Annotated in this window: 108 protein-coding genes and 3 pseudogenes (2 of these 111 cut by a window edge); 65 read left to right on the top strand and 46 right to left on the bottom strand. The window is 73.5% G+C overall.

From position 1 onward, the window contains the following. A protein-coding gene (locus GA0070618_RS32690) for an RCC1 domain-containing protein (RefSeq protein WP_088985082.1) crosses the window boundary here: on the top strand, positions 1–474 show its 3' portion. The gene continues 759 nt to the left of window position 1, outside the view; 474 of the gene's 1233 nt are visible here — the last part of the coding sequence; its start codon lies off the left edge, out of view; its stop codon occupies positions 472–474. A 131-nt stretch (positions 475–605) separates the two neighbouring features. Here the strand turns inward: GA0070618_RS32690 and GA0070618_RS32685 are convergent, their stop codons facing one another. Then, entirely contained in the window at positions 606–2483 is a 1878-nt protein-coding gene (locus GA0070618_RS32685) for an RNA polymerase sigma factor (RefSeq protein WP_170107870.1), read from the bottom strand. A 131-nt stretch (positions 2484–2614) separates the two neighbouring features. On the opposite strand from GA0070618_RS32685, the gene GA0070618_RS32680 reads away from it, so the two are divergent. The 3 genes from GA0070618_RS32680 (at position 2615) to GA0070618_RS34200 (ending at position 6962) form a co-directional block, all read left to right on the top strand. After that, positions 2615–5119 carry a S8/S53 family peptidase gene (locus tag GA0070618_RS32680; RefSeq protein WP_094977971.1) on the top strand — a complete coding sequence of 835 codons (2505 nt, stop codon included), beginning with the start codon at positions 2615–2617 and terminating at the stop codon, positions 5117–5119. Positions 5120–5351: 232 nt separating this feature from the next. Then, the gene (locus GA0070618_RS32675; protein ID WP_088985080.1) at positions 5352–6581 is read left to right on the top strand and encodes a helix-turn-helix domain-containing protein; all 1230 of its coding nucleotides are present in this window, start codon (positions 5352–5354) and stop codon (positions 6579–6581) included. Positions 6582–6794: 213 nt separating this feature from the next. Beyond that, positions 6795–6962: a hypothetical protein gene (locus GA0070618_RS34200; RefSeq protein WP_170107869.1), complete on the top strand. Its 168-nt coding sequence runs from the start codon at positions 6795–6797 to the stop codon at positions 6960–6962. 42 nt (positions 6963–7004) lie between these two features. Here the strand turns inward: GA0070618_RS34200 and GA0070618_RS32670 are convergent, their stop codons facing one another. Continuing rightward, entirely contained in the window at positions 7005–7679 is a 675-nt protein-coding gene (locus tag GA0070618_RS32670) for a hypothetical protein (protein ID WP_211296306.1), read from the bottom strand. Positions 7680–7964: 285 nt separating this feature from the next. Here GA0070618_RS32670 and GA0070618_RS32665 point away from each other — a divergent pair, with 285 nt between their 5' ends. The 3 genes from GA0070618_RS32665 (at position 7965) to GA0070618_RS34195 (ending at position 8889) form a co-directional block, all read left to right on the top strand. Then, positions 7965–8423 carry a DUF2975 domain-containing protein gene (locus GA0070618_RS32665; protein WP_231931536.1) on the top strand — a complete coding sequence of 153 codons (459 nt, stop codon included), beginning with the start codon at positions 7965–7967 and terminating at the stop codon, positions 8421–8423. Continuing rightward, entirely contained in the window at positions 8423–8629 is a 207-nt protein-coding gene (locus GA0070618_RS32660) for a helix-turn-helix domain-containing protein (protein WP_088985077.1), read from the top strand. The genes GA0070618_RS32665 and GA0070618_RS32660 overlap by 1 nt, the downstream gene beginning before the upstream one ends. 95 nt (positions 8630–8724) lie before the next feature. Continuing rightward, positions 8725–8889, top strand: coding sequence for a hypothetical protein (locus GA0070618_RS34195; RefSeq protein WP_170107868.1), 165 nt, complete (start codon positions 8725–8727; stop codon positions 8887–8889). A 19-nt stretch (positions 8890–8908) separates the two neighbouring features. On the opposite strand, the gene GA0070618_RS32655 is transcribed toward GA0070618_RS34195, so the two are convergent. The 6 genes from GA0070618_RS32655 to GA0070618_RS32630 form a co-directional block, all read right to left on the bottom strand. Then, positions 8909–9337, bottom strand: coding sequence for a hypothetical protein (locus GA0070618_RS32655; protein WP_143740353.1), 429 nt, complete (start codon positions 9335–9337; stop codon positions 8909–8911). Positions 9338–9522: 185 nt separating this feature from the next. After that, positions 9523–10719: a M24 family metallopeptidase gene (locus tag GA0070618_RS32650; protein WP_170107867.1), complete on the bottom strand. Its 1197-nt coding sequence runs from the start codon at positions 10717–10719 to the stop codon at positions 9523–9525. A 10-nt stretch (positions 10720–10729) separates the two neighbouring features. Next, the gene (locus GA0070618_RS32645; protein ID WP_088985075.1) at positions 10730–11779 is read right to left on the bottom strand and encodes a PLP-dependent cysteine synthase family protein; all 1050 of its coding nucleotides are present in this window, start codon (positions 11777–11779) and stop codon (positions 10730–10732) included. Between the two features lie 93 nt (positions 11780–11872). After that, positions 11873–13708: an asparagine synthetase B family protein gene (locus GA0070618_RS32640; protein ID WP_088985074.1), complete on the bottom strand. Its 1836-nt coding sequence runs from the start codon at positions 13706–13708 to the stop codon at positions 11873–11875. Between the two features lie 88 nt (positions 13709–13796). Then, on the bottom strand, positions 13797–14198 hold the full coding sequence (locus tag GA0070618_RS32635; protein WP_088985073.1) for a SchA/CurD-like domain-containing protein: 402 nt from the start codon (positions 14196–14198) through the stop codon (positions 13797–13799). Between the two features lie 279 nt (positions 14199–14477). After that, positions 14478–16061, bottom strand: coding sequence for a multicopper oxidase family protein (locus tag GA0070618_RS32630; protein WP_088985072.1), 1584 nt, complete (start codon positions 16059–16061; stop codon positions 14478–14480). Between the two features lie 160 nt (positions 16062–16221). Here GA0070618_RS32630 and GA0070618_RS32625 point away from each other — a divergent pair, with 160 nt between their 5' ends. Continuing rightward, a complete protein-coding gene (locus tag GA0070618_RS32625) occupies positions 16222–16956 on the top strand; it encodes a maleate cis-trans isomerase family protein (RefSeq protein ID WP_157749058.1) in 735 nt (244 codons plus the stop codon). Positions 16957–17081: 125 nt separating this feature from the next. Then, positions 17082–18182, top strand: a complete 1101-nt coding sequence (locus GA0070618_RS32620; protein ID WP_088985070.1) for a threonine synthase — start codon at positions 17082–17084, stop codon at positions 18180–18182. A gap of 97 nt (positions 18183–18279) precedes the next feature. Here the strand turns inward: GA0070618_RS32620 and GA0070618_RS32615 are convergent, their stop codons facing one another. Beyond that, positions 18280–18690, bottom strand: coding sequence for a DUF6059 family protein (locus GA0070618_RS32615; RefSeq protein ID WP_094977970.1), 411 nt, complete (start codon positions 18688–18690; stop codon positions 18280–18282). Between the two features lie 237 nt (positions 18691–18927). Between GA0070618_RS32615 and GA0070618_RS32610 the strand changes: the two genes are divergently transcribed. Then, positions 18928–19266, top strand: coding sequence for a PadR family transcriptional regulator (locus GA0070618_RS32610; RefSeq protein ID WP_088985068.1), 339 nt, complete (start codon positions 18928–18930; stop codon positions 19264–19266). Positions 19267–19369: 103 nt separating this feature from the next. Here the strand turns inward: GA0070618_RS32610 and GA0070618_RS32605 are convergent, their stop codons facing one another. Continuing rightward, complete coding sequence (locus tag GA0070618_RS32605) at positions 19370–20032, bottom strand: permease prefix domain 1-containing protein (RefSeq protein ID WP_231931535.1); 663 nt, start codon at positions 20030–20032, stop codon at positions 19370–19372. A gap of 210 nt (positions 20033–20242) precedes the next feature. On the opposite strand from GA0070618_RS32605, the gene GA0070618_RS32600 reads away from it, so the two are divergent. Next, positions 20243–20773, top strand: a complete 531-nt coding sequence (locus tag GA0070618_RS32600) for a GNAT family N-acetyltransferase (protein ID WP_088985067.1) — start codon at positions 20243–20245, stop codon at positions 20771–20773. A 62-nt stretch (positions 20774–20835) separates the two neighbouring features. Here GA0070618_RS32600 and GA0070618_RS32595 read toward each other — a convergent pair whose 3' ends face one another. After that, positions 20836–21360 (bottom strand): general stress protein, encoded by a 525-nt coding sequence (locus tag GA0070618_RS32595; protein WP_414467623.1) that lies wholly within the window; start codon positions 21358–21360, stop codon positions 20836–20838. Positions 21361–21555: 195 nt separating this feature from the next. Between GA0070618_RS32595 and GA0070618_RS32590 the strand changes: the two genes are divergently transcribed. Then, on the top strand, positions 21556–23394 hold the full coding sequence (locus tag GA0070618_RS32590; protein WP_088985065.1) for a glycoside hydrolase family 15 protein: 1839 nt from the start codon (positions 21556–21558) through the stop codon (positions 23392–23394). Continuing rightward, a complete protein-coding gene (locus GA0070618_RS32585) occupies positions 23391–24170 on the top strand; it encodes a glucose 1-dehydrogenase (RefSeq protein WP_088985064.1) in 780 nt (259 codons plus the stop codon). Before GA0070618_RS32590 ends, GA0070618_RS32585 begins: the two co-directional genes overlap by 4 nt. 54 nt (positions 24171–24224) lie before the next feature. Here GA0070618_RS32585 and GA0070618_RS32580 read toward each other — a convergent pair whose 3' ends face one another. Then, complete coding sequence (locus tag GA0070618_RS32580) at positions 24225–25619, bottom strand: glycoside hydrolase family 6 protein (RefSeq protein WP_197701696.1); 1395 nt, start codon at positions 25617–25619, stop codon at positions 24225–24227. Between the two features lie 205 nt (positions 25620–25824). On the opposite strand from GA0070618_RS32580, the gene GA0070618_RS32575 reads away from it, so the two are divergent. Next, positions 25825–26334: a metallophosphoesterase family protein gene (locus GA0070618_RS32575; protein ID WP_088986008.1), complete on the top strand. Its 510-nt coding sequence runs from the start codon at positions 25825–25827 to the stop codon at positions 26332–26334. A 45-nt stretch (positions 26335–26379) separates the two neighbouring features. Here GA0070618_RS32575 and GA0070618_RS32570 read toward each other — a convergent pair whose 3' ends face one another. Continuing rightward, complete coding sequence (locus GA0070618_RS32570) at positions 26380–26595, bottom strand: DUF3072 domain-containing protein (RefSeq protein ID WP_088985063.1); 216 nt, start codon at positions 26593–26595, stop codon at positions 26380–26382. Positions 26596–26725: 130 nt separating this feature from the next. On the opposite strand from GA0070618_RS32570, the gene GA0070618_RS32565 reads away from it, so the two are divergent. Beyond that, complete coding sequence (locus GA0070618_RS32565) at positions 26726–27664, top strand: NAD(P)/FAD-dependent oxidoreductase (RefSeq protein ID WP_172900425.1); 939 nt, start codon at positions 26726–26728, stop codon at positions 27662–27664. A 173-nt stretch (positions 27665–27837) separates the two neighbouring features. On the opposite strand, the gene GA0070618_RS32560 is transcribed toward GA0070618_RS32565, so the two are convergent. The 3 genes from GA0070618_RS32560 to GA0070618_RS32550 form a co-directional block, all read right to left on the bottom strand. Then, complete coding sequence (locus GA0070618_RS32560) at positions 27838–29109, bottom strand: cation:proton antiporter (RefSeq protein WP_088985062.1); 1272 nt, start codon at positions 29107–29109, stop codon at positions 27838–27840. Positions 29110–29179: 70 nt separating this feature from the next. Beyond that, the gene (locus tag GA0070618_RS32555; RefSeq protein ID WP_088985061.1) at positions 29180–29890 is read right to left on the bottom strand and encodes an HAD family hydrolase; all 711 of its coding nucleotides are present in this window, start codon (positions 29888–29890) and stop codon (positions 29180–29182) included. A gap of 38 nt (positions 29891–29928) precedes the next feature. Further along, positions 29929–32052: an ATP-binding SpoIIE family protein phosphatase gene (locus GA0070618_RS32550; protein ID WP_088985060.1), complete on the bottom strand. Its 2124-nt coding sequence runs from the start codon at positions 32050–32052 to the stop codon at positions 29929–29931. A gap of 187 nt (positions 32053–32239) precedes the next feature. Here GA0070618_RS32550 and GA0070618_RS32545 point away from each other — a divergent pair, with 187 nt between their 5' ends. After that, a complete protein-coding gene (locus GA0070618_RS32545) occupies positions 32240–33100 on the top strand; it encodes a mechanosensitive ion channel family protein (RefSeq protein WP_088986006.1) in 861 nt (286 codons plus the stop codon). 158 nt (positions 33101–33258) lie between these two features. On the opposite strand, the gene GA0070618_RS32540 is transcribed toward GA0070618_RS32545, so the two are convergent. Continuing rightward, the gene (locus GA0070618_RS32540; protein ID WP_088985059.1) at positions 33259–33618 is read right to left on the bottom strand and encodes a DUF6401 family natural product biosynthesis protein; all 360 of its coding nucleotides are present in this window, start codon (positions 33616–33618) and stop codon (positions 33259–33261) included. Between the two features lie 152 nt (positions 33619–33770). Here GA0070618_RS32540 and GA0070618_RS32535 point away from each other — a divergent pair, with 152 nt between their 5' ends. Further along, positions 33771–34220: a hypothetical protein gene (locus GA0070618_RS32535; protein ID WP_088986005.1), complete on the top strand. Its 450-nt coding sequence runs from the start codon at positions 33771–33773 to the stop codon at positions 34218–34220. A 1-nt stretch (position 34221) separates the two neighbouring features. Here GA0070618_RS32535 and GA0070618_RS32530 read toward each other — a convergent pair whose 3' ends face one another. Further along, entirely contained in the window at positions 34222–34440 is a 219-nt protein-coding gene (locus GA0070618_RS32530) for a hypothetical protein (RefSeq protein WP_088985058.1), read from the bottom strand. A 157-nt stretch (positions 34441–34597) separates the two neighbouring features. On the opposite strand from GA0070618_RS32530, the gene GA0070618_RS32525 reads away from it, so the two are divergent. Further along, positions 34598–35767: an MFS transporter gene (locus tag GA0070618_RS32525; protein ID WP_088985057.1), complete on the top strand. Its 1170-nt coding sequence runs from the start codon at positions 34598–34600 to the stop codon at positions 35765–35767. Between the two features lie 90 nt (positions 35768–35857). On the opposite strand, the gene GA0070618_RS32520 is transcribed toward GA0070618_RS32525, so the two are convergent. From GA0070618_RS32520 to GA0070618_RS32505, 4 genes are all read right to left on the bottom strand, one after another. Further along, positions 35858–36121, bottom strand: a complete 264-nt coding sequence (locus GA0070618_RS32520; protein WP_088986004.1) for a hypothetical protein — start codon at positions 36119–36121, stop codon at positions 35858–35860. A 115-nt stretch (positions 36122–36236) separates the two neighbouring features. Beyond that, on the bottom strand, positions 36237–36698 hold the full coding sequence (locus GA0070618_RS32515; protein ID WP_088985056.1) for an SRPBCC family protein: 462 nt from the start codon (positions 36696–36698) through the stop codon (positions 36237–36239). 52 nt (positions 36699–36750) lie between these two features. Beyond that, positions 36751–37167 carry a DUF2795 domain-containing protein gene (locus GA0070618_RS32510; RefSeq protein ID WP_088985055.1) on the bottom strand — a complete coding sequence of 139 codons (417 nt, stop codon included), beginning with the start codon at positions 37165–37167 and terminating at the stop codon, positions 36751–36753. A 170-nt stretch (positions 37168–37337) separates the two neighbouring features. Continuing rightward, a complete protein-coding gene (locus GA0070618_RS32505) occupies positions 37338–38324 on the bottom strand; it encodes a YihY/virulence factor BrkB family protein (RefSeq protein ID WP_088986003.1) in 987 nt (328 codons plus the stop codon). A 193-nt stretch (positions 38325–38517) separates the two neighbouring features. On the opposite strand from GA0070618_RS32505, the gene GA0070618_RS32500 reads away from it, so the two are divergent. Continuing rightward, positions 38518–38919 (top strand): ChaB family protein, encoded by a 402-nt coding sequence (locus GA0070618_RS32500; protein WP_088985054.1) that lies wholly within the window; start codon positions 38518–38520, stop codon positions 38917–38919. A 25-nt stretch (positions 38920–38944) separates the two neighbouring features. On the opposite strand, the gene GA0070618_RS32495 is transcribed toward GA0070618_RS32500, so the two are convergent. Beyond that, positions 38945–40378, bottom strand: coding sequence for an aldehyde dehydrogenase family protein (locus tag GA0070618_RS32495; protein ID WP_088986002.1), 1434 nt, complete (start codon positions 40376–40378; stop codon positions 38945–38947). Between the two features lie 83 nt (positions 40379–40461). On the opposite strand from GA0070618_RS32495, the gene GA0070618_RS32490 reads away from it, so the two are divergent. Then, positions 40462–42087 carry a phytoene desaturase family protein gene (locus tag GA0070618_RS32490; RefSeq protein ID WP_088986001.1) on the top strand — a complete coding sequence of 542 codons (1626 nt, stop codon included), beginning with the start codon at positions 40462–40464 and terminating at the stop codon, positions 42085–42087. Between the two features lie 190 nt (positions 42088–42277). Here the strand turns inward: GA0070618_RS32490 and GA0070618_RS32485 are convergent. The 3 genes and pseudogenes from GA0070618_RS32485 to GA0070618_RS32475 all read right to left on the bottom strand — a co-directional run. Continuing rightward, a pseudogene (locus tag GA0070618_RS32485) lies at positions 42278–43036 on the bottom strand (polyprenol monophosphomannose synthase); the annotation flags it as partial. A gap of 141 nt (positions 43037–43177) precedes the next feature. Next, positions 43178–44179, bottom strand: coding sequence for an SDR family oxidoreductase (locus GA0070618_RS32480; protein WP_088985053.1), 1002 nt, complete (start codon positions 44177–44179; stop codon positions 43178–43180). Between the two features lie 4 nt (positions 44180–44183). After that, positions 44184–44606, bottom strand: coding sequence for an SRPBCC family protein (locus GA0070618_RS32475; protein ID WP_331253118.1), 423 nt, complete (start codon positions 44604–44606; stop codon positions 44184–44186). A gap of 301 nt (positions 44607–44907) precedes the next feature. Between GA0070618_RS32475 and GA0070618_RS32470 the strand changes: the two are divergent. The 8 genes and pseudogenes from GA0070618_RS32470 to GA0070618_RS32435 all read left to right on the top strand — a co-directional run. Continuing rightward, positions 44908–46551, top strand: a pseudogene (locus GA0070618_RS32470) (HAD-IIIA family hydrolase); the annotation flags it as partial. A gap of 122 nt (positions 46552–46673) precedes the next feature. Next, positions 46674–47648, top strand: coding sequence for a glycosyltransferase (locus tag GA0070618_RS32465; protein WP_088985051.1), 975 nt, complete (start codon positions 46674–46676; stop codon positions 47646–47648). Then, positions 47633–48850 carry a glycosyltransferase gene (locus GA0070618_RS32460; RefSeq protein WP_088985050.1) on the top strand — a complete coding sequence of 406 codons (1218 nt, stop codon included), beginning with the start codon at positions 47633–47635 and terminating at the stop codon, positions 48848–48850. Before GA0070618_RS32465 ends, GA0070618_RS32460 begins: the two co-directional genes overlap by 16 nt. Further along, positions 48847–49554, top strand: coding sequence for a D-sedoheptulose-7-phosphate isomerase (locus tag GA0070618_RS32455; RefSeq protein WP_088986000.1), 708 nt, complete (start codon positions 48847–48849; stop codon positions 49552–49554). Before GA0070618_RS32460 ends, GA0070618_RS32455 begins: the two co-directional genes overlap by 4 nt. A gap of 11 nt (positions 49555–49565) precedes the next feature. Then, positions 49566–51080: a PfkB family carbohydrate kinase gene (locus GA0070618_RS32450; RefSeq protein ID WP_414467622.1), complete on the top strand. Its 1515-nt coding sequence runs from the start codon at positions 49566–49568 to the stop codon at positions 51078–51080. Next, positions 51077–51778, top strand: a complete 702-nt coding sequence (locus GA0070618_RS32445) for an SDR family oxidoreductase (RefSeq protein ID WP_088985048.1) — start codon at positions 51077–51079, stop codon at positions 51776–51778. Before GA0070618_RS32450 ends, GA0070618_RS32445 begins: the two co-directional genes overlap by 4 nt. Continuing rightward, the gene (locus GA0070618_RS32440; protein ID WP_088985047.1) at positions 51775–52731 is read left to right on the top strand and encodes a glycosyltransferase family 9 protein; all 957 of its coding nucleotides are present in this window, start codon (positions 51775–51777) and stop codon (positions 52729–52731) included. Before GA0070618_RS32445 ends, GA0070618_RS32440 begins: the two co-directional genes overlap by 4 nt. Next, positions 52712–53695 (top strand): DNA topoisomerase IB, encoded by a 984-nt coding sequence (locus tag GA0070618_RS32435; RefSeq protein ID WP_088985046.1) that lies wholly within the window; start codon positions 52712–52714, stop codon positions 53693–53695. Before GA0070618_RS32440 ends, GA0070618_RS32435 begins: the two co-directional genes overlap by 20 nt. A gap of 203 nt (positions 53696–53898) precedes the next feature. Here the strand turns inward: GA0070618_RS32435 and GA0070618_RS32430 are convergent, their stop codons facing one another. The 5 genes from GA0070618_RS32430 to GA0070618_RS35280 all read right to left on the bottom strand — a co-directional run bounded on the left by GA0070618_RS32430 (position 53899) and on the right by GA0070618_RS35280 (position 58726). Next, the gene (locus GA0070618_RS32430) at positions 53899–54942 is read right to left on the bottom strand and encodes an AraC-like ligand-binding domain-containing protein (protein WP_088985045.1); all 1044 of its coding nucleotides are present in this window, start codon (positions 54940–54942) and stop codon (positions 53899–53901) included. Between the two features lie 237 nt (positions 54943–55179). Continuing rightward, the gene (locus GA0070618_RS32425; protein ID WP_088985044.1) at positions 55180–55683 is read right to left on the bottom strand and encodes a hypothetical protein; all 504 of its coding nucleotides are present in this window, start codon (positions 55681–55683) and stop codon (positions 55180–55182) included. A gap of 68 nt (positions 55684–55751) precedes the next feature. Beyond that, positions 55752–57389: a RecQ family ATP-dependent DNA helicase gene (locus tag GA0070618_RS32420; protein WP_088985043.1), complete on the bottom strand. Its 1638-nt coding sequence runs from the start codon at positions 57387–57389 to the stop codon at positions 55752–55754. 105 nt (positions 57390–57494) lie between these two features. Next, on the bottom strand, positions 57495–58445 hold the full coding sequence (locus GA0070618_RS32415) for a TIGR03557 family F420-dependent LLM class oxidoreductase (protein WP_088985042.1): 951 nt from the start codon (positions 58443–58445) through the stop codon (positions 57495–57497). A gap of 155 nt (positions 58446–58600) precedes the next feature. Next, positions 58601–58726, bottom strand: a complete 126-nt coding sequence (locus GA0070618_RS35280; protein ID WP_269148516.1) for a hypothetical protein — start codon at positions 58724–58726, stop codon at positions 58601–58603. A gap of 173 nt (positions 58727–58899) precedes the next feature. Between GA0070618_RS35280 and GA0070618_RS32410 the strand changes: the two genes are divergently transcribed. Further along, on the top strand, positions 58900–60390 hold the full coding sequence (locus tag GA0070618_RS32410) for a glycoside hydrolase family 3 protein (protein ID WP_088985041.1): 1491 nt from the start codon (positions 58900–58902) through the stop codon (positions 60388–60390). A gap of 21 nt (positions 60391–60411) precedes the next feature. On the opposite strand, the gene GA0070618_RS32405 is transcribed toward GA0070618_RS32410, so the two are convergent. The 3 genes from GA0070618_RS32405 to GA0070618_RS32395 are packed head-to-tail and all read right to left on the bottom strand — an operon-like array spanning position 60412 to position 62897. Next, positions 60412–61356 carry an acyltransferase domain-containing protein gene (locus GA0070618_RS32405; protein ID WP_088985040.1) on the bottom strand — a complete coding sequence of 315 codons (945 nt, stop codon included), beginning with the start codon at positions 61354–61356 and terminating at the stop codon, positions 60412–60414. Positions 61357–61377: 21 nt separating this feature from the next. Then, positions 61378–61674: a GNAT family N-acetyltransferase gene (locus tag GA0070618_RS32400; RefSeq protein WP_088985039.1), complete on the bottom strand. Its 297-nt coding sequence runs from the start codon at positions 61672–61674 to the stop codon at positions 61378–61380. Continuing rightward, entirely contained in the window at positions 61671–62897 is a 1227-nt protein-coding gene (locus GA0070618_RS32395) for a cysteine desulfurase-like protein (protein ID WP_088985038.1), read from the bottom strand. The genes GA0070618_RS32400 and GA0070618_RS32395 overlap by 4 nt, the downstream gene beginning before the upstream one ends. A gap of 97 nt (positions 62898–62994) precedes the next feature. Between GA0070618_RS32395 and GA0070618_RS32390 the strand changes: the two genes are divergently transcribed. From GA0070618_RS32390 to GA0070618_RS32360, 7 genes and pseudogenes are all read left to right on the top strand, one after another. Then, the gene (locus tag GA0070618_RS32390; RefSeq protein WP_088985037.1) at positions 62995–63360 is read left to right on the top strand and encodes a hypothetical protein; all 366 of its coding nucleotides are present in this window, start codon (positions 62995–62997) and stop codon (positions 63358–63360) included. 82 nt (positions 63361–63442) lie between these two features. After that, the gene (locus GA0070618_RS32385; RefSeq protein ID WP_088985036.1) at positions 63443–64264 is read left to right on the top strand and encodes a DUF1206 domain-containing protein; all 822 of its coding nucleotides are present in this window, start codon (positions 63443–63445) and stop codon (positions 64262–64264) included. An 82-nt stretch (positions 64265–64346) separates the two neighbouring features. After that, a pseudogene (locus tag GA0070618_RS32380) lies at positions 64347–65540 on the top strand (mechanosensitive ion channel family protein); the annotation flags it as partial. A 432-nt stretch (positions 65541–65972) separates the two neighbouring features. Beyond that, complete coding sequence (locus GA0070618_RS32375) at positions 65973–66407, top strand: phage holin family protein (protein ID WP_088985034.1); 435 nt, start codon at positions 65973–65975, stop codon at positions 66405–66407. Continuing rightward, the gene (locus GA0070618_RS32370) at positions 66404–66799 is read left to right on the top strand and encodes a DUF3618 domain-containing protein (protein ID WP_088985033.1); all 396 of its coding nucleotides are present in this window, start codon (positions 66404–66406) and stop codon (positions 66797–66799) included. Before GA0070618_RS32375 ends, GA0070618_RS32370 begins: the two co-directional genes overlap by 4 nt. After that, positions 66796–67068 carry a DUF4235 domain-containing protein gene (locus GA0070618_RS32365; RefSeq protein ID WP_088985032.1) on the top strand — a complete coding sequence of 91 codons (273 nt, stop codon included), beginning with the start codon at positions 66796–66798 and terminating at the stop codon, positions 67066–67068. Before GA0070618_RS32370 ends, GA0070618_RS32365 begins: the two co-directional genes overlap by 4 nt. Positions 67069–67341: 273 nt before the next feature. Then, positions 67342–67545, top strand: a complete 204-nt coding sequence (locus GA0070618_RS32360; RefSeq protein WP_007075740.1) for a cold-shock protein — start codon at positions 67342–67344, stop codon at positions 67543–67545. Positions 67546–67921: 376 nt separating this feature from the next. Here GA0070618_RS32360 and GA0070618_RS32355 read toward each other — a convergent pair whose 3' ends face one another. Next, on the bottom strand, positions 67922–68119 hold the full coding sequence (locus GA0070618_RS32355) for a hypothetical protein (protein WP_088985031.1): 198 nt from the start codon (positions 68117–68119) through the stop codon (positions 67922–67924). A 210-nt stretch (positions 68120–68329) separates the two neighbouring features. Between GA0070618_RS32355 and GA0070618_RS32350 the strand changes: the two genes are divergently transcribed. Then, complete coding sequence (locus GA0070618_RS32350; RefSeq protein WP_088985030.1) at positions 68330–69124, top strand: trans-aconitate 2-methyltransferase; 795 nt, start codon at positions 68330–68332, stop codon at positions 69122–69124. Next, positions 69121–70146 (top strand): adenosine deaminase, encoded by a 1026-nt coding sequence (locus GA0070618_RS32345; protein ID WP_088985029.1) that lies wholly within the window; start codon positions 69121–69123, stop codon positions 70144–70146. The genes GA0070618_RS32350 and GA0070618_RS32345 overlap by 4 nt, the downstream gene beginning before the upstream one ends. Before the next feature lie 251 nt (positions 70147–70397). Here GA0070618_RS32345 and GA0070618_RS32340 read toward each other — a convergent pair whose 3' ends face one another. Both GA0070618_RS32340 and GA0070618_RS32335 read right to left on the bottom strand, forming a co-directional pair. Beyond that, positions 70398–71792, bottom strand: a complete 1395-nt coding sequence (locus tag GA0070618_RS32340; RefSeq protein WP_088985999.1) for a HAMP domain-containing sensor histidine kinase — start codon at positions 71790–71792, stop codon at positions 70398–70400. Between the two features lie 29 nt (positions 71793–71821). After that, the gene (locus GA0070618_RS32335; protein WP_088985028.1) at positions 71822–72511 is read right to left on the bottom strand and encodes a response regulator transcription factor; all 690 of its coding nucleotides are present in this window, start codon (positions 72509–72511) and stop codon (positions 71822–71824) included. A gap of 73 nt (positions 72512–72584) precedes the next feature. Between GA0070618_RS32335 and GA0070618_RS32330 the strand changes: the two genes are divergently transcribed. Together GA0070618_RS32330 and thrS are read left to right on the top strand one after the other, a co-directional pair. Next, positions 72585–73505 carry an ADP-ribosylglycohydrolase family protein gene (locus tag GA0070618_RS32330; protein ID WP_088985027.1) on the top strand — a complete coding sequence of 307 codons (921 nt, stop codon included), beginning with the start codon at positions 72585–72587 and terminating at the stop codon, positions 73503–73505. Positions 73506–73758: 253 nt separating this feature from the next. After that, positions 73759–75759 (top strand): threonine--tRNA ligase, encoded by a 2001-nt coding sequence (gene thrS / locus GA0070618_RS32325; RefSeq protein WP_088985026.1) that lies wholly within the window; start codon positions 73759–73761, stop codon positions 75757–75759. A 65-nt stretch (positions 75760–75824) separates the two neighbouring features. Here thrS and GA0070618_RS32320 read toward each other — a convergent pair whose 3' ends face one another. Continuing rightward, positions 75825–76577, bottom strand: a complete 753-nt coding sequence (locus GA0070618_RS32320; RefSeq protein ID WP_231931533.1) for a D-Ala-D-Ala carboxypeptidase family metallohydrolase — start codon at positions 76575–76577, stop codon at positions 75825–75827. A 242-nt stretch (positions 76578–76819) separates the two neighbouring features. Here GA0070618_RS32320 and GA0070618_RS32315 point away from each other — a divergent pair, with 242 nt between their 5' ends. Together GA0070618_RS32315 and GA0070618_RS32310 are read left to right on the top strand one after the other, a co-directional pair. Then, complete coding sequence (locus tag GA0070618_RS32315) at positions 76820–77335, top strand: HIT family protein (RefSeq protein WP_172900424.1); 516 nt, start codon at positions 76820–76822, stop codon at positions 77333–77335. Between the two features lie 87 nt (positions 77336–77422). Continuing rightward, positions 77423–78481 (top strand): aldo/keto reductase, encoded by a 1059-nt coding sequence (locus GA0070618_RS32310; RefSeq protein ID WP_088985023.1) that lies wholly within the window; start codon positions 77423–77425, stop codon positions 78479–78481. 117 nt (positions 78482–78598) lie between these two features. Here GA0070618_RS32310 and GA0070618_RS32305 read toward each other — a convergent pair whose 3' ends face one another. After that, positions 78599–80755 (bottom strand): elongation factor G-like protein EF-G2, encoded by a 2157-nt coding sequence (locus GA0070618_RS32305; RefSeq protein WP_088985022.1) that lies wholly within the window; start codon positions 80753–80755, stop codon positions 78599–78601. 246 nt (positions 80756–81001) lie between these two features. Between GA0070618_RS32305 and pgsA the strand changes: the two genes are divergently transcribed. The 8 genes from pgsA (at position 81002) to GA0070618_RS32265 (ending at position 88003) form a co-directional block, all read left to right on the top strand. Then, positions 81002–81631 (top strand): phosphatidylinositol phosphate synthase, encoded by a 630-nt coding sequence (gene pgsA, locus GA0070618_RS32300; protein WP_088985021.1) that lies wholly within the window; start codon positions 81002–81004, stop codon positions 81629–81631. Positions 81632–81662: 31 nt separating this feature from the next. Next, the gene (locus GA0070618_RS32295; protein ID WP_088985020.1) at positions 81663–82616 is read left to right on the top strand and encodes a phosphatidylinositol mannoside acyltransferase; all 954 of its coding nucleotides are present in this window, start codon (positions 81663–81665) and stop codon (positions 82614–82616) included. 103 nt (positions 82617–82719) lie between these two features. Next, on the top strand, positions 82720–83880 hold the full coding sequence (locus GA0070618_RS32290; RefSeq protein ID WP_088985019.1) for a glycosyltransferase family 4 protein: 1161 nt from the start codon (positions 82720–82722) through the stop codon (positions 83878–83880). Between the two features lie 82 nt (positions 83881–83962). Continuing rightward, positions 83963–84466 (top strand): hypothetical protein, encoded by a 504-nt coding sequence (locus GA0070618_RS32285; RefSeq protein WP_088985018.1) that lies wholly within the window; start codon positions 83963–83965, stop codon positions 84464–84466. Positions 84467–84616: 150 nt separating this feature from the next. Beyond that, the gene (gene pdxS, locus GA0070618_RS32280; protein ID WP_088985017.1) at positions 84617–85534 is read left to right on the top strand and encodes a pyridoxal 5'-phosphate synthase lyase subunit PdxS; all 918 of its coding nucleotides are present in this window, start codon (positions 84617–84619) and stop codon (positions 85532–85534) included. Positions 85535–85578: 44 nt separating this feature from the next. Then, positions 85579–86184: a pyridoxal 5'-phosphate synthase glutaminase subunit PdxT gene (gene pdxT / locus GA0070618_RS32275; RefSeq protein ID WP_088985016.1), complete on the top strand. Its 606-nt coding sequence runs from the start codon at positions 85579–85581 to the stop codon at positions 86182–86184. A gap of 297 nt (positions 86185–86481) precedes the next feature. Beyond that, on the top strand, positions 86482–87231 hold the full coding sequence (locus GA0070618_RS32270; protein WP_088985015.1) for a YebC/PmpR family DNA-binding transcriptional regulator: 750 nt from the start codon (positions 86482–86484) through the stop codon (positions 87229–87231). A gap of 205 nt (positions 87232–87436) precedes the next feature. Continuing rightward, positions 87437–88003, top strand: coding sequence for a GNAT family N-acetyltransferase (locus GA0070618_RS32265; protein ID WP_088985014.1), 567 nt, complete (start codon positions 87437–87439; stop codon positions 88001–88003). Positions 88004–88037: 34 nt separating this feature from the next. Here GA0070618_RS32265 and GA0070618_RS32260 read toward each other — a convergent pair whose 3' ends face one another. From GA0070618_RS32260 to GA0070618_RS32250, 3 genes are all read right to left on the bottom strand, one after another. Continuing rightward, positions 88038–88754: a class I SAM-dependent methyltransferase gene (locus tag GA0070618_RS32260; RefSeq protein WP_088985013.1), complete on the bottom strand. Its 717-nt coding sequence runs from the start codon at positions 88752–88754 to the stop codon at positions 88038–88040. A 273-nt stretch (positions 88755–89027) separates the two neighbouring features. Then, positions 89028–89975, bottom strand: coding sequence for a permease prefix domain 1-containing protein (locus GA0070618_RS32255; RefSeq protein ID WP_088985012.1), 948 nt, complete (start codon positions 89973–89975; stop codon positions 89028–89030). Next, a complete protein-coding gene (locus tag GA0070618_RS32250; RefSeq protein ID WP_088985011.1) occupies positions 89972–90313 on the bottom strand; it encodes a PadR family transcriptional regulator in 342 nt (113 codons plus the stop codon). Before GA0070618_RS32250 ends, GA0070618_RS32255 begins: the two co-directional genes overlap by 4 nt. Positions 90314–90514: 201 nt before the next feature. Between GA0070618_RS32250 and GA0070618_RS32245 the strand changes: the two genes are divergently transcribed. Beyond that, positions 90515–92071 carry a serine/threonine-protein kinase gene (locus tag GA0070618_RS32245; RefSeq protein ID WP_088985998.1) on the top strand — a complete coding sequence of 519 codons (1557 nt, stop codon included), beginning with the start codon at positions 90515–90517 and terminating at the stop codon, positions 92069–92071. Positions 92072–92078: 7 nt separating this feature from the next. Here the strand turns inward: GA0070618_RS32245 and GA0070618_RS32240 are convergent, their stop codons facing one another. Together GA0070618_RS32240 and GA0070618_RS32235 are read right to left on the bottom strand one after the other, a co-directional pair. After that, positions 92079–92702, bottom strand: coding sequence for a hypothetical protein (locus GA0070618_RS32240; protein ID WP_088985010.1), 624 nt, complete (start codon positions 92700–92702; stop codon positions 92079–92081). After that, a complete protein-coding gene (locus GA0070618_RS32235) occupies positions 92699–93259 on the bottom strand; it encodes an RNA polymerase sigma factor (RefSeq protein WP_088985009.1) in 561 nt (186 codons plus the stop codon). Before GA0070618_RS32235 ends, GA0070618_RS32240 begins: the two co-directional genes overlap by 4 nt. A 218-nt stretch (positions 93260–93477) precedes the next feature. Between GA0070618_RS32235 and dnaE the strand changes: the two genes are divergently transcribed. From dnaE to GA0070618_RS32190, 9 genes are all read left to right on the top strand, one after another. Then, a complete protein-coding gene (gene dnaE, locus GA0070618_RS32230) occupies positions 93478–97008 on the top strand; it encodes a DNA polymerase III subunit alpha (protein ID WP_088985008.1) in 3531 nt (1176 codons plus the stop codon). A 166-nt stretch (positions 97009–97174) separates the two neighbouring features. After that, entirely contained in the window at positions 97175–98212 is a 1038-nt protein-coding gene (locus tag GA0070618_RS32225) for an aminotransferase class V-fold PLP-dependent enzyme (RefSeq protein WP_088985007.1), read from the top strand. Between the two features lie 223 nt (positions 98213–98435). After that, positions 98436–99221 carry an ABC transporter ATP-binding protein gene (locus GA0070618_RS32220; RefSeq protein WP_088985997.1) on the top strand — a complete coding sequence of 262 codons (786 nt, stop codon included), beginning with the start codon at positions 98436–98438 and terminating at the stop codon, positions 99219–99221. Continuing rightward, the gene (locus tag GA0070618_RS32215; RefSeq protein WP_088985996.1) at positions 99208–99900 is read left to right on the top strand and encodes an ABC transporter ATP-binding protein; all 693 of its coding nucleotides are present in this window, start codon (positions 99208–99210) and stop codon (positions 99898–99900) included. The genes GA0070618_RS32220 and GA0070618_RS32215 overlap by 14 nt, the downstream gene beginning before the upstream one ends. Positions 99901–99933: 33 nt before the next feature. Then, positions 99934–101190, top strand: a complete 1257-nt coding sequence (locus GA0070618_RS32210; protein ID WP_088985006.1) for an ABC transporter substrate-binding protein — start codon at positions 99934–99936, stop codon at positions 101188–101190. A 7-nt stretch (positions 101191–101197) separates the two neighbouring features. Beyond that, a complete protein-coding gene (locus GA0070618_RS32205) occupies positions 101198–102079 on the top strand; it encodes a branched-chain amino acid ABC transporter permease (RefSeq protein ID WP_088985005.1) in 882 nt (293 codons plus the stop codon). Next, a complete protein-coding gene (locus GA0070618_RS32200) occupies positions 102076–103086 on the top strand; it encodes a branched-chain amino acid ABC transporter permease (RefSeq protein WP_088985004.1) in 1011 nt (336 codons plus the stop codon). Before GA0070618_RS32205 ends, GA0070618_RS32200 begins: the two co-directional genes overlap by 4 nt. A 141-nt stretch (positions 103087–103227) precedes the next feature. Next, a complete protein-coding gene (locus GA0070618_RS32195) occupies positions 103228–104889 on the top strand; it encodes an MFS transporter (protein ID WP_088985003.1) in 1662 nt (553 codons plus the stop codon). After that, on the top strand, positions 104886–105752 hold the full coding sequence (locus tag GA0070618_RS32190; RefSeq protein WP_414467543.1) for an alpha/beta fold hydrolase: 867 nt from the start codon (positions 104886–104888) through the stop codon (positions 105750–105752). Before GA0070618_RS32195 ends, GA0070618_RS32190 begins: the two co-directional genes overlap by 4 nt. A gap of 43 nt (positions 105753–105795) precedes the next feature. Here the strand turns inward: GA0070618_RS32190 and GA0070618_RS32185 are convergent, their stop codons facing one another. Together GA0070618_RS32185 and GA0070618_RS32180 are read right to left on the bottom strand one after the other, a co-directional pair. Further along, positions 105796–107715: a helix-turn-helix domain-containing protein gene (locus GA0070618_RS32185; protein ID WP_088985994.1), complete on the bottom strand. Its 1920-nt coding sequence runs from the start codon at positions 107713–107715 to the stop codon at positions 105796–105798. 14 nt (positions 107716–107729) lie between these two features. Continuing rightward, complete coding sequence (locus GA0070618_RS32180; RefSeq protein WP_088985002.1) at positions 107730–108512, bottom strand: 3-hydroxybutyrate dehydrogenase; 783 nt, start codon at positions 108510–108512, stop codon at positions 107730–107732. A gap of 171 nt (positions 108513–108683) precedes the next feature. On the opposite strand from GA0070618_RS32180, the gene ruvC reads away from it, so the two are divergent. From ruvC to secD, 5 genes are all read left to right on the top strand, one after another. Then, entirely contained in the window at positions 108684–109211 is a 528-nt protein-coding gene (gene ruvC / locus GA0070618_RS32175) for a crossover junction endodeoxyribonuclease RuvC (RefSeq protein WP_088985001.1), read from the top strand. After that, the gene (gene ruvA / locus GA0070618_RS32170; RefSeq protein WP_088985000.1) at positions 109208–109810 is read left to right on the top strand and encodes a Holliday junction branch migration protein RuvA; all 603 of its coding nucleotides are present in this window, start codon (positions 109208–109210) and stop codon (positions 109808–109810) included. The genes ruvC and ruvA overlap by 4 nt, the downstream gene beginning before the upstream one ends. A gap of 37 nt (positions 109811–109847) precedes the next feature. After that, a complete protein-coding gene (gene ruvB / locus GA0070618_RS32165; protein WP_088984999.1) occupies positions 109848–110912 on the top strand; it encodes a Holliday junction branch migration DNA helicase RuvB in 1065 nt (354 codons plus the stop codon). A gap of 136 nt (positions 110913–111048) precedes the next feature. Next, positions 111049–111393 (top strand): preprotein translocase subunit YajC, encoded by a 345-nt coding sequence (gene yajC, locus GA0070618_RS32160; protein WP_088984998.1) that lies wholly within the window; start codon positions 111049–111051, stop codon positions 111391–111393. Between the two features lie 211 nt (positions 111394–111604). Further along, positions 111605–112462, top strand: the 5' portion of a protein-coding gene (gene secD / locus GA0070618_RS32155; RefSeq protein WP_172900353.1) for a protein translocase subunit SecD. The gene runs 1047 nt beyond the window's last position; 858 of the gene's 1905 nt are visible here — the first part of the coding sequence; the start codon lies at positions 111605–111607; its stop codon lies off the right edge, out of view.

Genomic DNA, 112462 nt, shown 5'->3' with positions numbered 1-112462 from the left:
CCGACGCAGGTGGGCACCGCGACCACGTGGACCGGCGTGACGGCCGGATACGTGCACACCTGCGCGGTCCGCGCCGACGGGACACTGTGGTGCTGGGGTGAGAACGGGTACGGCCAGGTGGGCGGGGGCGCAGGCTTCCAGACCACTCCACTCCAGGTCGGCACCGCCACCACCTGGGCAAGGGTCGAGACGAGCGTCGACTCGTCGTGCGCGACGCGCACCGACGGCAGCCTGTGGTGCTGGGGCAAGAACACCTCCGGGCAGCTCGGCGACGGCACCACCACCCACCGGTCGACCCCGACCCGGGTCGGCACCGCCACCACCTGGGCGGACGGCCTTGCCGCGTCCTACCACGCCTGCGCGACGCGCACCGATGGCAACCTGTGGTGCTGGGGCGACAACTCGTTCGGGCAGCTCGGCGACGGCACCACCACCCACCGGTCGACCCCGGCGCAGGTGGCCCTGCCGGCCTGACCGCCGCTGCTGGACCTGTGCCGGCCCGCGCCGCCGCCGGTCGGTGGCGGCGCGGGCGCTCCTCCAGCTGCTTGCAGGTCACGCAGCGCCGTCCCCGGGTGAAGCGGGGACGCAGGAGCCGCGAGGCAGCCCTAGCCGGGCCGTACGCACGGGTCGGCGACCTGGTACGTCGGGCTCTGCGCCGTGCGTCCGTCCACGGCGGTCATCCGTACCGACCAGGTCAGGGCCGTCGCACGTAGCCGTCCCACGGTTGCCTGGGCGGACGCCCCGTCCACGGTCATGGCCTGGGTCGACGTGGCACCCCCGACGGGTGTCCAGCGCACCTCCGCCTGGTCGACCGCGGCGCTGCCGGTGGCTCGGACGACCAGGCTGTAGGTGTCCTGACCGCAGCGCACGTGCGCGCTCGCCGACACGGTGAACGCCCGGGGCGGGGGTGGCGTGGTGGTCGGTCGTGCCACGGCCGGCGCGGTGGTGGGGGCGGCTGTCGTGCCCGGCGCGGTGGTCGGTGCGGCGGCCCCCGGCCGGGAACCGGAGGTGGCGGGCGCGGCAGCGGTGCCGGTCGCGTCAGGTCCCGGTGCCGTCGGGGCGGCGGCGCCGGTAGCCGTGGCGGTGACCACGGGAGGGGTCGCCGCCGGGACCGCCGCAGCCGTCGTCGTCGCGGTCGCGGACCTGCCGGCGGTCGCCCCGGAGGTCGCCGCCACCTGTTCGGCCCGGCGTCCGGGGGCGAGCGCCCAGGTGCCGGCGAGGGCGAGGAGCACCAGCAACCCTGCGGTCGCCGCCAACCGCCGTCGGCGTCGCCGGTCGTGGGTCGCCGCCGAGGTCACCCCGGCGGGGTGGGCCGCCGCACGGGGCAGCGCCGCCCCGCCCCCGGCCACGGTGGCGGCGGACCGGGGAGCCGGGTCGGCTGCCGGCCCTGCGGCGGCCCGGTCATCCGCTGCTCCGGTGGGCCCGTTTCGCGGCTCGGCAGCGGGCGCGTCGCCCCGCCCCGCAGTCGGTCCGGGAGTCGCCGTGCCGTCTGCGGACCCGCTCGGCTCGGTCGTCGCCGACGGGTCCGTCGTCGCATCGGGAGAACTCTCGACGTCGGCGCTGCCGTCGACCGCGTCGGTCACCTCGCCGGTCGGGTCGGTCACCTGACCGTCGACCGCGCCGCTCCCCCCGTCGCCGGTCGCCCCGCCGTCGACCGCGTCGGTCACCCCGCCGTCGGTCGTGTCGGTCGCCTGGCCGTCGGCCGGGCCGGCCCCGGCCAGCCTCGGCCACACCGTGTCGGCGACGACGAGGAACGCCGGAGCCGTGTAGGCGGACAGCAGCGCCGCCGGACTGAGCTGTTCGCGTCGGAGCAGGCCACACGAGGCGCAGTTGTCGATGTGCCGGGCGACCCGCTTGCGCAGGGTCGGGGTCAGCGTGCCCTGCCAACCGTCGATCGTCTCGGCCAGGGCGGGGCAGTCCCGGGCACCGCTGCGGGCCACGAGCAACGCGCCGAGCGCCCGTTCGAGCTGGGTCCGGGCGCGGGACAGGCGGGCGTGCGCGTGGTTGGCGGGCACCCCGAGGGCCGCGCCGATGTCCACCGAGGACAGGTCGTGGCGGATCGCCAGGTGGACCACCTCGCGGTCGCCCGGGTTCAGGGCGGCGGCTGCGGTGTGGACGAGCTCCCGTACCTGCGCGGTGTTGACGTCGGTGCCCGGGTCGGCGGTGTCGGCCACCGGCTCGTCCGCCTCGTCGAGGGGCGAGGAGCGGGACCGGTCCCGGATCTGCCGGAGGCATTCGTTGCGCACGATCGCGTACAGCCAGGGACGCAGCCGGTCGGGGTCGCGCAGTTGGTCGATGCGCTGGCTGGCGGTGAGGAACGCGTCGTGGACGGCGTCCGCGGCGGCCTCCGGCTCACGCACCAACACCCGGGCGTACGTGTAGAGCCGGTCGGCGTACCGCCGGTACAAGCCTTCCAGACCGGCCCGCTCGCCCCGGCGCACCGCCTCGACGAGAGTCCTGTCGTCCTGCGCCGCCGTGTCCATCCGTGACCCCCACTGCTCGTCGACCATTCTCAGTGAAGCGGCCGGAAAAATTCTCCGGGGTTTTCTGTTGGCATCCCGACCCGTCCGGACTCACACCGGTGTCAACCCACCACGGACACCGAGGAGACACCGTGACACCCACACTTTCCGCCCGCCGACTGTTCACCGGCCCGCGCCGCTTCCTGGTCACCGCCGTGGTGGCGGCGCTCGTCGGTGGACTCGCCGCGCCCAGCGCGGCGGCAGCCACCGTGTCGGCACCCGCCGGCCGGACCGACGCGGCCGGCAGCACCGGCGAGACGCTGGACTTCCAGGTCGACCCGAGGTTGCCCGCGCCCCGGCTGTCGGTCGACCCGGTCGGTCGGCTCGGCACCGACCGCCAACTCGGCGTGGTGGCCGGGCCGGACGGTTCGCCGGCCGGCCTGGTGCTCGACGAGGTGATGGTACGGACGTCCGACCAGGCCGAGTTGGACGCCTTCCTGACCCGCTGGGACGGCCAGGTGCTCGACTCGTTCCCGGCCGACGAGCAGGGACAGGACCATCTGGTATGGGTGGACGTCGACCGCGCCGATCCGACGAAACTGGTTGCCGACCTGCTCGCCGCCGAGCCCGGTCAGTCCGGTGTGTACCGGGTCGGTGACGAGCGGGCGCTGCGCCTGCTCGCGCTGGCCGCCGCCGAGTGGCGGGCCGGGACCGAACTGGTCCTCGACTGGCTGGTGGAGCCGACCGGCATCGCCGATGGCAACGTCTTCGAGGCCCCCAACATCAAGAAGAACGTCTTCGACTGGTCGTACATGGGGTCGGGCAACCCGATGGACACCGGCGTGGCCAAGGCCTGGCAACTGCTCCAGGCCAAGGGCAAGCTGACCCGGCAGGTGAAGTACCTGGTGATGGACGGCGGGTTCCAGACCAACCCGGACTTCCCGGCCAAGGTCACGCTGCACACGGCGGAGTGGGGCAAACCCAACCCCAGCAACTGCACGAACGGCACGCCCTGTCCGTGGCACGCCACCGACGTGGTGCTCGCCGGGATGGGTCAGGTCGACAACGGCTACGGCACCGCCGGGCCGGCCGGGCCGGTGGTCGACGAGCTGGTCGCCGTCCGCAACGGCAACGACTACTGGACGAAGCTGCGCCGGCTGGAGAAGGCCGCCGAGGCGACCCGCCCGGACGTGGTGAACCTCAGCTTCGGCCGGGACGTGACCCTCGGCAAGGCACACGCCCGTACCTGGACCGACCGGCGGATGAAGCACGTGCGGGACACCGGGGCGCTGATCGTGTCGTCGTCCGGCAACAACGGCAAGAACATCGACGGCAACACGCTCTACGTGCCCTGCGAGAGCGTCCACGTGATGTGCGTCGGCGGTGTGAACACGTGGGACGCGACGGTGTCGGACAAGTCGAACTACGGCACCAGTGACGTCACCACCTCGGTGGAGATCTACGGCCCGATGTGCGTCCAGGTCCTCCTCGACCCGGCCCAGCCGGGCCTCAACGAGACGGAGGCCCGGTGCGGCACCAGTTTCGCCGCGCCCTTCGTGGGCGGGGTCGCCGCGCTGGTGATGGCCGCCAACCCGGAGCTGACCTCCGCCCAGGTCCGCGACATCCTCAACGACACCGCCCACGTCGGCGGGCTCGGCTGGAAGGTGACCGGCAGCCAGCGTCGGATCAACGCCCTGGCGGCGGTCGCCAAGACGCTGGGCGTGAAGCCCTCGGTGAGCATCAGCATGCCGAAGACCAAGCAGCAGTTCAGTGCGGGCCAGTCGGTGGACCTGTGGGGCACGGCGACCGACTTCGCCGGCAAGGGAATCCCGCTCACCTGGACCAGCAACATTGACGGACACCTGGGCAACGGGTCCAAGACGTTCGTGCCGTCACTGTCGGCCGGCACCCACGTGATCACGGCCAAGGCCACCGACAGCCTCGGGCAGAGCAGCTCGGCGACGGTCACCGTCACGGTGGTGGACAGCCCGGCGAACGCGGCCATCATCTCGCCGCCGGCCGGGCTCACGCTCCCCGCGGGGCAGGCCGTCAGCCTGGTCGGCACCTCCAACGACCCCGACACGTTCGACCCGGTGCCGGACGCCCAGGCGTCCTGGACGGTCCGACGGGGCAACGAGGTGGTCTTCCAGAAGGGCGGTCACCAGACCACCCTCCCGGCCGGTACGGTCACCCCGGGCACGTACACCGCGACGTTCACGGCGGCGGGAGCGGTCGTGCAGCGCGTCTTCACGGCCACCGCGGTACCCGCCGGGCAGTCCCGGCCGACCGCCACGATCACCAAGCCGGCGGCGACCCTGAAGCTGTCGACGATCGACGCCGGGCCGGAGCCGGTCGTGTTCGCCGGCGCCGGCACCGACACGCAGGACGGAGCGGTGCCGGGCACCCGCTACCGGTGGACCGCGTACGGCGACGGCGGGGTCAAGAAGGTGCTCTGCCAGGGCAGCGCGGTGCCCACCGGTGGGCCGGTCGACGACATCGTCGTGCCGAAGAGCTGCGCGAGCTTCACCGGTGAGCTGTCCCCGCTGGAGAGCGGGACCACCTTCACCACCTGGTCGGTGTGGCTGGAGGTCTTCGACTCGACCGGCCTGGTCGGCGTGGACTCCGTGCTGGTCGAGATCCAGACGGTCGCGCCCTGACCAGCCATTCGTACCCGTGCTCCCACACCGCTTCGCCGGTGTGGGAGCACGGGGCGTTCCGCCGTCGGTGCCGCCGGACCGGACGGGGTTCTCCCGGTTCCCGTGACGTCGTCGGTCCGCGCCACGCGGGCGCGTAGCGGCACGGTGCAGCCTCCCGGCCGGTGTAGCGTCCACAGTGGCGGCCGGGGGAGGCCGGCGGGCCGCCGCTCGACCCGCTACCTGGGGAGCGACCATGGAACCGATCATCGGAGAGAACCTCGCCGCGATCCGCCAACAGTCGACCTTGACGCAGGAGCAGCTCGCCGAGCGCGCCGGCGTGGACGTCGGAGTCATCCGTAAGCTGGAGCAGGGTGCGCGCAAGAGCGCCCGCCTGCCCACCCTCCACGCGCTCGCCCGCGCTCTGGGCGTGCCCACCAGCGCGCTGATCGGCGACACCTCGCACGCTGCCGCCCGAGCCGAACCGGACCACCGGCCGCTCTCCCTCGCGGAGATCCGCCGCGCGGTCGCGCCGGTCCGGGGCCTCGCCGGAACGGCTCTCGTACCGCCGGCTAGCGACCCGCCGGAGCCGGAGGTGTTGCGGGCGCGGCTGCACACCGTCGACCGCGCGTACCACGCCAACGACTACGCCCGTGTGCTGGCCGACATGCCGGCGTTGCTGCACGACGTCCGCGCCGCCGCCGATCTGGCTGACGAGCGTGACCGGGCGGGCGCGTACACCCTGCTCACCCAAACCCTTCACCTCACCGGGAACCTCCTGATCCAACTCCGCGCCAGCGACCTGGCGTTCACCGCGTTGTCCGGTGCGCTGGACGCCGCGCGCCGGGCCGGCAACCAGGCGGTGGCGACGACCGTCATCCAGGGCATGTGCTGGGTGCTCGTCCGGCAGGGCCGGTTCGTGGAGGCGGCCGAGCTGGCCGTGACCACCGCCGACCAGGTCGAACCCCGGTTCAGCCGCGCCGCACCCGACGAGTTGGCCGCGTGGGGGTGGCTGCTTCTGGGCGCTGCTGCCGCGCGGGCCAGGAACAACGAGCCCGACGTGGCGGCCGAGCTGACGACCGCTGCGGCGGCTGCGGCAGTCCGGATCGGGCAGTGGGCGCTGGACCCCACGCAGCTCATCATGGTTGGTGGGTTCAGCGTCGACAAGGTCCAGATGCAGCGAGCCGAGAACGCGGCGGTGGCCGGCGACCCGGGTCGGGTGCTGGAGCTGGCGAAGCAGGTCCCGCCGGGATCGACGGCGACGGCCTCCTGCTGGCAGCGGCACCGGCTGGACGTGTCATGGGCCTACGCCGAGCAGCGCCGGTACGCCGACGCGACCGAGGTGCTGCTCGATCTTCGGGCCACCGCGCCAGCGTGGCTGCGGCAGCAGCGGTACGCCCGGGACATCGTCCAGTCCGTCTCGGCGCAGCGGCGGCGGGCGATGTCACAGGAACTGGCCGACCTGGCGGCGCTGGTCGGCGCGTAGCTGGTACCTCCTGCACCACTCCCGTCGCCGACCGTTGACCGTGCCCCGGACCGCATCTGTCCCACCCCGGCCGATTCCGTGAGTCTGTGATCGCAGGGTGTGATCGATGTGGGTTCCGTCAGTGGCTGATCGTCGTCCCGCCCGCAGTTGGCGCGGCGGCGGTCGGTTCTTCCCCCAAGTACCGCCGGCGCGCCCCCATGACAGGAGGCGCAGGTGGACGGTACGCCGGCAGACCCGGAGCAGAATCGGGGCGAGCAGATCGAGGCGGCGGAACGGGAGGCGGCCAGGCAACGGATCCTCGCCCAGGCCGAGACCGATCGGATACCGGCGGAGGAGACGACCCGGGCGGTACCGGAGCGGCGGTGGCGCCGTGGACAGTGAGGGGGCGGCCCATCGTGCGGGGCCGCCCGCCGACCGGTCGGATCAGCAGCGCTGCCGCTGGCCCGAGTAGTGGACGCCGACCTTGCCGATGACGGTCAGGTCGGTGAGCGCGGTGTTCGCGGAGCGGGCGACGTAGCACGAGTACCGGTGCTGGTTGATCACCTCAAGGTGGATGTGCGCGCCGCTGTCGCCGTTGACCTGGTAGCAGCTGGAGTAGCGGAACCTGCCGGTCTCGCCGAGCTTGGTCCACGGGCCGACCGAGGCGCCCACCACGATGGTGCTGGGCTTGTTGGCGACGTGCATGACGTCGGCCCGGGCGAGGATCGCCCCGGTGGCGGTGTCGCGGGCCTCCAGTCCGATCCGGTAGCCGCCGTCGGCGAGGTTTCCGGTCGCGCAGCCTGGCCGTACGGTCACCACCTTCACCGCGATCGCGTGACCGGCGGCGGACTTGGTGCCGAAGGGGGAGACGACGGTGGCGCCCGGGTTGCGGTAGATGTCGACCGACCAGTCGTTCATGTACCCCCAGTTGGAGAAGACGACGTGGTGTCCGCCGGGTCCGGACAGGCCGAAGCGGTCCCAGGTGGACGAGCCCTGGATCGGCGGATACACGCTGACCGGGTCTGCCGTGGCGTGCGCGCCGGCGGGGGTGACCGGCACGACGGCGGCGCCCACGGCGAGCACCAGGGCGGTGGCCGCGCGGGCAAGACTGAACTTCACCATTCCTCCAAGGGGTACCGGCGGTCGCGCCACCGGTGTTGACGTCCGATTCGGGGGACGGCCCGAACATCGGCGCGATCCTATATCGAGGAAGATCGTTCACGCGGTGGTCCCGTCGCGGCTCGGCTGGCGGTCCCGAGGCGCGCGGGGCGTCGGGTACGCGGGCGTCGGATGCCGGTCCGGCCCGCCTCCGTGCCCCGACCGGATCGGAGGCGAATCGGCGAACCGATTGACTTTCGATAGGTTGCGAGTGATAGTCGATGCATGTTAGCCGAGCATCGAGCGGTGACCCCGCTCAGAGTCTTCCTCGTGGTGTTGTTCGGGATCCTGGTCATGTTGCAGACCTTCTCGCTGCCCGGACAGTTCGCGCACATGGCCGAGGAGTCTCCGGACATGGCCTACCTCCGGTGGCCGATGACCGCTGTCGCGGTCTTCTGGGTGCTGTGCGTCCAGGTGGTGATCGTGGCCACCTGGAAGCTGCTCACCCTGGTCAAGCACGACCGCATCTTCAGCGACGCCGCCCTGCGCTGGGTGGACGCGATCGTGTGGGCGATCACCGCCGCCTGGGGGGTGCTGGTGGGCGTCTTCCTCTTCGTCGGCTTCAACGCGTCCGACCCCGGACTGCCGCTCCTGCTGTTCCTGATGGTGGTGGGTGTCGCCGCGCTGGGTCTGCTGATGGTGGTCATGCGGGCGCTGCTGCGGCAGGCCACCACCCTGCGGACCGACATGGAGGCGGTGATCTGATGCCCATCGTCGTCCGGATCGACGTCGAGCTGGCCAAACGCAAGATGAGCGTCGGTGAGTTCGCCGAGCGGGTCGGGCTCACCCCGGCGAACGTGGCCGTGCTCAAGAACGGGCGGGCCAAGGCGGTCCGGTTCAGCACCCTGGAGGCGATGTGCCGGGTGCTCGGCTGTCAGCCCGGTGACCTGCTCGAGTGGGTCGAGGACTGAGCCGCCCCGGCACCACGCACCAGACACCAGGATCCGGCCGAGCCCGCCCGCCGGCACGTTCGGCGGCGGGCTCGGCCGCTCGCGAAGGAGACCTCATGAAGTACGTTCTCGCGGTCGTCGCCCTCCTCGCCGTCGCGCTCGGGGCCGCCGCCATCGTGTACGGGGAGGCCGACGACTCGCCGGGCCTCCAGCTCCTGGGCGCGTTGCTCGTCGTCGGCGCGGTCGGCTACGGCGTGCGGCTCGCCCGACGCGGCGGATAGCGGCTGTCGCGCCCGGCCGTCACCCGTGGTCCCCGGCGGCCGGGTCGGCGTCGTCGACGTCCCGCGTCGCGAGCGCGAAGTCGTGCGCGAACTCGACCGCGTCCGCCAGGTGGAGGGTCGTCATCGGCACCTCGGCCAGGGGCGGCGTGTCGAGGGTGACCGTGTAGCGGGTACGCACCGCCGTGTCGTCCGGCCCCTCGTCCTCGACCTCGACCAGGGCGGGCGGTTCGCCGGGTGCCCAGTGGCCGGAAGCGCTCCAGAAGTACCGGATCTCGACCTCGTCGTCGGTCGGGCAGGACCAGGTCAGCTGGCCGACCGACCCACCGCCGACGTTGGCGCAGGCGCTCCAGCCGGTGCCGTCCGGGCGGAGGCAGAGCCAGCTCGACTCCATCGCCCCGAAGTCGTACGGACCGGTGTCCCACCGCCCGACGAGGTTCTCGTTCCGCATGCCCAGCATGATCGCAGGCGCACCAGGGAGCGAGGCGCCGGCTCGCTGAGGTGGTTGCAGGGGCCCCTTCCTACCGCCTGGTGATGAGCAGGGGTCCCCTGCACACACCCGAACCCCGGCCGCAGGGCACACGACGGTGCGCCGGAGCCCGTCGGACTCCGGCGCACCGGTGGTACGGGTGGGGATCAGTCCAGGACGATCAGGTCCCGGTCCAGGGTGGTGAGCATGGTGTTGCCGTCGGCGGTCATCAGGAACGGGTCCTCGACCTGGACGGCCCCGAGGCCGAACTCGTAGTACGGCGTCTCGATGTTGACGATGACCCCTTCCTCCAGGGTGTCCTCGTTCTCCGGCGTGATGTTCACCCGGTCGTACAGCTCGACCCCGATGCCGTGGCCGACGTGGTTGCGGCGGTAGTGCGGCACGCCCGCCTCGTGCACCGCGTCGACCACCAGCCGGAACAGCTCGCCACCGGTCATCCCCGGCTTGGCCTCCTCGAACGCCCGGTCGCAGCCGGCCTTCATGGCGGCGTAGTACTGCACCAGCTTCTCCGGCGGCTCGCCCAGGTTGACCACCCGGGCGATGTCGGCCCAGTAGCCGTCCACGACGCAGCCGACGTCGAACCAGATGGCGTCGCCCCGGTTCAGCGCGACGTCGCTGGGACGGGTCTGGCCCCACACCCCGGCCCGGCCGATCTTGATGTGGCTGAACTTGGCCCGGCCGCCCGCGCCGGCCACCGCCCGTTCGAACTCGCGGACCAGTTCCCGTTCGGTCACCCCGGGAGCGGCGAGCGCGTTGACCGCCTGGATGCCGATCTCGGCCACGTGTGCGGCGGCGGTGACGCTGCGCACCTCCCGCTCGGTCTTGACCTTGCGGGCCCAGCGCAGCGAGTTCGACGCCATCCGCACGTCCAGCCGGGGCAGCTTCTGCCGTAGCGCGTCGACGTAGCCGTGCGCCACCCCGTCCTCGTCGAGGCCGATCCGGGCCTCGGCGAGCCCGGCCCGGCGCAGCGTCTCCACCAGGGCGTCCATCGCCGTCGGCACCACCGGGGCGTCGACCGACGTGGCGACCAGCTTCTTCTCCCGGTCGGTCAGCGCGACGCCGTCGGGCAGCTCCCGGTAGAAGACACCAAAGCCGATCGCGCCGGCGATCTCGACGGACGCGTCCAGGGCCTGGTCGATGTCACACCGGGAGGCGACGAAGTGCGGCCGGTCCAGGGCGTCCCGGGTGACCACCGCGTACGCCTGACCGGTGTGCGGGAAGATCTCCAGACCGACGGCGGCCACGCCGGTCAGGTAGTAGACGTTCTCGATCGTCGTGGCGACCAGCCCGTCCAGGCCCTGCTCGTCCATGAACCGGGCCAGCCGTTCGAGGTTGGCGAACACGTGTCCCTCCTCAGGCACTCGTGACCAGGCGGGACACCTGCTCCAGCGTCATCGACGGCCAGGCCGGGTCCTTGGCGGCGGCGACCAGCAGCTCCGCCGTGGTGAGCGCGGCCACCTGGTCGCCGAGGCCGTGGGCCCGCAGCCACTCGTCGTCGTACGACTCGCCGAGGTAGTTGCCGCCGTCGTCGGGGGCCACCGCGACGATCCGGGACCCCGGGTTGTGGTGCGCGAAGTGCAGCGCCCCGAAGACCGCCGCGCCGGCCGACTCGCCGACCAGCAGCCCCTCGCGGCGGGCCAGCAGCCGGCTGGTGGCGATCCCCTCGTGGTCGGCGACCAGGTGCACCCGGTCGACCAGTTCGGTGGTGAGGTTCTCCGGCTTCCAGGCGATGCCCAGGCCCCGCATCAGCCAGGTCTCGTACGGGAACCCGAACGCGCTCGACCCCTTGGCGTCGACCCCCACCGTGACCACGTCGGGGAGCTTCTTCTTCAGGGTCTCGGCGAGCCCGCTGATGTGACCGCCGGTGCCGACCGCCGCGACGAGCGCGTCGAACTGACCGACGTCGTCGAGGATCTCGTACGCGGTCTGCTCGGCGTGGATCTTCGGGTTGGCCGGGTTGTCGTACTGGTTGGGCCAGAACGCCCCTGGCGTGGACGCCAGCAGCTCGTGCACCCGGTTCAGCCGGGGCCGCTGGTATCCGGTCTCGTCCGGCTCCTTGACGATCTCCAGCTCGGCGCCGAAGGCGGAGACGTACTCCACCATGGACGCCGGGGCCTTCGGGTCGGTGACCAGGATGACCCGGTAGCCCCGGGCCGCGCCGATCAGGGCGAGTCCCTTGGCGGTGTTGCCGGAGGAGGACTCGATGATGGTGCCGCCGGGCTTGAGCCGCCCGTCGCGTTCCGCCTCCAGCACCATGGAGAGCGCGGTACGGTCCTTGACGCTGCCGGCCGGGTTGCGGGACTCGAGCTTGAGCAGGATCTCCGAGCCGTTGTCGACCCGGAGACGGTTGAGCCGGACCACCGGGGTACGGCCGATTGTGTCCAGAACACTGTCATTGATCATGTCGTACCCCTACGCCGTGAAGTCGCCGATGCGAGCGGATTGGTGACGGTCGTGCGGGGAGCGGTCGACGCGTGTGCCGCTGCGGAGGCGGCGTTACAGCGCCAGCCGTACCCGGTAGTGGTGCAGCCAGAGGTTGAGCTGGAGGGTCAGCTCGGCCGCCGCGCGGGCGAGCCGGTCCTTGGCCAGTCGCGGCGCGTCCTCGGCCAGCGCCTTCGACGCCTCCAGGTCGATCAGCGGACGGACCGGGGCGTCCGGGTCGGCGAGGATCGCCCGGAACTCGTCCTGGAGCCGTTGCGCGTAGCTCGGGTGGTTGCTGACCGGCGTGGCGCTCTGCCGACGCTTCAGCACCTGCTCGGGCAGCAGGTCGGCGACCGCCGCGCGGAGCAGGCTCTTCTCGATGCCACCGTGGTGTTGGTACGCCGCCGGGATGTTGTAGGCGTACTCCACGAGCTTGTAGTAGTTGATCGGGGCACGGGTCTGGAGCCCGGCCGCGGCGAAGACCGACGAGTCCAGCGGACCCCGGGTGAGCACCAGGTACGAGACGCGGCGCATGTTCCGCTGCCACTCGTCCTCGCCCGGCAGGTACTCGATCTCACCGATCGCCTTCTGGTACTCGTCGGCGTAGTAGGTGCGCAGGTCCAACGCGGCGAGCGTGTCGGCGTTGAGCAGCGCGGTGCCGAAGCCGTTCGTCGCGCCGAAGCGCTGGGCCAGCGCGATCCACGGGAACGTGCCGGACTCCACCAGGCCCTGGTCGGTGGACCAGCGGGCGCCCTGGAAGAGCTGGTCACCCGCGCCGCCGGTGAGGACGATCTTGCCGCCCTGCGCCCCCGCGTGCTGGATGAACAGGTACTGCGACGTCTCCATGTCGTAGATCCGGGTGGGGGCGTCCTTGGCCCGCAGCATGCCCTGCCGGATGATCGGGTGCAGGATGTCGGTCGACTCCAGCTCGACCAGGTTGTGCACCGAGTCGATCATGTCCGCGACCGCCTGCGCGTACGGCGAGTCGCGGGTGTCCCGCATGACGTCCGCCTCGAACTCGCTGGACTTGAAGTCCACCGTGTACGTCCGCAGCTTGTCGCCGCCCCGACGGCGCAGCTCGGCCGCGGCCAGCGCCGCCACGGAGGAGGAGTCGATGCCGCCGGAGAGGGTCGCCACCAGCCGGGACGTGTCCGTCGGCAGGGTTTCCCGGATGCTGTCCTCCAGCATCCGGCGGACGGTGGCGGTGGTGCTCTCCAGGTCCTCCTCGTGCGGGCGGGAGGAGAGCTTCCAGTACGTCCGCTTGGTCCAGCCGGTCCGGCCGAAGCGGGCGATCTCGGCGCCCTTGACCGACTCCAGGCCCTTGAAGAGCGGGCCCGGGGGCAGCGCGTGGGAGATCGCCTCGCGGAGCCCGGAGGCATCCAGGACCGCGTCGACCTCGGGGTGCGCCAGCAGGGCCTTGCGCTCGGTGGCGAAGATCAGCCCGGTGGAGGTGTGGGTGTAGTACAGCGGCTGCTGGGCGAGCTGGTCCCGGGCCAGCACCAGCTCCTCGATACGCGCGTCCCAGATGGCGATCGCGAACGGGCCGGCCAGCCAGGGGATGAACTCCACCCCCCACTGCGCGTACGCGGCGGCGATCAGTTCGACCGCCGGGGTCTCCGGGGCGAAGCCCCGTCCGGCCGAGCGCAGTCGCTGTCGCAGGTCGTCGAGGTGCAGCGGGGCGCCGGTCACGGCGGCGACCACCGGGGCGCCGTCGACCTCGGTGACGAACGGCTGCCGGCCGCCCGCGCCGTCCGCGTCGAGGGTGCGGTAGCCCAGCGCGGCACGCGGCGAGACCCACACCGCCTCGCCGTCCGGGCCCCGCTGGGCCAGCGTCGCCGTCAGCATCGTGACGACGGGTCGGTCCAGGACCAGGTCCCGGGTGAAGTCGATCCAGCCAAAAACGCCAGACATGGGGCTACCTTTCCGCGCTGATCGAGGTGGGGGAGAGGGCGGTTGCCGGTGGCGTCGGCCACCGGCAACCGGATTCGCCGAGGAGCGGTCAGCCCTGCTGCGCGCCGGCCGGCACCGGGCCGGGGTAGTTCTCCTTGGTGAGCTGCGCGATGCAGCGCATGTTGGCGTTGCGGAAGTACTCGGCGAACTTCTCCGGGCTGCTGGTGTCCCGCTGGGTCTTCAGGTACTTGGCGAGCTTGCCCTCGAGGTCGTGGACGCCGGACTGCTGCCCCATGTGCCGGCCGATGGCCCGGAAGTCGCCCTCGTAGTGGATGACCCGGATGACGATCTCGTCGCTGATGAAGACCGCGCTGCCCAGCAGCTGGCCGACCTCTTCGCCCTGCTCGTTCTTGAGGACCGGGGTGCTGACCCGGCGGAAGCTCGCGAAGATCTCGGCGATCTCGTCCTCGTGTCCGGGAATGACGTCGTACCTGATCGCGGCGTACGGCATGCTCGCGGTCCTTTCGCGCGTGGTCGTCGGTTTCGGCGGGTGGCCTGACGGGGCGGCCTGGTGATCGCCAACTCCGCCGAGGCGCACGTTTCCATCGCCGGCTCGAAGGCGGATTGGGAAGGGCTCAAGCCAGGCGGGCGTCGCCGACGGCCGCGTCCGCTGGTCACCGCGCTGCTCCGTCGCCGTCACCCGCGGCGACGCCCACCCGGGCGCGAACGGCGACCGGCGCGCACCCGTCTCGGGTACGCGCCGGTCGTCGCAGTGGTCGTACGGGGGGAGTCAGACCACTTCGAGGTTGCTCATCATGACCATGTCCTCGTGTTCGAGGTTGTGGCAGTGGAAGACGTACTTGCCTTTGTAGCCGGTGAACTTGGCCAGCACCTCGACCACCTGACCGGGCAGGATGTCGACGGTGTCCTTCCAGCCGGCGTCCCGGGCCGACGGCGGCCGGCCCTGGCGGCTGAGCACCTGGAAGTGGGCCAGGTGCAGGTGCACCGGGTGGTGGACGTCGGTGACCAGCTTCCAGATCTCCACCGAACCGAGCTTGGGCTGGGCGTCGATGCGCTTCGGGTCGAACGGCTTGCCGTTGACCGTCCAGATCTGCTTGCCGCCGGAGACCCCCTGACCGAACAGGAACTGCCGGGTCTGCACGGCCATCGAGCGGTCGAGCTGCTCGAAGTCGGCCAGTCGGCTCGGCACCGTGCTGTCGTCCGAGGCGCTGCGGGCGACGTGGAACTGCATGATCGCCCCGAGCTTGCCGTTGTCCAGCTCGTTGCGGAGGGTGACCTTGGTGCCGACCTTGAACTTCGAGAAGTCGATGACCAGGTCGTACCGCTCGGCCGGAGCGATCTCGATCTTGTCGTGCCCGATCGGCGCGCCGAGCAGGCCCGAGTCACTGCCGATCTGGACGAACGAGCTGCCGTCGCTCGGCTTCGGGTCGAGGCTGAGGCCGTACCGCCGGGCGTTGGAGCCGTTGAGGACCCGGAACCGGTACCGGGTGTTCGTGACGTCCATGATCGGCCAGGGCGCGCCGTTGACCAGGATGACGTCGCCGAGCACCCCGTTGGAGAACTGCCCGGTCACGCCCGGGTCGTGCAGGTTGTGGTCGGCCGAGGGGTAGCGGAACGAGCCGTCCTCGGCGAAGGCCCGGTCGCAGATGAACAGTGGCACATCCCGCTCCCCCTTCGGCAGCGGCAGGGCGTCCTCCTCGTCGTCCCGGACGATGTGGAAACCGGCGAGCCCCCGGTAGACCTGGGGACCGGTGAAGTCCATCCGGTGGTCGTGGTACCAGAGCGTGGCGGCGGGCTGGTCGAGCGGGTAGATGTAGTCCTTCGTGCCCGGGCTGGTGTTGCCGGGGGCCATGTCGTGGCCGCCCATGCTGTCGCCCGGCTTCCAGCCGCCGTTGGGCAGGATGTAGTCGATCGGGTAACCGTCGTGCTCGGGCGGGGTCTTCCCGCCGTGCAGGTGCACCACCACCGGCACGGAGAGCTCGTTGCGGTGCCGGACCACGGTGCGCCGGCCGGCGCGCGACTCGATGGTCGGCCCGGGGAAGGTGCCGTTGTAACCCCAGATCTCGGTCTTGTGCCCGGGGACGATCTCCACCTTGGCCGACCGTTGGGTGAGTTCGTAGAAGTCGGTGGTCCCGTCGGAGTTGGTCGGTTTCAGTACCTCGGGCCGGGGGAGTGGGACCTTGAACTGGTCCGGGACGTCGAGTTCGCTCTCCATCTTGGAGCCGGTGCTGGAGCCGGACCGGGTGCCCAGGTTGTCACCGAGCCGGTCGCCGAGTTCCGAGCACCCGGCGAGTGGGACGGCAGCGGCTGCGCCGCCCGCCAGTTGGATCAGACGTCGACGGCTCAGGTTCATGACAGCTCCTCACGAGGGAGACCGGCGGTGGGGCAACCGGTCACGTGCCAGTACGCTACACGTAGCCACCCTACCTAAGCCGAATGGTGGCAGGCGGGCTCGCCCGCCCGGAGCGTCCGGACTCGTCCGGCGCTCGAGCGGATCTCGCTACCGTCCGATCATGGCGGACACCCCGACCCACCGCGATCCCCAGTGGACCCACCGGCTCGGTTTCCTGGTGCCCAGTGTGAACACGGTCATCGAGCGGGACCTGCGACTGAGCCTGCCCGCGACGGTCAGCGCGCACGTCGCCCGGATGTCCATCATCCGGGACACCCCCGAGCAGCTCGCCGCGCTCGCCGACAGCGTGCCCGAGGCGGCCACCATGCTCTCCCACGCCGCCGTCGACTCGATCGTCTTCGCCTGCACCAGCGGCAGCCTCTACCACGGCCTCGGCTACGACGCCGAGATCACCGAACGGATCACCGCCGCGTCCGGCGTGCCCGCCTCCACCACGTCCACCGCCGTGGTGGCGGCGCTGCGCTCGCTCGGGCTGAGCCGGGTGGTGCTGGTGACGCCGTACGAGCCCTGGCTCGACGAACTGGTCGTGGCCTTCCTGGGCGCGCACGGCATCGAGGTGACCGCCACCGCCGGTCCGGCCCTGCCGGACCCGTTGGACACCGCCTCCGTCCCGCCGGAGGAGATCGCCGCCGCGGTCGTCGACCCCGGTGCCGCCGACGGCGTCTTCATCAGCTGCACCGCGTTCCGGGGGCTGGAGGCCGCCCGGGTCCTGCGCGGGCGCTTCGGCCTGCCGGTGGTCTCCAGCAACGAGGCGACCTGCTGGGAAGGGCTGCGGCTGGCCGGTCGCGCGCCGGACACGTTCCCCCTCGACGGATACGCCGACCTGTGCCGCTGAACCCCCGGACCACGCGGCTCGGTCCCGCGACCGGGTGGATCCGCCCCACCTAAACTGGACGCTTCCGCGGGCGTCCGGGTCGGGTCCGTCCCACCGCCGTCCGTCCACTTTGGCCCGGGAGAAGCATGCCCACGACTCAGAACCCGCGCCTGGCGGGGCTCGCCTGTATCCGCTGCGACCGCCGGTACGAGGTGGCCGACCACCCCACCGGTTGCCCGGCCTGCCTGGCGCAGGGCAGACCGATGAACCTGGAGTGCGTCTACACCCCGGGGGACTCCACCGGCGTCGACCAGCCCTACCTGCGGCCGATCACCCTCGGCGAGGGGCGTACCCCGCTGCTGACCGACGTCCCGGGGGCGGTGCCGGGGCTGGACGTCGCCCTCAAGTGGGAGGGCGCCAACCCCACCGGTTCGCACAAGGACCGGTTCAGCGCGGTGGTGGTCAGCCGGGCGGTGCACGCCGGCTACGAGGGGATCGTCGCCGCCTCCTCCGGCAACGCCGGGGTGTCGCTGGCGACCTACTGCGGTCGGGCCGGGCTGCGCTGCGAGATCGCGGTCACCGACGACACCCCCGCCCGGGTGGTGGAGCTGATGCGCGACCTCGGCGCGGAGGTGGTCTCCTTCCCGCACAGCGAGCAGCGCTGGAAGCACGTCGCCGCCTACCGCGACTCCCGGACCATGCTGCCGGTCACCAACTTCGTCGTCCCTCCGGTGGGCAGCAGCCCGTTCGGCATCGAGGGGTACAAGCTGGTCGCGGAGGAGATCCTCGCCGACCGGGCCGGCCGGGCGCCGGAGTGGGTGGTGGTGCCGGCGTCCCGGGGCGATCTCGCGTGGGGCGTCCACCTCGGCTTCCGGGAGCTGCTCGGCGCCGACGCGGCGCCCCGGATCTGCCTGGTGGAGCCCTTCCCCCGGGTCGCGGCGGTGCTCGCCGGCGCCGACGAGTACGCGACGTTCCCCGGTGACACCCGCGCGATGCCGTCGCTCGGCGGCAACCAGCTCGCCGTCCAGGCCCTGGAGGCGGTCCGGCGGTCCCGGGGGCACGCCGTGGCGGTGGACGACGAGAGCGTCCTCGCCGAGACCCGCCGCCTCTGGCGGGCCGGGCTCCCACTGGAACCGAGCAGCGCGGCCGGTCTGCTCGCCGTCTCCCGGGCCCTGGCCGACGGGACGATGACCCCGGAGTCCGACGTCGTCGTCGTGGCCACCGCGCACGGTCTCAAGGGCATGTGAGTCGACCGCGCCGCCCCGTGGCGGTCCCCGTGGTCCGGGGTGGTCGACGCCGACCGCTCCGGACCGCGTCAGCGGGGTGCCCGACCGGTGCCCGGGATCAGCGCAGCTGCGACCAGAGCCGACGTTCCGTCGGGGTCGGGGGAACGTGGGGGATCAACCGCTCGGGGTGTCCGGCCGGCGGCGCGCCCGGTTCCGCCCCGGCCCGCAGGGCCCCCGGTCCGACCCGCGACGGCGGTCGCCCCGGCTCGCCGATCGTCGGTCGCCCCGGCCCGCTGACCGGCGACCGCCCGCTCTCGCCGCCCGTCGGCGGGTCGGTGGCGGTGGGACCGGTGACCGTCCCGCCGGGCGACACGGCGCTACCCGCGGGTGGCGTGGCGGGAGGAAAGGCCTCGGGCGGCAGCGGCGCGCCGATGAGCGCCGCGCCGAACGTCTGCAGCCCGGTGAACAGCTCCCGGGCGGCCCCGGTGGCCAGTCGGCCGCACCTGCTCAGAAACCTGTACGCGTCCATCCCGCCGTCCTCGTCCGCACGTCGTGTCGCGGTGACGGGGGCGGGCGTCGGGTGTCGGCGCGGTCCCGCCGTCTCCCGGCGTGGCACCAGGATGGTCGGCACGACTCGACGCGTGGTCGAGGGGCGATGGCGGCGATGGCGTCCGGAGGGGCCGGCGAGGGCAAGCGCCCTGATCATCCCAAATAGGGTACCTACCTGTAGCTAGGCTACCGTAATGCCTTCGTGTAGATTGGCTACATGAGGCCAAACGCGTTGCGGGGGCACCTCGACGCCCTGATTCTCTCCGTGCTGGAGCGCGAGTCGCTGCACGGTTACGCGATCATGGAAGCTCTCCAGGCCCGCAGCGGCGGCGCGCTCGACCTGCCGACCGGCACCCTCTACCCGGCCCTGCGCCGGCTGGAGCGGGCGGGCTACGTGCAGAGCGAGTGGAGCACGGTCAGCGGCCGCAAGCGTCGGACGTACCAGCTCACCGCCTCCGGGCGGGGGGCCCTGGCCGACGAGCGCTCCGAGTGGCGGGACTTCGCCGCGGTGGTCGAGGGCGTGCTGCGGCCCGGCGCGGCGGCCGGCTTCGCCTGAGTCGACCCGGTGCCGCCCGGTCCCCGGGTGACGCCGCGCGGCGGCCCGGGTGACCGTCGCCGCCGATGCGCGGTGCTCTCCCCGCGTCCCGTCCGGTCGAGGGTCAGGCGGCGCTCAGGCAGTTCCGGCCCGCGATGCCGATCCCCGCCAACGGGATACCGAGGAACACCAGCGCGCTCGGTAGGCCGGCGAGGCTCATCAGCGCGTTCGGGGTGAGCACGGTCAGCATCACCCCGAGCACGGAGAAGACCACGCAGACCGCGAAGGCGAAGACCCCGGTGGCCCGGACGAGCCGCCGACGGGCGCCGAAATAGCGCACGCCGTACCCGGCGGCGGTGGCGGCCAGGATCGCGGCGAACAGGGTCGCCGTGCCCATCCAGCTGACCGCCTCGTCGACCAGCCGGTAGCCGGGGCTGTCGTACCCCACCCCGCCGGCCAGGTGCCGGGTCAGCCGCCACAGCACCGGCTGGGCGGCCAGCACGAAGAAGATCAACAGAGCGGTACGGCGCCCCTGGGCCAGCCCCAGTTCGGTCTGGTAGTCGGGCGCGATCTCGGGCACCGCCCCGAACTCGGCGACCGCCCGCCGCTCGGCGTCGCGTCGGTCGAGACCGGCGTCCTCGTAGGCGTCGGCCGCGTCCATGAGACCGTCTCGCGCCTCGGCGAGGAGATCGGCCTTGGTCGCCCGGGGGCCGCGGAGGGCCTTGTCCAGCTCGGCGACGTATGCCTCGATCATGTCCATCCGGAGCAGCTCCCTCGCCGGGACCATCGCATGGACGAGTATAGGCAAGTTGCGCCTCGCGTTCTCCTCAGGGAACGCCCCGAGATGACCCTTAGCTTCCCCCTCGGGGATGCCTCCGGCGATTCCGGGTGCCACGTTTCCGCCGCTCAGCGCCATCGATGGGCCAGTTTCCCGCCGGAACGTTGGCGACAGAAATCCCGCGCATGGGACCGGCGTGGCGTGCAAGACTCCCGGCCCGTGGAACATGTCGAACTACGCGCCCCTGAGCTGCTATTACGTCCCTGGCGTGAGGAGGACGCCGCGGACGTCCTGGCCGCGCTGCGCGACCCGGAGACGGCACAGTGGAATCCCTCCGCTCCCGGGCTGGACCTGGCCGGGGCGCAGGCCTGGACCCGGGCCCGCGCCGACTGGTCGGCCGGCACCCACGCGTCGTTTGCCGTCACCGACGCGACGAGCGGGGCCCTGACCGGTTCGGTCTCACTGCACCGCATCCAGGGGGACGAGGCCTCGATCGGCTACTGGACGGTGCCCGCGGCCCGGGGGCGGGGCGTCGCCACGGCCGCCGTCCGACTGGTCACCGGTTGGGCGTTCGGTTCGCTCGGCCTGCACCGGATCGAGCTCTGTCACGCCGTGGCGAACCCCGCCTCGTGCCGGGTCGCCGCACGTGCCGGTTACCCGTTGGAGGGGACGTTGCGCGAGTCCCACCGCTACGGCGACGGCCGCCGCCACGACGAGCACCTGCACGCCCGGCTCGCCACCGACGAGTGAACGGAGGGAGCCGGCGGGACTGCGCCCCACCGGCTCCGTCGGGTGGCCGACCCGGCGTCCGATCACCCACCCGTACGCCGGGTCGGCGTCAGGTGCATCCGGCCGAGCAGTTCCTGCGCCTGGTCGGCGAACTGGGCGTCGACGGTGACCGCGTACTGGCCGGCCCGCAGCGAACTGGCCGAGGTGAAGTCGCGGCGACCACCGGTCATGGCGTGGGCGATCGCCCCGAACACGGCACCCCAGATCGCGCCGACCACCAGGCCGACCAGGATGACCGCGGCCCAGTTGCCGGCGGTGAAGATGCCGAACAGCAGGCCGATGAAGAGCCCGAACCAGGCTCCCGTGCCGGCGCCGATCAGCGCTGACCGGCCGGTGGTCATCCGGCCGAGCACGGTCTCCACCAGGGTCAGGTTGGTGCCCACGATGGCGGTGTGCTCCACCGGGAACCGGTTGTCCGCCAGGTGGTCCACCATCCGTTGCGCGGACGGATAGTCCGGATACGACCCGATGGTCACGGTGGGACGGCCACCCTGCGGGCCCCGGCCGTCGTCGAACGGGATCGGCTGGCCGGCGGGACCGGACGGCATCGTGCCAGCGCCTGCCGTTCCGGGCTGCCCGGCGGCGGCCGGAGTCGAGGATCTGGTCATGAGCTGCCTCCTTCGCCTCGACCCTCCGCGTTCCCGCCCGCCGCGCCCGGTAACCCGGTCGGGTGGTGCACTCCGCGCGGAGTGGTCAGCGCGGTCGGCGTGAATGGTCGATGGGCCGACCGGGTAGGCCGTCGTGTGGAGAACGCACGGATCAGCGAGCACGGCTTCCTCGCCGACGGGTGCACCGCCGTCCTGGTGGACCGGTGGGGCACCGTGGACTGGTGGTGCCCGGCCCGCTTCGACGCGCCCTCGGTGTTCGGCAGGATCCTCGACGAGGACGCCGGACACTGGTCGGTCCACCCGGACGGCCGGTACGAGTGCGAGCGTGCGTACCTGGACGACACGCTCGTGCTGCGGACGGTCTTCACCACCCCGCACGGGGCGGTCGCCGTCACCGACGCCCTCGCGATCGAGCCCGGTGCGCGGGGCCACGAGATCGGCCGCCGTCCGCCCCGCATGCTGGCCCGCGTCGTGTCCGGCCTCTCCGGAACTGTCGGGATGCGACTGCACTACCGGCCCCGCTTCGAGTACGGCCGGGTGACCGCCTACCTGACCGACCGGGACGGCCTGGTCGAGGCGACCGCGGGCACCGCCACCCTGCGGCTGCGCAGCGACGTCCCGCTGACCTTCGGGGTGGGGGAGGCGACGTCCCGGTTCGACGTTCGGGCCGGTGAGACGTACCGCTTCACGCTCGCCTGGACGCCCGCCGACGAGGGGCCCGACGTGTCGGTGCCGGCGGCCGACGAGGTGGTGGCGGAGGCGACGGCCGGCTGGCGTTCCTGGGCGGCCCTGCACGACTACCAGGGCAGCCACCGCCCCGAGGTGCGGCGCAGCGCGATGGTCGTGCAGGGGATGACCTACCAGCCCAGCGGGGCGGTGGTGGCCGCGGCGACCACCTCGCTGCCGGAGGAGCCGGGCGGGGACCGCAACTACGACTACCGCTTCGTCTGGGTACGCGACTTCAGCCTCACCCTGCACGCCCTGTGGCGGGCGGCCTGCCCGGACGAGGCGAACCGGCAGTTCGCCTGGGTCGCCCGGGCGATGGGGCGTATCGACGGCCAGCCGGCCCCGATCATGTACGGCGTCGAGGGGGAGCGGGACCTCACCGAGCACCGCCTTGACCACCTGCGCGGATACGCCGACAGCCAGCCGGTCCTCGTCGGCAACGACGCCTGGCGGCAGCGGCAGTCCGACGTGCTCGGCGAGGTGCTCGACGCGGCCTGGCTGATGCGGCACTACCTGGACCCGATGACGCCCGAGGTGCGTACCCTGCTGCGGGCCCTGGCCGACCAGGCGGCCAGCGACTGGCGGCGTCCGGACTCCGGCATGTGGGAGGCCCGGGACGCCGAGCGGCACTACCTCTCCTCCAAGGTGCAGTGCTGGACCGCGTTGGACCGGGCGGTGCGCTTCGGCCCCCGGCTGGGTGACGAGGCGGACGTGGCCCACTGGGCGGCGGCCCGGGACGAGGTCCGCCGGACGGTGCTCACCCGGGGGTGGAACGCGCGGGTCGGCGCGTACACCGGGGCCTTCGGCTCCGACGAACTGGACGCCTCGGTGCTCGTCATGCCGCTGGTCGGGTTCCTGCCGGCCGACGACCCCCGGATGCGCGCCACGATGGCGCTCGTCGAACGCCGGCTGGGTCACGACGGCCTGCTGCGACGCTGGGACGGCGATCCGGCGGGATTCCTCATCTGCTCGTTCTGGCTGGTGGGCTGCCTGGCCCTGGCCGGCGAACGGGACCGGGCCGAGCGGCTCTTCGGCCAACTTGTCGGGCGGGTCAACGACCTGGGGTTGTTCGCCGAACAGGTCGACCCGGTCACCGGGGAGCAACTCGGGAACTTCCCCCAGGCGTTCTCCCACATCGGACTGATCAACGCGGCCGGCCGGCTGACCGAGGCCGCCGAGCGGGCCCGACCACGGGCGCACCAGCCCGTGCCGAGCGGCACGGGCATGAGGGAGGGAGCAGGATCGTGACCGGACGACTGGCGGGGAAGACGGCACTCATCACCGGCTCGGACTCAGGGATCGGGCAGGCGACGGCGATCGAGTTCGGCCGGGAGGGCGCCGACGTGGTGGTGCACTACCTGCACGACCGGCAGGGGGCGGAGCACACCCGGGGCGAGGTCGAGGCGTCCGGCCAGCGGGCGATCGTGGTGCAGGGCGACATCAGCGACGAGCAGCGGGTCGAGTCGATGTTCGACGAGGCGCTGGCCGAGTTCGGCACGCTGGACGTGCTGATGAACAACGCCGGTGTGGACGCCTCCGGCACCCCGGTGGCCGACCTGGACACCGGGACCTGGGACCGGGCGATCCGCACCAACGTGTACGGGGCGTTCTTCTGCTCCCGCCGGTTCGTCCAGCACCGCCGGGAGTCCGGCGGCGGTGGGCGGATCATCAACACCACCTCGATCCACCAGGAGGTGGCCCGGGCCGGTGGCGCGGACTACGACACCAGCAAGGGCGCGTTGCTGGAGTTCGCCAAGACCCTGGCCCTGGAGGGCGCGCCGATGCGGATGAACGTCAACAACATCGCGCCGGGCATGGTGCTCACCCCGTTCAACCAGCGGGCGATCGACGACCCGAAGTACCTCGAGGAGCAGGTGCAGAGCATCCCGTGGAAGCGGGCCGCGGAGCCGCACGAGATCGGCCGGCTGGCGGTCTTCCTGGCCAGCGACGAGGCCGACTACGTGACCGGGTCCACGTACGTGATGGACGGTGGGCTGATGCAGAACCAGGGCCAGGGCGCCTGACCGGCGCGGGCGTCCGGTGGCCCCCGGCCGATGTCGACCGGGGGCCCGGGCGGGTCAGGTGGTGCAGACCACGCCGTTGAGCGTGACGGCCCCGAAGGCGGGGAGGGTGGTGCCGGTGAAGGTGCCCTGGAAACCGGCGCTGAGCGTCCCGCCGGCGGGCACGCTGCCGTTCCAGGAGACGTTACGGGCGGTGAGCCGGTTGCCGGACTGGCTCCACTCGCCGTTCCAGCCGTTGCTCAGCCGGACGCCGTCGGCGACGGTGAACGAGAGCGTCCATCCGTTCACCGCGGCACCGCCGTTGGTCACCCGGATCTCGGCGGTGAAGCCGCCCGTCCAACTGTTCGGGACGACCGTGGCGGCGCAGCCGCCCCCGCCCGGGGGCGTGGTCGGCGGCGGCGTGGTGGCCGGGGGAGTGGTGGGCGGCGGCGTGGTGGCCGGGGGCGTGGTCGGCGGCGCGGTGGTCGCCGGGGGCGTGGTCGGGCCGGCCGCCATGGCCAGCTCGTACGCCCGCTGGGGGACGAACTGACCGGCCCCGGCGATGCAGCCGTCCGCCTCCCCGGGCAGCTTCACCCAGAGGAACGCGGCGATCGCCGGGTCGCCGGTGTCGGTGGTGCTCGGCGTCCCGATCGCCCGGCCCGGCGGGTCGCACCACTCCGAACCGGCCGGCCCGTTGCCGTTGCGGCTGGTGTCGACGACGGCCCGCAGGCCGGTGACCCCGGTGGCGGCGATCACCTGCTTGGCGTACGGGACGGCCTCGGCCGTGGTGCGGTAGTTCGACACGTTGACCGAGATGCCGTCCGCGCTGGTCGCGATCTCCGCGCCGACCAGTCGGGCTGCGATCTCGGCGGGCGCCAGCCAGGCCGAGTGTCCGGCGTCGAAGTAGACCCGGGCCTGCGCCGAGGCCGCCTTGAGCCGCTTGCCGGCGTACGCCATCGACGCCTTCGTCTCGGCCTGCTGGCCGGCGTTCTGGCAGCTCGTCATCAGCGGCAGGACGTCCGGCTCCAGGACGATGGTGGCCGGTCGGCCGGCCAGCCCGGCGGCGACCTGGTCGACCCACTGCCGGTAGGCGGTGTGGTTGGGCGCTCCGCCGCCGCTGGCGCCGCTGCAGTCGCGGTTGGGGATGTTGTAGACCACCAGGATCGGGATCTTGCCGGCCGCGGCGGCGGCTCCGACCAGGGCGTCCACCTCGGCGCGTACCGTGGCGGTGTTGGTGGTGGTGAACCAGCGGGCCTGCGGGACGGCGGCGATCCGGTCGCGGATCACCGGCGCGCGCGAGTCGCCCGGGTTGGCGGCGACCCAGGCGGCCGCCGACGTGTGCGGGTCGACGTAGAAGGCGGATTCGGCCGCCGTGGCGGCCGGTGGGCGGAGCGCGCCCACCGCGATGGTTCCTGCGGCGGCGAAGGCGGCCGTCGCGGCGGTCGCCGCGACGAGCCGGGGTGTCGTCCTCAATTCCCTCTCCTATCGAACATGCCCAATGGAAGCGCTCCCACGCCCACCTCAACGGTACGGCCCGTCCACCCCGAAGTGAAGCCCCCCGACCGGTCCCGTCCCCTGGACCCGTGACCATGGAGTGGAGAGTGCCTACCGATGGCAGGGCGTCACGGCCGACGGGGTGAACGGGGAGGACGCCGGCGCAGGGGGAGAGGGGTTCGTGGTGCGACTGGTGATCACGGCGGACACGCACGTGCCGAAGCGGGCCCGGGACCTGCCCGAACCGCTCTGGGCGGCCATCGACGCCGCGGACGTGGTGCTGCACGCCGGCGACTGGGTGGACGTGGCGCTGCTCGACGCCGTCGAGTCCCGGTCCCGCCGGCTGGTCGCCGTGTACGGCAACAACGACGGGCCGTCGCTGCGGGCGCGGCTGCCCGAGGTGGCCCGGGTCGACCTGGCCGGGCTCCGGGTGGCCGTCGTGCACGAGACCGGCCCGCGTGCCGGCCGGGAGGCCCGGTGCGCCGCCCGGTTCCCCGACTGCGACCTCCTCGTCTTCGGGCACTCGCACATCCCGTGGGACACCGTCGCGCCGACCGGGCTGCGGTTGCTCAACCCGGGGTCGCCGACCGACCGGCGGTCCCAGCCGTACGCCACGTACCTGACCGCCCGGGTGGCGGCGGGGCGGCTCGACCGGGTCGAACTGCACCGCCTGCCCCGGCGGTCGGACCACTGACCCCGACCGCCGGGTCGAACTGCACCGCCTGCCCTGGCGGTCGGATCACTGACCCCGACCGGTCTCCTCCTGCAACTCGTCGATCCGGCGGGCCGCCTCCGCCTTGGTCAGCCCGTCCGGGACCTCCGCGCCGGCCTCCCGGGAGAGCGTGGCCAGGTACGACTCCTGGGCTGCCGTCGGTGGCTCGTCGCCGGTGACCCACTCGTCCGGATCCTTGATCGCCCCACGGGGGTTGGCGTGGGTGCTGTCGCGGTCCGTCATGATCTCCACCTTTCCTCGAACAGGTGTGCCATTACCCGCCCGTCGGGTGCTTCATGCCCCTCCCGGCGCGCCGGACCGGCCGCCCGCCGCCGGCACATACGATCACTCGGTGACTGGGGAACGGACGCGGGTGATCGTGGTCGGGGCGGGCATCGCCGGTGTGGCGTGCGCCCGGGAGCTGGCGGCTGCGGGCGTCCCGGTGCAGATCCGGGAACGGGCCCGGGTGGTCGGCGGCCGAATGGCCAGCAAGCGCTTCGACGGCCGCCCCGCCGACATCGGCGCCGCCTACTTCACCGTCAGCGACCCGGACTTCGCCCGCGTCGTCGAGGGCTGGCGCGCCGCCGGACTGGCCCGGGAATGGACCGACACCTTCGTCGCGTACGGGGCGGACGGCCGGCGCGCGGCCCCCGGACCGATGCGCTGGGCCGCCCCGGGCGGCCTGCGTTCCCTGGTGACCGAGCTGGCCACCGGACTGCCGGTGACGGTGGACCGGCTGGTGCTCGGCGTCGAGCCGGGACCGAGCGTCGACGGCACCCCGTGCGAGGCGGTGGTGCTCGCCATGCCGGGTCCGCAGGCGGCGCTCCTGCTCGACCCGGCGTTGGCCGACGCCACCCGCGCGGTGCAGGCGCAACAGTGGACCTCCACGCTCTCCGCGGTGCTGCGGTTCCCGCGCCGTCGGTGGCCCGACTTCGCCGGGGCGTTCGTCAACGACCACCCCGTGCTGACCGTGCTCTGCGACGACGGCGACCGGCGCGGGGACGGCGAACCCGTGCTGGTCGCCCACACCACCGCCGAGTTCGCCGGGCGACACCTGCTCCAGCCGACCGCCGCCGCCGCGGGCGTCGAGGAGGCCGTGCGGGACCTGCTCGCCCTTCCCGAACCGGCCGACCACGTGCACGTGCACCGCTGGACGTACGCGAAGCCGGCCGCCGGACTGCCCGGGGCGTACCACCTGGACGACGACGGCGTGGGGCTGGCCGGGGACGCCTTCGGCAAGCCCCGGGTGCAGAGCGCCTGGCTCTCCGGGCGCAACCTGGGCCGCGCGCTGGCCCGCAGGCTGACCCCCTGACTCGCTGCCCGGCGGTTGCGGCTCGTGTGGTTGCGGCTCGTGTGGTTGCGGCTCGTGTGGTTGCGGCTCGTGTGGTTGCAGGGGGCCCTTGCTCATCAAAAAGCGGTAGCAGGGGACCCCTGCTACCACCTCAGGTAAGGGCTGCTACCACCCCGGGGGAGGGCTGTGGCGCCTCAGGGGAGGGCCGGCTCGGGGCGCACCGGGGAAGGGGTGCGTTCGCCGGCCCGGTCGAGCACCTGCATGACCGGGGTGGCCGCCACTCCGTGCACCACCACCGAAACGATCACCACCAGGCCGGCGGTGGCCCAGACCAGGTCGGCCTGCGGGAAGTCCGCCTTCGTGCTGGCGTACGCGAGGTAGTAGAACGAGCCCACGCCCCGGATGCCGAAGGAGGCGATCACCCAGTGCTCGGCCGGGCGGCCGGGCGCGCCGCGCAGCGACAGCCAACCGGCGAGCGGCCGGACCACGAAGACCAACGCGAGGCCGACCAGCGCCGCCTGCCAGGTCAGCGGGGCCAGCAGGCCGCCCACCACGGCGCCACCGAAGAGCAGGAGCAGCAGGACGGTGAGCAGCCGTTCGACCTGTTCGGCGAAGTCGTGCAGGACGGCGTGGAACTCGTGGGTCCGTTCCGCCGAGCGGATCGCCCGCGCGGCCATGAAGACGGCGAGGAAGCCGTACCCGCCGATCACCTCGACCAGCCCGTACGCCAGGAAGGTCGCGGCCAGCGCGAGGAAGCCCTCGGCGTGGCGGGCCAGGCGCAACTCGCTCGGCGCGCGGAAGAACAGCTTGCCGAGCAGCCAGCCGACCAGCAGCCCGCCGGCCACCCCGGCGGTGACCTTCCAGAGCAGGTCGACGGTGAGCCATCCGGTCAGCCAGTCCCTCGGGGCGAGGCTGGTCGAGGCGATGGCGATGGCCGCGTAGACGAAGGGGAAGGCCAGCCCGTCGTTCAGGCCCGCCTCGGAGGTGAGGGCGAAGCGGACCTCGTCCTCGGAGTCCTCCACGTCGGTCGGCTCGCCCACCTGCACGTCGGCGGCGAGGACCGGGTCGGTCGGCGCGAGCGCCGCCCCGAGCAGCAGCGCGGTCGCCGGCACGAGCCCGGCCCACCACCAGCCGAGCAGCGCCACGGCCGCGATGCACAGCGGCATCGCGATGGCGAGCAGCCGCCAGGTGGACGACCAGCGTCGCCAACTGAACGGTCGATCGATCTTGAGACCGGCGCCCATCAGCGCGACGATCACGCCGACCTCGGTGAGGTGGGTGGCGACGGCCGGGTGGGCCAGCGGGTCCGGGACCGGTAGCCCGGTGGGCAACAGGAAGATCAGCATGCCGAGACCGAGGAAGGCGATCGGCATGGAGAGGGGACGCCGCTCCAGCATCCGGGGCAAGATCCCGGCCAGCAACGCGCCGACCCCGAGTACCGCGAAAGCGACGTCCACCGGCTCCACGACTCCACCCCTCGCCTCGCCCGTGGCACCCGGGCAGGTGGAGACCAACTGTGCCCCGTCGAACGGTCGTCTATGCCTTCACATTCATGTCGGCTTCGGTGTCGTGATGCCGTCGACCGAGGACCGGGGAGTCCGCCAGGTGGGCCAGGAGCGCACCGGGGTCGTCGTAGACCTCGACCGCCCCGGCCCCGGCCAACTCGGCGCGCCCGGTTCCGCCGCAGGTCAGACCGATGCAGGGGATGCCGAGGCGGCCGGCGGCGGCGACGTCCCAGACCGAGTCACCGACGAAGACCACCCGTTCGGCGGCCAGACCGGACTGCTCCAGCGCGGCGACCAGGATGTCCGGTGCCGGTTTGCCCTGCTGCGCGTCGGCCGACGAAGTGACGGTGTCGACGGCGTCGTCGGCGTCGAGCGCGGCACGCAGCGCGCGTACCTCGTGCTCGGCCGCCGAGGTCGCGAGCACCACCCGCAGCCCCCGGTCGGCGCAGGCCCGCAGCAGGTCGGCGGCGTGGGGCAGCGGCGTCAGCCGGTCCGCGTACTCGAGGAAGAGGCTGTCGTGGGCGTCGCGGAGCCGGTCGTCGGAGGCCCGGTCGCGTTCCGGGCCGAGCAGGTGGTCGAGAAGGCGGTCCGATCCCATGCCGATGGACCGGTGGATCAGCGCCATCGGCACCGCGTGGTCGAACTGGCGCAACGCCTCCCACCAGGCCACCGTGTGCAGGTACGTGGTGTCGACCAGAGTGCCGTCGACGTCGAACAGGACACCGTCGGAGCGGGCGGCCATCGTGTTCCCTCCTGCCGGGGCGTACGCGCCCGGCAACCTCAGTCCGGTGGAATGAGGATCTCGAACCAGACCGTGGAGCCCCGCACCGTCGGATCCGTCCCCCAGGCGTCGCTGAGCTGCTCGATGAGCCCCAGCCCACGGCCCCGGCTGCTCAACGTGTCGGTCTGCGCCTTCGTCACGGTGCCCCGGGTCCCGGAGTCGGCGACCGACACCAGCAGCCGCTCCGGGCTGAGGTCGATCTCGACCCGGGCGGCGGTACCGGCGTGCAGCAGGGCGTTGGTGGTCAGCTCGCTGGTGCACAGGACGGCGGACCCGATGATCGACTCCGGCACCCGCCAGTCGGAGAGCTGCGCGGTCATCCAGTGCCGTACCCGGCTCGGGGCGGTCGGCTCGGCGGGCACCTCCATGCTCGCCGACCGGCTCGGCATCAGCGCGTGCTCCACCGCGAGGACCGCGACGTCGTCCTCGGTCGCGTCGGGCACCGCCGCGGTCGCCACCGCGCAGAGCGCCCGGGGGTCGCCGCTGGCCGCCCCGGCCACCGCCTCGGCCAGCCCGGCGAGCCCCACGGAGAGGCTCTGCCGGCGTCGCTCGACCACGCCGTCGCTGAACAGCAGCAGGGTGTCGCCGGGGGCGAACCGGACCGTGGTGGTGTCCGGCCGGCAACCCAGACCCAGCGGGGCGCCGGTCGGCACGTCCAGGTACTCGGCGGTGGGCTCGGCGTCGGGGGTGGGACACCGGCGCAGCAGCGGGGCGGGGTGCCCGGCGCTGGCCAGGGTGAGCCGTCCCCGCCCGGCGTCGATCACCCCGAAGACGACGGTCACGAAGAGCTCGTGCGTGCCGGCTTCGGCGCCCAGGCTGGCCACCAGACGGTCCAGTCCGGCCAGGACGGCGTCCGGGCGGGGATCGGTCAGCGCCAGAGCGCGCAGCGCCGCGCGTACCTGCCCCATCCGGGCCGCCGCCTGCACGTCGTGACCGGCGACGTCACCGAGGACGATGCCCAGCCTGCCGTCGGGCAGGACGAAGGCGTCGTAGAAGTCCCCTCCGGCCGCGTTGCCGTCCACGCCCGGGTCGTAACGGGCGGCGATGCGCAGCCGGGGCAGGTCCGGCAGGTGCTCCGGAAGCATGCTGCGTTGCAGCAGCTGGGCGGTACCGTGCTGGGTCTCGAAGCGGCGGGCCCGCTCGCCGGCCTGCGCGATCAGCTCGGCCGAGGCCGCCAGGAGAGCCCGCTCGGCGGCCGACCAGGCGTGCGCGCGTTGGTACCCGACGCTGAGCCCGCCGCGCAGCACCGGCGTCCGCAGCGGCAGCGCGGCCAGGGCCCGGATCTTCTGGTCGTGCCGGTCGGTCGCCGCCGCCGCGAGCGGCTGGCCGTCCGCGGTGAACAGCGGCACCCCGGTGCGCGCGGTCACCACCAGTGGCAGGGGTGAGTCGTCCGGGTAGCGCCGCCAGAGTGGGGGCAGCCGCTCGTCGGCCTCGTCGAGCAGTTCGCCCCGGACCCGACGGACGATGCGCCAGCCGCCGCCGTCGTCCACCCCGAAGGCCACCCAGTCGGCGTCGAACGAGTCGAGCGCGTACCGCAGCGCGACCCGGGCCACGTCGTCCAGGGTGAGCGTGCCGGAGAGGGCGGCGGCCAGCTCGCTCAGGCTCTGCAACTGCTCGGTCACCTGGGTGGTCTCGGCCGCCACGGTCAGCACGCCGACCACCCGCCCGTCGCTGTCCCGCACCGGGGAACAGCCCCGGGTGAAGACGGCCTGCTCCACCCGGCCGGTGCCGTGCCGCACGATCGGCAGGATCGACTCCTTCTCCAGGGTGGGGGTGCCCTCGTGGAAGGTGCGTTCGACCAGGTCGCCGATTCCGGGGAGGGACCAGATCCCGGCGAAGACCTCGGCCGCCGGACGGCCGACCGCCGGGTGGGCGGCACCGACCAGTTCGGCGTACCCGTCGTTGTAGAGCAGCCGGAACTCCGTGCCGAGGGTCAACGCCATCGGCACCGGCGAGGCGAGGACCAGGTCGACGACGGCCCGGACCGCCGGATCCCACTGCTCGATCGGCCCGAGCGGCGTGCCGGACCACGGATGGCCGAGGACAAGAGCCGCCGTGCCGACGCTGGCGGCCCGTGGGATCGGGGCGGGTGAAGTGGGGACGTGCCCGACCGTGCCTGGCATGTGACGCAGCCTATCCGGCGTGGTCCCGTGGCGTTCCGCCTCGTGCCCCGGCCGTGGCCGGCGGCCTTCTGTGCCCGCCGTCCCTACCAGGCCGGACATGTCCGGAAAATCGCCCGTGCTGCTCCGGGTTGGTGCTTCTTCGGCGGGGTATGCGGGCGGCGCAGACCAGGCGACAGGGAGGGACATGATGCGGAAAACCCTCGCGGTCAGGCAGGTCGACATCGGCGACGCCCTGACCGACATGTGGAGGTCGGTGCTGCTCTTCGTACCGAGGGCCATCGCCTTCATCGCGATCCTCGTGGTGGGCTGGATCATCGCCCGCGCGGTGCTCAAGATCGTGGACACGGTGCTCGAACGGGTGGGGTTCGATCGGGCGGTCGAACGGGGCGGGATCAAACGGGCGCTGGAACGCACCCGGTACGACGCCAGTGACATCCTGGCCCGGCTGGCGTACTACGCCGTGCTGCTGTTCACCCTGCAGTTCGCGTTCGGGGTGTGGGGGCCGAACGCGATCAGCGACCTGATCTCGGGTGTGGTGGCGTGGCTGCCCCGGGCCTTCGTCGCGATCATCATCGTGGTGGTGGCCGCGGCGATCGCCAAGGCCGTCAAGGACCTCGTCACCGGGGCGCTCGGCGGGCTCTCGTACGGCAAGATCCTCGCCGACCTGACGGCGATCTTCATCCTCGCGCTCGGTGTCATCGCCGCGCTGAACCAGGTCGGTATCGCCACCACCGTGACGACGCCCGTGTTGATCGCGGTGCTCGCCACCGTGGCCGGCATCCTGATCATCGGTGTCGGTGGTGGTCTGGTGAAGCCGATGCAGGCCCGCTGGGACCGGTGGCTGGACCGGGCCGCGGAGGAGTCGCGGGCGATGCAGATGCAACGGCAGGCGCAGGCGGCCGGACGCAGTGACACCGAGCGGCAGATGGCCGACCGCGGGGGTGCGCCGCGCATGCCGGCGGGGACGAGCGGGGCCAGTGCCTCGGCGACCCCCTACGGTTCCGGGGCGATGGGCGAGGAGACCCAGCAGATCCGCCGCGCCGAGTGAGGAAACGGTGTGGCACCACCAGGGAGGACGTCCGGTGCGGGCGTCCTCCCCGCGTGTCGCGGGGCGGTGACCGGGGCGTGCGGCGTGACCTGAGCCCGGGGGGCGCTTCACGCGCGCGGTGCCGGGGGTGGTCGGACGGGTGGGGTCTGCCCGGCGGGTCAGGCGGGGGTGGAGATCGGCCGGGCCAGCGCGCAGACCGCCAGCAGCCGGGTCAGCACCCAGTCCGGGGCCGTCCAGTCGGCCGGTCCGTCGGGTGGGGTCCAACCGTGCTCCGTGGCCGCCGCGCGGACGCCTTCGGCGTATCCGGCCAGGGCGGCCAGGGTGAGCGGCCGGCGGTCCCCGTCCAGGCTGTCCCGGACGGCGGCGGCGTGCTGGTCGACCTGGGCGAGGAGGTCCGGGCGGCGGACGGCGGCGGCCAGCCCCTCCGTGCCGATCGACACGGTCAGGGCGGCGATGGAGGCCCGCGCCACGCCCACCGCCGTGCCGGCGGTCAGACCCCCGCTGAACTGCGCATACATGGGAAACGAGAGTAATCCCGCCGGGGTCGCGCCGACCTCGTCCGGACGGTGGGGGCGGGCTCGGTCACCGGGGGGAGTCTGCCCGGACATGCGTGATCTGCCCCACGTTCGGGCACTACCCGGACGCACCGGAACGGCGAGCGGAGGCACCGATGGCACCACACGGGGACGGACCGGACGAGCGGCACCGCCGCCCCACCGGGGTGGACGACGGGACGGTCGCCGCGCTCGGCCGGCTCAGCGAGGCGCTGGAGACCGTCGAGCGGGCGCGGGGGCACCTCTACTCGCTGCACCAGTTGATCGGCCATGCCGACCTGATGCTCGACGACGTCGTCGAACGCTTCCGCGCGGCCGGACACGACGGGATCGCCGACCGAATCGCCGAGGAACTGCTGGGCCGCAACGTCATCGCGGGCCGGTGGACGTTCCAGATCGTCGAGGACTTCGACGACGGGTACTACGCCCTCTTCTGGGACCTGGACCGGCAGGCCCGCGACGAACTCGCAGGGGGCCGGCGGCACCTGTACGAGGCGGAGATGAAGGAGCGCCGGCGGACCCGGGGACGCCCCGGACACGAGGCCCGCCCGGACGGGACGGGCTGAATCAGCCCTGCCCGCCGCCGCGTGCGTCGGCCGGCCGGCGTCGCCCGGCGTCGTCCGCGATGATCACGGTCGCGACCAGCATCGCGACGCAGAGGCTGAACAGCCAGGAGCCGTCGCTGACCAGCCAGGCGGAGAGCGGCGCCTGCAACGCGGCGAGGATGAAGCCGAGCCAGGCAAGGCGGCGCTGACGATCGCTGAGGAAGCTACTGCCCTGTTGCATCCCGACAGTCTTGCGCGTGATGCCCGGATTGCCCTTCCTCCGTTCGGCCGATTCTGGGTGACCTGTCCGGATCTCCGGCCGCGTCGCCGCTGCTTCCCCGGGGCGACGTGGTATTTACCACTGCCAACGTCGAGCGGATGGGGCAGGATGGCCGGTCGTGCCGACCTCCCCCCGGGCCTCGCTGCTCCTGCTCGCCTACCTCGCCTTCGTCAGCCTCGGCCTGCCGGACGGACTGCTCGGGGTCGGCTGGCCCGCGATGCGGTCGGAGTTCGGGGTGCCGACCGAGGCGGTCGGCGTGGCGCTCACCGCCGGCACCGCCGGTTACCTGACCTCCAGCCTCCTGGCCGGGTTCGGCATCGCCCGGCTCGGGGTCGGGCGGCTGCTGGCCGGGAGCACCCTGCTGGCCAGCCTGGCGCTCACCGGCTACGCCCTCGCGCCCGGCCTGGCCGTGGTGGTGTGCTGCGCACTGGTGCTCGGCCTCGGCTCCGGGGCGGTCGACTCCGGGCTCAACGCGTACGCCGCCGGGGCGTTCGGCCCCCGGCACATGAACTGGCTGCACGCCTTCTTCGGCCTCGGGGTGGCCCTCGGTCCGCTGATCATGACCGGGGCGATCGGCGCCGGTCTCTCCTGGCGCTGGGGGTACGGCCTCGTCGCCGCCGGCCAGCTCGCCCTGGCCGTGGCGTTCGCGCTGACCGTCCGGGCCTGGCGGGACCGGGGCCCGGTGGCCGGACGGCCCACCCCACCGGCCAGCGTGCCGGTCCGGCAGACCCTGCGGCTGCCGGCGGTCTGGCTGGGCGCGCTCGGCTTCGGCGTCTACGCGGCCATCGAGATCGGTGCCGGGCTCTGGGCCTTCCTGCTGCTGACCGAGGGGCGGGGGCTCGGCGCGGCGGCGGCCGGGATCTGCGTCTCGGGGTACTGGGTCAGCCTCTTCGTGGGCCGGGTCGTCCAGGGCGTGATCGCCGAACGGTTCGGCAGCGGCCGGGTGCTGTGGGGAAGCCTGTTCGGCCTCGCCGGTGGCGCCGTCCTGGTGGCGCTTCCCGGCCCGGCCTGGCTGGCGGTGGCCGGTCTCGCGGTGATCGGCTTCGCCGCCGCCCCGGTCTTCCCGCTGCTCACCCTGACCACCGCCGACCGGGTCGGCGGGGCACACGCCGACCGGGCGATCGGGGTGCAGATCGCCGTCGCGGGGCTCTGCGGCGCCCTCGGCCCCACCGCGATCGGGGTGCTGCTCGGCCGGACCTCGGTGGAGGCGCTCGGACCGGCGCTCGTCGTGCTCGCCGTCGCGCTGATCGCCCTGCAACTCGCCGCCATCCGCCGCCGGCCCGTCTGAGGTGGTAGCAGGGGACCCCTCCTCCTCATCAAGCGGTAGCAGGGGACCCCTGCTACCACCCAGGCGCCCCGGGTCGGGCGGGGAGGGGGATCAGACGTCGGGGCCGGTTCGACCCGTGGGCGAGGGCCGGTACGCCCGCTGGTCGTCGGTCGCCTCCCGCTCGTGGTCGCCCTCGGCGGCGGTGTGCCCGTCCGCCGGGATCGGCCCGTGGCCGAAGGCGGACTCGTAGCCCGCGTCGTTGCCGGTCACGTCGTCGGCCTGTCCGTCGACCGGGGAGGTCGCCACCGCCTTGTCCAGTTCGCTGAGCGGGAGCCGTTGTTCGTCACGCCACACGGCGCCGTCGTTGTCGGTCATGCCCTCGCCGTACCCCCGGCCCATGGCGGCAAACCGCCCCGGACAGCCGGCCGGAAGGCGGACACGGCGACGGCCGCCGGGTGGTCCCGGCGGCCGTCGGAAGATCGCGTACGGGTCAGGGCTGGGGACGGTCGACCTTGCCCCGCCAGGCACCGGTCTCCTGACCGCGTCGTTCGATGAACGACTTGAACCGCTCCAGGTCGCCCTTGGCGCGGCGGTCGACGATGCCGAGCTTGTCGCCGGCCTTCTCGACCAGACCGTGCGGCTCGAACTCCAACTGGAGGGTGACCCGGGTGTGTGCCTCGTCGAGACGGTGGAAGGTCACCACCCCGGCGTGGTCCGTCCCGCCGGTGGAGTTCCAGGCGACCCGCTCGTCCGGGAGCTGCTCGGTGATCTGGGCGTCGAACTCCCGCTTCACCCCGGCGATCTCGACGGTCCAGTGGGTCATCGTGTCGGAGAGCTGCCGGACCTCCTGCACGCCCTCCATGAACTGGGGGAACTCCTCGAACTGGGTCCACTGGTCGTACGCGGTCCGGATCGGGACGTCCACGTCCACGTGCTCCATAACGCCACTCATCAGGGCATCCTCCTCATCCACCAGTCGGTACGGGTCGGGGGTGACCCACCTTTCACCAACGCTGTGTCTCGTTCTTGTGGCCCAGTGCCGCCCACACCTCGGAGACCGTCCGGTACCGGGTTCCGGCCGGAAGCCGTTCCAGGGCCGCGATCACGTCGTCGGGCGCCTCGTTCTCCCGGGCGCTGCCCAGCAGCGTCTCGCGGTCGCCGGGCAGCGCCGACAGGCCGATGAACCGGCCGAGCCGGCTGCGCTGCTCCACGTCCGTGGAACTCATCCCCTGCGGGGCGCCGGTGCGCAACTCGCCCGCGGGTGCCGTGGTCGCGCCCGGCTGGTCCTCGCCGGCCGGCTCCGGCTCGCGGAACTCGTCGACCCGGGAGCCGGCGGCCCCCGGTCCCTGCACCAGGCCACTGACCTCCTGGCTCATCTGCTCGTCGAGCCGGGGTCCGTGCTTGCTGCTGCCTCGTTCCATGCTTACTGCGCTACCCGGCCGGGACCGGGATAAACCGCTCCGCTCACACCGGGGGCGACCCGCAGGCGACCGCGCGCCGCCTCGGCCAGCCCGGCGACGCCGACCGGGGTCACGGTCGTCGGCCCAGCTCGCCGCCGGCGACTGCGCAGCCCGGCGACGCCCACCGGGGGTCACGACTCGGCGGCGCGCTTCGGGGTGAGGACCGGCTCCTCGGGCGCGGGGTCACCGGCCTGCATCATGCGACCGCGTTGGAGTTCGGCGTTGATCTGCACGCCGAACATCAACGCGCAGTTCGACAGGTACAGCCACACCAGGAACGCGATGACCGCGCCCAGGCTGCCGTACGTGACGTCGTACGAGCCGAAGTTGGCCACGTACAGGCCGAAGCCGAAGGAGACCAGCGTCCAGGCCAGCAGGGCCACCGCGCCACCGACGGTGAGCCAGCGGAACCGGGGCTGCCGCACGTTCGGGGCGATCCAGAACAGCAGGGAGAGCAGCACCATCAGGACCATGGCGAGCACCGGCCACTTCGCCACGCTCCACGCGGTACGCGGCGCGTCGCCCAGGTTGAGCAGGTTGCCGACGGCCTCGGCCACCGGACCGCTGACGATCAGTCCGGTCGCCACCACCGCCAGCAGCACCAGGGAGAGCGCGGCCAGGCCGATCTGCAACGGACGCAGCCGGTAGAACGGTCGGCCCTCCTCGACGCCGTAGATGGCGTTGGAGGCGCGGGTGAACGCGCCGATGAAGCCCGAGGCCGACCAGAGCGCGCCGAGCAGACCGAAGCTGAGCAGCGCCTTCACCCCGGCCCGCTGGTCCACCACCCCCTCGACCACCCCGACCACGCCCTCGTTGGCCACCACCGACCCGGCCCCCACGTCGCGGGCCAGGTCGATCAGGGTGTCGACGGTCCGGTCGCCCTCGGAGACCAGCCCGACCAGGGCCACCACCACCACAACCGAGGGGAAGAGGGCGAGCACGCCGTAGTAGGTCAGTGCCGCCGCCCAGTCCGCGCAGTTGTCCTTGACGAAGTTCCGCCCGCTGCGGACCAGCGCGCCGCGCCAGGTGGGCCAGCTCAACTGCCGCAACCCCCGTGGGACCCGCGGGTCGCGCCCTCCGCCGGCCGGTGCGGTCGGCTCCGTCGTCGTCGCTGCCATGACCGCTCCCTGCCGTCGCTGCCGCACCCCGGCCCTCCGCCGCGCCCGCTCCACGGTCGGCGCGCTCCGGTCCCGCCGGGCCGGAACCCGGCGGTACCCGGGCGGGAAGTTCGACAAACCCGGAGGTGCCGTTTGCCGCTGCCGGGACAGGGAACGGTCAACCCGGGAAGCAACCGACGCGGAGGAGGACGACATGCCAGGGCGTGAGGTACTGCCCAGCACCGTCCGGCGCTCTCCTGAGAAGGCGCAACGGACCTGGGCGAAGACGCACGATTCGGCGGTGGAGACGTACGGCGAGGGGGAGCGGGCGCACCGCACCGCCTTCGCCGCGCTCAAGCACGAGTTCGAGAAGGTCGGTGACCACTGGGAGTCGAAGGGCCGCAAGGGGCCCAGCGACCGGCAGGCCGCAGGGGGCGGGCCGACCCGGCGGGCGCCGACCGCCGGCGGGGTGGACGCCAACGCCACCAAGGACCATCTCATGCAGGTCGCCCGCAAGCTGGACGTCCGGGGGCGGTCCCGGATGACCAAGCCGGAGCTGGTCGACGCCATTCAGAAGGCCAACGACCGGCGGACCCGCAAGGCGCGCGGGGACTGAGCCCACCCCGGGTGGCGGGTACGGCTCACCAGTGCCCGCCACCCGGGGCGCCCAGGTGCACCACCTTCGTGGTGGTGAACTCGTCGAGCAGTTCCGGCCCGTACCCGAAGCCGTGGCCGCTGCCGCGGCGCGGTTGCGCGGCACCGCCCGGCGCGCCGCCGAACACCGCGTTGACCTTGACCGTGCCGACCGGCAGTTCGCGCCACGCCCGCTGCGCGTGCCCCATCGACCCGGTGAGCACGGTGGCCGCCAGCCCGTACGGCGAGCACGCCGCCCGGCCCAGCGCCTCGGTGAACGAGTCCACCACCAGCACCGGCGCGACCGGACCGAAGGTCTCCTCGCGCACCAGCGCCATCCGGTCCGTGCAGTCGGTGACCACGGTCGGCGGATAGAACGCCCCCGGCCCGGCGGGCACCGCCCCACCGGTCCGGACCACCGCGCCCTCGGCCACCGCCGCCAGCACCTGCCCGTGCACGTGGTCCCGGTGCCGCCGGTCCACCAGCGGACCGATCTCCGTCTCCCCGTCCTGTCCCGGTCCGATCCGCATCGCCCGCGCCAGGTCGACCAGCGCCGGAACGAAGTCGCCGGCCACCTCCCGGTGGACGTAGATCCGTTCCACCGCCACGCAGATCTGCCCGGCGTTGGCGAACGCGCCCATGGCCGCCTGCCCGGCCGCCCAGGCCGGGTCGACACCGGCGTCGACGATCAGCGGATCGCTGCCCCCGTTCTCCAGCAGCGCCTTCGCGCCGGTCCGGGCGCACGCGGCGGCGATCGCCCGGCCGGCCGTGGAGGAGCCCACGTGCGCCACCACGTCGACCTCCTGCGCGGCCAGCGCCGCACCGACCCGCGCGTCCCCGGTCAGCAGGGACAGCACGCCGGCCGGCAGTTCGCGGTCGAGCGCCCGGGCCAGCAGCCAGCCGGTGGCCGGGGTGCGTTCGCTCGGCTTGAACACCACCACGTTGCCGGTGACCAGGGCCGCGCCGAGCAGCCCGCAGGCCACCGCCACCGGATCGTTCCACGGGGTGATCACCGCGGCCACACCACGCGGTTCGGGGGCCATGAAGTCGATCGCGTCCCACCCACCGTGCAGCGTCCGGCCGCCCCGGACCGGTCCCAGTTCGGCGTACTGGCGCAGGGTGCCGATCCCCGCCGCCACGCCACCCCGGGCGTCGAGCAACGGCTTGCCCATCTCCGCCGTCGTCGCCTGGGCCAGGTCCTCGGCGACCGCCTCGACGGCGTCGGCGGCCCGGCGCAGGGCCGCCGCCCGGGCCGCCGGGTCGGTCGTCGCCCACGTCGCCGCCACGCCCCGCGCCGCGCCGACCGCCTTGGCCACCTCGTCCCCGGTGGCCACCGGCACGATGCTGACGTCGGTGCCGTCCGCCGGGTCGGTCACGACGAACTCGCCCCCCGCGCCGCCCGCGCCCCATACCCCGCCGATGAGTTGTTCCACCCGCCACATGGCGCGCTGCATGCCCGGGGCCGGGCCGGGCAAACGCGTTTCGCTCGATCATCGGGGGGTAGCGGAACCGGATGATGTTCCCCATGCGGTCCATCAACCACGCCCAGACCGAGCCCGGTGCGGAGAGCGCGGACGCCGTCGTCGTCGGCGCCGGCCACAACGGACTGGTCGCCGCGAACCTGCTCGCCGACGCCGGCTGGGACGTCCTGGTGCTGGAGGCGACCGGCGCGCCCGGCGGCGCGGTCCGCTCCGCCGAGGTCACCGCCCCCGGCTACCTCAGTGACCTCTACAGCTCGTTCTACCCCCTCGGGTACGCCTCCCCGGTGCTGCGCCGGCTCGCCCTCGACGAGCACGGCCTGGCCTGGCGGCACGCGCCGGACGTGCTGGCGCACCTGCTGCCCGACGGGCGGGCGGCAGTGCTCGACCGCGATCTGGAGCGCACCGCGACGTCGATGGAGGCGTTCGCCCCCGGCGACGGGGAACGCTGGCGGGAGTCGTACGAGGACTGGCGGAGGATCTCCCAGCCGTTGCTGGAGGCCCTGTTCACCCCGTTCCCGCCGGTGCGCAACGGCCTGGAACTGTTCGCCCGGCTGCGCACGGCCGGCGTCCTGCGCCTGGCCCGTCGGCTGGTCCTGCCGGTTCGCCAGCTCGGCGCGGAACTCTTCGACGGCGAGGGCGGCCCGCTGTTGCTGGCCGGCTGCGCCCTGCACACCGACCTGTCGCCCGAGGACGCCGGCTCCGGCATCTACGGTTGGCTGTTGGCGATGCTCGGGCAGGAGGTCGGCTGGCCGGTGCCGGTCGGCGGGGCACAGCGGATCACCGACGCGCTGGTGGCCCGGCTGCGCGCGCGGGGCGGCCGGATCAGCTACGACGCGCAGGTGGACCGGGTGCTGGTCGCCCGGGGGCGGGCGATGGGGGTCCGGACGGTCGGCGGCCGGACCTGGCGGGCCCGCCGGGCGGTGCTGGCCGACGTGCCCGCGCCCGCGCTCTACCTCGACCTGGTCGGCGCCGCCCGGCTGCCGTCCCGACTCGTGACGGACCTGGCCCACTTCCGTTGGGACGGGTCCACCGTCAAGGTCGACTGGGCCTTGGACGGCCCGTTGCCGTGGACCAACTCGGAGGTGGCCGGGGCCGGGACGGTGCACCTGGCCGCCGACCTCAACGGCCTGACCCGGTACGCGGCCACGTTGGCCTGCGGGGAGATCCCCGAGGACCCGTTCCTGCTGGTGGGGCAGATGACCACCGCCGACCCGAGCCGTTCCCCGGCCGGCACGGAGTCACTGTGGGCGTACACCCACCTGCCGTTCCGGCGCGACTGGCGGGCCGAGGACGTGGCCGGGCACGTGGAACGGATGGAGGCGGTGCTGGAACGGCACGCGCCTGGTTTCCGCGCCCGGGTCCGGGGACGGTACGTGGCCGGCCCGGCGGACCTGGAGGAACGCAACCCGAGCCTGGTCGGCGGTGCGGTCGGCGGCGGCACGGCCGCCGCTTACCAACAGCTCTTCCTCCGCCCGGTGCCCGGGCTGGGCCGCCCGGACACGCCGATCGACCGGCTCTACCTGGCGAGTGCGTCGGCGAACCCGGGTGGTGGTGTGCACGGCGCTCCCGGCGCGAACGCGGCGCGGGCCGCGCTGGTCCGGGACCGGGCGGTGACCGGTGGCCTCTACGCACGGGTCGTCGGCGCGGCGCACCGCGCCGTGTACCGCTGAGGCCCTACCGGGGGGCCGCCTGGGGTTCGCCGTCGGTGTCGGCCGGCTTGCGGGCGGTCGTCGGCGCGCCGTCGGTGTCGGCCGCCTCGACCGCCGTCGGTGTCTCCCGGTCGCCGCCGTCCGGTTCCGGCGTACGCGGTGCCACCACCTCGACCGGCGCCGCCTCCACCTGCCGGGCGGCCGTGCTGCCGATGTCCCGGTGCCGGCTGCGCAGCCGGAACGGCATCAGCGCGCTTTCGATCTTGGTGGCGGTGGTCATCTTCGACACGCCGTCCCGCCGCTCCTCGAAGCGGATCGGCACCTCCAGGATGGTGTGCCCCAGCTTCGTCGCCAGGTAGTGCATCTCGACCTGGAAGCTGTAGCCGTTGGACTGCACCCGGTCCAGGCCGATGTCGCGCAGCGCGTCCGCCCGCCAGATTTTGAAACCGGCGGTCAGGTCGCGGATCCGGACCCGGAGCAGGGTGTGCACGTAGAGGTTCGCCCACCCGCTCAGCGCGCGACGGTAGAGCGGCCACGCCTCGTCCAGCTCACCGCCGGGGACGTAACGGGACCCGATCACCACGCCGGCACCGGTGGAGAGCAGCGAGCCGAGCATGCCCGGCAGCGCCTCCGGGGGGTGCGACAGGTCGGCGTCCATCTGGGCGACGTACTCGGCGCCGCCGTCCAGCGCCCGGGTCATGCCGTCCACGTACGCCCGGCCGAGCCCCTCCTTGCCCGCGCGGTGCACGACCTCGATCCGGCCGGGGTGTTCGATGGCGAGCTTGTCGGCGACCTCGCCGGTGCCGTCCGGGGAGTTGTCGTCGGCGACGAGCACCCGCAGTCCGGGCAGCGGAAGGGCGAGAAGCCGCTCCACCAGCACCGGGAGGTTCCCCGCCTCGTTGTAGGTCGGCACCACGACCGTCAGGCGCGCGTCCCGCCACGGCAGGGGCAACTGTACGGGTTCGATCATGACGAGCATCCTCAGTTTGCCGGCAAGTGTCCCTGAAAGGGTAGCCATCCGACCGCGTCCCGCTGTCAGGGCTCCCCCGGTGAGTACTGGGCGCTTCCCCATTCCGTCCCGGAGCACGACGGCTCCGGTGCGACGGGCAGCTCAGCGCGGTCGCCGGGCCAGGCCACCCAGGGTGAGCGCGACCGCACCGAGCACGGCGGCGGTGACCGCCGGCTTGTGCGTGCCGACCCAGAGCGCCGCCGACCTGTCCCGCGCGCGGTCGGTGAAGACCCCCTCGGCCCCCCGGTCCCGGTCCGCGTCCCCCGGCCGGTCGAGGTTGTCCCGCCACGTCGCGGGGTCGACCGGGGTGTCGGTCTGCTGGCTGTCGTAGCCGTCCCGGGCCAGCTTGCGGTCGAGCAGACCCGGGAAGAGCGTGTTGCCCAACCGGGCCCGCCAGGTCGGGCCACCCACGTTCAGCTCGCGCGGCCCCCGGTCGGCGGCCCAGACGACCGCCCGCGCGGCCACCTCCGGCGTGAAGATCGGTGGCACCGGCTGCGGGTGCCGGGGCAGTCGGGTCCGTACCCAGGAGAACTGCGGGGTGTTCACCGCCGGGAGCTGCACCATCGACAGCTTCACCCCCGGACAGTCATGCAGCAGCTCGGCCCGGAGCGAGTCGTTGAAGCCCTGGACCGCGTGTTTGCTGGCGCAGTACGCCGACTGCAACGGGATGCCCCGGTAGGCCAGCGCCGAGCCGACCTGGACGACGGCACCCCGGCGGTACGCGCGCATGTGCCGCAACGCGGCCAGCGTGCCGTGCACCGTACCGAGGTAGTTGACCTCGGTGACCCGGCGGTACTCGTCCGCCGGGATCTCCCAGGCCGGGGCGAAGACCGACACCATGGCGTTGTTGATCCACACGTCCAGCGCGCCCCACCGGTGCGCCACCTCGTCGGCGGCCCGCTGCACCGCCCCGGCGTCGGCGACGTCGAGCTGGTGGGTGACCACCTCCGCCGCGCCCCGGTCCCGGCAGTCCTCGGCGGCGGCGGCCAGGCCGGCCGCGCCCCGGGCGATCAGCGCGAGTCGGGCGCCCCGCGCCGCGTACCGCTGGGCCACCGCCCGCCCCACCCCGGCACTGGCTCCGGTGATCACCACGGTCTGGGTCACAGGGTCACCCCTTCTGTCGGGTGGCGATGTCCGCCAGCCGGTTGAGCGTCTCCTTGTTGCGCTGCTTGAGCACGAGGTCGTTGAGCTTGTTGCGGATCCAGCGCAGGGGCCCGGCGGTGAAGTCCTCGCCGAGCCGGACGCGGGTGGCGTCCGCACCGACCGGGTCGAGGGTGAAGACGACGGTCGCCTCGCCGGCGGGCCAGAGCCCGGCCCGGATGACGAGCCGGTGCGGCGGCTCGCAGACGAGCACGGTGGAGGCGTCGGTGAGGGAGACCGGCCACGGCCCGGCCCGGTGGTGCAGCCTGCTGCCGACCGCGGGCCAGTGGTCGTCGACGTCCCGCATGTGGGTCGTGCCGACCACCCAGTCGCTGTACGTCCACCCGTCGGCGAGCACGTCGAAGACCTGCTGCGGGGGTGCTCCGATCACTTTCTCCACAATCGCCACTGGGCTCCCATACCCCGCCCCACGGGTGCGTAACCGGTCGCTTCGCCCCGCCGCCGGTCGCCTCGCCCCGCCCTGGTGGGCTTCTCCACGCCCCGGTCGGCTTCTCCACGCCGTCGGTTAGCTTCTCCGCGCCGCCGGGTAAGGCCGGACGGCGACCGGGGACCAGGCGGCGCGGAGCCGTGCCGGGGCGCGCCGACGCGGCACGGCGGGGACGTCCGCGCCGCGACGACGCGTACGCCGCAGGGCGAGGTTTACGCCCCCGGAGGTCGGGAACCCGCCCGCCGTGCGAGGCGGCCACGAGCGGTATCAGCGCAGGTCAACCGGGGTGCACCCGGTTCCTGGGCCGGTGCTCGACGGGCCCGCCCCGGCGCTGTACGACGCCGTCCTGTTCGACCGGGACGGCACCCTGGTCGAGGACGTGCCGTACAACGGCGACCCGGACAAGGTCCGCCCGATGCCGGGTGCGCGGGCCGCGCTGGACCGGCTGCGCGCCGCCGGCCTGCGGCTAGGCGTGGTGACCAACCAGTCGGGGCTGGCCCGTGGCCTGTTCACCGAGGCGGACATGCGTCGGGTGCACGCCCGGGTGGAGGAGCTGCTCGGTCCGTTCGACACCTGGCAGGTGTGCCCGCACGACGACGGCGACGGCTGCGGCTGCCGGAAGCCCGCCCCGGGCCTGGTCCGGGCGGCGGCACGGCGGCTGGGCACGTCCCCGGGGCGGTGCGTGGTGGTGGGGGACATCGGTCGCGACATGACCGCCGCCCTGGCCGCCGGGGCGACCGGGGTGCTGGTGCCGACCCCGGTCACCCGGGCGGAGGAGGTGGCCGCCGCACCGGCGGTGGCCCGTGACCTGCCGGCCGCGGTGGCGGAGATCCTGCGCCGCCGGGCCGCGGTGGTGCCCGCCGCGCCCCGACGTGCCGGCACGGTGCTGGTGGCCCGGCCCGACTCGGCCGGTGACCTGCTGGTCACCGGTCCGGCGATCCGGGCGGTGGCGGCGGGGGCGCGGCGGGTGGTGCTGCTCTGCGGGCCCCGGGGACGAGCCGCCGCCGACCTGCTGCCCGGCGTCGACGAGGTCGTCGAGTGGCCGTTGCCGTGGATCGACCCGGACCCCGGTCCCGTCGACCGGGAGGGCATGGACACGCTGCTGGCCCGGCTCGCCGGGGTCGGCGCGGACGAGGCGGTGCTCTTCACCTCGTTCCACCAGTCGCCGCTGCCGCTGGCCCTGCTGCTGCGGATGGCCGGGGTACGCAGGATCAGCGCGGTCAGCGACGACTACCCGGGTTCGCTGTTGGACGTCCGGCACCGGGTGCCGCCGGGGGTCCCGGAACCGGAACGGGCCCTGTCCCTGGCCGCCGCGGCCGGCTTCGCGCTGCCACCGGGGGACGAGCCGGCCCTGCGGCTGCGTCCGGAGGCGCTGCCCCCGCCGCCCGGACCGCCCGGCTACGTGGTGGTGCACCCCGGCGCCTCGGTGCCGGCCCGGGCCTGCCCGCCCCGGGTGCACGTCGACGTGGTCGCCGCGCTGACCGCCGCCGGTCACCGCGTGGTGGTGACCGGCGGGCCGGACCAGACCGGGCTGACCGCCCGGGTGGCCGGCGCCGGTGGGGTGGACCTCGGTGGCCGGACCAGCCTGGCCGACCTCGCCGCCGTCATCGCCGCCGCCGGTGCCGTGGTGGTCGGCAACACCGGCCCCGCGCACCTCGCCGCCGCGCTCGGCGTACCGGTGGTGAGCCTCTTCGCGCCGACCGTGCCGTTCGGACAGTGGGGGCCCTACCGGGTGCCCACCGTCCGGCTCGGGGACGCCGCCGCACCCTGCCGGGACAGCCGCGCCGCGCAGTGCCCGCTGCCCGGCCACCCCTGTCTGTCCGGGGTCGACCCGGCCGAGGTGGTCGACGCGGTACGCCTGCTCGGCGTCACCGCCGGCGACCGGCCCGACGGCGGGACCGGCGACCGGCCCGGCGACACCGCCGGCGACCGTGCCGACGGTGGGATCGGCGACCATGCCGACGGGGGTACCGGCCCCGGCGTCGGGGCGGGCTGCGGGGGAGGTGGCCGGTGAACGTCCTGCTCTGGCACGTGCACGGCTCCTGGACCACCTCGTTCGTCCACGGCAAGCACCGCTACCTGGTGCCGGTCACCCCGGACCGGGGCCCGTACGGGTTGGGCCGGGCCCGGACCTATCCCTGGCCGGACAGCGCCGTCGAGGTGGAGCCGGCCGCGCTGCGCCGGGCCGAGGTGGACGTGGTCGTGCTCCAGCGACCCGAGGAGTACGACCTGGCCTGCGACTGGCTGGGCCGCCGGGTCGGCCGGGACGTTCCCGCCGTCTACGTCGAGCACAACACCCCCAAGGGCGACGTGCCGCACACCCGCCATCCGATGGCCGACCGCGACGACCTGCTGATCGCCCACGTCACCGGGTTCAACGAGCTGTTCTGGGACACCGGCGGCACCCGTACCACCGTCGTCGAGCACGGCGTCGTGCCGCCCCGCGCGACGTACACCGGCGAGCTGGACCGGCTGGCCGTGGTGATCAACGAGCCGGTCCGGCGGTGGCGGGTCACCGGCACCGACCTGCTGCCCCGGTTCGCCGAGATCGCCCCGCTGGACGTCTTCGGCATGGGGGTGGCCGGTCTGGCCGAGCGGCTTGGCCTGCCGCCGGACCGGGTGACCGGCCACGACGACGTGCCGCAGGACCGGATGCACGCCGAGTTGGCGCGGCGGCGGGCGTACCTGCACCTGTGCCGGTGGACCTCGCTCGGACTGAGCCTGATCGAGGCGATGGCGATCGGCATGCCGGTGGTCGCCCTGGCCACCACCGAGGCGGTGGTGGCCGTACCGCCCGACGCGGGCGTGCTCTCCACCCGGGTCGACACCCTGCTGGAGGCCGCCCACCGCTTCGTGGCCGACCCCGCGACCGCCCGCCGCGTGGGCGCCGAGGCCCGCGCGGCGGCCGGGGCCCGGTACGGCCTGGAGCGATTCCTCGCCGACTGGGACCGGCTGCTGGAGGAGGAAGCATGCGCATCGCGATGATCTCGGAGCACGCCAGTCCGCTCGCCGTGCTCGGCGGCGAGGACGCCGGTGGGCAGAACACGCACGTCGCGGAGCTGGCCGCCGCGCTCGCCGCCGCCGGTCACGACGTCCGCGTCTACACCCGCCGGGACTCCGTCGCGCTGCCGGTGTCCGTCCGGACCGAGGACGGCTACGACGTGGTGCACGTGCCCGCCGGCCCGCCCGAGCCGGTCGGCAAGGACAGCCTGCTGCCCTACATGGAGCCGTTCGCCGACTGGCTGGCGCAGCGGTGGAGCTCCGGGGAGTGGACGCCCGAGGTGGCGCACGCGCACTTCTGGATGAGCGGCCTGGCCGCGCTGAGCGCCGGCCGGCGGACCGGGGTGCCGGTGGTGCAGACCTACCACGCGCTCGGCACGGTGAAGCGACGCCACCAGGGGGCGCAGGACACCAGCCCGGCCGGGCGGGAGGACTACGAGCGGGTCCTGGGCGTGGCCGTGGACCGGGTCGTCGCGCAGAGCCGGGACGAGGTCCGCGAACTGGTCGCGATGGGGGTGCCCCGGTCCCGGATGACGGTCGTCCCCTCCGGGGTCAACCTGCGCGCCTTCGGCCCGGTCGGGCCGGTCGCCGAGCGGGTCGACGGTCTGGCCCGGGTGCTGACCGTGGGACGGCTGGTCGAGCGGAAGGGCTTCGGCGAGGTGATCCGGGCGATGCGTGTCGTGCCGGACGCCGAGTGCGTGGTGGTGGGCGGCCCGCCGGCCGGGGCGATCGACGACGACCCGCACGCCCGTCGGCTGCGGGCGCTCGCCGCGACGTACGGGGTCGGCGACCGGGTCCGTCTCGTCGGCGCGGTGCCCCGCGAGGAGATGAGCCACTGGTACCGCTCCGCCGACGTCCTCGTCGCCGCCCCCTGGTACGAGCCGTTCGGCCTAACGCCCCTGGAGGGCATGGCCTGCGGGGTGCCGGTGGTCGGCACCGCCGTCGGCGGAATCGTCGACACCGTGGTCGACGGGGTCACCGGCGATCTGGTGCCGCCCCGGGACCCGGACGCGCTCGGCACGGCGGTCCGCCGGCTCCTGGCCGACCGGGAGCGGCGCTTCGCGTACGCCACCGCCGCCCTGGACCGGGCCCGGCACCGGTACTCCTGGTCCCGTACCGCCGCGCACCTCGCCGAGGTCTACGCGGCGGTGACGGCGGCGCGCCGGCCGACCGGGGTGGTCGCCTGATGCCGGCCCCCACGGTGCTGGAGGCGCACCTGGCCGATCTCGCCGTGGCGCTGCGGGAGTACCGTCGCGCGGCGGACCGGCTCGCCGACTGGGGGGACGCGCTGGCGGCGACCCTGACCTCCGGCGGACGACTGCTGGTCGCCGGGAACGGGGGCAGCGCGGCCGAGGCCCAGCACCTCACCGCCGAACTCGTCGGCAAGCTGCGCCACGACCGGCAGCCGCTCTCCGCCATCGCCCTGCACGCCGAGACCAGCGCGCTCACCGCGATCGGCAACGACTACGGCTTCGACGAGGTCTTCGCCCGCCAGGTCCGCGCCCACGGTCGCCCCGACGACATCCTCCTGTTGCTCTCCACCAGCGGCGGCAGCGGCAACCTGCTCGCCGCCGCCCGGGCCGGGCGGGAGGCCGGGCTGCGCTGCTGGGCGATGACCGGACCGGCGCCCAACCCCCTCGCCGACGCCTGCCACGACGCGCTGGCCGTCGCCGCCCCGGACAGCCAGATCGTGCAGGAACTGCACCTGGTCTCGGTGCACGTGCTCTGCGAGCACGTCGACCGGGCGCTGCCGCTGCCGGTGGACGCGGCGGTCACCGGCGCAGCGCCGCAACCGGTCGCGTCCACCCGCGCCGCCCCGCGTACCGGGGTGGAGGTCGTGCTCGACGACGGCGCCGGACCGGGCGTCGGGTCGCGAGGGGGGACGGCGTGACGGGACCGGTGGTGGTGGTCGGTGACGTCCTGCTCGACCGGGACGTGGAGGGGGTGGTGAACCGGCTCTGCCCGGACTCCCCGGGACCCGTGCTGGACGAGACCGCACACGTCGAACGGCCCGGCGGCGCGGGGCTCGCGGCGCTCTTCGCCGCCGCGCAGACCGGGGAGGTCGCCCTCGTCACGGCCCTGGCCGACGACGCCGCCGGGGCCCGGCTCAGCGGTCTGCTGACCGCCGCCGGGGTGCAGGTGTACGCGCTGCCGCTGGCCGGTGCGACCCCGGAGAAGATCCGGCTGCGGGCGCGGGGACGGGTGCTGCTGCGGCACGACCGGGGTGGCGCGTCGGGCACCCCGGGGGAGCCCGGCGAGGCGGTGCTGCGCCTGATCGCCGACGCGTCCGCCGTGCTGGTCAGCGACTACGGCCGGGGCGTGGCCCGGCAACCGGCGCTGCGTGCCGCGCTGGCCGCCACCGCCGCGCCGGTGGTCTGGGACCCGCACCCGCGTGGCCCGGCGGCCGTGCCCGGGGTGCACCTGGCCACGCCGAACGAGGCGGAGGTCCGCGAGTTGGCCGACTGCCCGCCGGGGCCGTCCCGTCTGGCCACCGCCGCCCGGGGTGCGCAGGGGCTGCGCCAGCGGTGGCGGGCCGGGGCGGTCGCGGTGACCCTCGGCGCCGACGGCGCGCTGCTCTGCCACGCCGACGCGACCCCGCTGGTGGTGCCCGCCCCCGGCAGCGCCGAGGGGGACACCTGCGGAGCGGGGGACCGGTTCGCGGCGACCGCCAGCCTCGCCCTCGCCCGGGGCGCGCTGGTCTCCGAGGCGGTGCAGCTGGCGGTCGCCGAGGCATCGGCGTACGTCGCCGCCGGGGGAGTGGCCGGGCTGTCCGTCCCGGCCGGCGACCCGTCCCCGACGTCGTGGGGCACCGGCGGGGAACGGATCGGCGTGGCGGCGGCCGGCGCGGTGGTCGCCGCGACCCGGGCGGCCGGTGGCACGGTGGTCGCCACCGGCGGCTGCTTCGACCTGCTGCACGCCGGGCACGTCGCCACCCTCCAGGCCGCCCGGCGGCTCGGCGACTGCCTGGTGGTCTGCCTCAACTCCGACACCAGCGTCACCGGCCTGAAGGGACCGGACCGACCGGTGGTGCCGCAGGGCGACCGAGGTCGGCTGCTGGCCGCGCTGAACTGCGTCGACGCGGTGATGATCTTCGACGAGGCGACGCCGCACGCGGTGCTGTCCTGGCTCCGCCCCGACGTGTGGGTCAAGGGCGGTGACTACGCCACCGGTGCCGGCGACGAACCGGTGCTGCCCGAGGCGGAGCTGTTGCGCCGCTGGGGCGGGCACACGGTGGTCGTGCCGTACCTGCCGGGACGCTCGACCACCGACCTGATCGCCGCGGCCCGGGCGGCCGGCGTCGACCGGCTCCGGCCGGCCGCGTCCAGCGGCCCCGCCGACAACGGCCGACGCGACCGGGGGAAGCCGTCGCGGCACCCCGGCGCCGTCGAGCGCCAGCCCACGGAAGGAGCGCGATGAGCAGCGGTTTCCTCGCCGACGGGTCGACCGTCCTGATCACCGGCGGGGCGAGTGGTCTCGGTGCCGCCGTCGTCACCGCCGTCGCCCGCGCCGGTGCCCGACCGGTGGTGCTGGACCGGAAGCCGCCCGGCGACGGGGTGCCCTGGATCGAGTGCGACCTGGCCGACACCCGGGCCGCCGAGACCGCCACCCGGGAGCTCGCCGAACGCTCCGGCGGCCTGGACGCGGTGGTCACCGCCGCCGGGATCGACGTACCCGGCAAGCTGGCGGACGTGCCCGGGGAGACCTGGGACCGGATCGTCGCCGTCGACCTGCTCGCCACCGCCGCGGTGGTCCGCGCCGCCCTGCCCTACCTGCTCGCCTCGCGGGGCACCGTGGTCACCGTCGCCTCGACCCTCGGCGTCAAGGCGGTCAGCGACGCCACCGCGTACTGCGCGGCGAAGTTCGGCGTGGTCGGTTTCACCCGCGCCCTCGCCGCGGAACTCGCCGGGCAGGTCGGCGTCACCCTGCTGATCCCCGGCGGCATGCGCACCCCGTTCTTCGACGACCGGGACGACCAGTACCGGCCGGGGCCGGACGCGGCGCTCAACGAGCCCGCCGACACCGCCGCCGCCGTGCTGTTCGCGCTCTCCCAGCCGGCCGGGTGCGCGGTGCGGGAGCTGGTCGTCTGCGCCCAGGAGGAGTCCTCGTACCCGTGATCCTGGTGCTGCGCGCGCTCGGCGTCGGCGACCTCGCCACCGCCGTGCCCGCGCTGCGCGCCCTGCGCGCCGGGCATCCGGACCGGGAACTCGTGCTGGCCGCCCCGGCCTGGCTGGACCCCCTGGTCGAACTGGTCGGCGGCGTTGACCGGGTGCTGCCGGTGAGCGGGCTGGACCCGTTGGAGTGGTCGGGACCGCCCCCCGAGATCGCGGTCAACCTGCACGGGCGTGGGCCACGGTCGCACGAGCTGCTGCGCGCCACCGGCCACGGTCGGCTGCTCGCGTTCCGCTGCCCGCCGGCCGGTCACCCCGACGGCCCGGCGTGGGACGACGCCGAGCACGAGGTACGCCGCTGGTGCCGGCTGCTCGACTGGTACGGCCTGCCGGCCGACCCGGACGACCTGGCCCTGGCCCGACCGGCGCCGGACCGGGTGCCGGTCGGCGTGACCGTGCTGCACCCGGGCACGAAGGTGCCGGCGAAACGCTGGTCGCCCGCGCGGTTCGCCGCTCTCGCCCGGCACCTGACGCGGCACGGGCACCGGGTGGTGGTGACCGGCTCGACCACCGAACTCGGCGTCGCCGAGCAGGTGGCGCGCCGGGCCGGGCTGCCGGCCACGGCGGTGCTGGCCGGCCGGACCGGCCTGGCCGACCTGGCCGCCCTGGTCGCCCACGCCCGGCTGGTGGTCAGCGGCGACACCGGCGTCGCCCACCTGGCCACCGGGTACGGCATCCCCTCGGTGGTGTTGTTCGGCCCGGTCCCGCCGTCGCGCTGGGGGCCGCCCCCGGACCGTCCCCGGCACCGGGCGCTCTGGGCCGGCACGGAGGATTACCCGGAGTGGAACGGGGTAGGCGTCCACCCGACGATGGCGGCGCTCCCCGTCGACCATGTACTGGCCGAGGTGGACGAGGCGGAACGGGCGGTGCGGGACGACGGTGCGGTTACGGCGCAGTGATCCGGGCCGGCCGGGGTACGGACGCCGACGGGCGGGCCGGGGATGGCGCTTCGTCGACCCGGCCGGCGCCACCGTGCGGGACCCCGAGCAGCTGACCCGGCTGCGGGAGCTGGTCATCCCTCCGGCCTGGCGGGACGTGTGGATCTCTCCGTACCCGAACGGGCACATCCAGGCCACCGGGATCGACGCCGCCGGCCGCAAGCAGTACCTCTACCACCCGCAGTGGCGGCAGCGACGCGACGAGGCGAAGTTCGACCACGTGCTGGAGGTGGCCCACCGGCTGCCGGTGCTGCGGGATCGGGTCGAGCGGGACCTGACCGGCCGGGGGCTGCGCCGCGACCGGGTCCTGGCGACGGTGACCCGGTTGCTGGACATGGGCACGTTCCGGGTGGGCAGCGACCAGTACGCGGCCGGCGACGATCCGACCTTCGGCGTGGCCACCCTGCGCCCCCAGCACGCCCGGTCCCGGGGCGGCTGCGTGGTCCTCTCCTTCCCCGCCAAGGGCGGCGTCGACCAGGTGCGCCGGATCGACGACCCGGAACTGTGCCAGGTGCTGCGCAACCTGCGCCGGCGTCGGCGCGCGGCCGACCGCCTCTTCGGCTACTGGGACGGCACCACCTGGCGGGACGTGCGCAGCGACGAGGTCAACGACTACCTGCGCGAGGCCAGTGGCGGGGAGATGACCGCCAAGGACTTCCGGACCTGGCACGCCACCGTGCTGGCCGCGGTCGACCTGGCCATGACGGGCGTCCAGCGCTCGGTCACGGCCCGGCGGCGGGCTGTCGTCGCGGTGATGCGGGATGTCGCCGAGCTGCTCGGCAACACCCCCACGGTGGCCCGGGCCTCCTACGTGGACCCGCGCGTGGTGGACCTCTACCACGACGGTGTCATCGCCCCGGTGGGGCCGGACACGCCCCGACCAGAGGCCGAGCGGGCGGTGCTGGCCCTGCTGGAGGAGGCCTGACCGGCCCCACCCCCGCCCGGGAGCGGCGGCGGGGCCGGAGGTCGGCCCGGCGTCGGTAGCCGGGTGACAGGGGACCGGATGCCGGAGAGGGCCGCCGCGGTTCGAGCCACGTCGCGCACTGTCGAGTGGCCGGCACGACGCTGCCGCAACCCCCGTTGCCCGCGTGGTGCTCTCTCCTCGCAGCCGGTCACCGTACCGGCGCCTCAGCCGGTCAGTGGCCAGTATGCCGGTGGGTCGTTGACGCGGGGTGCCACCGGGTTGACCGTCCGTGCCAACGCCTGGGCCTCCCGGTAGGACTGGGGGCTCATCCCGTAGGCCGCCCGGAAGGCCCGGCTGAAGTGCGCCTTGTCGGTGAAGCCCCACCGCCACCCGATCGCCTGCACGGCCCGACCGTGCAGGCGCGGGTCGGCCAGGTCCTGCCGGCAGCGTTCCAACCGGCGGCGGCGGATCACCTGGGCGACGGTCTCCCGCTCGGCGACGAAGAGCCGGTGCAGGGTCCGGACGGAGATGTGGTGGGCGTCGGCGACGGTCTGCGGGGTGAGCGTGGCGTCGCCGAGATGGCGGTCGATGAAGGCGAGCACCCGGGTGAGCATCGCCTGCTGCCGTACGTCGACCGGCAGCGCCTCCTCCGCGTCGATCTGCCCGGCCAGCATCGCCGCGACCAGGTCGACGGTGATGCCGGCCAGCCGGGGGGCCTCGGCTGGGGTGAACTGTTCTGGGTGCCGGACGAGCCGGTCGAGGTGCTGGGCGACGAGCGCCCCCATCCCCTCCGACCCGCTGAGCCGGCTGGCGGTGAGCCGGTCCAGCTTGGCGGCGGGGATCGGCAGCATCGCCTTGGGGATCACCACGGTCAGCGCGCCCGCCTCCCGGCGGACTCCGTCGGCCATGTGGACGAGCTCGTACGGCCGGCCGTAGTCGATGAGGGTGAACGCGCCCTGTCGCATCTCGGTGTGCCGGCGACGGGCACTGATCCCGCTGGACCCGGCGACGGTCAGGGCGAGCTGGTAGATGTCGGGATCGCCCTGTCGGATGAGCTTCGGGGTGCGGCGCCCGGCGAGGGACTGGTACCGGAACCGGGTCAGCGAGACGCCGCCGAGGTCGACCAGGCGGGCGCTGCCCCGGAAGTCGGCGGCGTGCTCGCTGCTCATGGCGATCGGCGCGGCGGCCCGGCCGGTCAGTTCCAACCAGTACGGCCACCGGTCGGCGGGCGGCAGACGCGCGGTGTCCACAGTCTCCGTCGGCAGCATCGTCCCCCCTTCCGAGCGCCGGCGCCCCCCATTCTCGACGAGGGGACCGACACTCGGGACGCGCGGTGTACCCGGGGGCGCCGGACGGTCGCGGGAAGGTGGGGTCGTCGGTGTCCCCGAGCGCCCGAGACGACGGCCCGGTGACCGTGCGTCGGCGGCCTGCGGCGGGGACGCCGGGTCGTGCGCCGGTGGGCGCGGGTGGCCGCCCCGGCGGGCGGGACGGCCACGCCCGACGCGTCAGTCGTTGAGCACCTGCGCCAGCCGGTCCCGGAAGCGGCGCTCGGAGTCGCTGACCACGTCCCCGCCGAGGCCGAGGATCCCGCCCGTCGAGGCCGCCGTCACCACCTGGTCGGCGATCTCCACCAGCCAGTGCCGGTACGCTCCGGCCTGCCCCTCGTCCACCCGGGCCGCGAGCAGCGCGGCGGCCTGCCCGGCGCGGGCGAGCACGTCGTCGATCATGGCCTGTGGGTCGGACGGCGCGAGCACCGGCAGTTCCTCGCCGGCCTCCGGGTCGCCCACCCGGGAGACGACCTCCCCGGCCACGGCGGCGACCAGCGGACTCGCCGACTCCCGGCCGGACGCGATGGTCTCCAGCCCGGCGGCGCTCTCCGCCCGGGTGCGCCGGGTGCCGTCGGACTCCGCCGCGCTCGCCGCGGTCAGGACCGACTGGGGCAGGCCGACCAACAACCCCCACTCCTCGTCGGAGAACCCGAACCCGGTGTACGCCGGCTGTTCGATCACGGCAACGCCCCTCTCGCTGTGCACTCACCTCGACGGCCCCGCGCCGGAGGCGGCGGGCCGGAAACAGGCTAAACCAGGCTCAGCAACGCCTGCCCACTCACCACGGGCACGGACAGCGTCTTGTACCCGACGTCGTCGAAGAGAACCGTCATCCGGTCCTCCTCGTAGCCGAGCACCATGCCGGCCCCCCACTCGGGGTGGCGGACCTGGCTGTGCACCGGGAAGAGCGGATCCCCGGTCTCCTCGACGGCGGCGACGCTGGTGCCGGCGTGGCAGTTGTCGCAGTGCCCGCAGACCTCGGTCATCTGTTCCCCGAAGTACGCCAGCAGGGCCTGCCCCCGGCAGCCGCTGGTCTCGGCGAAGGCCCGCATCATGTCGGTGCGGGACCGGGTCACGGTCTGTTGGCGTTCCGCCTCGGCCAGCGCCGCGCGCGCGGCGTCCACCGGTGCCGGGGCGTAGCGGGGGGCGCCGATGCGCTGCCGGCCCCGGGGAGCGACGGCACCGACCTGCTCCAGCAGGGCGAGGTACTGGCCGAGCTTGCGGGGGCCGAGGCCGGTCAGTTCCCGCAACTGCTTCCGGTTGACCGGTTTGGCGCGCAGCAGCGCGGCCAACTCGTGCAGCTGTCGTTCGTCCGGCAGGCCGCCGGTGAAGTAGCGTTGCAGGCCCACGTCCTCGGCCTGCCAGAGCAGCAGCACCCGGGCCGGCTGGCCGTCCCGCCCGGCCCGGCCGATCTCCTGGAAGTAGCTGTCCGGCGAGTCCGGCAGCGCCATGTGCACCACCCAGGCGATGTTCGGCTTGTCGATGCCCATGCCGAACGCCGAGGTCGCCACCATGATGGGCACCTGGTTGGCGAGGAAGGCCCGGTGCAGGTCGTCGCGGGCCCCGGCCGGCATGCCGCCGTGGTAGTACTGCGCCGGGAAGCCGGCGTCGGTGAGCCGCCCGGCCAGGTCCTCCGCGGACCGTCGGGTCGGGGTGTAGATGATGCCCGGCCGTTCGTCCTCGCGCAGCAACGCGACGAGCCGTCGCCAGCGGTAGTCCTCGGTGGGGCAGTGCGCGACCTCCAGGAAGAGGTTCGGTCGGTCCAGCCCGGAGAGCACCAGTTCCGGGTCGCGCAGGTGCAGCCGGGCGACGATGTCGTCGCGGACCGGCGGTGAGGCGGTGGCGGTCAGCGCCACCACCGGCGGCCGGCCGATGCCCTCGATCAGGTGCCCCAGCGCCAGGTAGTCGGGGCGGAAGTCGTGGCCCCAGGCGGAGATGCAGTGCGCCTCGTCGATCGCCACCAGCGCCGGTTCCAGCGCGCGGACCTCGGCCAGCCGGGTGGGGTCGCTGAGCTGCTCGGGGGTGATGAAGAGGAACTCCGCCCGTCCGGCACGGATCTCGGCGAGCGCCTCGGCCTGCTGGGCCGGGGTCTCGGCGGAGCTGACCCGCACCGCCCGCAGTTCCGGCCGCTGCCGCTCGTGCAGGGAGGCGATCTGGTCCTGCTGGAGGGCGAGCAGCGGGCTGATCACCACGGTGCAACCGGGGATGAGGCTCGCGGGGATCTGGTAGACGGCGGACTTGCCGGCGCCGGTGGGCAGGACTACCAGCGCGTCGCGTCGCTGCATCACCGCCCGCATGGCGGCGAGCTGGTCGGGTCGCAGCTCGTCCCAGCCGAACAGGTCCCGGGCGGCGCGGTGCAGGGCGGTGGTGTCGCGGGATCGTTTCATCGGTGGCCGGTGGTACCCGGACCGGCCGGGGGTGAAACCGTGCCTCCCCGGCCGGCGACGTGGGTGTTTCCGCCGGTGGCGGCGGGGTCGCCCGGACCGGCCGGCTCACCGGAGCCGGGGCAGGACCTCGTGCTGGTACAGGTCGAACAGGCCCTGCCAGTGCGGGCCGGTGTTGGCCACGTAGACCTCGTCGAAGCCGGCCTTGGCGTACTCCTCGATCTTCGCCAGGTGCGCGTCGGCGTCCCGGCCGCAGACGAACGCCTCCCGTACCGTGTCCGGGTCCACCATCTGGGCGGCCTGCTCGAAGTGGCGCGGTGAGGGGAGCACCTGGGACAGCTCGCCGGGCACGCCGGCGTTCGGCCAGCGCTCGTACGCGATCCGCGCGCCCTCGTCGACGCTGTCGGCGTACGCGGCCTTGAACCCGGCCTGGCACGGCTTGTCGCCGCCCCCGCCGTCGCGGAACCGCCGGACCAGTTCGGCGTCGGGGGAGGTGTTGACGTAGCCGTCGCCGATCCGGGCGGCCAGGTCGACCGCCTTCGGGCCGAAGCCGGAGACGTAGACCTTCGGCGGCTCCTCCGGCAGCGTGTAGATCCGGGCGTGCTCGACGGTGTAGTGCCGGCCCCGGTGGTCGACGAAGCCGCCGGCCCAGAGTTCGCGCATCACCGCGACCGCCTCCTCCAACATCTCCAGCCGGACGTCCGCGCCCGGCCACGGGTCGCCGAGGATGTGCTCGTTGAGGGCCTCGCCGGAGCCGACGCCGAGCACGAACCGCCCGGAGTGCAGCACCGCGCTGGTCGCCGCGGCCTGGGCCAGCACCGCCGGGTGGATCCGGACGGTCGGGCAGGTCACCGCGGTGGTCACCGGGAGCCGGCAGACCTGACTGAGCGCGCCGATCACCGACCAGACGAACGGGCTCTGGCCCTGGGCGTCCACCCACGGGTGGTAGTGGTCGGAGATCCACAGTGCCTCGAAGCCGGCGCGTTCGGCCCCGCGTGCCTGCTCCACGAGTTCGGCCGGTGTGAACTCCTCACTGGACAGGAAGTAACCGATCTTCATCTTTCCCCCTCGCCGCGTCCGGGGCGCCGGACCCTCCGGGCCGGACAACCTTCGCGGTACCCCGGGGGTGACGCGTCACACCGCGCTGGCCGGGCCGGGCGGCGCCGTCGCCGGTCGCGTCCGCCGGGAACGGACGTGGATCCGGCGCGGTCGGCTCAGCGGAACATGGCCCGGATCGCGGCGATCAGGAGCAGGCCGCCGACGACCAGCCCGAGCAGGCGGACCCCGGGAATGTCGTACCAGTCGACCTCGTCGGCGGCGGTGATCAGCGAGGAATGCACCCCCGCACTTTCGCACGACCGCGCACGTCGGTGCCACGGCACGGGTCGACCGATCCGCCACTCTCAGTAATAGAAAGGTTTATTGACTATTAGACGGGCCGGTGTGACCATGGCAGTCACCGCAGGCAGCGGGGGAGACCGCCGCCGGGACACCGAGGGGGTACGGGGACCGCATGAGCGCACCGATGGGGAACCTGGCGAGCCTGGCCGCTGCCGTCCTGCAACCCGGCTTCGTCGGCACCACCCCGCCCCCGTGGATCTGTCGGTGGCTCGGCGAGGGGCTCGGCTCGGTGGTCCTCTTCGCCCGCAACGTCGTCGACCCGGCCCAGGTCGCCGCGCTCACCGCCGCGCTGCGCGCGGAACGGCCGGACGTGATCGTCGCCATCGACGAGGAGGGCGGCGACGTGACCCGGATCGAGTCCGGGCCGGGCAGTTCCCGTCCGGGCAACCTCGCCCTCGGCGCGGTCGACGACCCGGCGCTCACCGAGGAGGTGGCCCGGGACCTCGGCGCGGAACTGGCCGCCGCCGGCGTCACCCTGAACTACGCCCCGGACGCCGACGTCAACTCCAACCCGGACAACCCGGTGATCGGTGTGCGCGCGTTCGGCGCGGACCCTGCGCTGGTCGCCCGGCACACCGCCGCCTGGGTGCGTGGCCTCCAGGCCGGCGGGGTCGCGGCCTGCGCCAAGCACTTCCCGGGGCACGGCGACACCCGGGTCGACTCGCACCACGACCTGCCCCGGATCACCGCCGACCGGGTGCGCCTCGACGCCGGCGAGCTGGTGCCGTTCCGGGCGGCGATCGCCGCCGGGGCCCAGGCCGTCATGACCGGGCACCTGCTCGTGCCGGCCCTCGACCCCGTCCTGCCGGCCACCCTGAGCCGGCGCGTCCTCACCGACCTGCTCCGCGACGAGCTGGGCTTCCACGGTGTCGTGGTGACCGACGCGATCGAGATGCGCGCGGTCGCCGACACGTACGGCTTCACCGGCGCGGCGGTCCGGGCCCTCGCCGCCGGGGCGGACGCGATCTGCGTCGGCGGCGAACACGCCGACGAGGAGACCGCCCGCCGGCTGCGCGACGGCATCGTGGCCGCCGTCGTCAACGGGGAACTCCCCGAGGAACGGCTCGCCGAGGCGGCCAAGCGGGTCGGCCAGCTCGCCGCCTGGACCACCACCGCCCGTGCCGACCGCGCCCGCACCGCCGGACCGGGCGGTGTCGGGCTGGCCGCCGCGCGCCGGGCGGTCCGGGTGACCACCGGCGACGGTGGGGCGCTGGCGCCACTGACCACCCCGGCGCACGTGGTGGAGTTCGCGCCGCCCCGCAACATCGCCATCGGCGCGGAGACCCCGTGGGGGATCGGCGCGCCCCTGGCCGAGCTGCTTCCCGGCACCACCACCGTCCGGTACGACGAGGCGGACGTCCCCGCCGCCCCGGCCGCCGGCCCGCCCGACCGGCCCCTGGTGCTGGTCGTCCGGGACCTGCACCGGCACGGATGGATGCGGACGGCGGTGGAGCGCGCGTTGGCCGCCCGCCCGGACGCGGTGGTCGTCGAACTCGGCCTGCCCGTGCTGGTCACCGGACGGGTGCACGTGGCGACCCACGGCGCGAGCATGGCCGGGGCGCGGGCCGCCGCCGAGATCCTCGCTGGTGTCGGGGCGGGCTGACCACCGGACCCGGGGGTGTGACTACAACGGGAAACGGCCGCGGCGCCAGTGCCAGTGGCGGCCGGCCGTCAGGTGGTCGACGATCGCGCGCTGGAGCACGGTGCGGCGGGGGAGCTGGTCGAGCGGCGTGGTCAGGGTGCGGAACACGAACCGCCGCGACTCGACGTCGGCGTCCAGCCCGTCCTGCTTCTCGTAGGGCTCCAGCTCGAACCTCTGTTGGAACCGGACGATGTTGGAGTCGGCGGGCAGGTACTCCCGCAGCTGCGGGTCGAGCAGCCAGGAGCCGCAGGAGAACGCCGTGTAGCGCTCGTCGGGAAAGTGGCGCGGGAAGAACGCGCGGGCCTCGTCGAGCGACGCCGTGACCGCCTCCGGGGTCAGCGGCCCCGACTCGGGGATGTGCAGGGCGATGGCGTCCTCGCCGCGCTGGTGCTGCAACCGGCCCAGCTCGTAGATGCCGCCGCGCGCGTGCAGCGTCAGCCAGCTCTGCATGACCGGCCAGCCCTCGCGGAGCATCCGCCGGTCGATCGCGAGGTTGCGGCCCAGGTCCGCGAGGGTCGACCACGACACGGCGTCGACGATGCCGCGGTCGCGGTGGTACGCCGTGACGACGTCGACCATGGCCAGGTACGCGTACACGTAGAGATGCCGCCAGGCGGGCCCCCGTTCGCGCGGCAGCTCCGGACCGGGCGACAGCCAGCCGTGGCCCCCGAGGTCGGCGCGGACCAGGGCGATCGAGCGGTCGAGCAGCCAGCGCAGCTCAGGGGTCCACAGCGGGGAGCCGGGGTCGGGCCAGCCCGCCATGATCTCGGCGGCGTCGTCCGGCCGCACCGCGAGCCGGTCGAGGATCGCGGGCGCGTCGGCCCTGGCGGGCAGCGGTGCCGACGGCCGGTCGCCGGCGAGCCGGTGCACGCGCTCGACCTCCTCGACGGGTACCCCGAGCCGGGCGGCGGTGTCGTCGGAATCCACCCGGACGACCCTACCGGTCGGTCACTGCTCGTCCGTAGCGGTGACGAGGTCGGCGTACGCGGAATGGCGGTCGATGAAGGCGGCCATGAACGGGCATCGGGGGACCACCCGGGCGCCGCGTCGGCGTACCTCGTCCAGCGTGCCCCGGATCAGCGCCTCGCCGACGCCCTTGCCCCGGAACTCCGGGTCGACTTCGGTGTGCGTGAAGACCAGCACGTCCGCGCCGCGCGGCCGGTACGCGGTGAACCCGGCCAGCGCGTCGTCGACCAGGATCTCGAAGCGGCGGCGGGCCGGGTCGTCCTCGACGAGGTAACTCACCCGGTCATTCTCCACCCGCCGGAGGCCAGCCGGTCCAGTTCGGCCAGCAACCGGTCCACCTCCTCGACCGTGTTGTAGTGGTAGACGCTGGCCCGGACCGCCCCGCCGCGCTCCCGCAGCCCGAGCGCCTGGAAGTACTCGTAGGCGTAGTAGTCGCCGTGGGAGAGGCAGATGCCGGCCTCCCCGAGCGCCGTCGCGGTCTCCGCCGGGCTCGACCCGGCCAGCCGGAACGAGACCGTCGGGCAGCGCCCGGCCGGGGCCGGCAGCACGGTCACCCCGGGCAGCGCCGCCAGCCCGGCCAGCAGCCGGTCGAAGACCACCTGTTCGTGCGCCCGCGCGGCGGCCAGCCCGGCCCGGACCCGGCTGCGCCGGTCGCCCCGACCGGTCGGGTTTAGCCCGGCCAGGTGCTCCACCGCGGCGGTCAGGCCGGCGAGCAGGGGGAAGCTCGGCGTGCCGTACTCGAACCGGTCCGGCACCGCGTCGGACGAGGGCCGCAGCTTGTCGGGGCGCAGCGCCGCCCAGCGGGCCGGGTCGGCGACCAGCGCGGCCAGGTGCGGTCCGGACCATTTGTAGGCGCTGGTGACGAAGAAGTCCGCGCCGAGGGCGGGCACGTCGGTCGGCCCGTGCGGCACGGCGTGCACCCCGTCCACGCAGACCAGCGCCCCGGCCGCGTGCGCCAGCCGGGCGATCGCCGCGACGTCCGGCACGGTGCCGACGGCGTTGCTGGCGGCGGTCACCGCGACCAGTCGGGTCCGCTCGCCGACCAGGTCGGCGTACTGACCGGTGGGGAGTTCCCCGGTGGCCGGGTCGAACTCCGCCCACCGTACGGTCGCCCCGGCCCGCTCGGCCGCCCGCACCCACGGCCGGACGTTCGCGTCGTGGTCCAGCCGGGACACCACCACCTCGTCACCGGGCCGCCAGGTGTCGCCGAGCGTGCGGGCCAGCGTGTACGTCAGGGCGGTCGCGCTCGGCCCGAGCACCACCCCGTCGGGCGCGACGCCGAGCAGGTCGGCCACGGCCGTGCGGGCCGCCGCGACGAACTCCAGCGACCGGCGGCCGGGCGCGAACGCGGCGCTGCGGTTGTCCACTGCGTGGCGCATCGCCCCGGTGACCGCCTCGACGACCCCGGCGGCCGGCTGGGTGCCCGCGGCCCCGTCGAAGTGCAGGTGACCCTCGGCCAGCGCCGGGTAGGCGGCCCGGACCCGTGTGACGTCGAACGACATGCCGGGCACCCTAGCGCGGCTGCCGGCCGCCCGGTCCCGCCCGCCCTGCCAAGATCGACAGGTGTCGGGATGGACCGCGTTGCGTACTCTTGCACCCGTGACGAACCGACGCGCCACCACCGCCCTCACTCCCGCCCGCCGTGCCGCCGGTCTGGTCGCCGGCCTCGTGCTGGGCGTCGCCGTGCTCGCCGGGTGCAGCTCGGAGAACGCCTCCACCGACTGTGGACTGGACGCCTGCACCGTCACCTTCGACCGGGGCGTCGACGCCAGCGCCAACATCCTCGGCATCGAGGCCAAGCTGATCGGGGCCCAGGACGACCAGGTCACCGTCGAGGTCGCCGGCGAGCAGCTCACCCTGACCACCGGGCAGCAGGCCACCGAGGTCGGGGGCTTCACGGTGTCGGTCGACAGTGTCACCGACAGCAACGTCACGATCCGGGTGGCGCGCAACCCGGGCAACTGACCGGGTTCGGTCCAAGCGACCGACCGGGGCGGGCGGCGGTGCCCGACGTTTGAGGACCATGGGGATCGGTGAATCTGCCGCCATGTCTCTCACCCACAGCGCCCAGGCCACCGCCTCCCGCACCGCGAACAGCCGGTGGCTGGAAACCCTCGCCCGGGTCGGCTTCATCGGCTACGGGATCGTCCACCTCCTCTTCGCCTGGTTGGCGTTGCAGATCGCCTTCGGTCAGTCCTCCGACGACGGAGACCAGTCCGGGGCCCTGCGCACCCTCGCCGCCCAGCCGATGGGCAAGTTCCTCGTTGTCGCGATCGCGGTCGGCCTGCTCGCCATGGCGATCTGGCAGGGGCTCGAAGCCGCCGCCGGGCATCGCGCCGAGCGCGGCGGGGAGCGGGTCGTCGAGCGGCTCGCCTCGGCCGGCCGTACCGTCGTCTACCTCTACTTCGCCTGGACCGCCTGGAAGGTCTTCTCCGACGCCGGCTCCAACAGCGCCGACAAGCAGGAGGCGCTCACCGGCGAGCTGATGACCTCCTCCGGCGGTCGCTGGTTGGTCGGCCTGGCCGGGCTGGTGCTCGCCGCCATCGGGGCGGGCCTGGTCATCTACGGCCTGGTCAAGCGCTTCGAGAAGCACCTGAAGACCGGCGAGATGGATGCCCGCACCCGGAAGTTGGCGCGTCGCCTCGGCATGGCCGGTTACATCGCCAAGGGCGTCGCGTACGCCATCGCCGGCATCTTGGTCGTCGTCGCCGCGGTCAACTACGACCCGGAGAAGGCGCGTGGCCTGGACGCGGCCCTGCGGGCCCTGCGCGAGCAGTCCTACGGCACCATCCTGCTCACCCTCGTCGCGCTCGGCATCGCCGCCTTCGGCGCGTTCTGCTTCCTCCAGTCCCGCTACCGCAAGGTGTGAACCTGGTCGATTCGTCGTTCGGCGGGCAGCATGGGACCTTTGCCAGCTGACCACCCCCGCTCGACCATGAGGGAGAGAAGCAGTGCAGAGCTACCTCGGGACGGTCGTCGCCGCGCTCGCCGCGGCGGCGATCGCCCTTCTGGCGGTCGAGGTGACCCATCGGCTGGTCCGCCGGCTCGGTCCGAACTCGCTGCTGATGGGGGAACTGGCCGACCACGCGCACCGGCCGCTGAAGGTCGCCACCACCGTCCTGGCCGTCCAGTTCGGCATCCGGTTCAGCACCGGCTACGCGGTCGGCGACCAGTGGCGGCAGGTCGTGCTGCACCTGCTGGTGCTCTGCGTGATCGCCAGCACCGCCTGGCTGGTGGCCGCGCTGCTGGTGGTCACCGAGGACGTCGCGCTGGCCCGGTTCCGGATCGACGTGCCGGACAACCGGCACGCCCGCCGGGTGCGTACCCAGGTGGTGATGCTGCGTCGGCTGACCATCGCGGTGATCGTGGTGCTCACCGTCGGCGTGATGCTGATGACCTTCCCCAGCGTCCGGGGCATCGGGGCCGGTGTGCTGACCAGCGCCGGTGTGGTCGGTGTGGTCGCCGCCCTGGCCGCGCAGAGCCTGCTCGGCAACGTCTTCGCCGGCCTGCAACTGGCCTTCAGCGACGCGGTGCGCCTCGACGACGTGGTGGTCGTCGAGGGGGAGTGGGGCCGGATCGAGGAGCTGACCCTCAGCTACGTGGTGGTCCAGATCTGGGACGACCGGCGGCTGATCCTGCCCACCTCGTACTTCACCAGCAAGCCGTTCCAGAACTGGACCCGGACCCAGGCCGCCGTGCTCGGCACCGCCGAGTTCGACCTGGACTGGGCGGTCCCGGTGCAGGCGATGCGCGAGGAGCTGCGCCGCCTGGTCGAGAGCACCGAACTCTGGGACGGCCGGGTCTGCGTGCTCCAGGTCACCGACGCCACCGGCGGCAACGTCCGGGTCCGGGCGCTGGTCAGCGCCGCCAACGCCGGCAACCTGTGGGACCTGCGGTGCCTGGTCCGCGAGCACCTGGTCGGCTGGGTACGCGAGCAGCGTCCCACCGCCATGCCCCGCACGCGCACCGAGCTGGGCGACGCCACCAGCGACCTGCCCTGGCAGTGGGTGCAGCCGCGCCGTCCGGTCCGTCGCCGACCGGACGGCAACCCCCCGGACGACGCCCGCCTCTTCGGCGGCAGCGACGACGGCGACGCCCGCAGCGAGGCCTTCGTCGGCCCGGACGAGCCGGACGACGGCCACCGTCGCAACGGGGCCGACCCGGGGGCGTCCCGGAACCGGTCGACCGACGGTCCCGGGCGGGCCGACGGTCCCGGGCGGGTCGACGGTCAGGAGCGGGTCGACGGTCACGGGCGGGTCGACGCCGGCCGCGCCCCCGAACCGGCCGACAACCACCGCTGATCGCGGAGCAGTCCTCCGTTTCCCATCCAGAGGCTGCGCCGGACCGGACGTGACCTCGCCGCCCGTCCGGCGTTGCACCTGTCGGGCACTCCGTTGCACCTGTCGGGCACTCCTGCGCCCGACCCGCCGTCCGCCGGTCTGCTCCGCTTTTGGGTTTGAGCGGGCGGTTTGTGGGGACGTGCCGCTCGGCGCGGTCCGGTCGACTGTTCGCCCCGCGCAGGATTGATCCCTGGCGACTCAGGGCATACAGCGCGGTGATGAAGAAAGGAGGACAGCATGGCTGATGTCGCGAACCCCAGTACGTCCCGGGCCCGCAACGAGCCGTCCACCGCGGAGCTGGTGCAGCGCGCCACGGAGCAGGTCTCCCGACTCGTCCGGGACGAGCTGGCGCTGGCCCGCGCGGAGTTGACCGAGAAGGGCAAGCACGCCGGTATCGGGGTCGGCCTCTTCGGCGGCGGCGGGGTGCTCGCCATGTACGGGCTCGGCGCGCTGCTCACCGCCGTGGTCCTGCTGCTGGCGCAGGTGCTGCCGGCGTGGGTGGCCGCCCTGATCGTGGCCGTGGTGCTCTTCGCGCTGGCGGGGATCCTCGCCCTGGTCGGCAAGAAGCAGGTCAGCCAGGCGGTCCCGCCGGTGCCGGCGGCGGCGGTCCGCAGCGTCCGCGCGGACGTCGACACGGTCACCGCCGCGGTCCGGGACAGGGGGCGGTCATGACGGGCAACGGCAGCGGGGACCCGGAGGCCCTCCGCGAGGAGATCCGACGGACCCGGATCGAACTGGGTGAGACGGTGGAGGCGCTCGCCGCCAAGGTCGACGTCAAGGCGCGGCTGCGTGAGTCGGCCGAGCAGGCCCGGGGGCGGATGCGCGAGCAGGCCGGGCAGGCGCGGGAGCGGGTGCGGGAGCAGGCGGGACAGGTCCGCAGCCAGGCGGCCATGACCATGGCCAGGGTGCGCGGACAGGCCGCGCAGACGGCCGGGACGGCCCGCGCCCAGGCGCAGGGGACCGGCACGATGGTGCGCCGCGACCCGGTGCCGTGGGCGGTGGTCGCGGCCGGCGCGCTGGCGACCGTGGTGGTGTTGTTGATCGTCCGGGGGAGGCACAGGTGAGCAGGGGTATCAACAAGGCCGCGTACAAGCCGGTGGGTGTGCTTCTCGGTCTGGCCGCCGGTGCGGTCGCCGGTGTGGTGTTCCGGCAGGTGTGGAAGATGACCGCAGGGGACGGCGAGGCGCCCAGCGCCACCGACGAGGACCGTGGCTGGGGCGAGATCCTGGCCGCCGCCGCCCTCCAGGGTGCGATCTTCTCGGCGGTGCGGGCGGCGGTCGACCGTGGGGGCGCGGTCGGCGTCCGTCGGCTGACCGGCCACTGGCCGGACTGAACGACGTTTCCCGGCCCCCGTCCGACGTCCGGACGGGGGCCGTGGCATGTCCACCCGGCCCGGTTCCCGGCGTCCTTCAGGTCACATGTAGGAGAATTTCGTCAGGTAGGCTGTGCAGAGTTTTTGCGTACGTGGTTTGCTGTTCCCCGCTGTTGAGAGATGGCGTGGGTTGAGAGAAGTCTCCTGCCAGGGGGCCGCCTCAGGCGCCGCTGCTCGAAAACGGCCAACCGGCCGCACGGCGTGCTCGGCCGCCAGTTTTAGAAGGAGATACACATGGCGCAGGGAACCGTGAAGTGGTTCAACGCAGACAAGGGCTTCGGCTTCATCACCGTCGACGGCGGGGGTGCTGACGTGTTCGTCCACTTCTCGGCCATCCAGACCAGCGGCTACCGCACGCTGGAGGAGAACCAGCGGGTGGAGTTCGAGATCGCCCAGGGCCAGAAGGGCCCGCAGGCGGAGCAGGTCCGTCCCATCTGAGCAGCACCGGTCGGCCCCCGCCGGCCAGCCGGCTGATCCGCACCGCGTCGGGTCCGCCCCCGTGAAGCCCCGTGTCCGGCCCGGACGCGGGGCTTTCCACATGCGCCGCCCGACCGAACGGCCCGCCGGGGCGACACCGCGCGTCCGGCGGAACCAGGACCACCCGTTGTAGGCCTCGGCGATCCTGGTCGACCGGCAGTTCGCGCCGGTCGCGCCAGTTTCTGTCCTGGTCGGACGCTCGTCCGGCCCGCCGTCTTCGCCCAGTCGGCCGCCTCTGCCTCCGCCGGCCGCCCCTGCCCCTGCCGGGCCGCACCGCCGAGGGTGCCCCGATCCGGACGGTCGGTGCCGGCGGTCGTCGGTCAGCCGACCCCGGTGGTCAGGAACGTGGACGTCGGGCGCGCATCCCGAGCCAGAGCGCCGCGGCCCCGCCCAGCGCGAGCAGTGGACCGAGCACCGCCCAGATCCGCTGGTCGGTCATCACGCTGCCGCTGACGTAGCCCAGCCCCTGCACCGTCCAGACCGTACCGACCACGACGGCCAACAGGCCGAGCGTGAGTGGAAGCCACCCCTTCACCGTCTCCCCTCCCTGCCGTGGCGCGGCTGTCGTGCCGCGCTTCCCGCGTGCCCGTCGGTGGGGGCCGGGCTCACCACCGGCCGCCCGCCCGGCGGCCCAGCCGGCCGAAGGTACGCTGCTCCATTCGGCTGAGCCTAGTGATCCGGTCGCCGACCGGCGCGCGGGGTCGTACGGTTCGGCAGGACACACGTACGGTTTGGAGGTTTGCCCGTGTGGGATCCGAGCAGCTACCTGCGTTACGCCGACGAGCGGTCCCGCCCCTTCCACGACCTGATGGCCCGCGTCCCGGCGCGCCGCCCCCGGGCCGTGGTCGACCTGGGGTGCGGCCCCGGGCACCTCACCGCGACCCTGGCCGACCGGTGGCCGGAGAGCCGGATCCTCGGCATCGACTCGTCCCCCACGATGATCGAACAGGCCGGACGGCAGGACACGCCGGTCACCTTCGCCGTCGGCGACCTGCACGACTGGCGTCCCGGTCCGGACGTCGACGTGCTGCTCGCCAGCGCGGTGCTCCAGTGGGTGCCCGGCCACCAGCGACTGCTCACCCGCTGGGCGCGGGAGCTGCCGCCCGGCGCCTCGCTGGCGGTGCAGGTGCCCGCCAACTACGACGCCCCCTCGCACCGCACCCTGTGGGCGGTGGCCGACCAGGGGCCGTGGCGGGCCGAACTCCTTCCGCTGCTGCGCGAGGCCCCGGTGCGCGACGCCGTGGCGTACGCCGAGCTGATGGCCGACGCCGGGTGCGCGGTGGACGCCTGGGAGACTACCTACGTGCACCTCCTGTCGGCCCCGGTCGACGCCGACCATCCCGTGTTCACCTGGCTGGAGGGGACGGCCCTGCGCCCGGTCCGGGCCGCCCTGGACGACGCCACCTGGGACCGGTTCCGGGTGGCGCTGGGCAACCGGCTCGCCGAGCAGTACCCGGTCCGGCACGGTCAGGTGTACTTCCCGTTCCGCCGCGTCTTCTTCGTGGCCCGTACCCCTGCCCGCGCCGAGGAGAACCTGTGACCGACCTGCCCTCGTTCATCGCCGGACTGCCCAAGGTGGAGCTGCACGTGCACCACGTCGGCTCCGCGTCACCCCGCATCGTCGCCGAGCTGGCCGCCCGGCACGAGGGGCGCAGCCCGGTGCCGGCCGACCCGGAGGCGCTCGCCGCCTACTTCGAGTTCCGCGACTTCGCCCACTTCATCGAGGTCTACCTCAGCGTGGTCGACCTGGTCCGGGACGACACCGACGTCTGGATCCTCACCCACGAGGTGGCCCGGGAACTGGCCCGCCAGCAGGTCCGCTACGCGGAGCTGACCATCACGCCGTACTCGCACGTGCGTCGGGGCATCCCGGCGCCGGCCTTCTGCGAGGCGATCGAGGACGCCCGCAAACGGGCCGAGGCGGACTTCGGCATCGAGCTGCGCTGGTGCTTCGACATCCCGGGCGAGGCCGGGCTGCCGGCAGCCGAGGAGACCCTGCGGATCGCCCTCGACCAGCGTCCGGACGGGCTGATCTCGTTCGGCCTGGGCGGCCCGGAGATCGGCGTGCCCCGACCGCAGTTCAAGCCGTACTTCGACCAGGCGCGGGCGGCCGGGCTGCGCTCCGCTCCGCACGCGGGGGAGACCACCGGCCCGCAGACCGTCTGGGACGCGCTGCGGGACCTGGGCGCGGAGCGGATCGGGCACGGCATCTCCGCCGCGCAGGACCCGGAACTCCTGGCCCACCTCGCGCAACACCGGATCGCGTTGGAGGTCTGCCCCACCTCCAACCTGCGGACCCGGGCCGTGGCGAGTCTCGACGAGCACCCGCTCGGACGCCTCGTCGAGGCCGGGGTGCTGGTCACCATCAACTCCGACGACCCGCCGATGTTCGGCACCACCCTCAACGACGAGTACGCGGTCGCCGCCCGGCTGCTGGAGCTGGACGCGGCGGGGGTGGCCGGGCTGGCCCGCGACGCGGTGACCGCGGCCTTCCTGCCCGAGGGGGAGAAGCGGCGGCTCACCGCCGAGATCGACGCCTACCTGACGACGGCGGCCCGCTGACGACGTCGGCCGAGAGAGCACGCGCGACGGGGGTTGGTGTGGGGGACCGCGCCCCCGCCGCGCGTGGGCTCCACCGGCCGGTGGGAATGCTTCCCGGGGCGTAGACCGGTGGAGCGGTGGAACTGATGGGTTCGCGCCACCGAGCCTGCCAGCCGGTGCGCCGGTGTGGTCGTTCGTTAAGCCGGATCTAAGGAAGACCTGAGCCGGCCGAAAGCGAATCGTCCCCGGAACCGCCGGACCGCACGCGGAACTCAGTCGTCCGACGGGCGGGGACGGGCCCAGCGACGACGGCCCCGGGGCTCCCGTTCCCGGGCCATCCGGCCGACCAACCCGAAACGGTTGACCGTTCGGGGCGTCGCCTCCGGATCGGCCAGCAGCATCACCACGCTGGCTCCGCCCAGCCGGGCCCGGTCGATGCTGACCGACCCGCTGGCCTGCAACGCGACCCGCCGGGCGATGTCCAGCCCGAGACCGGTGGAGCCCTGGTCGCTGGCTCCCCGCCGTAGCGCCCGGTCGGGGTCGGCGATCCCCGGGCCGGCGTCGTCGATGCGCAGCGCCACGTAGCCGTCCCGGCGGGAGAGCGCCACCTCGAACGCGGTGCCCTGCGGGGTGTAGCGGAAGACGTTGCCGATCACCGCGTCGAGCGCGGCGGCCAGTTCCGCCCGGGGCACCGGCGCCGGGATGCGCACCTGCGCCCCGGTCACCCGGTGTGGCCGGTTCTGGTCCCCGGCCAGCGCCGACCAGAACACCATCCGGTCCCGGACCACCTCGCTGACGTCGCACATCGCCGGTTCGGTCTCCTGGGCGACCGCCTTGCGGGTGGTCTTGATCAGGACGTCCACCTCGCCCTCGAGGGTGACGATCGCCTGCCGGATCCGCCGGATGCTCCGTCGCCGGTCCAGCTCGTCCTCGCTGAACGTGCCGACGCTGGTGTCGTCGGAGTCGAGCGCCTCGGCGTCCAGCCGCAGCACGGTCAGCGGGGTGCGCAGCCGGTGCGACAGGTCGGCCACCAGTTCCCGTTCGTCGGTGCGGGCGGCGACCAGCCGGTCGGCCATCCGGTTGAAGGCGTAGCCGGCCTCGGCCAGTTCGCGCGGACCGCTGGGCTCGATCCGTACCGCCAACTCGCCTTCGCCGATCGCGCCGGCGGCCCGGACCAGGCCCCGGGCCGCGTCGGCGGTGCGGGCGGCGACCCGGTCGACCACGACGACCGCCGCGCCCACCAGGGCCACGGCCACCCCGCCGAGCAGGAGCCAGGTGCGGGTGCCGCCGCCCGAGGTCGTCGACGCCGGCACGAAGACCTCGACCACCGCGACCTGGTCGCCGAGGACCACCGGGTCCAGCCGGACCAGCCCGCCGGGCACGTCGACGACGAGCGAGTGCCGTTCCAGGCCGGCTCGGGCCACGTCCGCCTGGTCGGCCCGGCCGCCGGGGTCACCACCGAGCCCGTGGACCACGGGTCGGGTGGCCGGGTCGCCCCCGGTCGCCTCCACGGCGCGGGCGACGTCATCGACCTTGGTGCTGACCGCGAGGGTGCCGGTGACCAGGGCGGCGCGACGCGCGGCGTCGGCCAGCGCCTCCTCCCGGGCCCGGTCTTGCATCGTCGTGCCGAGGGGGATCAGGAACGCCAGCGCCACCAGGGTGCCCATGCCGGCGACCAGGGTCGCCAGCGTCACCCTCAGTCCGGTGCCACCAGCCGGAAGCCCACCCCCCGCACGGTGCGCAGGTAGCGCGGCTTCGCCGCGGACTCGCCCATCTTTCGACGTAGCCAATACAGATGAACGTCGATGGTCTGGTCCTCGCCGACCGACGGCTGACGCCATACTTCCTCCAGGAGTTCCCGGCGGGACACTACCCGCCCGGGACGCGCCGCCAGATAGGCCAGCAGGTCGAACTCCTTGCGGGTCAGCGCCAGCGGCTCCCCGTCGAGGTGGGCGCTGCGCTCGCCCACGTCCACCCGGAGCCCGCCGACGGTGTGCACCACCGGCTGGATGCTGCGGCTGGCCCGCCCGACCCGGCGCAGGACCGTGGTGATCCGGGCGTCCAGGTGCGCGCCGGTGAAGGGCTTCACCATGTAGTCGTCCGCGCCGGCGCGCAGCAGCCGGACCACCGACTGCTCGTCGTCCCGGGCGGTGGCGATGATGATCGGGACGTCGGTGATCCCGCGCAGCATCCGCAGCGCGTCGGAGCCGTCGAGGTCGGGCAGGCCCAGGTCGAGGACGACCAGGTCCGGCGTCTCGGCGGCGACCCGGCGCAGCGCCTCCAGCGCCGTGCCGACCGCGTGCACGGCGTGCCCCCGGTCGGACAGGGAACGCAGCATCGCGCCGCGGACGACATGGTCATCTTCGACCAAAAGCACGGTGGCCACGTCAAGACGGTACTGCCCCTGGCAAGCGGGTCGCGTTGCGGCATACCCGCAGGCCGGGCAAGCTGGTGCAGCGATGTCCTTCACGATCTTCGCCGACACCCGGATGGCGCTCGCCCGGGACAGCCTCGCGGGGCTCTCGGCCGGCGACGCGCTCGGCTCCCAGTACTTCGTACCCGGAAACACCCCGGCCGATCTGGCCGCCGGTCGACTCCCCGCCCCGCCCTGGTCGTGGACCGACGACACCGAGATGGCCTGCTCCGTGGTGCGCGCCCTGGACACTGCGGGGGAGATCGACCGGGACGCCCTGGCCCTGGCCTTCGCCGAGCGCGCCGAGCCGTACCGGGGGTACGGGCCCGGAGCGGTCACCGTCCTGCGGCTGATCCGTACCGGCACCCCGTGGCCGGTGGCCGCCGCTGCCGCGTTCGAGGGGCAGGGATCCTGCGGCAACGGGGCGGCGATGCGGGTCGCCCCGCTGGGCGCGTACTTCGCCGACTCCACCTCCCGTGCCGCCGCCCAGGCCCGGGCGTCGGCCGAGGTCACCCACGCCCATCCCGAGGGGATCGCCGGCGCGGTGGCGGTCGCCGTCGCCGCCGCGCTGGCCGCCCGGGGCCGCCTCGACGGGCAACGGCCGGACGCCGCCCGCCTGCTCGCCGGGGTCGCCGGGGCCCTCGACCCGGGCGGCGAGGTGCACCGGGGCGTCCGTCGGGCGGCCGACCTGCGGGACCGGTCGCTGGCCGAGGCGGTCGACGCGCTCGGCAACGGCTCCCGGGTCACCGCCCAGGACACGGTGCCGTTCACCCTCTGGGTGGCCGCCCGGCACCTGGCCGACTACCCGGCGGCGATCCGCGCGTGCGTCGAGGCCGGCGGCGACGTGGACACCACGGCGGCGATCGTCGGGGGCGTCGTCGCCGCGTACACCGGGGTCGGTGTGCCCGGCGGGGTGCCCGCCGACTGGCTGGCCGCCCGCGAGCCGCTGCCGGCCTGGCTCGACTGACACCGGGCGTCCGCGTCACCGTCCGTGCGCCGGGTGGACCCGCCTCGCCCTCGCTCCGCTCCGCCGGCCCGCCGCCCGCCCTGCCGGTGTCGTTAGCGCCTGCCGTGCCGGGGTGGTTGCAGGGGGCCCTTGCTCGGCAGAAAGCGGTAACAGGGGTCCCCTCCTTTCCCGGCGGCGGTGGGGGGTGGGGCGACCGATAGCATCGGCGCAGGGTCGTAACTCGGCCGTTCCGTGACGTTCTGGAGGAGTCATCGTGTCCGCACCCGGTACCCCCGCAGTGGCCGACCCCGTCGTCGTCGCCGCCGGGACGACGGCGGCCGACGCGGTGGCGGCGGCCGGGCTGCCCGCGACCGGCCCCAAGGCGATCGTGGTGGTCCGTGACCCGCAGGGGCAGCTGCGTGACCTGGACTGGAAGCCGGCCGAGGAGACCGAGGTCGAGCCGGTGAGCCTGGACTCGCCGGACGGGCTGAACGTGTTGCGCCACTCGACCGCGCACGTGCTCGCCCAGGCCGTGCAGGACGTCTTCCCGGACGCGAAGCTCGGCATCGGCCCGCCGATCGAGAACGGCTTCTACTACGACTTCGACGTCGACAAGCCGTTCCAGCCCGACGACCTGGCGAAGCTCGAGAAGCGGATGCAGGAGATCGTCAAGTCCGGGCAGCGCTTCCGGCGGCGGCGCTTCGCCAGCCTCGACGAGGCGAAGGCGGAGCTGGCCGACGAGCCCTACAAGCTGGAGCTGATCGACGTCAAGGGCGAGGGGCTGGACTCCTCCGAGGTGATGGAGGTCGGCGGCGGTGAGCTGACCATCTACGACAACCTCGCCGCCAAGGAGGAGAAGGTCTGCTGGTCGGACCTGTGCCGGGGTCCGCACCTGCCGAACACCCGGTTGATCGGGGCGTTCAAGCTGATGCGCTCGGCCGCCGCGTACTGGCGGGGCAGCGAGAAGAACCCGCAGCTCCAGCGGGTGTACGGCACCGCCTGGCCGACCCGGGACGAGCTCAAGGCGTACCTGAAGCTCCTGGAGGAGGCCGCCCGGCGCGACCACCGCAAGCTCGGGGTGGACCTGGACCTGTTCAGCTTCCCCGACGAGCTGGGGTCGGGGCTGGCGGTCTTCCACCCGAAGGGCGGGATCATCCGTCGGGAGATGGAGAACTACTCGCGGATCAAGCACGAGCAGGCCGGCTACGCGTTCGTCAACACCCCGCACATCACCAAGGGCAACCTGTACGAGGTCTCCGGGCACCTGGACTGGTACGCCGACGGGATGTTCCCGCCCATGGAGGTGGAGGGCGCGAACTATTACCTCAAGCCGATGAACTGCCCCATGCACGACCTGATCTTCCGGTCCCGGGGGCGGTCCTACCGGGAGCTGCCGCTGCGGATGTTCGAGTTCGGCACGGTCTACCGGTACGAGAAGTCCGGTGTGGTGCACGGCCTGACCCGGGTGCGCGGCATGACCCAGGACGACGCGCACATCTTCTGCACCGAGGAGCAGATGGCCGGCGAGCTGAAGTCGCTGCTCGCCTTCGTGCTCGAACTGCTGCGCGACTACGGTCTGGACGACTTCTACCTGGAGCTCTCCACCCGTAACCCGGAGAAGTCGGTCGGCACCGACGAGAACTGGGAGCGGGCCACCGAGGCGCTGCGTTCCGCCGCCGAGGAGTCCGGCCTGCACCTGGTCCCGGACCCGGGCGGCGCGGCGTTCTACGGACCGAAGATCTCGGTGCAGGCCAAGGACGCCATCGGCCGGACCTGGCAGATGTCCACCATCCAGGTCGACTTCAACCTGCCGGAGCGGTTCGGGCTGGAGTACCAGGCCGCCGACGGGACGCGGCAGCGGCCGGTCATGATCCACCGGGCGCTGTTCGGGTCGATCGAGCGGTTCTTCGGGGTGCTCACCGAGCACTACGCGGGCGCGTTCCCGGCCTGGCTGGCCCCGGTGCAGGTGGTCGGCATCCCGATCCGCGACGAGCACACCGACTACCTGCGGCAGTTCGTCGACACGCTGCGCGGGCAGGGGATCCGCGCCCAGGTCGACGCGGGTGACGACCGGATGCAGAAGAAGATCCGGACCGCCCAGCAGCAGAAGATCCCGTTCATGGTGATCGCCGGGGACGACGACGTGGCCGCCGGCACCGTCTCGTTCCGCTACCGGGACGGGTCGCAGCGCAACGGGGTGCCGGTCGACGAGGCGGTGGCGCACGTGACCGAGGTGGTCCGCTCCCGCGTCAACGCCGGCCCGTCGGCCGCCTGACCTTCCGGACGCACCGGAGGCCCCGCCGCTGGGCGGGGGCCTCGTCGTCGTACGGGTGGCGGGGATCAGATCCCGCAGCTCGGGGCCGACCAGGACTGGCTCGGCGAGTTGCCCAGGTGGGTGTGGTCGTTGTGGCCCGGGTAGCCGGGGCCGAGGATGTTGCTGAAGCCGTGGTTACGGGCCTGCTGGGCGAGCCGGCAGAACGAGGGCGAGCCGGTCAGGTCCACCCCGTCGCCGAACAGGTGCCGGCTGTTGGACGCCCCACCGACCGCGCTGTTGCAGGAGTAGCTGCGGAACCCGCTGCTGATGTAGAGCGGCACGCTGCCGAGGGCCTTCCGCATGGCCTGGAGCTTCCACATCGAGACCAGCGCGTTGAACCGCGCGCTGCTCGCCGAGACCGCGCCGCCCGACCAGTCGCCGTTGCACCGGTTCCACTCGGCGTAGGTGAAGTTGATCGGGGTGCAGTCGTCGTCCTGAAGGGCGTAGAGCTGGTTGAAGGTCTGCGGACCGGCGACGCCGTCGGCGGAGAGACCGTACGCCTGCTGGAAGCGGATCACCGCGGACCGGGTCGCCGGGCCGAACGCGCCGTCGATGGCGATCCGCGCGCCGTAGCCGGGGTAGCCGGAGACGCGGATCTGGAGCTGCCGGACATCCTCGCCGCTCATGCCGGAGGAGAGCGTCCGGCCCCAGTTGTAGCAGCCGTCGGCCTGCGCCGCGCTGCTCGTCACGGTCACCCCGACCAGGCTGGCGACGGCGGCGAGCGCGCAGGCTGTCAGGGCGCGCCCGAGCCGGCGGAGAACGGTGGTACGTCGGTTCACGACACACACTCCCATCGACGATCATCACAATAGATCGGGATGGAAGTTTCATTGACGGAGAGCCCTGCGTCAATATCCTTCACACATTCTTAATCTGGCGCGGGGTGCTGTCGAGGGCATAGATGGTCATATGTCGTTCGTGTGCCCGACTCCGGAGGTGCCACCGGGCTTGCCCGGGACCGTCCGGTCGGGAACGTAGGATCACAGACGTGACAGGGGCGGAACGGCACACGGACAGCGGCATGGCCGACGGCCTGGAGCGGCTCTGGACTCCGCACCGGATGACCTACATCACCGGCGAGGACCGGCCCGACGGCGGGTACGAGAAGCCCGCCGGTTGCCCCTTCTGCCGGGCTCCCGGGCTGGCTCCGGCGGAGAGCCTGGTGGTGGCCCGGGGCGAGCACGTCTTCGCGGTGCTGAACCTCTACCCGTACAACCCCGGCCACCTGCTGGTCTGCCCGTACCGGCACGTCGCCGACTACACCGACCTCGGCCTGACCGAGACCGCCGAACTGGCCGCCTTCACCCAGACCGCGATGCGGGTGGTACGCCAGGTCAGCAACGCCCACGGCTTCAACCTCGGCATGAACCAGGGCGGGGTGGCCGGAGCCGGTATCGCGGCGCACCTACACCAGCACGTGGTGCCCCGCTGGGGCGGGGACGCCAACTTCATGCCGGTGATCGGGCAGACGAAGGTCCTGCCGCAGTTGCTCACCGACACCCGTGACCTGCTCGCCAAGGCCTGGCCGGCGGCCTGACCGGCTGTCCGCTCTGTCGCATGTGTCCTGTCTTCGGGGTGTAACGACCTGCCGCGCGCCGCACCACCCGGATGACAGGATCGACCGGTGGCAGTGACGACGCGGCGACTGGGCCGCAGTGGCATCGAGGTCAGCGCTCTCGGCATGGGGTGCTGGGCGATCGGCGGTCCCTGGGCCGACGGGAGCCGGCCACTGGGGTGGGGGCCGGTCGACGACGCCGAGTCCGTCCGGGCGGTCCGCCGCGCCCTCGACCTCGGTGTCACGCTCTTCGACACCGCCGACACGTACGGCGCGGGGCACGGCGAGCGGGTCCTCGGCCGGGCGCTGGCCGGGCGGCGGGACGAGGCGCTCGTCGCCACCAAGTGGGGCTGGACCTTCGACGAGGCCACCCGGCGGGTCACCGGGCGGGACGCGTCCCCGGCGTACCTGCGCCGGGCGGTGGTCGACTCGCTGCGCCGGCTCGGCACCGACCGGATCGACCTCTACCAGCTGCACCTCGCCGACCTGCCGGTCCCACGCGCCGAGGCGCTGGTCGGCACCCTGGAGGACCTGGTCGCCGAGGGCCTCGTCCGGGCGTACGGGTGGAGCACCGACCATCCCGACCGGGCCGCCGCCTACGCCCGGACCGGCATGCACCACACCGCCGTCCAGCACAACCTGTCGGTGCTGCGCGACGCCCCGGCCATGCTCGCCGTCTGCGACAAGTACGACCTGGCCGGGATCTGCCGGGGCCCGCTCGGCATGGGCCTGCTGACCGGCAAGTACACCACCGGCTCCACGCTGCCGCCCGACGACGTCCGGGGCGTCACCTCCGGCTGGCTGGACTGGTTCCGGGGCGGCCGTCCCGCCCCGGAGTGGCTGCGCCGGGTGGCCACGGTCCGGGCCGCCCTCACCGCCGACGGCCGGACCCTCGCCCAGGGCGCGCTGGGCTGGATCTGGGCCCGCAGCGACCGGACCGTCCCCATCCCCGGGTGCCGGACCGTGGCCCAGGTGGAGGAGAACGCCGGCGCGCTGCATCGGGGGCCGCTGCCACCGGACCAGTTCGCCGAGGTGGAACGACAGCTCGCCGCCCTGCGCACCGCCGCCCTCCGGGACGACGACCGCCCCTACTGGCCGGCCCCCACGCTCCCCGGGGCACGCCCCTGACCCGGCTGCCGCCCCGGCGTCACTGACCCGGCCTCGTCCGTGCCCCGGCGTCGCCCTGGCCCCGCCGCCCCGTGCCACCCGCCCGGCCTCGTCCGTGGCCCGTCGATCGGGTCGGGGTCAGGGGGCGTGCGCGGCGCGGACCTCGTCGGCCAGGTGGGCGGGGAGCTGCTCGTAGCGGGCGAAGGACCGCCGGAAGGCGCCGGTGCCGGAGGTCGTCGCGCGCAGCTCCACCGCGTACCGCAACAGCTCGGTGGCGGGCACCTCGGCACGGACCAGGCTGCGCTCCACACGGGAGTCGTCCGGCTCGGTGCCGAGCACCCGGCCCCGCCGGCCGGACAGGTCACCCAGCACCGCGCCGACGTACCGGTCCGGGATGCGGACCACGACCTCGTCCACCGGCTCCAGCAGCACCACCCCACCCCGGCCGGCGGCGTCGCGCAGGGCGAGCGCACCGGCGGTCTGGAACGCCGCGTCGGAGGAGTCGACGCTGTGGGCCTTGCCGTCCACCAACGTCACCCGCAGGTCGACCACCGGGTTCCCGGCGACCAGACCCCGTTCCATCTGGGCCCGGACGCCCTTCTCCACCGAGGGGACGTAGGTGTGCGGCACCGCGCCACCGACCACCCGGTCGACGAACTCGAACCCGCTGCCCCGGGGCAGCGGCTCCACCTCGATGTCGCAGACGGCGTACTGACCGTGCCCGCCGGACTGCTTGACGTGCCGGCCGTGGCCGGTGGTGGCGGCGCCGAACGTCTCCCGCAGCGGCACCCGCACCGGCTCGGTCTCCAGGTCGACGCCGCCGGCACGCAGCCGGTCCAGCACCACGTCGGCGTGCGCCTCACCCATGCACCAGAGCACCAGCTGGTGGGTCTCCGGGTTGCGCTCCAGCCGCAGGGTCGGGTCCCCGGCCACCAGCCGGGCCAGGTTGCGGGCCAGCGCGTCCTCGTCGGCCCGGCTGCGCGCCACCACCGCCACCGGCAGCAGCGGCTCGGGCATCTCCCACGGGGCGACCAGCAGCGGGTCGTCCTTGGCGGAGACGGTGTCGCCGGTCTCCGCGCTGCCCGACTTGGTGATCGCGCAGAGGTCACCGGCCACGCAGTACGGCACCTCGCGCAGCGTCGCGCCGAGCGGGCTGTAGACGTGCCCGACCCGCTCGTCCGCGTCGTGGTCCGGGTGCCCCCGCTCGGCCAGGCCGTGGCCGGACACGTGGATGGTCTGCTCCGGCCGCAGGGTGCCGGAGAAGACCCGGACCAGGCTGATCCGTCCGACGTGCCGGTCGACGGTGGTCCGGACCACCTCGGCGACCAGCGGCCCGTCCGGGTCGCAGGTCAGCGGCGGACGCGGTGAGCCGTCCACCCCGGTCACCGCCGGCAGGGTGTGCTCCGGGGGCGACGGGAACGCCGCCGTCAGCACCTCCAGCAGGACGTCGAGCCCCACCCCGGTCTGCGCGCAGACCGGCACCACCGGATGGAAGTGGCCCCGGGCGACCGCCTTCTCCAGGTCCTCGACGAGGATGTCGGTGCCGATCTCCTCGCCGTCGAGGTAGCGGTCCATCAGGGTCTCGTCCTCGCTCTCGGCGATGACCCCCTCGATCAGCTCGTCCCGGGCCTCGACGATGGCCGGCAGGTGCTCCGGGTCGGGCTGCCGGATGGCGGCCGGCAGCCCGGCGGTGTAGTCGAAGACCCGACGGGTGATCAACCCCATCAGGCCGACCACCGAGATCCCGTCGTCGCCCAGCATCGGCAGGTAGAGCGGGAGCACGTTGTCGCCGAAGACCCGCTGGCACAGCGCCACCGCCTCGTCGAAGTCGGCGCGCGGGTGGTCCAGCCGGGAGACGGCCACCGCCCGGGGCATGTCGACGGCGGCGCACTCCTCCCAGAGCGCGGCGGTGGCCGCGTCCATGCCGTCGACGGCGGAGACCACGAACAGGGCCGCGTCGGCGGCGCGCAACCCGGCGCGCAGCTCACCGACGAAGTCGGCGTAACCGGGGGTGTCCAGGAGGTTGACCTTGACGTCGTTGTGCCACAGCGGCGCGCAGGCCAGGCTCACCGAGCGCTGCTGGCGCACCGCGGCGGGGTCGTGGTCGCAGACCGTGGTGCCGTCGCCGACCGTGCCGGGCCGGGTGATCGTGCCGCTGGCCGCGAGGAGCCCCTCGACCAGGGTCGTCTTGCCGGCCCCGGAGTGGCCCACCAGCACCACGTTGCGGACGCGACGCGGCTCGTCCGCCACCGGCGCCCCGCCGGTGGAACCCCTGTCGTGACTCCTCTGCGCCATGGGCGCACCTCCCTGTGCCGGTGGTGTGGTGGCGACCGCCGCGTGACGGGGGAAGCGGCCCGGGCGTGCGCGGCGATATCCTCCGGTGGACTGCTGCGGACCGGGAACGTGACGGGCGGGTGGGTGAGCTGACTCACGTCCCCTGCCCCGATCAGACACCCGTTACCGATCCGACACAACCCCGTCGGCGGGTCGGCACGACCGGCCGTACCGCCCGTACCGGCGGACCGTTATCGTGGGACCGCCATGGCGAAGATCTTCCAAGTGTCGGCCCGAGCGGGGATGACCCGTGTCGTGGAGCCGGTCGCACGTGCCCTGCTCCGCGCGGGCGTCACCCCCAACATGGTCACCGTCGCCGGCACCGTCGGGGTGCTCGTCGGCGCCCTCGGCTTCGGTGCGCGCGGGCACCTGGTCGCCGGTGCCCTCATCGTCACCGTCTTCGCGCTGACCGACCTGCTCGACGGCACGATGGCCCGGATGAGCGGCGGCTCCACCACGTTCGGCGCGTTCCTCGACTCCAGCATGGACCGGGTGGCCGACAGCGCGGTCTTCGGCGCGGTCGCCTACTACCTCGCCACCCAGGGCGACCGGGGCGGCGTGGCCGCGGCGCTGGTCTGCCTGGCCGCCGGGGGCCTGGTCTCCTACGTCAAGGCCCGGGCCGAGGGGCTCGGCATGACCTGCAACGTGGGCATCGCCGAGCGGACCGAGCGGCTGCTCATCGTCGGGGTCGGCGGGCTGCTCACCGGGTTCGGGATCGACCGGGCCCTGGTGGTGGCGCTCTGGCTGCTCGCCGCCGTGTCGATCTTCACCGTCGGCCAGCGGATGATCCACGTGTACCGGCAGGCCCAGCGGGCCCGGGCGGGCGTGTCGGGGTGACCGGCCCGACCGGCGACGGGGGAGGACCGGGGTGAACCTCGCCGAACTGGGCTACGTCGCCGGCTGGCGGCTGGTCCGCGCGCTGCCCGGCCCGGTCGCCGCCGCCATCTTCCGCGCCGGCGCGGACCGCGCCCACCGGGCCGGCGGCGCGGGTACGGCCCGACTCGCCGCGAACCTGCGCCGGGTGGTCGGTCCCGACCTGCCCGACGCGGAGCTGGACGAGCTGGTCCGCCAGGGGCTGCGCTCGTACGCCCGGTACTGGCTGGAGGCGTTCCGGCTGCCCTCGCTCAGCCACGAGCAGCTCCTCGCCGGGTTCCGGCTGACCCACGGCCACGACCTGCTCGCCGCCGACGTGGCGGCCGGTCGGGGCGCGGTGGTGGCGCTGCCGCACGCCGGCAACTGGGACGCCGCCGGGGCGTGGGTCGCCGCCCAGGGCTGGCCGATCACCACGGTCGCCGAGCGGCTCCGCCCCGAGGCGGTCTACGAGCGTTTCCTCGCCTTCCGGCGGGGCCTCGGCATGGAGATCCTGCCCACCCACGGCGGCGAGCGTCCCCCCTTCGAGATCCTGGTCGAGCGGCTGGGCGCCGGGCACGTCGTGCCGCTGCTGGCCGACCGGGACCTCTCCGCCCGGGGCGTGGAGGTCACCTTCTTCGGCGGGCGGACCCGGATGCCGGCCGGCCCGGCCCTGCTCGCCCTGCGCACCGGCGCGCCCCTCTACGTCGCCACGATGTGGTACGAACCGGATGCGCCGTGCGCCTCCATCGAGGGACCGCTGGAACTGACCGACCCGGACAGCGGCCCACTCGACCAGCGGGCCCGGCTGCTGACCCAGCGGATTGCCGACGGTCTGGCGGCGGGCATCGCCCGCCATCCGGAAGACTGGCACATGTTGCAGCGGATGTGGCTGGACCAGGACGGCCCGGGGAACCCGTCGCCCCGGCCCCGGCGGCAGAGCCGGCCACCGGCGGCCTCCGGGCCGGTCTGACGGTACGCCGCGAGGACGTGAGGAGCGAGGCGGCAGGTGAGCGAGCCGGAGTGCGAGGAGCAGCGGAGCGGAGCCCCGCGGCAGTGAACGAAAGGCGCCAGCTGTGCGTATCGGCATCGTCTGCCCGTACTCCTTCGACGTGCCCGGGGGCGTGCAGAACCACGTCGTCGACCTCGCGGAGGCGCTGATCGGCCTCGGGCACGAGGTGAGCGTGCTCGCGCCCGCCGACGAGGACTCGCCGCTGCCGCCGTACGTCGTGCCGGCCGGCCGGGCGGTCCCCCTGCCGTACAACGGCTCGGTGGCGCGGATCGCCTTCGGGCCGGTCTCCACCGCCCGGGTCCGCCGCTGGATCACCCGGGGCGACTTCGACGTCCTGCACGTGCACGAGCCGCTGACGCTGAGCCTGTCGCTGCTGGCCGTGCTCTCCGCCCGGGGACCGGTGGTGGCGACCTTCCACACCGCGATGACCCGGTCGCGGGCGCTCGCCGCCGCGCAGGGCGTGCTCCAGATCGTGCTGGAACGGATCACCGCCCGGATCGCGGTCAGCGCGCTCGCCCGGAAGGTGCAGGTCGAGCACATGGGCGGTGGCGCGGTGGAGATCCCCAACGGGGTGACCGTGGCCCGGTTCACCGGCGCGGAGCCGCTGCCCGGCTGGCCGGGGGAGTGTGGGGCGGGCACCGGCGGCACGGTCGGCTTCCTCGGCCGGTTCACCGAGTCGCGCAAGGGCTTCCCGGTGCTGCGGGACGCCTTCGTCGAGCTGGCCCCGCACCGTCCCGGCCTGCGGCTGCTGGTCGCCGGTCCGGGCGAGGCCGACGACCTCTACGCCCGCTTCCCGGCCGACCTGCGGGACCGGGTCACCTTCCTCGGCCTGGTCTCCGAGGCGGACAAACCGCGCATGCTACGCAGCGTGCACCTCTACGTCGCCCCGAACACCGGCGGCGAGTCGTTCGGCATGATCCTCACCGAGGCGCTCGCCGCCGGGACCACGGTGGTCGCCAGCGACCTGGACGCGTTCCGCCGGGTACTCGACGGGGGACGGGCCGGACACCTCTTCCCCACCGGGGACGCGGGCGCGCTGCGGGACGCGTTGGCCGGCCTGCTCGACGACCCGGCGCGGCGGGCGGAGCTGACCGCCTGCGGCGACCAGGTGGTGACCGGCTTCGACTGGCCGGTGGTCGCCCGCCGGGTCCTGGAGGTCTACGCGGCGGCGATCGAGGCCACCGACGGGCGGGTGATCGACCAGGAGTGGGTGGGGCTGGGCTGAGCTGTGGTGACGGTGGTGCGCGGGTGGCCGGACGGACGGCGACCGTCGCACCCGGGCGGACGGGAACGGGAGCAGCACTACGATGCCGGGCATGTGGTGGGTGGTGGGCGCGGTCGCGTCCGTCGTGCTGGTGGCGGCGTACCTGATCTGGACGGCGTCCCGGGTCGAGCGGCTGCACCTGCGCGCGGAGTCGGCTGCCCGGGCGCTCGACGCCCACCTGCTGCGTCGCGCGGCGGCTGCGGCGGTCCTGGCCGAACAGCGGTACGGCGTGGAGCTCTACGCCGCCGCGCGGATCGCCCTCGACGCCGCCCCCGAGGAGCGGGAGGCCGCCGAGAACGACCTCACCCGGCAGTTGCGCGCGGTGCGGCTCGACCCGGCGGACCCGGCGTGCGAGGCGGTGATCGCGGCGAGCCGGCGGCTGGCACTGGCCCGGCAGGTCCACACCGACCTGGTCCGGGACGCGCTCACGGCCCGTCGCCGGGTGCTGGTGCGCCTGCTGCGGATGGCTCGCCGCCACGACCGTCCGCGCTACTTCGACGTGGACGATCCCACCCTGGCCCTGCCGGCGGACGTCCCCGCGGGTTGAGCCGCCCGCTGTCCCGGTGTCGGGATTCCCGGTGACGGTCGTCACAGAGCAGGCCACCCGGGGCGTGATTGGCTGTCGGCCGGGTGTTGACCCGGACGTAGCATTTTCGTGACCCAGCACCCCCCCCGACACGCCGAGGAGCGATCACCCGTGTCCGAATCCACCTCCCCGCCCGCCACCGCCACGCCCGTCGTCGGCACCGCGCGCGTCAAGCGCGGTATGGCCGAGATGCTCAAGGGCGGCGTGATCATGGACGTGGTCAACGCCGAGCAGGCCAAGATCGCCGAGGACGCCGGCGCGGTCGCGGTGATGGCCCTGGAGCGGGTTCCGGCCGACATCCGCGCCCAGGGCGGCGTTTCCCGGATGAGCGACCCCGACATGATCGACGGCATCATCAACGCCGTCTCCATCCCGGTCATGGCCAAGGCCCGGATCGGACACTTCGTCGAGGCGCAGATCCTCCAGTCCCTCGGCGTCGACTACGTCGACGAGTCCGAGGTGCTCACCCCGGCCGACTACGCCAACCACATCGACAAGTGGGCGTTCACCGTCCCCTTCGTCTGCGGCGCGACCAACCTCGGCGAGGCGCTGCGCCGGATCACCGAGGGCGCGGCCATGATCCGCTCCAAGGGCGAGGCCGGCACCGGTGACGTCTCGAACGCCACCACCCACATGCGCAAGATCCGCCAGGAGATCCGCCGGCTCCAGTCGCTGCCGGAAGACGAGCTGTTCGTCGCGGCCAAGGAGCTCCAGGCCCCGTACGAGCTGGTCAAGGAGATCGCCGAGACCGGCAAGCTGCCCGTGGTGCTCTTCACCGCCGGTGGCATCGCCACCCCGGCCGACGCCGCGATGATGATGCAGCTCGGCGCCGAGGGCGTCTTCGTCGGCTCCGGCATCTTCAAGTCGGGCAACCCGGCGCAGCGGGCCGCCGCGATCGTCAAGGCCACCACCTTCCACGACGACCCGGACGTGCTGGCCAAGGTCTCCCGGGGCCTGGGCGAGGCGATGGTCGGCATCAACGTCGACGAGATCCCGCAGCCGCACCGCCTGGCCGAGCGGGGTTGGTGAGCGCGGGAATCCCACGTCCGGCACACGGGAAGGTTGGTGAGCAGGTGACGGCACCCACCATCGGGGTGCTCGCGCTCCAGGGCGACGTCCGCGAGCACGTGCACGCCCTCGCCGGCTGCGGCGCCCACGCCCGCCCGGTCCGCCGCCCGGAGGAACTCGACACGGTCGACGGGCTGGTCATCCCCGGCGGGGAGTCCACCACGATCAGCAAGCTCGCCGACATCTTCGAGATGCGCGAACCGATCGACAAGCGGATCGCCGCCGGCATGCCGGTCTACGGCTCCTGCGCCGGCATGATCATGCTGGCCCGGGAGGTGCTCGACGGCCGCCCCGACCAGCGCGGCTTCGAGGCGGTCGAGATGACCGTCCGGCGCAACGCGTTCGGCCGGCAGGTCGACTCGTTCGAGGCGCCGGTGACCCTCACCGGCATCGAGGGCGAGCCGTTCCACGCGGTCTTCATCCGCGCCCCCTGGGTCGAGCGGGTCGGCGACGGCGTCGAGGTGCTCGGCACGGTCACCGAGGGGCCGGCCGCCGGGCGGATCGTCGCGGTCCGGCAGGGCAACCTGCTGGCCACCTCGTTCCACCCGGAGCTGACCGGCGACCTGCGGCTGCACGCGTACTTCGTCGACCTGGTCCGCGCCGCCGGCTGACCGGCGCCCGGCCGGTCCGCACCACCGGCCGGGTCCGGCGCCGTTTCGGCGATGTCGCGGTGTCCCGCCCGAGGGACACCGCGACATCGCCGTTTCCGGGCCGCCCACCCCGGCGCGTGGTGGTGGCGTGACACCGACCTGGGGAACCTCGGTAGGATTGCCGCGGTTCGGCAGGGCCACCGCCCGCCGTAGCCCTCCACGCGGAGCCGACCGGCCGCCCCCGCCGCCGGCGTCGAGGTGTCGTGGAGCAGGCGCGGGCAGTCGACGCAGGCGTGGGTCAACAGACGGAGGTACGAGATGTCCGGCCACTCAAAGTGGGCGACCACCAAGCACAAGAAGGCCGTCATCGACGCCAAGCGCGGCAAGATGTTCGCCAAGCTGATCAAGAACGTCGAGGTGGCGGCCCGGACCGGTGGCGGCGATCCGGCCGGTAACCCGACCCTCTTCGACGCCATCCAGAAGGCCAAGAAGAACTCCGTACCCAACGACAACATCGACCGCGCGGTCAAGCGCGGCTCCGGCCTGGAGGCCGGCGGCGCCGACTACCAGACGATCATGTACGAGGGGTACGGCCCCAACGGCGTCGCGCTGCTGATCGAGTGCCTGACCGACAACCGCAACCGCGCGGCCACCGAGGTGCGGACCGCCCTGACCCGCAACGGCGGCTCCTTCGCCGACGCCGGCTCCGTGTCGTACATGTTCTCCCGCAAGGGCGTGGTGATCGTGCCGAAGGCCGGCACCACCGAGGACGACGTGATGCTCGCCGTCCTCGACGCCGGGGCCGAGGAGGTCAACGACCTGGACGAGGCCTTCGAGGTGGTCTCCGAGCCGGGCGACCTGATCGCCGTGCGCACCGCCCTCCAGGACGCCGGCATCGAGTACGAGTCCGCCGAATCCTCCCTCATCCCCAGCGTGAACGTCCCGCTGGACGAGGAGGGCGCGCGCAAGGTCTTCAAGCTGATCGACGTCCTCGAGGACTGCGACGACGTGCAGAACGTCTACGCCAACTTCGACGTCTCGGACGAGATCATGGCGGCCGTCGGCTGACTTTCGTCAATCGTCGGCGACTCGCTTCTCCTGCTCGACGGCGGCGGCACCGTGATCCGGTGCCGCCGCCGTCTTTTCGTTTCCGGGGTCGCGCGCGGTCGAGATCGTCGCGGAAGCACCCGGCTGGTTGGTGGACAGTTCGCGCCTTCGGGACGGGCGGAGTAGCGGTGGCCCGGCCCGGCGGCGCGGGGCGTACCCTGCCGGGGTGCTGATTCCCGACTACCCGATCCGCACCGAGCGGCTCGACCTGCGCCCGTTCGACGAGGGCGACTTCGCGGCGCTGCACGCGTACCAGTCCCGCGCGGACGTCTCCCGCTACCTCTACTGGGAGCCGCACGACGAGCAGGCGACCCGGGAGGCGCTGGCCCGCAAGTGCCGCCGTACCGCCCTGCGGAACTCCGGCGACGTGCTCAACCTGGCCGTGGTGGTCCGGGAGACCGGCCAGCTCGTCGGGGACGTGCTGCTGTTCTGGGTCAGCGTCGAGCACCGGCAGGGCGAGGTCGGCTACGTCTTCCACCCCGACCACGGCGGCCGGGGCTACGCCACCGAGGCGGCCCGGATGATGATGGAGATGGGCTTCGATCTGCTCGGCCTGCACCGGATCGTCGGCCGGCTGGACGCCCGCAACACCGCCTCGGCCCGGGTCCTGGAACGGCTGGGCATGCGCCGCGAGGCGCACATGCGGGAGAACGAGTTCGTCAAGGGCGAGTGGACCGACGAGGTGGTCTACGCGATGCTCGCCGCCGAGTGGGAGTCCCACCGGCCGTCGTGACGCTGCCGGTCGACGGCCGGGCGCGCGGGACGGGTCAGGCCGACTCGCCGACGGAGTAGATGCTCCACGGCCAGTGGTCGCCCTTGCCCTGGGCGACGAGCGTGAAGCCGGCCTCCCGGACCACGTCGTCGTAGTCGGGGGAGTAGTACACGATGGTGATCTTCTGCTTCCGCTTCCTGGTCGCGGCGACCAGGTTCCGCATGACGGTGTCGAAGACGGGCGGCCCGAACGGCGAGAACAGGTAGACGATCAGGTTCTCCGGGGGGACGACGAAGTCCACCGCGTCGATGGCGAGCAGTTCGATCTCGTGGCACGCCACCGGCCCGGTGTAGCGCTCGACGTTCTCCTTGGCCTGCCCGATGAAGCTGGGGGAGAAGTCCACCCCGATCACCTTCTTGTACGGCTTCTCCGCCGCGAGCAGCACCACCCGGCCCTTGCCGCAGCCGAGGTCGACGAAGACGTGCTCCCCGTGGTCGAACTCGCCGACCGTCGCCATCATGCGGTCGAACTCCTGCTTGCGGGTGGGCAGGTAGTGGGAGGCCTCCTCCTGGTGCGTCCCGATGCTGTCGATGTCGGCCAGGCCGACGATGCCGTTGGTCTCGGTGCCGAACCGCTCGTCGAAGCGTTCCCGCCGCTCGTGGCGGCGGATCCGGATGTACTCGGCGCTGTCGACCAGGGCCTCCTTGAGCGTGGAGTCCCGCATGGTCTGCCGGAAGATCTTCCAGTCGGTGCGTAGATCGGAGATGCTCAAGATGGTTCACCTGCTCTGGAGGGGCGGAGTCGGTGGATGCCCCGCACGCCACCAGACCGGTTGGGCTTCATGATCTGGGCGGTGTCCGGCCACTGTCCAGAGTGTTCGGCCAGTCCACCCGGCCAGGAAATGTGCGCCGGTCGGGCAGTGGCGCGGGGTCCGTCGATCCCCATGGTTGGTGGCGCGGTCACGCTCCGGAGTCGGACCGGGGTGGGTCGGGTACGCCGTACGGCCCGGCACGTCACGGGACGTGCCGGGCCGGTCGTGGGTACGTCAGGCGCGGCTGCGGTACGCCTTGACGATGCTGTCGGCGACGTCCCAGAGCACGACCAGCACCGTGCCGGCGACCACGACGGCGGTGACGGTGTCCAGGTTGTCGCCCTCGCGGAACCAGGCGAACCGTTGCACCAGCTCGGGGTTGATCAGCCGGTCGGTCAGCAGCAGCCAGATCACCGGCACCGCGAACGCCAGGTCGAGCAGGAGGTTGGCCGCGACCAGCGGCCAGGTCCAGCGTCCGACCCGGTACTTGACGATCTCGAAGCCGATGTTGGTGATCAGCACGGCGATCAGGAACGGCAGCCAGAAGCTCCACAGCGCCGGGTCGAGGACCGGCACGTCGCCGCCCTCGCCGTCGGGGACGTAGGACCGGTAGTGCTGCCACGGCAGGTAGGCGATGACGAGCACGAGCCAGCCGATCGCCGCGCCGGTGTCGGTCAGCGGGATCTGCCGGTCGACGCGCTCCTCCGGCAGTTGGTCGACGGTCCATCCGGGCAGGTCCAGGGGGACGTTGAGGCGCTCCAGCACCGCGAAGACCAGGGTGACCCAGAAGCAGAGGTGGAGCGCGACCATGAAGGCGGCGACGATGCCCTCGCCGATCGCCCCGCCGGCGTTGCCGTTGACGGCCGAGAGCGCGCCCACGATCACCCCGACCGTCGCCGGCAGGAAGCTGAGCAGTCGCTTCAGCAGCCGCTCCCAGGCCAGGTAGTACGTCGGGCCGACGAGGTACAACCGGCGGTCGGCGTAGCGGGCGGCGAGCTGTGCCGGGTCGCCCAGTTCGGTGAGCACCTCCCGTTCGGCGGCGGCGGTGTCCTGCCCGTCCGCCGTCCGGGCCTCGACCATGTCGTCGATCGAGGCGCGTAGCTCGGTGGCGATCTCCTCGCGTCGCGCGACGGGCACCGAGCGCAGGGTGGCGGCGAGGTACCGGTCGGTCAGGGACGTCATCGGGCGACTCCTTCAATCAGTCCGGTCAGTGAAGTCTGCACGGTGGAGAGGTCGTCCAGGAGACGGCTGAGCACCGATTCGCCCTCCTCACTGGTTCGGTAGAACTTGCGTGGTCGGCTTTCCTCGGTGTTCCACTCGCTGGTCAGCAGCCCCTGCTCCTCCAGCCGCCGCAGGAGCGGATAGAGCGTGTTGGCGTCGACCGGGAAGCCGTGGGCGGAGAGGCGTTGCAGCAGCGCGTAGCCGTAGTCGGGGCGGCGCAGGGCGACCAGGCTCGCCACCACCACGGTGCCCCGACGCAACTCCTGGAGGTGCGTTCGCAGGATCTCATCGCTGACCATGCGTCACACGATACTGTGTGTCACACACCATTGTCCACCGCTACATCGTCGTGCAGGTGCGTATCAGTGTGTTTGCCGCTGATGGTGCGTGGCGTACGTGCCGCCGGCGGGGCGCTGCCGGTGGCACGCCGGTCCGTCTACTGTCGAGCCGGAGCACGTCGGGTGCCGGTGACGGGCGGAACCGGTGGCGGGGGTGGTGCGGTGACCAGTCCGGAACGGATCGGGTCCTACCGGATCGAGCGGCTGCTCGGCGCAGGCTCGTTCGCGACGGTCTGGCTGGGCCACGACCCGGTGCTCTGCTCCTCGGTCGCGATCAAGGTGCTGGCCGAGAACTGGCACCACGACCTGCGGGTCCGGGAACGCTTTCTCGACGAGGCCCGCCTGCTGCGCCGGCTCGACGACGAGCGGCTGGTCCGGGTCCACGCGGTCGGGGAACTGGCCGACGGGCGACCGTACTCGGTGATGGTCCTGGCCGACGGCGGCAGCCTGCGGGACCGGCTGGCCGCCGGTCCGCTGCCCGTGCCGGTCGCCCTGGACCTGCTGGCCGAGATCGCCGCCGGCGTCGCCGTGCTGCACCGCCACGGTGTGGTGCACCGCGACCTGACCCCCGGCAACATCCTCTTCCGGTCCCACCCCGACGGCGAGCGGGTGCTGGTCGCCGATCTCGGGCTGGCCAAGGCGCTCGCCGCGGCCTCCGGCCTCACCGCCCGGGCCGGCACCCCCGGCTACATGGCACCGGAACAGGACGACCCGCTCGCGGTCGTCGACACCCGCGCCGACGTGTACGGGCTGGGCCGGCTCGGCGTACGGCTCCTCGGCGCGGACGCGCGTCGGAACCCGCCGGCCCCGCCGGCCCCGCCGGGCCCGGACGGTACGGTCCGGCTACGCGCGGAGGTTCCGCCGCAGGTGGCGGACGTGCTGCGCCGGGCCACCGCGCTCCGGCCGGCCGACCGTCACCGGGACGCCGAAGCCTTCCGCGCGGCCCTGCGGCACGCCGCCGCGTCCGCGCGCCGACCCGCTCCCGGGTCGGAGGCCGGCCGACCCGCTTCCGGGTCGGGGGCCGGCCGACCCGGACCGGCCTCCGGCGACGGGCCGGCCGCGTCCACCCCGACGTCCGGATCGAGCGGGCCCCCGGCCCGGACCGGACGCCCGTGGACGCGCCAGGCACGCACGGTGAGCGGCAGTTCCCCGCCTCCGACGTCCGGGGCGGGACCGGCCGGCCGGCGGTTCGCGGCGACGGTGGTGGGCGGGGCGGTGCTCGTCGCGGTCGGAACCCTGGCCGGGGACACGGCGACCGTCCGGGACGCGCACATCGGGACGAGTGGGCCGATCACGGTCGTGCTGCCCCCGGGATGGCGGGCCGTCGGCACCGGCTGGGCCGGCCAGTACGGCGCCGACGGAAGCCTCGAACCCGCCCTGGTGATCTCGCCCGACCCGCGCCGGTGGGCGGCCGACCCGACCGTGCCGGGCGCCTTCGTCGGCCTGTCCGCCAGCACCGCCGCGCGGACCACCCCCGCCGGCTTCGTCGCCGAACGCCCCCACGCGTCCTGCGCCGCCGCGCCCGTGCGGCGTACCCGCCGGGCGGGCGTGGACTGGGTGGTGGCCCGGTTCACGTGCGAGCGGGGCAGGCCCGTCGTCGTCGAGGCCGCCGGGCTGGGACCCGACCGCACCGGACTGATCTACGTGCAGGTCGTGCCCCCGGCGGGCAGCGACGCTGCTTTCGTCGACCGGCTGCTGGCCGGGGTGCGGGTGCGGTAGGCCCGCGTCAGCGCACCACCACCGTGATCGGGTAGGTCGTGCCCTCCTGCGGGATCCGCACGGTGACCGTGCCCGGACGGACGAACCGGATGTCGACCACCCCGCCCGCGTAGTTGCGGGAGACCAGGTCCTCCCGGTCCACGGTCACCTCGCCGGGGCCGATCCCGATGATCCGCAGCACCGCCCCGGTGGCGAAGCAGAGCGCCGGCACCAGCGCCAACTCGGTCTCGGCCAGCACCAGGTCGTACCGGACCGCCCCCTCACAGGAGTCGGGCAGGCGGGTCGGTGAGGTCGTCACGGTCGGCGTCCGCGTGGACGCCGGCGGCGTCGGACGGCGGGACGTGGGGGCGGCGACCGGTCTGCGCGTGGTGGGGGGCGGGGCCGCCGACGTCGGGGCCGGCGCGGATGGCCCCGGGGTGGGGGTGGCCGCCATGGACGGCGGCTGGACGGGCAGCGGCGAGACGGGTACGTCGCCACCGCCACCGCATGCCGTCACCGCTCCGGCCAGCACCACGGCGAGCACCGTGACCGGGCCGAGCCGTCCGCCCGCTTCGCCCTGCCGGCGGACCGGGCGACCAGCGGTACGCCGCCCACCGGCCGGGTGGGCTCGATGGTCGGCTTCCACGGTCACCGCCCCTCCCCGGCGGTCGGCGCTGCGGACAGGCGCAGCCGGAGTTGCCGGCGGGCCTCGTGGACCCGCGACTTGACGGTCCCCTCGGGCAGGTCGAGCAGCGCGGCGATCTCCCGGTAGCCCAGCCCGAGGACGTCGCGCAGGGTCACCGCCTCGGCGAGTTCGGGACGGACCGTGTCGAGCGCGTCGAGCAGGTCGAGCCGGGTGCCGGCGACCACGCTCGTCCGGCGCGGGTCGGGCGGATCCGGCAGCGGCACGCCGCCGGCCTCCACCAGCCACCGGCGGCGCAGCGCCCGGTAGGTCGAGCGGGCCCGGTTGGCGGTCAGCCGGTGGAGCCAGGTGTGGAACGACGACCGGCCTTCGAACCGGGTGATGCCCTGGGCCAGCGCGAGCAGCGCGTCCTGGCACGCCTCCTCGGCGTCCTCCCGGTGCGGCAACAGCCGGGCGCAGAGGCGCAGCACCTCCGGGCGGACCGCGGCCAGCAGGGCGTCCCGCGCCGCCGGGTCCCCGCGCGCCGCCGATCCGGCCAGCTCCTCGACACCGTCCGGAAGGGGCATCCTCGTCCAATGGTCGTCGGGTGTGGTCCGGCAAGGCTACGACGGCCGTCGCCCGGCTTCCCGGTCGAGTCCGGCAACCGACTGTCGATCCGTCGCCAACAACTGGTCGGCGAGATCAGCGGCACCGGTCGGCGGGACGCGTGGCGGTCGAGAGCCGGGATCCGGGGCGGGGCTAGGCTAGGCCGACTGCCAAAGATCAGACCCGGGGGGCGCTCTGCATGGCCGACTCGTTCGCGCATCTGCACGTGCACACGGAGTATTCGATGCTCGACGGTGCGGCCCGGCTGAAGGACCTCTTCGCCGAGGCGAGCCGACTGGGCATGCCGGCGGTGGCGATGACCGACCACGGCAACATGCACGGCGCGCACGACTTCTACAAGCAGGCCATGGCCGCCGGGATCACCCCGGTGCTCGGCATCGAGGCGTACGTGGCGCCGGAGTCGCGCTTCCACAAGCAGCGGGTCAAGTGGGGCCGGCCGGAACAGAAGAGCGACGACGTCTCCGGTAGCGGTGGTTACACCCACAAGACCATCTGGGCGCGGAACAAGACCGGTCTGCACAACCTCTTCACGCTCACCTCGAAGGCGTACACCGAGGGGTTCTTCGTCAAGTGGCCCCGGATGGACACCGAGCTGATCGCCGCGCACGCCGAGGGTCTGATGGCCACCACCGGCTGCCCGTCGGGTGAGGTGCAGACCCGGTTGCGCCTCGGCCACGACGCCCAGGCCCTGGAGGCGGCGGCGAAGTACCAGGAGATCTTCGGCAAGGAGAACTACTTCCTGGAGTTGATGGACCACGGCCTCGACATCGAGAAGCGGGTCCGCGACGGGCTGCTGGAGATCGGCAAGAAACTGGCCATCCCGCCGGTGGTCACCAACGACTCCCACTACACCCACGAGGCGCAGGCCGAGTCGCACGACGTGCTGCTCTGCGTCCAGACCGGCAGCAACATCGCCGACCCGAACCGGTTCAAGTTCGGCGGCAGCGGCTACTTCATCAAGTCCGCCGAGGAGATGCGCGCGGTCGACGGCTCGGACGTCTGGCTGGAGGGCTGCCGCAACACCCTGCTGGTCGCCGAGCGGGTCGACCCGAGCGGCATGTTCGAGTTCCACAACCTGATGCCGCGCTTCCCGGTGCCGGACGGGGAGACCGAGGAGTCCTGGTTCCGCAAGGAGACCTTCAAGGGGCTGGCCCGCCGCTTCCCGAACGGCATCCCGGAGGGGCACGTCGTCCAGGCCGAGTACGAGCTGGGCGTCATCATCCAGATGGGCTTCCCGTCGTACTTCCTCGTGGTCGCCGACTTCATCCAGTGGGCGAAGAGCCAGGGCATCGCGGTCGGACCGGGCCGGGGCTCGGCGGCCGGCTCGCTGGTCGCGTACGCGCTCGGCATCACCGACCTGGACCCGATCCCGCACGGCCTGATCTTCGAGCGGTTCCTGAACCCCGAGCGGGTCTCCATGCCGGATGTCGACATCGACTTCGACGAGCGTCGACGCGGTGAGGTGATCAAGTACGTCACCGACAAGTGGGGCGAGGACAAGGTCGCCCAGATCGCCACCTTCGGCACGATCAAGGCGAAGGCCGCGATCAAGGACTCGGCCCGGGTGCTCGGCTACCCGTACGCGGTCGGCGACCGGATCACCAAGGCGATGCCCCCGGCGGTGATGGGCAAGGACATCCCGCTGTCCGGCATCTTCGACCCGAAGCACCCCCGCTACGCCGAGGCCGGCGAGATCCGGGGCCTGTACGAGTCCGACCCGGACGTCAAGAAGGTCATCGAGACGGCCAAGGGCATCGAGGGGCTGATCCGGCAGACCGGCGTGCACGCCGCCGGCGTCATCATGTCCGCCGAGCCGATCATCGAACACATCCCGCTGATGCGCCGGGACTCGGACGGGGTGATCATCACCCAGTTCGACTACCCGACGTGCGAGTCGCTCGGGCTGTTGAAGATGGACTTCCTCGGCCTGCGCAACCTGACGATCATCGACGACGCGGTCAAGAACATCCAGCTCAACCACGGCAAGGACCTCGACCTGCTGGGCCTGGAGCTGGACGACAAGGCCGCCTACGAGCTGCTGGCCCGGGGCGACACCCTGGGCGTGTTCCAGCTCGACGGCGGGCCGATGCGGTCGCTGCTGCGGCTGATGAAGCCGGACAACTTCGAGGACATCTCCGCCGTCCTCGCGCTCTACCGGCCCGGCCCGATGGGCGTGGACTCGCACACCAACTACGCGCTGCGCAAGAACGGCCTCCAGGAGATCACCCCGATCCACCCGGAGCTGGAGGAGCCGCTGCGGGAGATCCTCGCCCCGACCTACGGGCTGATCGTCTACCAGGAGCAGGTGCAGCGCGCCGCGCAGATCCTCGCCGGCTACAGCCTCGGCCAGGCCGACCTGCTCCGTCGGGCGATGGGCAAGAAGAAGAAGGAGATCCTCGACAAGGAGTTCATCCCGTTCCGGTACGGCTGCCGCGAGCGCGGCTACTCCGACGAGGCGATCCAGGCGGTGTGGGACGTGCTGGTGCCGTTCGCCGGCTACGCGTTCAACAAGGCGCACTCCGCCGCGTACGGGCTGGTCTCCTACTGGACGGCGTACCTCAAGGCGCACTATCCGGCCGAGTACATGGCCGCGCTGCTGACCTCGGTCGGTGACGACAAGGACAAGATGGCGCTCTATCTCTCCGAGTGCCGCCGGATGCGGATCCAGGTCCTGCCGCCGGACGTGAACACCTCCGCCGGGCCGTTCACCCCGGTCGGCAAGGAGATCCGCTTCGGTCTCGGCGCGGTGCGCAACGTCGGCGCGAACGTGGTCGCCTCGATCATGCGCTGCCGGGAGGAGAAGAGCGAGTACACCGACTTCTACGACTTCCTGTCGAAGGTCGACGCGGTGGTCTGCAACAAGAAGACCATCGAATCCCTGATCAAGGCCGGGGCGTTCGACGCGCTGGGGCACCCCCGTAAGGGCCTGCTCGTCGTGCACGCCGAGGCGATCGACGCGTACGCCGACGTCAAGCGCAAGGAGGCGGTCGGCCAGTACGACCTCTTCGGCGCCGGGTTCGGGGACGCCGACACCACCAGCACGACCGTGATGCCGGTGATCGGCGAGAGCGAGTGGGACAAGCGGGACAAGCTCGCCTTCGAGCGGGAGATGCTCGGTCTCTACGTCTCCGACCACCCGCTGTTCGGGCTGGAACACGTCCTCGGCGCGGCGGCGGACTGCACCATCGCCGCGCTGTCCGAGGAGGGCTCGGTGCCCGACGGGGCGGTGGTCACCCTCGCCGGCATCCTCTCCGGGGTGCAGCGCCGGGTGACCAAGCAGGGCCGGGCCTGGGCGTCGGCCACCCTGGAGGACCTGGCCGGTGGCGTGGAGACGCTGTTCTTCCCCAACACCTACGAGGTGATCGGCCAGTACATCGCCGAGGACGCGATCGTGGTGGTCAAGGGACGGGTGGACCGCCGGGACGACACCCCCCGGATCATGGCGATGGACATGCAGCTGCCGGACGTCACCAGCAACCCGGGCAGCAAGCCGGTCACCCTGACCATCCCGGTGCACCGGTGCACCCCGCCCCTGGTGGAGCGCCTCAAGGAGACCCTGGTGCTGCACCCAGGCGACACCGAGGTGCACGTGAAGCTCCTCAACGGCGGCAAGGTCACCACGCTGCGGCTCGGTCCGTTCCGGGTGGCCGCCACCACCGCGCTGATGGGGGACCTGAAGAGCGTGCTCGGTCCGGCGAACGTGAGCTGAACCCGCCCGACCCGGGCCGTCCGCGAGGTGGTGAGGGCCGGGACGCTGTCGAGCTGCCCCGTTCGTGCTACCGGTCCGGGCCATCCGTGACCCCTGTGCGTACCGGGAGCCAGGGGTCGGTGATTGGCTGTAACCGCGCCCCGGCCGCGCGGCTAGCGTCGGACGCATGGATCTGGACGAGGCGCGGAAGCTGTGGCAGCCGGAGCCCGGGTGGCTGAACACCGCCACCTACGGGCTGCCGGCCGAACCGACCTGGACGGCCGTCCAGGAGTCGCTGGCCCGGTGGCGGGTCGGCCACAACGTCGTGGACGTGTGGAACGCGGCGGCCGAACGCTCGCGGGCGGCGTTCGCCCGGCTGGTGGACGTACCGGCCGGGGACGTGGCGATCGGAAGCGCGGTGTCCCAGCTGCTGGCCCCGGTCGCCGCGGCGTTGCCCCCGGGCGCGCGGGTGGTGGTGCCGGAGGTCGAGTTCGTCAGCAACCTCTTCCCCTGGCTGGTGCAGGCCGACCGGGGCGTCGAGGTGCGGACGGTGCCGCTGGAGAAGCTGGTCGACGCCATCGACGACGGCACCGACCTGGTCGCGTTCAGCCTGGTGCAGTCCGCGGACGGGCGGGTCGCCCCGTACGACGAGATCGTGGCCGCCGCCCGCGCGCACGGTGCGCTGGTGTCGGTCGACGCCACCCAGGGCTGCGGCTGGCTGCCCTTCGACGCCGGTCAGGCCGACGCGGTGGTGGTCGGGGCGTACAAGTGGCTGACCGCCCCGCGCGGCGTGGCCCTCGGCTACCTGGCGCCTCGGCTGCGGGACCGGATGCGACCGGACGCCGCCGGCTGGTTCGCGGGCGGGGAGCCGGAGGGCTCCTATTACGGGCCGCCGCTGCGCCTGGCCGAGGACGCCCGGCGGTTCGACATCTCCCCGGCCTGGTTCTGCTACGTCGGGGCGGCCCCGGCGCTGGAACTCCTCGCCGAGATCGGGGTGCCCGCGATCCGGGACCACGACGTGGCCCTGGCCAACCGGTTCCTCGACGGCCTGGGACAGCCGCCGGGGGAGAGCGCGATCGTCGTCGTCGACGTTCCGGGGGCGCAGGAGAAGCTGGAGCGGGCTGGCGTGCGGGCCGCCGTCCGGGCCGGGCGGGTCCGGGCGTCCTTCCACCTCTACACCACCGAGGCGGACGTGGACCTCGCGCTGAACGCGCTTACCGGCTGATGGCACCAGTGGCGCCACCACATGTCGACGTGGTGGGTCGCCGGTGCGACGACGGTCCGGGCCCGTTCTCCCATGGTGGGCGAGCCCGGGTGGTCGTACCGGAATGTATGTGAGATCGACATAGTTCGAGATCGCCGCCGCCCCGTAGGTTTCCTGCACGCGACGATCCTGTGACCGCTGTCACCGATCCGGTCGTCGCCGTCGACCTGCGGAGGGTGTGGCGATGGTCGGGCAGGGACTGCTGTCGGCGCGAGGGCTGACCCGGGACTTCCGGGGCTTCCGGGCCGTGGACCGGGTCGACCTCGACGTCGTCGAGGGAACCGTGCATGCCCTGGTCGGACCGAACGGGGCCGGCAAGACCACCCTGTTCAACCTGCTCACCGGGTTCCTGCGCCCCAGTGGCGGGCGGATCCTGCTCGACGGGCGGGACATCGGCGGCCTGCCCCCGGAACGGGTCGCCCGACTCGGCGTCGCCCGGTCCTTCCAGATCACCAGCCTCTTCCCGCAGCTCTCCGCCCGCGAACACGTGGCGCTGGCGTTGCAGAGCCCCAGCGGCCTGGGCTGGCGGTTCTGGCGCTCGGCACGTCTGATGCGCCGCTACACCGCCCGGGCCGACGAACTGCTCGCCGAGGTCGGGCTCGCCGACCTGGCCGAGACGCCTGCCGACGCCCTCGCGTACGGGCGCAAGCGGGCCCTGGAACTGGCCATCGCCCTCGCTCTCGACCCCCGCGTCCTGCTGCTCGACGAGCCGACCGCCGGGATGGGCCTCGAGGACGTCGACCGCACCGTCGAGCTGGTCGCCCGGGTCCGTGCCGGCCGAACCGTGGTGATGGTCGAACACAACATGAGCGTCGTGGGCCGGCTGGCCGACACCGTCACCGTGCTCCAGGCCGGCAAGGTCCTGGTCGAGGGTCCGTACGAGCAGGTCCGTGCCGACGAACGCGTGATCACCGCCTATCTGGGAGCCGCCCATGGAGCCACCGACGGAGCGACCGATGCTGCGCGTTGACGACCTCTCCGCCTGGTACGGCGAGGCACGGGTGCTGCGCGGCGTGAGCCTCACCGTCGCCGCAGGCGAGGTGGTCACCCTGGTCGGGCGCAACGGGGCCGGCAAGTCCACCCTGCTGCGCTGTGTGATGGGGCTGCACCCGGGCCGCAGCGGGACGGTCACCCTGGACGGCCGGGACGTCGGCCGGCTGCCGGCGCACCGCCGGGCCCGGCTGGGCCTGGGCTGGGTCCCCGACGACCGGGGCGCGTACGCCACGCTCACCGTCACCGAGAACCTGACGCTGCCGCCGACGGTGGGCCCCGACCCGTGGCCGCTGGAGCGGGTCTACGAGGCGTTCCCCGCCCTGTACGCCCGCCGCGACTCGGCGGCCACCCAGCTCTCCGGTGGTGAGCAGCAGATGCTCGCCCTGGCCCGGGTGCTGCGGATGGGCGCCCGGCTGCTGCTCTGCGACGAGCCGACCGAGGGACTGTCGCCCCTGCTGGTGGGGCAGGTCGGCGACATCCTGCGGCAGGCCAAGGAGCACGGCGTGACCGTGCTGCTGGTCGAGCAGAACCTGCACTTCGCCACCGGCGTCGCCGACCGGCACTACCTGCTGGCCGAGGGACGTGTGGTGGAGGCGATGGACAACTCCGAGGTGCGCTCGCGGGAACGCGAGCTGCTGTCGTACCTCGGCATCTGACGACGACCCGCGCCGTCACGCGCGGATGGAGGGATGACCATGCGCAGGACCATGTTGGTGGCCGCCGGGTCGGCGGCCGCGCTGCTGGTGGCCGGCTGCGGCGGGGGAGGGCCACAGTCCTCCGGCGACAGCAAGCTCAGCGGCGACAAGATCGTGCTGGGCGTGCTCAACGACCAGTCCGGTGCCTACCTCGAACTGTCCGGGAAGAACTCGGTGAAGGCCGTGGAGATGGCGATCGCCGACTTCAAGAAGAAGCACGGCGACGACGCGGTGACCAAGGACATCACCGTGGAGACCGCCGACCACCAGAACAAGCCGGACATCGCCAACACCAAGGCGAACGAGATGTACGACCGCAAGGGCGTGGACCTGATCCTCGACGTGCCCACCTCGTCGGCGGCGGAGAAGGTGGCCGACGTGGCGAAGGAGAAGAAGAAGCTCTACTTCAACATCGGCGCGGCCACCACCACGCTCACCGGCGCGAAGTGCAACAAGTACACCTTCCACTACGCGTACGACACGTACATGCTCGCCAACGGCACCGGCCGGAACACCACCGAGCAGGGCGCGAAGAACTGGTACGTGCTCTACCCGAATTACCAGTTCGGGCAGGACATGGAGCGCAGCTTCTCCAACGCGATCACCGCGGCCGGCGGGAAGGTGCTGGCGAAGGACGCCGCGCCGTTCCCGAACACCAGCGGCGACTACTCGACGTACCTGCTCAAGGCCCCTGGCCTGAACCCGAAGCCGGACGTGCTCGGCACCATGCAGGCCGGCGCCGAGCTGGTCAACGTGGTCAAGCAGTACAACGAGTTCAAGCTCCGGGAGAAGGGCGTCGGCCTGGCGGTCGGGCTGATGTTCCTCACCGACATCCACTCGCTCACCCCGGACGCCCTGGCCGGCACCACCTACACCGACGCCTGGTACTGGAACTTCGACCAGCGCAACCGGGAGTTCGCCGACCGGTTCAAGGCCGAGACCGGCACCCGGCCCACCTTCGCCCACGCGGCCAACTACTCCGCCGCCACCCAGTACCTGGAGGCGGTGCAGGCCGCCGGCACCGACGACGCGGACACCATCGTCAAGGCGCTGGAGGGCAAGACCATCGACGACGTCTTCCTCCGGAACGGCAAGATCCGGGCCGAGGACCACCGGGTCGTGCACGACGCCTACCTCGCCCAGGTCAAGCCGGCAGCCGAGGTCACCGAGGAGTGGGACTACGTGAAGATCCTCAAGACCATCCCGGCGGCGGAGGCGTTCGCGGCCCCGTCTCCGGACTGCCGGATGTGACGTCGCCGTGACCGGCTTCCTTCTCAACACGTTCAACGGGTTGGTGAGCGGGGCGTTCTACGCCCTGCTCGCCCTCGGGCTCGCGGTCATCTTCGGCATGCTGCGGGTGGTCAACTTCGCCCACGGCGCGTTCTACATGCTCGGCGCGTTCGGGGCGTACGTGCTGCTCAGCGAGGCCGGAGTGCCGTTCTGGGCGGCCCTGGTGATCATGCCGATCGGGCTGGGCCTGTTCGGCATGCTGCTGGAGCGGGCCTTCATCCACCGGCTCACCCGGCTCGACCCGCTCTACAACTTCCTGCTCACCTTCGGCCTGACGCTGATCCTCCAGGACCTGGTCAAACTCCGGTACGGCGCGATGTCCAGTCCGTACGCCACCCCGGCCGAACTGGACGGGTCCGTCGACTTCGGACTGTTCGACTTCCCCACCTACCGGGTGTTCATCCTCGGCTTCGCCGTCGCGGTCTGCGTGGCCGTCTGGTGGCTGCTCGGCCACACCCGGATCGGCATGGTCGTCCGGGCGGCCACCGAGCGCCCCGAGCTGACCCGGGCGTTCGGCATCGACGTCGGCAAGTGGATCACCCCGGTCTTCGGCTTCGGCATCGCCCTGGCCGGGCTGGCCGGGGTGCTCGCCGCGCCGATGCGGGCGGTCAACCCGTTGATGGGCGCCGACCTGATCATCGTGGTCTTCGCGGTGGTGGTGATCGGCGGTCTCGGCTCGATCTTCGGCTCGGTCGCCGCCGGCTTCGGTATCGGGCTGGTCCAGGCGTGGGGCGAGGCGTACCTGTCGGAGTGGCCGATCGTCGCCCAGACGACCGTGTTCATCGTGATGGCCGTGGTGCTGCTCTGGCGTCCGTCCGGCCTGTTCGGTCGAGAGGAGGCCCCGGCATGACCACCGTGGCCGACACCGAGCCCAGCGCGAAGCGCACACCCTCCGCGCTGGCCGCCGTCGCCCGTTCCCCCCGTTGGCTGCGGTACGCGCTGCTCGCCGTCGGGCTGGCCGTGGCGTTCCTGCTGCCCAACGTCCTCTACCCGCCGGTCGCGGTGGACATCCTCTGCTGGGCGCTCTTCGCCGTCTCGGTGGACCTGCTGCTCGGCTACACCGGGCTGATGTCGTTCGGGCACGCCGCCTTCTGGGGCACCTCGGCGTACGTCACCGGGCTGGTCGCCATCAACGCCGGCCTGCCGTTCCCGGTGGCGGTGCTGCTCGGCGCGCTCGCCGCCGCGGTGCTCGCGGTGCCGATCGGCTACCTGGCGGTGAGCCGTACCGGCATCTACTTCGCCATGGTGACGTTGGCGTTCGCGCAGATGGTCTACTTCATCGCCAACGAGTGGCGCTCGGTGACCCGGGGCGAGAACGGCCTCCAGGGGGTGCCCCGGGAACTGTTCGGCCTCGACCTCACCGACGACTACTACTATTACTACGCTGCGCTGCCCATCGTGCTGCTCGGGCTCGCCGCCGCCTGGCGGATCGTGAACTCGCCCTTCGGTCGGGTACTGATCGGCATCCGGGACAACCCGGCCCGGGCCCGCGCGCTCGGCTACCCGGTCCGTCAGTACAAGCTGACCGTCTTCGTCCTCTCCGGCTTCATCGCCGGGCTGGGCGGCGGCCTGTTCGCCATCGGGCACCGGTTCGTCTCACTGGACGCCCTGCACTGGACCACCTCCGGCAAGGCGGTGATCGTCGTGGTGCTCGGCGGCATCGGCACCCTCTGGGGTGGGGTGCTCGGCGCGGCCATCCTGGTCCGGCTGGAGGACTGGCTCTCCTTCTCCGGGTTCGAGGCGATCAACCTGGTCACCGGGACCATCTTCGTGCTGGTCGTGCTGCTGTTCCGGCGCGGCATCTGGGGCAGCGTGGCGGCGCTGGCCGCCCGCTGGCGCCCCGGGCGTCGCGAGTGAGGGTGCCCCGACTTGCCGGAGGAACCGCCTCTGACCAGGAAAAACCTGGTCTGAGGCGGTTCCGGACCGGTGGTCGGTCGCCCTAGGCTGGACGCGGGATCCGACGCGCCACCCCCGGCAGGATCGCAGGGGAGGCGTGCCGTGCCGGCGTACGCGAACACCGGGCACCCGAGGCGGTGGCCGATCCTCGGGGTGACCGTGGTCAGCCTGCTCCTGGTGGTCATGGACACCACCATCCTCAACGTCGCCCTGCGCACCCTGGCCGATCCGGTGCACGGCCTCGGCGCGAGCCAGGCCGAGCTGGAGTGGGCGATCAACTCGTACACCCTGGTCTTCGCCGGGCTGCTGTTCAGCCTCGGCGTGCTCGGCGACCGCTACGGCCGACGGCGCTTCCTGCTGGCCGGACTCGCCGTCTTCGGGCTGGGTTCGCTGCTGTCGGCGTACGCCCGCGACCCGGTGCACCTGGTCCTGGCGCGGGCGGTGATGGGACTCGGTGGCGCGGCGATCATGCCGGCGACCCTGTCGGTCATCGCCAGCGTCTTCGACCCCCGGGAACGGCCCCGGGCGATCGGGTACTGGTCCGCCTCGGTCGGGCTCGCCGTCGCGGTCGGACCGGTCCTCGGCGGGATCCTGCTGACGCACTTCTGGTGGGGGTCGGTCTTCCTGGTCAACGTGCCGGTGGCGTTCGCCGGGCTGGTCGCCGGGGCGCTGCTGGTGCCCGAGTCGCGGGATCCCCGCCCCGGGCGGATGGACCTGCCCGGGGTCGCGCTCTCCGTGGTCGGCCTGGTCGCCCTCACCTGGGGGGTGATCGACGGCGGCGAGCACGGCTTCGACCGACCGGTGGTCTGGGCGGCGGTGCTCACCGGACTGGCCGTGCTGGCCGTCTTCGGCTGGCACGAGCGGCGCACCGACCATCCCGCGCTGGACGTCCGGCTGTTCCGGGTGCCCCGGTTCGCCGTCCCGGTGGTCCTGGTCGGCCTGGTCTTCTTCGCCGGGGCCGGGGTGATGTTCGTCAGCGCGTTCCACCTGCAACTGGTCCGGGGCCACTCACCCCTGCACACCGGACTGCTCTTCCTGCCGCTGGCCCTGACCCAGCTCGTCCTCGCCCCGCGCAGCGCCACCCTGGTCCGCCGCCACGGCGCCCGGGTGGTCTGCGGCGGCGGGCTGGGCCTGGTCGGGGTCGCGCTGGCCGGCTGGGCCCTGGTCGACGCGACCACGCCGACCTGGGTGGTCGCCGTGCTGCTCGGGGTCCAGGGCGTCGGGATGGCGCACATCACCGCCCCGGCCACCGAGTCGGTCTTGGCCGCGCTGCCCCGGGAGAAGGCCGGTGTCGGTTCGGCGGTCAGCAACACGGTACGGCAGGTGGGGGCCGCCCTCGGGGTCTCGGTGCTCGGCGCGGTGCTCGCCGCGGTCTACCGGGTCCGGGTCGCGCCGGCCACCACGGCGCTGCCCGACGGGCTCCGGGAGACGGCCGAGGGCTCCCTCGCCGGCGCGTACGGCGTCGCGCCCCGGCTCGGCGACGCCGCCGCCCTGCTGGCCACGGCGGACCGCGCCTTCGTCGCCGCCCTGCACGTGGTGGCGCTGATCGCCGCTGCCGTGACCGGTGTCGGGCTGCTGGCGGTGCTGCGCTGGATGCCCGGCCGCCCCGCTGTCGCCCCCGGGCCGGCGTACTCCGAACCGGGGCACCTCGACCCGGCGTCTCCCGACCCGGCGTCTCCCGACCCGGCGTCTCCCGACCCGGCGTCCCCCGACCCGGCGGGATCCGGTAATCCGGTTGCCGGCGTCCGTACCGTCGAGACGTGATCGACGTGTCCCGACCGGAACGGACGGAGTGGCTGGACCTGCCGGACGGCCGGCGGCTGGCCTGGTCGGAGTGGGGCCCGCCCGACGGACGGCCGGTGCTCCTGTGCACCGGCGCGGCCATGAGCGGATCGCTGGGCTTCGGCGTCGACCTGCTGCCCCGGCTGGGGATGCGGCTGCTCGGCGTCGACCGGCCCGGTCTCGGTGGATCCACCGCCCATCCCGGCCGGACCCTCACCTCGTGGGTCGACGACTGCGCCCACCTCGTCGACCGGCGAGGGCTGACCGCCCCCGTCGCCGTCGGCTTCTCGCAGGGCGCGCCGTTCGCGGTCGCGCTCGCCGGGGCCGGCCTGGTGCGGGCGCTGGCCGTCGTCGCCGGTCAGGACGACCTCGCCGCGCAGCGGGACCTGCTCGCGCCCGAGGTCGCCGCGCTGGTGGGCGACGTGGAGCGGGACCCGGACGCCGTGGAACGCCGCTTCGCCGGCCTCGCCACCGCCGACGGCATGTGGGAGCTGGTGATCGGGATGAGCGCGCCGCACGACCGGGCGCTCTACCAGCGGCACGACTTCGCCACCGCCTACCGGCGTTGCCTGGCCGAGGGCTTCCGGCAGGGCGCCGCCGGCTACGCCCGGGACCTGCGGATCTGCCTCGGCCCCTGGCCCCACCCGCCGGAGCGGGTCGCCGTACCGGTCGACCTCTGGTACGGGCGACGTGACGCCAGTGGGGTCCACTCACCGGACTTCGGGGCCGCCCTGGCCCGCCGGTTCCCCGACGCCCGGCACCACCTCCTCGACGACGAGGGCGGGTCGATCCTGTGGACCCGGGCCGGCGACATCCTCACCACCCTGCGCGAGCGGGCCGGCTGAACGCCGGAGCCGGCGTTTCCGACGCCGACGGAACTGGCCGGCCTCAGCGGTCCGGGTCGCGCAGCCGGTGCAGGCGGAGCGCGAGCTGCACCTCCAGCGCCCGGTCCGGCTTCTGCCACTCCGCGCCGAGCAGCTGCCCGACCCGCTCCAGCCGTTGGGTGACCGTGTTGACGTGCACGTGCAGCTGCTCCGCCGCCCGGGCCAGACTGCCGCCGACCCCGAAGTACGCCTCCAGCGTCTTCACCAGCGCCGTGCCCCGGCGTGCGTCGTAGTCGACCACCGGGCCGACGGTATCGGTGAGGAACCGGGCCACGTCCCGGTCGCCCTGGTCCCCGACCGCGCCGAGGAGCAGCCCGACGAAGCCCAGCTCCGCGGTGCTCGCCCCCTGACCGGTCCGGCCCAGCGCGCCGAGGGCGGTCAGGCAGCGGTCCGCCTCGCGGAACGTCACCGCCAGCGACGCCGGACCGCGTGCCGGACCGCTGGCCCCGGCGGTCACCGGCCGGCCGGTCACCCGGGACAGGTCCCGGGCCACCGCCCGGGCGGCGGCGCCGGCGTCCTGGCCGGGCAGCATCAGCACCACCCGGCCGTCGCGTGCGGCGGCCAGCCCGCCCCGGGTCGAGGCGTACGTGGTGGCCCAGGAGACCACCCGCTGCCGCGCCGATCCGGTGGACGCGATCACGTCGTCGCCGACCGCCACCAGCACGTGCGGGGCGTCCAGGTCGACGCCGAGTCGCCGGCCCCGGCTGCGCAGCGCCTCGGCGTCGGCCAGCGGTCGGGCGATCAGGTCGTCGAGCAGCTCGCCCCGGACCCGGCCCTCCGCCTCGGCGACGGTCCGGCTGAACAGCAGCAGCAGCGCGGTGACCAGGGCGGCCCGTTCGAGGATGCGCTGGTCGGCGTCGACCAGCTCGTCCTCGGGGCGCAGCACCAGCACGCCGAGGTTCTCCGCCCCGGCGACCACCGCCGCGTACCAGAGTCGGCCCCGCCGCACACTGCGCCCCTCGGTGCGGGACGCGGCCACCGCCTCCACCATGTCCGCGCGGTCCGGTTCGTCGATCTCACCGACCCGGGTCAGCAGGCGTCCCTCGGCGTCCATCGCCAGCAGCGCCCCGTCGAGCACGTCGGTGACCGCCGCCGCGACGTCCTCCACCCCACCGCCGCGCAGCACCAGCGCGGTCATCCGGTCGTGCGCCGCCGCCGCCCGCTCCACCGAGGCGCTGTGCGCCCGGATGGTGGTGTTCGCCGCCGACAGTTCGGCCAACGCCGCCCGGGTCTCGGCGAGCAGGCGGGCGGTGTCGATGGCCACCGCGGCGTGCGCGGCGAGCGAGACCAGCAGCGCCACCTCCTCCCGGGCGAACGGTCGGGCGGAACGGTTCGCCGCGTAGAGCACCCCGATCGAGGTCGACCCGAGGCGCAGCGGCACGCCGAGGATCGCCACCAGGCCCTCCTCGCGGACCCCGGCGTCGATCTCGCCGGTGTGGTGGAAGCGCTCGTCCTCGGAGTAGTTGGCGGTGACGTAGGGGGTGCCGGACTGGGCCACCAGCCCACCGAGGCCGGCGCCGATCGGCAGCCGCAGCCGCTGGAACCGGGCGGAGACCGACCCGTCGGTGACCCGCATGTACGTGTCGCCCCGGTCGTCGTCGTTGAGGGTCATGTAGGCGACGTCCGCGCCGAGCAGGGTCCGGGCCCGGTGCACGATGGCCCGCAGCACGTCGTCGGAGTCGCGCAGCCCGGCCAGGTCACTGGCGGTGTCGTAGAGCCCGGAGAGCTCGGTCTCCCGGCGGCGGCGGCGTTCCAGCAGCGCGCGGACCCGCAGCGCCACCACCTTTGCCTGCTCCAGTTCGGCGATCTTGTCGGCGGGCAGGCCGGCCGAGCGCGCGGCGACCAGCGGTCCCTCGAACTCGACGGCCGCGGCCTCGCGGGCGAGCAGTTCCAGGAACTCGATCGGCGACGACATGAGCGCCATTGTGCTGGTCACCCCTAGTTCGCCGTCCAGCCCCCGTCGAGGGCGATCGAGGATCCGGTGATGAACGCCGCCGGTGGGGAGCAGAGGTAGGCGACCAGTTCGGCGACCTCCTCCGGCTCGATCAGTCGCTTGATCGCCGCCCGGGCCAGCATGATCTTGTCGATCACCTCGTCCTCCCCGATGCCGTGCTGGGCCGCCTGCTCGGCGATCTGGTTCTCCACCAGCGGAGTGCGCACGTACGCCGGGTTGACGCAGTTGGCGGTGACCCCGTGCGCCGCCCCCTCCAACGCGACGACCTTGGATAGTCCCTCCAGGGCGTGCTTGGCCGAGACGTACGCCGACTTGTACGGCGAGGCGCGCAGCCCGTGCACCGAGGAGATGTTGACGACGCGCCCCCAGCCCCGGGCGTACATGTGCGGCAGGGCGCGCCGCACGATGACGAAGGGGGCCTCCACCATCACCCGGTGCAGATGGGAGAAGCGCTCCACCGGGAACTCGGCCACCGGCGCCACGTACTGGAGGCCGGCGTTGTTGACCACGATGTCGACCTCGGCGTCCAGCCGGGCCACCGCCTCCGGGTCGGCCAGGTCGACGCCCTCGGCCCGGCCGCCCGTCTCGGCGGCGACCGCCTTGGCCGTCTCGATGTTGCGGTCCACCACCGTGACCGTCGCCCCGGCCGCGGCGAGCCGTACGGCACATGCCCGGCCGATACCACTGCCACCACCGGTAACCAGGGCGGTACGACCGGTCAGGTCGACCTGGACTACGTGGGGGAAGACCACGGGTTCAGCCGTCATGGCGCAGAAGTTACGAGTTACGTGGCCGGTGGCACATGGTTGGCCCGCACATACTCCAGCGGCGGACTATGTGGCCCGGGAGGTGTCCGGCGTGTCCCCGGCGGCGGGTGTCGGAGCCGAGCAGTAGGGTGTCGAACACACGTACTGCCGGTGGGTCGGGGAGGAGGCGGCGTGCGGGTGCTGGGCGTCGACCCGGGGCTGACCCGGTGCGGGGTCGGCGTGGTCGAGGGGGTGCCGGGGCGGCCCTGCACGCTGGTGGCGTACCACGTCGTGCGCACCGACCCGGACGACGAACTGCCGCACCGGCTGCTGCTGCTCGACCGGGCGCTCACCGACCTGGTCGCCGAGCACCGGCCGGAGAGCGTCGCCGTGGAGCGGGTGTTCAGCCAGCACAACGTCCGGACCGTGATGGGCACCGCCCAGGCCAGCGGGATCGCGGTGCTCGCCGGCGCACGTGCCGGCCTGCCCGTGCAGACGTACACCCCGAGCGAGGTGAAGGCCGCGATCACCGGGTCCGGAACGGCGGACAAGGCCCAGATGACCGCCATGGTGACCCGCCTGCTGCGGCTGGCCGAGCCACCGAAGCCGGCCGACGCCGCCGACGCGCTCGCCCTGGCCATCTGCCACATCTGGCGCGGCGGCACCCGCTCGAAGCTGGCCGCCGCCGCCGACCGGGTACGACGAGGAGGAGCACGATGATCGCCAGCGTGCGCGGCACGGTGACCGCGACCGGCCCGGACCACGCGGTGGTGGAGGTCGGCGGGGTCGGCCTGGCCGTGCAGTGCGCCCCCGGCACCCTCGCCGAGCTGCGGGTCGGCCAGGAGACCCGGCTCGCCACCAGCCTGGTGGTCCGGGAGGACTCGCTGACCCTCTACGGCTTCGCCGACGACGACGCCAAGGCGCTGTTCGAGCTGCTCCAGACCGCCAGCGGCGTCGGTCCCCGGCTGGCCCAAGCGGTGCTGGCCGTGCACACCCCGGACGCGGTGCGCAAGGCCATCGCCAACGGCGACACCGCCGCGCTGACCCGGGTGCCGGGCATCGGCAAGAAGGGCGCCGAGCGCCTGGTGCTGGAACTGCGGGACCGGATCGGCCCGGTCGCCGTCGGCCCCGACGGGGCGGCCGGGGTGACCAGCGGCGCCTGGCCCGAACAGGTCCGTCAGGCGCTGGTCGGGCTGGGCTGGACGGCCGGTCAGGCCGACCAGGCGGTGGCCGCCGTGGCGGAGACCGTGGACGGTCCGACCCCGCCCGTGCCGGTCCTGCTCAAGCAGGCGATCCGACTGCTGGGCCGGACCAGGTGACCGGCGTGCGCGCGGACGCCCCGGGGGAGGGGACGCCATGACCGACGGCGGTCTCGTCTCGGCGTACGCGCAGGACGCGGAACGGGACCTGGAGGTGAGCGTCCGGCCGAAGCGGCTCGACGAGTTCATCGCCCAGGACCGCGTCCGCGACCAGCTCGACCTGCTGCTCAAGGGGGCGATGCGGCGCGGCTCCCCGCCCGACCACATCCTGCTCTCCGGGCCGCCCGGGCTGGGCAAGACCAGCCTGGCCAACATCGTCGCCGCCGAGCTGGGCTCGGGCATCCGGGTGACCAGCGGTCCGGCGATCGAGCGCTCCGGGGACCTGGCGGCGATCGTGACCAGCCTCGCCGAGGGCGACGTCCTCTTCATCGACGAGATCCACCGGATTGCCCGGCCGGCCGAGGAACTGCTCTACAGCGCCATGGAGGACTTCCGGGTCGACGTGGTGGTCGGCAAGGGTCCCGGCGCGACCGCCATCCCGCTGGACGTGGAGCCGTTCACCTTGGTCGGCGCCACTACCCGGTCCGGCCTGCTCACCGGGCCGATGCGGGACCGCTTCGGGTTCGTCGCCCACCTCGACTTCTACTCCCCGGCGGATCTGGAGACCCTGCTGCACCGCTCGGCGCGCATCCTCGGGGTGCCGATCACCGACGACGGCGCGGCCGAGATCGCCGGGCGCTCCCGGGGCACGCCCCGGATCGCCAACCGGCTGCTGCGCCGGGTACGGGACTTCGCCGAGGTGCGGGCCGACGGCGTGGTCACCGTGGAGACCGCCCGGGCCGCCCTGACCGTGTACGACGTGGACGCGCTGGGTCTGGACCGGCTGGACCGGGCGGTGCTGACCGCCCTGGTCGACTCGTTCCGGGGCGGGCCGGTCGGGCTCTCCACCCTGGCGGTGGCGGTCGGCGAGCAGCCGGACACGGTCGAGGAGGTCTGCGAGCCGTTCCTGGTCCGGGCCGGTCTGCTGGCCCGGACGCCCCGGGGTCGGGTGGCGACGGAGGCCGCCTGGCATCATCTGGGGCGAACTCCACCGAATGGTACATTTGGCAGCGCGGCCCCTCCGGTGCCCGATCTCTTCTCCGCCGAGCCCGATCAGCCGTGATGTGAACGTGATCCGTGCGGCGTTCGGCGTTCTCAGGTGCAGGGATTAGACTCGCCGCGGTCTGTACAGGACGTGAGAACATGCCTCCGCTCCGGCGCCCCCCGTCGGGCCGGGGGCCAATGGGAAGGTCTTTACCGTGCTTTACGCAGCAGAGGGCGGTGGGGGAGCCGGCGGTCTGACGCCGATCCTGATGATCGCTCTGCTCTTCGGCGTCATGTACTTCATGATGATCCGCCCCCAGCAGAAGCGCCGCAAGGAGGCCGAGGCGATGCAGTCCGCCCTCGGTCCCGGTGACGAGGTGGTCACCATCGGCGGGCTCTACGGCACGGTCACCGGCGTCGCCGACGACACCGTCCTGCTCGAGGTCGCCCCGGGTGTCCAGACCCGGTACGCCCGCCCGGCCATCGCCCGGGTGGTCAGCCAGGCCGACCGGAGCGAGTCGACCGACCAGGTCGTCGAGGACGCCGACGTCAAGGAGTGACCCGCGGGCCCCACGGGGCAGCGCGTGGATCGAAATAAGTGGATAGTAGGTCGACGTCGGTGTCGACCCGGACGTACGACGGCCCCGGGCCGGTTTCGTGCCCGTCCGGGCCGGCGCCGACGTACACCCTCGACACGTGTGGCCGGAACACCGGCCTGACCCCCGCCGCCGACCACCAGCGGCGCGACCGCAGCAGGGAGACAGGACAACCGTGGCACCACCTCAGGGACAGATGCGGCCGGGACGGCAGCTCGCCGTGCTCGGCGTCATCTTCGTCGTCCTCTATCTTTTGGTGTTCTTCGCGGGCGGTGCCAGCGGTGGCTGGAAGGACCGGCTCGAGCCCAAGCTCGGGCTGGACCTGGTCGGCGGCACCCGGCTCACGCTGGAGGCGACCAACACCGTCGACGGCCGTCCGCCGAGCGCGGAGAGCCTCGAGGAGGCCCGGACCATCATCGACAACCGGGTCAACGCGCTCGGTGTCGCCGAGGCCGAGGTGGTCACCGAGGGCGACCGGAACATCGTCATCTCGCTGCCCGGTGAGAACCGGGACCTGACCGAGGTGGGCAGCGCGGCCGAGCTGCGGTTCCGCAAGGTGCTCAAGGTCGCCGACGGCAGCGGCGCCGCCGCCACCCCGCCGCCGGCCACCCCGGCCCCGTCGGGCAGCCCTGCCCCGGCTCCCTCCGGTAGTGCCGCTCCCGCCCCGTCGGGCAGCGCCGCGCCGCAGGTCTCCGCCTCGCCGAGCGCCGGCGGTCAGGGCGGCGGCGCACCGGCCCCGTCGGCCAGCGCCAGCCCGGCTCCGAGCGCGTCGGCCAGCGCCCCCGCGCCGAGCGCCAGCGCCGAGCCGGTGCCGCAGGGCGTCGAGGAGCAGCGCAAGGCCGTCGAGCAGAAGGTCGGGGCCGCCGCGTGGCAGGCCGCCAACGGCCTCCAGGCCCCGGCCAACGTCAGCGCCGACCCGACGCTCGCCGAGCGGCTCAAGCCGTTCGGCACCCTGACCCCGCGCGAGGTCGCGGTGCTCCCGGCGACCGTGCAGTTCAACGTGCCGACGATCACCTGCGAGCAGCTCGACAAG

Source organism: Micromonospora echinospora, from assembly GCF_900091495.1.
In the GTDB taxonomy this organism is placed as follows: Bacteria; Actinomycetota; Actinomycetes; order Mycobacteriales; family Micromonosporaceae; genus Micromonospora; species Micromonospora echinospora.
The sequence above is the reverse complement of the archived record's forward strand: the minus strand, read 5'-3'. Positions and strand labels throughout refer to the sequence as shown.

Excerpts from the sequence above, each read along its gene's own strand:
- GA0070618_RS32255 (WP_088985012.1), bottom strand. The coding sequence starts at position 89,975 with ATGACGTCCCTGACCGACCGGTACCTCGCCGCCACCCTGCGCTCGGTG.
- GA0070618_RS32610 (WP_088985068.1), top strand. The coding sequence starts at position 18,928 with ATGAGGCCAAACGCGTTGCGGGGGCACCTCGACGCCCTGATTCTCTCC.
- GA0070618_RS32250 (WP_088985011.1), bottom strand. The coding sequence starts at position 90,313 with ATGGTCAGCGATGAGATCCTGCGAACGCACCTCCAGGAGTTGCGTCGG.
- GA0070618_RS32220 (WP_088985997.1), top strand. The coding sequence starts at position 98,436 with ATGGTCGGGCAGGGACTGCTGTCGGCGCGAGGGCTGACCCGGGACTTC.
- GA0070618_RS32630 (WP_088985072.1), bottom strand. The coding sequence starts at position 16,061 with ATGAACCTGAGCCGTCGACGTCTGATCCAACTGGCGGGCGGCGCAGCC.
- GA0070618_RS32685 (WP_170107870.1), bottom strand. The coding sequence starts at position 2,483 with ATGGACACGGCGGCGCAGGACGACAGGACTCTCGTCGAGGCGGTGCGC.
- GA0070618_RS32395 (WP_088985038.1), bottom strand. The coding sequence starts at position 62,897 with ATGTCGTTCGACGTCACACGGGTCCGGGCCGCCTACCCGGCGCTGGCC.
- GA0070618_RS32555 (WP_088985061.1), bottom strand. The coding sequence starts at position 29,890 with ATGGCCGCCCGCTCCGACGGTGTCCTGTTCGACGTCGACGGCACTCTG.
- GA0070618_RS32605 (WP_231931535.1), bottom strand. The coding sequence starts at position 20,032 with ATGGTCCCGGCGAGGGAGCTGCTCCGGATGGACATGATCGAGGCATAC.
- GA0070618_RS32510 (WP_088985055.1), bottom strand. The coding sequence starts at position 37,167 with ATGGAACGAGGCAGCAGCAAGCACGGACCCCGGCTCGACGAGCAGATG.
- GA0070618_RS32490 (WP_088986001.1), top strand. The coding sequence starts at position 40,462 with ATGCGGTCCATCAACCACGCCCAGACCGAGCCCGGTGCGGAGAGCGCG.
- GA0070618_RS32660 (WP_088985077.1), top strand. The coding sequence starts at position 8,423 with ATGCCCATCGTCGTCCGGATCGACGTCGAGCTGGCCAAACGCAAGATG.
- GA0070618_RS32315 (WP_172900424.1), top strand. The coding sequence starts at position 76,820 with ATGGCCGACGGCCTGGAGCGGCTCTGGACTCCGCACCGGATGACCTAC.
- GA0070618_RS32655 (WP_143740353.1), bottom strand. The coding sequence starts at position 9,337 with ATGCGGAACGAGAACCTCGTCGGGCGGTGGGACACCGGTCCGTACGAC.
- GA0070618_RS32210 (WP_088985006.1), top strand. The coding sequence starts at position 99,934 with ATGACCATGCGCAGGACCATGTTGGTGGCCGCCGGGTCGGCGGCCGCG.
- GA0070618_RS34195 (WP_170107868.1), top strand. The coding sequence starts at position 8,725 with ATGAAGTACGTTCTCGCGGTCGTCGCCCTCCTCGCCGTCGCGCTCGGG.
- dnaE (WP_088985008.1), top strand. The coding sequence starts at position 93,478 with ATGGCCGACTCGTTCGCGCATCTGCACGTGCACACGGAGTATTCGATG.
- GA0070618_RS32540 (WP_088985059.1), bottom strand. The coding sequence starts at position 33,618 with ATGTATGCGCAGTTCAGCGGGGGTCTGACCGCCGGCACGGCGGTGGGC.
- GA0070618_RS32515 (WP_088985056.1), bottom strand. The coding sequence starts at position 36,698 with ATGAGTGGCGTTATGGAGCACGTGGACGTGGACGTCCCGATCCGGACC.
- GA0070618_RS32235 (WP_088985009.1), bottom strand. The coding sequence starts at position 93,259 with ATGCCCCTTCCGGACGGTGTCGAGGAGCTGGCCGGATCGGCGGCGCGC.
- GA0070618_RS32635 (WP_088985073.1), bottom strand. The coding sequence starts at position 14,198 with ATGCCGTACGCCGCGATCAGGTACGACGTCATTCCCGGACACGAGGAC.
- GA0070618_RS32200 (WP_088985004.1), top strand. The coding sequence starts at position 102,076 with ATGACCACCGTGGCCGACACCGAGCCCAGCGCGAAGCGCACACCCTCC.
- GA0070618_RS32415 (WP_088985042.1), bottom strand. The coding sequence starts at position 58,445 with ATGAAGATCGGTTACTTCCTGTCCAGTGAGGAGTTCACACCGGCCGAA.
- GA0070618_RS32330 (WP_088985027.1), top strand. The coding sequence starts at position 72,585 with ATGTCCTTCACGATCTTCGCCGACACCCGGATGGCGCTCGCCCGGGAC.
- GA0070618_RS32180 (WP_088985002.1), bottom strand. The coding sequence starts at position 108,512 with ATGACGGCTGAACCCGTGGTCTTCCCCCACGTAGTCCAGGTCGACCTG.
- GA0070618_RS32620 (WP_088985070.1), top strand. The coding sequence starts at position 17,082 with ATGCCCACGACTCAGAACCCGCGCCTGGCGGGGCTCGCCTGTATCCGC.
- ruvB (WP_088984999.1), top strand. The coding sequence starts at position 109,848 with ATGACCGACGGCGGTCTCGTCTCGGCGTACGCGCAGGACGCGGAACGG.
- GA0070618_RS32420 (WP_088985043.1), bottom strand. The coding sequence starts at position 57,389 with ATGAAACGATCCCGCGACACCACCGCCCTGCACCGCGCCGCCCGGGAC.
- GA0070618_RS32445 (WP_088985048.1), top strand. The coding sequence starts at position 51,077 with ATGAGCAGCGGTTTCCTCGCCGACGGGTCGACCGTCCTGATCACCGGC.
- GA0070618_RS32640 (WP_088985074.1), bottom strand. The coding sequence starts at position 13,708 with ATGTCTGGCGTTTTTGGCTGGATCGACTTCACCCGGGACCTGGTCCTG.
- GA0070618_RS32645 (WP_088985075.1), bottom strand. The coding sequence starts at position 11,779 with ATGATCAATGACAGTGTTCTGGACACAATCGGCCGTACCCCGGTGGTC.
- GA0070618_RS32305 (WP_088985022.1), bottom strand. The coding sequence starts at position 80,755 with ATGGCGCAGAGGAGTCACGACAGGGGTTCCACCGGCGGGGCGCCGGTG.
- ruvA (WP_088985000.1), top strand. The coding sequence starts at position 109,208 with ATGATCGCCAGCGTGCGCGGCACGGTGACCGCGACCGGCCCGGACCAC.
- GA0070618_RS32530 (WP_088985058.1), bottom strand. The coding sequence starts at position 34,440 with ATGCAACAGGGCAGTAGCTTCCTCAGCGATCGTCAGCGCCGCCTTGCC.
- GA0070618_RS32505 (WP_088986003.1), bottom strand. The coding sequence starts at position 38,324 with ATGGCAGCGACGACGACGGAGCCGACCGCACCGGCCGGCGGAGGGCGC.
- GA0070618_RS32520 (WP_088986004.1), bottom strand. The coding sequence starts at position 36,121 with ATGACCGACAACGACGGCGCCGTGTGGCGTGACGAACAACGGCTCCCG.
- GA0070618_RS32615 (WP_094977970.1), bottom strand. The coding sequence starts at position 18,690 with ATGGACGCGTACAGGTTTCTGAGCAGGTGCGGCCGACTGGCCACCGGG.
- GA0070618_RS32500 (WP_088985054.1), top strand. The coding sequence starts at position 38,518 with ATGCCAGGGCGTGAGGTACTGCCCAGCACCGTCCGGCGCTCTCCTGAG.
- GA0070618_RS32375 (WP_088985034.1), top strand. The coding sequence starts at position 65,973 with ATGGCTGATGTCGCGAACCCCAGTACGTCCCGGGCCCGCAACGAGCCG.
- GA0070618_RS32410 (WP_088985041.1), top strand. The coding sequence starts at position 58,900 with ATGAGCGCACCGATGGGGAACCTGGCGAGCCTGGCCGCTGCCGTCCTG.
- GA0070618_RS32495 (WP_088986002.1), bottom strand. The coding sequence starts at position 40,378 with ATGTGGCGGGTGGAACAACTCATCGGCGGGGTATGGGGCGCGGGCGGC.
- GA0070618_RS32625 (WP_157749058.1), top strand. The coding sequence starts at position 16,222 with ATGGCGGACACCCCGACCCACCGCGATCCCCAGTGGACCCACCGGCTC.
- GA0070618_RS32370 (WP_088985033.1), top strand. The coding sequence starts at position 66,404 with ATGACGGGCAACGGCAGCGGGGACCCGGAGGCCCTCCGCGAGGAGATC.
- pgsA (WP_088985021.1), top strand. The coding sequence starts at position 81,002 with ATGGCGAAGATCTTCCAAGTGTCGGCCCGAGCGGGGATGACCCGTGTC.
- GA0070618_RS32270 (WP_088985015.1), top strand. The coding sequence starts at position 86,482 with ATGTCCGGCCACTCAAAGTGGGCGACCACCAAGCACAAGAAGGCCGTC.
- GA0070618_RS32360 (WP_007075740.1), top strand. The coding sequence starts at position 67,342 with ATGGCGCAGGGAACCGTGAAGTGGTTCAACGCAGACAAGGGCTTCGGC.
- GA0070618_RS32570 (WP_088985063.1), bottom strand. The coding sequence starts at position 26,595 with ATGACGGACCGCGACAGCACCCACGCCAACCCCCGTGGGGCGATCAAG.
- GA0070618_RS32185 (WP_088985994.1), bottom strand. The coding sequence starts at position 107,715 with ATGGCGCTCATGTCGTCGCCGATCGAGTTCCTGGAACTGCTCGCCCGC.
- GA0070618_RS32225 (WP_088985007.1), top strand. The coding sequence starts at position 97,175 with ATGGATCTGGACGAGGCGCGGAAGCTGTGGCAGCCGGAGCCCGGGTGG.
- GA0070618_RS32595 (WP_414467623.1), bottom strand. The coding sequence starts at position 21,360 with ATGCCGTCCGGTCCCGCCGGCCAGCCGATCCCGTTCGACGACGGCCGG.
- GA0070618_RS32550 (WP_088985060.1), bottom strand. The coding sequence starts at position 32,052 with ATGCCAGGCACGGTCGGGCACGTCCCCACTTCACCCGCCCCGATCCCA.
- GA0070618_RS32385 (WP_088985036.1), top strand. The coding sequence starts at position 63,443 with ATGTCTCTCACCCACAGCGCCCAGGCCACCGCCTCCCGCACCGCGAAC.
- GA0070618_RS32430 (WP_088985045.1), bottom strand. The coding sequence starts at position 54,942 with ATGCTGCCGACGGAGACTGTGGACACCGCGCGTCTGCCGCCCGCCGAC.
- GA0070618_RS32285 (WP_088985018.1), top strand. The coding sequence starts at position 83,963 with ATGCCGGGCATGTGGTGGGTGGTGGGCGCGGTCGCGTCCGTCGTGCTG.
- GA0070618_RS32340 (WP_088985999.1), bottom strand. The coding sequence starts at position 71,792 with ATGGGCACCCTGGTGGCGCTGGCGTTCCTGATCCCCCTCGGCACGACG.
- GA0070618_RS32535 (WP_088986005.1), top strand. The coding sequence starts at position 33,771 with ATGGCACCACACGGGGACGGACCGGACGAGCGGCACCGCCGCCCCACC.
- GA0070618_RS32675 (WP_088985080.1), top strand. The coding sequence starts at position 5,352 with ATGGAACCGATCATCGGAGAGAACCTCGCCGCGATCCGCCAACAGTCG.
- GA0070618_RS32215 (WP_088985996.1), top strand. The coding sequence starts at position 99,208 with ATGCTGCGCGTTGACGACCTCTCCGCCTGGTACGGCGAGGCACGGGTG.
- GA0070618_RS32545 (WP_088986006.1), top strand. The coding sequence starts at position 32,240 with ATGCGGAAAACCCTCGCGGTCAGGCAGGTCGACATCGGCGACGCCCTG.
- GA0070618_RS32460 (WP_088985050.1), top strand. The coding sequence starts at position 47,633 with ATGCGCATCGCGATGATCTCGGAGCACGCCAGTCCGCTCGCCGTGCTC.